General features: G+C 52.3%; 95 protein-coding genes and 4 tRNA genes (2 of these 99 cut by a window edge). 33 read left to right on the top strand and 66 right to left on the bottom strand.

The genetic code is table 11. The features are described from left to right. The 9 genes from EZJ44_RS06120 to EZJ44_RS06080 all read right to left on the bottom strand — a co-directional run. Nucleotides 1-176, bottom strand: partial view of a histidine phosphatase family protein gene (locus tag EZJ44_RS06120; protein WP_131281348.1) — the 5' portion only. 496 nt of this gene lie to the left of the window's left edge; only the first 176 of its 672 coding nucleotides appear in the window; the start codon lies at nucleotides 174-176; its stop codon lies off the left edge, out of view. Nucleotides 177-264: 88 nt separating this feature from the next. Further along, a complete protein-coding gene (locus tag EZJ44_RS06115) occupies nucleotides 265-738 on the bottom strand; it encodes a MarR family winged helix-turn-helix transcriptional regulator (RefSeq protein ID WP_131281346.1) in 474 nt (157 codons plus the stop codon). 21 nt (nucleotides 739-759) lie between these two features. Beyond that, the gene (locus EZJ44_RS06110; protein WP_131281344.1) at nucleotides 760-1731 is read right to left on the bottom strand and encodes a class C sortase; all 972 of its coding nucleotides are present in this window, start codon (nucleotides 1729-1731) and stop codon (nucleotides 760-762) included. A gap of 19 nt (nucleotides 1732-1750) precedes the next feature. Further along, nucleotides 1751-7609, bottom strand: a complete 5859-nt coding sequence (locus tag EZJ44_RS06105; RefSeq protein ID WP_131281342.1) for a DUF5979 domain-containing protein — start codon at nucleotides 7607-7609, stop codon at nucleotides 1751-1753. Beyond that, nucleotides 7599-8873 (bottom strand): isopeptide-forming domain-containing protein, encoded by a 1275-nt coding sequence (locus tag EZJ44_RS06100; RefSeq protein WP_131281340.1) that lies wholly within the window; start codon nucleotides 8871-8873, stop codon nucleotides 7599-7601. Before EZJ44_RS06100 ends, EZJ44_RS06105 begins: the two co-directional genes overlap by 11 nt. Further along, complete coding sequence (locus EZJ44_RS06095; protein WP_131281338.1) at nucleotides 8860-9792, bottom strand: class C sortase; 933 nt, start codon at nucleotides 9790-9792, stop codon at nucleotides 8860-8862. Before EZJ44_RS06095 ends, EZJ44_RS06100 begins: the two co-directional genes overlap by 14 nt. 62 nt (nucleotides 9793-9854) lie before the next feature. Beyond that, nucleotides 9855-11366, bottom strand: a complete 1512-nt coding sequence (locus EZJ44_RS06090; protein WP_131281336.1) for a SpaH/EbpB family LPXTG-anchored major pilin — start codon at nucleotides 11364-11366, stop codon at nucleotides 9855-9857. 612 nt (nucleotides 11367-11978) lie between these two features. Next, entirely contained in the window at nucleotides 11979-12077 is a 99-nt protein-coding gene (locus EZJ44_RS06085; protein ID WP_005504750.1) for a 30S ribosomal protein bS22, read from the bottom strand. A gap of 71 nt (nucleotides 12078-12148) precedes the next feature. Further along, a complete protein-coding gene (locus EZJ44_RS06080; RefSeq protein WP_131281334.1) occupies nucleotides 12149-12364 on the bottom strand; it encodes a helix-turn-helix domain-containing protein in 216 nt (71 codons plus the stop codon). 467 nt (nucleotides 12365-12831) lie between these two features. Here EZJ44_RS06080 and EZJ44_RS06075 point away from each other — a divergent pair, with 467 nt between their 5' ends. The 3 genes from EZJ44_RS06075 to radA all read left to right on the top strand — a co-directional run bounded on the left by EZJ44_RS06075 (nucleotide 12832) and on the right by radA (nucleotide 16440). Next, nucleotides 12832-14199 (top strand): TrkH family potassium uptake protein, encoded by a 1368-nt coding sequence (locus EZJ44_RS06075; RefSeq protein WP_165496135.1) that lies wholly within the window; start codon nucleotides 12832-12834, stop codon nucleotides 14197-14199. Nucleotides 14200-14382: 183 nt separating this feature from the next. Continuing rightward, on the top strand, nucleotides 14383-15045 hold the full coding sequence (locus tag EZJ44_RS06070; RefSeq protein ID WP_131281330.1) for a potassium channel family protein: 663 nt from the start codon (nucleotides 14383-14385) through the stop codon (nucleotides 15043-15045). 9 nt (nucleotides 15046-15054) lie between these two features. After that, nucleotides 15055-16440: a DNA repair protein RadA gene (gene radA / locus EZJ44_RS06065; protein WP_131281328.1), complete on the top strand. Its 1386-nt coding sequence runs from the start codon at nucleotides 15055-15057 to the stop codon at nucleotides 16438-16440. A gap of 13 nt (nucleotides 16441-16453) precedes the next feature. Here the strand turns inward: radA and EZJ44_RS06060 are convergent, their stop codons facing one another. Continuing rightward, on the bottom strand, nucleotides 16454-17788 hold the full coding sequence (locus EZJ44_RS06060) for a hypothetical protein (RefSeq protein ID WP_131281326.1): 1335 nt from the start codon (nucleotides 17786-17788) through the stop codon (nucleotides 16454-16456). Between the two features lie 111 nt (nucleotides 17789-17899). Between EZJ44_RS06060 and EZJ44_RS06055 the strand changes: the two genes are divergently transcribed. Beyond that, nucleotides 17900-18973 carry an HhH-GPD family protein gene (locus EZJ44_RS06055; protein ID WP_241658615.1) on the top strand — a complete coding sequence of 358 codons (1074 nt, stop codon included), beginning with the start codon at nucleotides 17900-17902 and terminating at the stop codon, nucleotides 18971-18973. On the opposite strand, the gene EZJ44_RS06050 is transcribed toward EZJ44_RS06055, so the two are convergent. Further along, the gene (locus tag EZJ44_RS06050; protein WP_131281324.1) at nucleotides 18949-19932 is read right to left on the bottom strand and encodes a sugar-binding transcriptional regulator; all 984 of its coding nucleotides are present in this window, start codon (nucleotides 19930-19932) and stop codon (nucleotides 18949-18951) included. The two genes, EZJ44_RS06055 and EZJ44_RS06050, sit on opposite strands and share 25 nt — an antisense overlap. A 218-nt stretch (nucleotides 19933-20150) precedes the next feature. Here EZJ44_RS06050 and glpA point away from each other — a divergent pair, with 218 nt between their 5' ends. The 5 genes from glpA (at nucleotide 20151) to glpK (ending at nucleotide 27230) form a co-directional block, all read left to right on the top strand. Further along, nucleotides 20151-21962, top strand: coding sequence for an anaerobic glycerol-3-phosphate dehydrogenase subunit GlpA (gene glpA, locus EZJ44_RS06045; protein WP_131281322.1), 1812 nt, complete (start codon nucleotides 20151-20153; stop codon nucleotides 21960-21962). A 1-nt stretch (nucleotide 21963) separates the two neighbouring features. Further along, nucleotides 21964-23238, top strand: coding sequence for a glycerol-3-phosphate dehydrogenase subunit GlpB (gene glpB / locus EZJ44_RS06040; RefSeq protein WP_165496134.1), 1275 nt, complete (start codon nucleotides 21964-21966; stop codon nucleotides 23236-23238). After that, entirely contained in the window at nucleotides 23238-24533 is a 1296-nt protein-coding gene (locus EZJ44_RS06035) for an anaerobic glycerol-3-phosphate dehydrogenase subunit C (RefSeq protein ID WP_131281318.1), read from the top strand. Before glpB ends, EZJ44_RS06035 begins: the two co-directional genes overlap by 1 nt. A 387-nt stretch (nucleotides 24534-24920) precedes the next feature. Next, entirely contained in the window at nucleotides 24921-25670 is a 750-nt protein-coding gene (locus EZJ44_RS06030) for an MIP/aquaporin family protein (RefSeq protein WP_131281316.1), read from the top strand. Nucleotides 25671-25709: 39 nt separating this feature from the next. Then, nucleotides 25710-27230 carry a glycerol kinase GlpK gene (gene glpK, locus EZJ44_RS06025; RefSeq protein WP_131281314.1) on the top strand — a complete coding sequence of 507 codons (1521 nt, stop codon included), beginning with the start codon at nucleotides 25710-25712 and terminating at the stop codon, nucleotides 27228-27230. 201 nt (nucleotides 27231-27431) lie between these two features. Here the strand turns inward: glpK and lysS are convergent, their stop codons facing one another. From lysS to dacB, 14 genes are all read right to left on the bottom strand, one after another. Beyond that, a complete protein-coding gene (gene lysS / locus EZJ44_RS06020) occupies nucleotides 27432-28955 on the bottom strand; it encodes a lysine--tRNA ligase (protein ID WP_131281312.1) in 1524 nt (507 codons plus the stop codon). Nucleotides 28956-29086: 131 nt separating this feature from the next. After that, nucleotides 29087-29512 carry an aspartate 1-decarboxylase gene (gene panD / locus EZJ44_RS06015; protein WP_131281310.1) on the bottom strand — a complete coding sequence of 142 codons (426 nt, stop codon included), beginning with the start codon at nucleotides 29510-29512 and terminating at the stop codon, nucleotides 29087-29089. Next, nucleotides 29505-30344 (bottom strand): pantoate--beta-alanine ligase, encoded by an 840-nt coding sequence (panC, locus tag EZJ44_RS06010; protein WP_131281308.1) that lies wholly within the window; start codon nucleotides 30342-30344, stop codon nucleotides 29505-29507. Before panC ends, panD begins: the two co-directional genes overlap by 8 nt. Before the next feature lie 31 nt (nucleotides 30345-30375). Beyond that, nucleotides 30376-31275 (bottom strand): Rossmann-like and DUF2520 domain-containing protein, encoded by a 900-nt coding sequence (locus tag EZJ44_RS06005; RefSeq protein ID WP_241658614.1) that lies wholly within the window; start codon nucleotides 31273-31275, stop codon nucleotides 30376-30378. 41 nt (nucleotides 31276-31316) lie between these two features. Beyond that, complete coding sequence (locus EZJ44_RS06000; protein WP_131281306.1) at nucleotides 31317-33041, bottom strand: PH domain-containing protein; 1725 nt, start codon at nucleotides 33039-33041, stop codon at nucleotides 31317-31319. Further along, entirely contained in the window at nucleotides 33038-33535 is a 498-nt protein-coding gene (locus tag EZJ44_RS05995; protein WP_131281304.1) for a PH domain-containing protein, read from the bottom strand. Before EZJ44_RS05995 ends, EZJ44_RS06000 begins: the two co-directional genes overlap by 4 nt. A 108-nt stretch (nucleotides 33536-33643) precedes the next feature. Beyond that, nucleotides 33644-34186, bottom strand: coding sequence for a DUF3180 domain-containing protein (locus tag EZJ44_RS05990; protein WP_131281302.1), 543 nt, complete (start codon nucleotides 34184-34186; stop codon nucleotides 33644-33646). Further along, nucleotides 34183-35013 (bottom strand): 2-amino-4-hydroxy-6-hydroxymethyldihydropteridine diphosphokinase, encoded by an 831-nt coding sequence (folK, locus tag EZJ44_RS05985; RefSeq protein ID WP_131281300.1) that lies wholly within the window; start codon nucleotides 35011-35013, stop codon nucleotides 34183-34185. The genes EZJ44_RS05990 and folK overlap by 4 nt, the downstream gene beginning before the upstream one ends. Before the next feature lie 2 nt (nucleotides 35014-35015). Further along, entirely contained in the window at nucleotides 35016-35813 is a 798-nt protein-coding gene (folP, locus tag EZJ44_RS05980) for a dihydropteroate synthase (RefSeq protein ID WP_131281298.1), read from the bottom strand. 33 nt (nucleotides 35814-35846) lie between these two features. Then, nucleotides 35847-36413, bottom strand: coding sequence for a GTP cyclohydrolase I FolE (folE, locus tag EZJ44_RS05975; RefSeq protein WP_131281296.1), 567 nt, complete (start codon nucleotides 36411-36413; stop codon nucleotides 35847-35849). Further along, complete coding sequence (ftsH, locus tag EZJ44_RS05970) at nucleotides 36414-38615, bottom strand: ATP-dependent zinc metalloprotease FtsH (RefSeq protein WP_131281294.1); 2202 nt, start codon at nucleotides 38613-38615, stop codon at nucleotides 36414-36416. Then, entirely contained in the window at nucleotides 38616-39170 is a 555-nt protein-coding gene (gene hpt / locus EZJ44_RS05965) for a hypoxanthine phosphoribosyltransferase (protein ID WP_131281292.1), read from the bottom strand. It abuts the gene before it with no gap. 47 nt (nucleotides 39171-39217) lie between these two features. Continuing rightward, entirely contained in the window at nucleotides 39218-40330 is a 1113-nt protein-coding gene (gene tilS / locus EZJ44_RS05960) for a tRNA lysidine(34) synthetase TilS (RefSeq protein ID WP_131281289.1), read from the bottom strand. An 8-nt stretch (nucleotides 40331-40338) separates the two neighbouring features. Beyond that, nucleotides 40339-41697 carry a D-alanyl-D-alanine carboxypeptidase/D-alanyl-D-alanine endopeptidase gene (dacB, locus tag EZJ44_RS05955; RefSeq protein ID WP_131281287.1) on the bottom strand — a complete coding sequence of 453 codons (1359 nt, stop codon included), beginning with the start codon at nucleotides 41695-41697 and terminating at the stop codon, nucleotides 40339-40341. A 205-nt stretch (nucleotides 41698-41902) separates the two neighbouring features. Here dacB and EZJ44_RS05950 point away from each other — a divergent pair, with 205 nt between their 5' ends. Together EZJ44_RS05950 and EZJ44_RS05945 are read left to right on the top strand one after the other, a co-directional pair. Beyond that, complete coding sequence (locus EZJ44_RS05950) at nucleotides 41903-42400, top strand: inorganic diphosphatase (protein ID WP_131281285.1); 498 nt, start codon at nucleotides 41903-41905, stop codon at nucleotides 42398-42400. Between the two features lie 260 nt (nucleotides 42401-42660). Continuing rightward, entirely contained in the window at nucleotides 42661-43638 is a 978-nt protein-coding gene (locus tag EZJ44_RS05945; RefSeq protein ID WP_206661859.1) for an ATP-binding protein, read from the top strand. A 278-nt stretch (nucleotides 43639-43916) separates the two neighbouring features. Here EZJ44_RS05945 and EZJ44_RS05940 read toward each other — a convergent pair whose 3' ends face one another. Then, nucleotides 43917-45602, bottom strand: a complete 1686-nt coding sequence (locus EZJ44_RS05940) for a C40 family peptidase (protein WP_131281283.1) — start codon at nucleotides 45600-45602, stop codon at nucleotides 43917-43919. A gap of 424 nt (nucleotides 45603-46026) precedes the next feature. Between EZJ44_RS05940 and EZJ44_RS05935 the strand changes: the two genes are divergently transcribed. Further along, nucleotides 46027-47055, top strand: a complete 1029-nt coding sequence (locus EZJ44_RS05935; RefSeq protein ID WP_131281281.1) for an alpha/beta fold hydrolase — start codon at nucleotides 46027-46029, stop codon at nucleotides 47053-47055. A gap of 18 nt (nucleotides 47056-47073) precedes the next feature. Here EZJ44_RS05935 and EZJ44_RS05930 read toward each other — a convergent pair whose 3' ends face one another. Further along, the gene (locus tag EZJ44_RS05930; protein WP_241658613.1) at nucleotides 47074-50121 is read right to left on the bottom strand and encodes an FAD-binding and (Fe-S)-binding domain-containing protein; all 3048 of its coding nucleotides are present in this window, start codon (nucleotides 50119-50121) and stop codon (nucleotides 47074-47076) included. 255 nt (nucleotides 50122-50376) lie between these two features. On the opposite strand from EZJ44_RS05930, the gene EZJ44_RS05925 reads away from it, so the two are divergent. Continuing rightward, on the top strand, nucleotides 50377-51405 hold the full coding sequence (locus EZJ44_RS05925; protein ID WP_131281279.1) for a virulence RhuM family protein: 1029 nt from the start codon (nucleotides 50377-50379) through the stop codon (nucleotides 51403-51405). Nucleotides 51406-51436: 31 nt separating this feature from the next. Here EZJ44_RS05925 and EZJ44_RS05920 read toward each other — a convergent pair whose 3' ends face one another. The 6 genes from EZJ44_RS05920 to ppdK all read right to left on the bottom strand — a co-directional run bounded on the left by EZJ44_RS05920 (nucleotide 51437) and on the right by ppdK (nucleotide 59552). Further along, nucleotides 51437-52789 carry a hypothetical protein gene (locus tag EZJ44_RS05920; RefSeq protein WP_131281277.1) on the bottom strand — a complete coding sequence of 451 codons (1353 nt, stop codon included), beginning with the start codon at nucleotides 52787-52789 and terminating at the stop codon, nucleotides 51437-51439. A 90-nt stretch (nucleotides 52790-52879) separates the two neighbouring features. Then, the gene (locus EZJ44_RS05915) at nucleotides 52880-53281 is read right to left on the bottom strand and encodes a hypothetical protein (protein WP_131281275.1); all 402 of its coding nucleotides are present in this window, start codon (nucleotides 53279-53281) and stop codon (nucleotides 52880-52882) included. A gap of 13 nt (nucleotides 53282-53294) precedes the next feature. Further along, the gene (gene feoB / locus EZJ44_RS05910; protein ID WP_241658612.1) at nucleotides 53295-55574 is read right to left on the bottom strand and encodes a ferrous iron transport protein B; all 2280 of its coding nucleotides are present in this window, start codon (nucleotides 55572-55574) and stop codon (nucleotides 53295-53297) included. A gap of 11 nt (nucleotides 55575-55585) precedes the next feature. Next, nucleotides 55586-55813: a FeoA family protein gene (locus tag EZJ44_RS05905; RefSeq protein ID WP_131281273.1), complete on the bottom strand. Its 228-nt coding sequence runs from the start codon at nucleotides 55811-55813 to the stop codon at nucleotides 55586-55588. 486 nt (nucleotides 55814-56299) lie between these two features. Beyond that, nucleotides 56300-56533 (bottom strand): CsbD family protein, encoded by a 234-nt coding sequence (locus tag EZJ44_RS05900; RefSeq protein ID WP_131281271.1) that lies wholly within the window; start codon nucleotides 56531-56533, stop codon nucleotides 56300-56302. Nucleotides 56534-56804: 271 nt separating this feature from the next. Beyond that, nucleotides 56805-59552, bottom strand: coding sequence for a pyruvate, phosphate dikinase (gene ppdK / locus EZJ44_RS05895; RefSeq protein WP_131281269.1), 2748 nt, complete (start codon nucleotides 59550-59552; stop codon nucleotides 56805-56807). Between the two features lie 288 nt (nucleotides 59553-59840). Between ppdK and EZJ44_RS05890 the strand changes: the two genes are divergently transcribed. The 3 genes from EZJ44_RS05890 (at nucleotide 59841) to EZJ44_RS05880 (ending at nucleotide 63724) form a co-directional block, all read left to right on the top strand. After that, entirely contained in the window at nucleotides 59841-61010 is a 1170-nt protein-coding gene (locus EZJ44_RS05890) for an MFS transporter (protein WP_131281267.1), read from the top strand. 165 nt (nucleotides 61011-61175) lie between these two features. After that, the gene (locus tag EZJ44_RS05885) at nucleotides 61176-62456 is read left to right on the top strand and encodes a glycoside hydrolase family 1 protein (RefSeq protein ID WP_206661858.1); all 1281 of its coding nucleotides are present in this window, start codon (nucleotides 61176-61178) and stop codon (nucleotides 62454-62456) included. Continuing rightward, complete coding sequence (locus EZJ44_RS05880) at nucleotides 62453-63724, top strand: MFS transporter (RefSeq protein WP_131281265.1); 1272 nt, start codon at nucleotides 62453-62455, stop codon at nucleotides 63722-63724. Before EZJ44_RS05885 ends, EZJ44_RS05880 begins: the two co-directional genes overlap by 4 nt. Nucleotides 63725-63825: 101 nt before the next feature. Here the strand turns inward: EZJ44_RS05880 and EZJ44_RS05875 are convergent, their stop codons facing one another. The 3 genes from EZJ44_RS05875 to EZJ44_RS05865 form a co-directional block, all read right to left on the bottom strand. Continuing rightward, nucleotides 63826-65133, bottom strand: a complete 1308-nt coding sequence (locus EZJ44_RS05875) for a glycine C-acetyltransferase (protein WP_206661857.1) — start codon at nucleotides 65131-65133, stop codon at nucleotides 63826-63828. A 213-nt stretch (nucleotides 65134-65346) separates the two neighbouring features. After that, on the bottom strand, nucleotides 65347-66375 hold the full coding sequence (tdh, locus tag EZJ44_RS05870; RefSeq protein ID WP_131281263.1) for an L-threonine 3-dehydrogenase: 1029 nt from the start codon (nucleotides 66373-66375) through the stop codon (nucleotides 65347-65349). Between the two features lie 126 nt (nucleotides 66376-66501). Then, on the bottom strand, nucleotides 66502-66945 hold the full coding sequence (locus EZJ44_RS05865) for an arsenate-mycothiol transferase ArsC (protein ID WP_131281261.1): 444 nt from the start codon (nucleotides 66943-66945) through the stop codon (nucleotides 66502-66504). Nucleotides 66946-67133: 188 nt separating this feature from the next. Between EZJ44_RS05865 and EZJ44_RS05860 the strand changes: the two genes are divergently transcribed. Next, nucleotides 67134-68024, top strand: a complete 891-nt coding sequence (locus EZJ44_RS05860; protein WP_131281259.1) for an HAD family hydrolase — start codon at nucleotides 67134-67136, stop codon at nucleotides 68022-68024. Nucleotides 68025-68226: 202 nt separating this feature from the next. Here the strand turns inward: EZJ44_RS05860 and EZJ44_RS05855 are convergent, their stop codons facing one another. The 5 genes from EZJ44_RS05855 to EZJ44_RS05835 form a co-directional block, all read right to left on the bottom strand. Continuing rightward, entirely contained in the window at nucleotides 68227-70830 is a 2604-nt protein-coding gene (locus EZJ44_RS05855; RefSeq protein ID WP_131281257.1) for an ATP-dependent Clp protease ATP-binding subunit, read from the bottom strand. Between the two features lie 180 nt (nucleotides 70831-71010). Beyond that, complete coding sequence (dtd, locus tag EZJ44_RS05850; RefSeq protein WP_131281255.1) at nucleotides 71011-71478, bottom strand: D-aminoacyl-tRNA deacylase; 468 nt, start codon at nucleotides 71476-71478, stop codon at nucleotides 71011-71013. Beyond that, nucleotides 71479-72576: a CAF17-like 4Fe-4S cluster assembly/insertion protein YgfZ gene (gene ygfZ / locus EZJ44_RS05845; protein ID WP_165496133.1), complete on the bottom strand. Its 1098-nt coding sequence runs from the start codon at nucleotides 72574-72576 to the stop codon at nucleotides 71479-71481. A 1-nt stretch (nucleotide 72577) separates the two neighbouring features. After that, nucleotides 72578-73225 (bottom strand): heme-binding beta-barrel domain-containing protein, encoded by a 648-nt coding sequence (locus tag EZJ44_RS05840; RefSeq protein ID WP_131281251.1) that lies wholly within the window; start codon nucleotides 73223-73225, stop codon nucleotides 72578-72580. Nucleotides 73226-73235: 10 nt separating this feature from the next. Next, a complete protein-coding gene (locus tag EZJ44_RS05835) occupies nucleotides 73236-74018 on the bottom strand; it encodes a hypothetical protein (RefSeq protein ID WP_131281249.1) in 783 nt (260 codons plus the stop codon). 109 nt (nucleotides 74019-74127) lie between these two features. Here EZJ44_RS05835 and EZJ44_RS08965 point away from each other — a divergent pair, with 109 nt between their 5' ends. The 3 genes from EZJ44_RS08965 (at nucleotide 74128) to EZJ44_RS05825 (ending at nucleotide 76419) form a co-directional block, all read left to right on the top strand. Continuing rightward, a complete protein-coding gene (locus tag EZJ44_RS08965) occupies nucleotides 74128-74250 on the top strand; it encodes a hypothetical protein (RefSeq protein ID WP_277751400.1) in 123 nt (40 codons plus the stop codon). A 544-nt stretch (nucleotides 74251-74794) separates the two neighbouring features. Further along, the gene (locus EZJ44_RS05830) at nucleotides 74795-75418 is read left to right on the top strand and encodes a DUF47 domain-containing protein (protein ID WP_131281247.1); all 624 of its coding nucleotides are present in this window, start codon (nucleotides 74795-74797) and stop codon (nucleotides 75416-75418) included. A 2-nt stretch (nucleotides 75419-75420) separates the two neighbouring features. Beyond that, nucleotides 75421-76419, top strand: a complete 999-nt coding sequence (locus EZJ44_RS05825; protein WP_131281245.1) for an inorganic phosphate transporter — start codon at nucleotides 75421-75423, stop codon at nucleotides 76417-76419. Between the two features lie 152 nt (nucleotides 76420-76571). Here the strand turns inward: EZJ44_RS05825 and pstB are convergent, their stop codons facing one another. The 8 genes from pstB to EZJ44_RS05785 all read right to left on the bottom strand — a co-directional run bounded on the left by pstB (nucleotide 76572) and on the right by EZJ44_RS05785 (nucleotide 86026). After that, nucleotides 76572-77351, bottom strand: coding sequence for a phosphate ABC transporter ATP-binding protein PstB (gene pstB, locus EZJ44_RS05820; protein WP_131281243.1), 780 nt, complete (start codon nucleotides 77349-77351; stop codon nucleotides 76572-76574). A 54-nt stretch (nucleotides 77352-77405) separates the two neighbouring features. Then, nucleotides 77406-78521, bottom strand: coding sequence for a phosphate ABC transporter permease PstA (gene pstA, locus EZJ44_RS05815; RefSeq protein ID WP_131281241.1), 1116 nt, complete (start codon nucleotides 78519-78521; stop codon nucleotides 77406-77408). Then, on the bottom strand, nucleotides 78518-79615 hold the full coding sequence (pstC, locus tag EZJ44_RS05810) for a phosphate ABC transporter permease subunit PstC (protein WP_131281239.1): 1098 nt from the start codon (nucleotides 79613-79615) through the stop codon (nucleotides 78518-78520). Before pstC ends, pstA begins: the two co-directional genes overlap by 4 nt. Nucleotides 79616-79738: 123 nt before the next feature. Next, nucleotides 79739-80830: a phosphate ABC transporter substrate-binding protein PstS gene (gene pstS, locus EZJ44_RS05805; RefSeq protein WP_131281237.1), complete on the bottom strand. Its 1092-nt coding sequence runs from the start codon at nucleotides 80828-80830 to the stop codon at nucleotides 79739-79741. A 151-nt stretch (nucleotides 80831-80981) separates the two neighbouring features. Further along, a complete protein-coding gene (locus EZJ44_RS05800; protein WP_165496132.1) occupies nucleotides 80982-81968 on the bottom strand; it encodes an NUDIX hydrolase in 987 nt (328 codons plus the stop codon). A 55-nt stretch (nucleotides 81969-82023) separates the two neighbouring features. Next, nucleotides 82024-84297, bottom strand: a complete 2274-nt coding sequence (locus EZJ44_RS05795; protein WP_131281233.1) for an RNA degradosome polyphosphate kinase — start codon at nucleotides 84295-84297, stop codon at nucleotides 82024-82026. A 53-nt stretch (nucleotides 84298-84350) separates the two neighbouring features. After that, complete coding sequence (mshD, locus tag EZJ44_RS05790) at nucleotides 84351-85319, bottom strand: mycothiol synthase (protein WP_165496131.1); 969 nt, start codon at nucleotides 85317-85319, stop codon at nucleotides 84351-84353. 74 nt (nucleotides 85320-85393) lie between these two features. Continuing rightward, on the bottom strand, nucleotides 85394-86026 hold the full coding sequence (locus EZJ44_RS05785) for a hypothetical protein (protein WP_131281229.1): 633 nt from the start codon (nucleotides 86024-86026) through the stop codon (nucleotides 85394-85396). A gap of 201 nt (nucleotides 86027-86227) precedes the next feature. Between EZJ44_RS05785 and EZJ44_RS05780 the strand changes: the two genes are divergently transcribed. Further along, nucleotides 86228-86299: transfer RNA gene (locus EZJ44_RS05780), tRNA-Lys, on the top strand. Between the two features lie 17 nt (nucleotides 86300-86316). Here EZJ44_RS05780 and EZJ44_RS05775 read toward each other — a convergent pair. From EZJ44_RS05775 to EZJ44_RS05760, 4 genes are all read right to left on the bottom strand, one after another. Next, nucleotides 86317-87195 carry an EamA family transporter gene (locus EZJ44_RS05775; protein WP_131281227.1) on the bottom strand — a complete coding sequence of 293 codons (879 nt, stop codon included), beginning with the start codon at nucleotides 87193-87195 and terminating at the stop codon, nucleotides 86317-86319. Between the two features lie 19 nt (nucleotides 87196-87214). Further along, a complete protein-coding gene (locus EZJ44_RS05770) occupies nucleotides 87215-88147 on the bottom strand; it encodes an endonuclease/exonuclease/phosphatase family protein (RefSeq protein ID WP_131281225.1) in 933 nt (310 codons plus the stop codon). A 61-nt stretch (nucleotides 88148-88208) separates the two neighbouring features. After that, nucleotides 88209-88619: a peptide-methionine (R)-S-oxide reductase MsrB gene (msrB, locus tag EZJ44_RS05765; RefSeq protein WP_131281223.1), complete on the bottom strand. Its 411-nt coding sequence runs from the start codon at nucleotides 88617-88619 to the stop codon at nucleotides 88209-88211. Beyond that, a complete protein-coding gene (locus EZJ44_RS05760) occupies nucleotides 88595-90382 on the bottom strand; it encodes a mechanosensitive ion channel family protein (RefSeq protein WP_131281221.1) in 1788 nt (595 codons plus the stop codon). The genes msrB and EZJ44_RS05760 overlap by 25 nt, the downstream gene beginning before the upstream one ends. A 175-nt stretch (nucleotides 90383-90557) precedes the next feature. Between EZJ44_RS05760 and EZJ44_RS05755 the strand changes: the two genes are divergently transcribed. The 4 genes from EZJ44_RS05755 to murJ all read left to right on the top strand — a co-directional run bounded on the left by EZJ44_RS05755 (nucleotide 90558) and on the right by murJ (nucleotide 92825). Then, nucleotides 90558-90630: transfer RNA gene (locus EZJ44_RS05755), tRNA-Glu, on the top strand. A 52-nt stretch (nucleotides 90631-90682) separates the two neighbouring features. Further along, a tRNA-Asp gene (locus tag EZJ44_RS05750) sits at nucleotides 90683-90756 on the top strand. Nucleotides 90757-90792: 36 nt separating this feature from the next. Next, nucleotides 90793-90865: transfer RNA gene (locus EZJ44_RS05745), tRNA-Phe, on the top strand. A gap of 118 nt (nucleotides 90866-90983) precedes the next feature. Then, nucleotides 90984-92825: a murein biosynthesis integral membrane protein MurJ gene (gene murJ, locus EZJ44_RS05740; RefSeq protein WP_131281219.1), complete on the top strand. Its 1842-nt coding sequence runs from the start codon at nucleotides 90984-90986 to the stop codon at nucleotides 92823-92825. A gap of 104 nt (nucleotides 92826-92929) precedes the next feature. On the opposite strand, the gene tpx is transcribed toward murJ, so the two are convergent. After that, a complete protein-coding gene (gene tpx / locus EZJ44_RS05735) occupies nucleotides 92930-93427 on the bottom strand; it encodes a thiol peroxidase (protein ID WP_131281217.1) in 498 nt (165 codons plus the stop codon). A 201-nt stretch (nucleotides 93428-93628) separates the two neighbouring features. Between tpx and EZJ44_RS05730 the strand changes: the two genes are divergently transcribed. Both EZJ44_RS05730 and EZJ44_RS05725 read left to right on the top strand, forming a co-directional pair. Continuing rightward, nucleotides 93629-94084: a phage holin family protein gene (locus EZJ44_RS05730; protein WP_165496130.1), complete on the top strand. Its 456-nt coding sequence runs from the start codon at nucleotides 93629-93631 to the stop codon at nucleotides 94082-94084. Further along, a complete protein-coding gene (locus EZJ44_RS05725; protein ID WP_131281213.1) occupies nucleotides 94081-94455 on the top strand; it encodes a DUF3618 domain-containing protein in 375 nt (124 codons plus the stop codon). The genes EZJ44_RS05730 and EZJ44_RS05725 overlap by 4 nt, the downstream gene beginning before the upstream one ends. Nucleotides 94456-94673: 218 nt before the next feature. Here the strand turns inward: EZJ44_RS05725 and EZJ44_RS05720 are convergent, their stop codons facing one another. Next, on the bottom strand, nucleotides 94674-94871 hold the full coding sequence (locus EZJ44_RS05720) for a BldC family transcriptional regulator (protein ID WP_131281211.1): 198 nt from the start codon (nucleotides 94869-94871) through the stop codon (nucleotides 94674-94676). Nucleotides 94872-95219: 348 nt separating this feature from the next. Between EZJ44_RS05720 and EZJ44_RS05715 the strand changes: the two genes are divergently transcribed. Further along, a complete protein-coding gene (locus EZJ44_RS05715) occupies nucleotides 95220-95456 on the top strand; it encodes a DUF3073 domain-containing protein (RefSeq protein ID WP_131281209.1) in 237 nt (78 codons plus the stop codon). Nucleotides 95457-95553: 97 nt separating this feature from the next. Here the strand turns inward: EZJ44_RS05715 and EZJ44_RS05710 are convergent, their stop codons facing one another. The 6 genes from EZJ44_RS05710 to EZJ44_RS05685 all read right to left on the bottom strand — a co-directional run bounded on the left by EZJ44_RS05710 (nucleotide 95554) and on the right by EZJ44_RS05685 (nucleotide 104261). After that, a complete protein-coding gene (locus EZJ44_RS05710) occupies nucleotides 95554-97050 on the bottom strand; it encodes an RNB domain-containing ribonuclease (RefSeq protein ID WP_131281207.1) in 1497 nt (498 codons plus the stop codon). Between the two features lie 18 nt (nucleotides 97051-97068). Continuing rightward, nucleotides 97069-97434, bottom strand: a complete 366-nt coding sequence (locus tag EZJ44_RS05705; RefSeq protein ID WP_241658611.1) for a sterol carrier family protein — start codon at nucleotides 97432-97434, stop codon at nucleotides 97069-97071. Nucleotides 97435-97760: 326 nt separating this feature from the next. Continuing rightward, nucleotides 97761-100109, bottom strand: coding sequence for a bifunctional metallophosphatase/5'-nucleotidase (locus tag EZJ44_RS05700; RefSeq protein WP_131281205.1), 2349 nt, complete (start codon nucleotides 100107-100109; stop codon nucleotides 97761-97763). A 207-nt stretch (nucleotides 100110-100316) separates the two neighbouring features. Next, nucleotides 100317-101093: a TetR/AcrR family transcriptional regulator gene (locus tag EZJ44_RS05695; RefSeq protein WP_131281203.1), complete on the bottom strand. Its 777-nt coding sequence runs from the start codon at nucleotides 101091-101093 to the stop codon at nucleotides 100317-100319. Nucleotides 101094-101233: 140 nt separating this feature from the next. Next, on the bottom strand, nucleotides 101234-102148 hold the full coding sequence (locus tag EZJ44_RS05690) for a phosphoribosylaminoimidazolesuccinocarboxamide synthase (RefSeq protein ID WP_131281202.1): 915 nt from the start codon (nucleotides 102146-102148) through the stop codon (nucleotides 101234-101236). Nucleotides 102149-102404: 256 nt separating this feature from the next. After that, a complete protein-coding gene (locus tag EZJ44_RS05685) occupies nucleotides 102405-104261 on the bottom strand; it encodes a phosphoenolpyruvate carboxykinase (GTP) (protein ID WP_131281201.1) in 1857 nt (618 codons plus the stop codon). Nucleotides 104262-104591: 330 nt separating this feature from the next. Between EZJ44_RS05685 and EZJ44_RS05680 the strand changes: the two genes are divergently transcribed. Beyond that, nucleotides 104592-105755 (top strand): hypothetical protein, encoded by a 1164-nt coding sequence (locus EZJ44_RS05680; RefSeq protein ID WP_131281199.1) that lies wholly within the window; start codon nucleotides 104592-104594, stop codon nucleotides 105753-105755. A gap of 201 nt (nucleotides 105756-105956) precedes the next feature. Here the strand turns inward: EZJ44_RS05680 and EZJ44_RS05675 are convergent, their stop codons facing one another. After that, nucleotides 105957-107243, bottom strand: a complete 1287-nt coding sequence (locus EZJ44_RS05675; protein WP_131281197.1) for an adenylosuccinate synthase — start codon at nucleotides 107241-107243, stop codon at nucleotides 105957-105959. 390 nt (nucleotides 107244-107633) lie between these two features. Between EZJ44_RS05675 and EZJ44_RS05670 the strand changes: the two genes are divergently transcribed. Both EZJ44_RS05670 and EZJ44_RS05665 read left to right on the top strand, forming a co-directional pair. Next, nucleotides 107634-108617: a lipid II:glycine glycyltransferase FemX gene (locus EZJ44_RS05670; RefSeq protein ID WP_131281195.1), complete on the top strand. Its 984-nt coding sequence runs from the start codon at nucleotides 107634-107636 to the stop codon at nucleotides 108615-108617. A 54-nt stretch (nucleotides 108618-108671) separates the two neighbouring features. After that, nucleotides 108672-109859 (top strand): carboxylate--amine ligase, encoded by a 1188-nt coding sequence (locus tag EZJ44_RS05665; RefSeq protein WP_131281194.1) that lies wholly within the window; start codon nucleotides 108672-108674, stop codon nucleotides 109857-109859. 197 nt (nucleotides 109860-110056) lie between these two features. Here the strand turns inward: EZJ44_RS05665 and fbaA are convergent, their stop codons facing one another. The 3 genes from fbaA to EZJ44_RS05650 all read right to left on the bottom strand — a co-directional run bounded on the left by fbaA (nucleotide 110057) and on the right by EZJ44_RS05650 (nucleotide 112878). After that, the gene (gene fbaA / locus EZJ44_RS05660) at nucleotides 110057-111082 is read right to left on the bottom strand and encodes a class II fructose-bisphosphate aldolase (protein WP_131281192.1); all 1026 of its coding nucleotides are present in this window, start codon (nucleotides 111080-111082) and stop codon (nucleotides 110057-110059) included. A gap of 216 nt (nucleotides 111083-111298) precedes the next feature. Beyond that, nucleotides 111299-112111, bottom strand: coding sequence for a TrmH family RNA methyltransferase (locus EZJ44_RS05655; protein ID WP_131281190.1), 813 nt, complete (start codon nucleotides 112109-112111; stop codon nucleotides 111299-111301). Then, nucleotides 112111-112878 carry an SDR family NAD(P)-dependent oxidoreductase gene (locus EZJ44_RS05650; RefSeq protein ID WP_131281188.1) on the bottom strand — a complete coding sequence of 256 codons (768 nt, stop codon included), beginning with the start codon at nucleotides 112876-112878 and terminating at the stop codon, nucleotides 112111-112113. The genes EZJ44_RS05655 and EZJ44_RS05650 overlap by 1 nt, the downstream gene beginning before the upstream one ends. Nucleotides 112879-113147: 269 nt before the next feature. Between EZJ44_RS05650 and EZJ44_RS05645 the strand changes: the two genes are divergently transcribed. Both EZJ44_RS05645 and EZJ44_RS05640 read left to right on the top strand, forming a co-directional pair. Further along, complete coding sequence (locus tag EZJ44_RS05645) at nucleotides 113148-113963, top strand: exodeoxyribonuclease III (RefSeq protein WP_131281186.1); 816 nt, start codon at nucleotides 113148-113150, stop codon at nucleotides 113961-113963. 171 nt (nucleotides 113964-114134) lie between these two features. Then, nucleotides 114135-115094, top strand: coding sequence for an exonuclease domain-containing protein (locus tag EZJ44_RS05640; protein ID WP_131281184.1), 960 nt, complete (start codon nucleotides 114135-114137; stop codon nucleotides 115092-115094). Nucleotides 115095-115104: 10 nt separating this feature from the next. On the opposite strand, the gene EZJ44_RS05635 is transcribed toward EZJ44_RS05640, so the two are convergent. Further along, on the bottom strand, nucleotides 115105-115343 hold the 3' end of the coding sequence (locus EZJ44_RS05635) for a DUF2971 domain-containing protein (RefSeq protein ID WP_206661855.1). 805 nt of this gene lie beyond the right edge of the window; 239 of the gene's 1044 nt are visible here — the last part of the coding sequence; the start codon falls outside the window, past its right edge; the stop codon is at nucleotides 115105-115107.

Below are 115343 nucleotides of genomic sequence, written 5' to 3'. Positions count from 1 at the left end.
AGAGGTGACGTTACTACAAGGCGCACGTCATGACCATTAGAAAACGTTTCACCAAGCCCTTGCGCCATCTGGCGACCAAGTTCGGTGAGGTGAAATCCGGGTTTTCTGCCGTAGAGTATTCCCTGCGGGTTATCAACTTCGCCATGGCGTACCAAGTGAATGGTTGTAAGATCCATATACTCAGCTTGCCATATTTTTCACCACGTGCGCAGATTACGAGCTAAACTACGATAACTTGACGCAGTGAAAATCAACCAACACCGGTTATTTTGACTCAACGTCTGCAAAGATCTTTGCGCTAATTCTTCCCAACTCAAGCATTTCTTCACGGCTCAACAGATCAATGAGATGCACACGCACCGATTCAACGTGCGAAGGCGCAGAATCTTTGAGCTTGTTGAAACCTATTTCGGTAAGGCGACAATTAATTCCACGACCGTCGTCTACGCAACGAAAACGCTCAACGTATCCGATTTCTTCGAGACGTCGCACAGTGTGAGTCAAACGCGAACGAGAATGAACCAAACGTTCTGCCAACTGCGACATGCGTAAGGAGTGATTCTCCGCCTCGCTCAAGTGCACAAGAATTTCATATTCACCGAGCGCCATGCCATTATCGGCTTCCATATCTCGGTTTATCAGATCAAGCAAGGTTGAGGTGCCACGCAAATATGCCCTCCATGCGATCTGTTCTTCATCGTCTAACCAACGAACATTTGTAGATTCAGGTGCATTCATAGTTATATCAACTCCACTATTTCATTGAAGATACGGCAAATGAGCAGCATCTTCTGCTGTTTTGTGGTTGACACTAACGGCATGCTTTCCTTCATCGGAGCGATCAACAACAGCTGGTGAATCGTCGTCTTTTCGCTTTTTCCGACGCAATGCGCGGATCAACAAGAATAATAGTACAAGACAGACAACCGTAATATCTAGGATCATCCACCAACTCAAACTTGGTATCCACATATCCTCATTAACAGAGGCGGAGTTCGGAACCCGAATCGCCTCAACTAACAGCCGATCTGTATTGATTCCGTAGGGAGTGCAGGTGATCAAAACCACTTTATCGACCCCTGGCTCGTACGTCACAGCTTGGTAATCCGACGGGCCAACTACTTTGCGTGACCGCACTTGGTAATGCAAGGTTTGGTCGAGAACTTCGATGAAAATATCAGTGCCGTCTTTAATGAAAACGAGGTTATCGAACATTGACGCGTTAACCATACCCGTGTGGGCAGAAATGACCGCGGTTGTGCCCGATCCACCAACTGGCAAGTCTGAGCCATACATATGCCCAGCGCCTCGATATAACACCTCTGAGGTGGTGGTATGAAACACCGGCAAATCGATATGACTTTGCGGGATCCTAATACGCGCTATTACGTCACCCGTTTCTGGCACGTTCAACGTGTTCATGTACTCAGTAAAACCTGGATCACTCGAAGTCGGCACCCGTGCATGATGCCCTTGCGCAGCAAGTTTTACATTGTAAGCATGAGCTTCATCGATATACTTTTGCACCTGAGAATGTGGTTTGATGCTCTGGGTTGCCTTTGAGTACATGCGCGCTTCTTGGATCAGATGATAGTCATTGTAGAGCGTGGCGAATACTGGATACAACAGAATGAGGATTCCGATCAGGATCCATATCAGTCCGTTTTTACGACGCCGTCGCTGCCGCGATTTTCGAGCGTCACGAGGATTTTTCTCCGTCAAACTGTCCACTCACGCATCACGTCACACCTCACGCATCCAGAGGAAGCGTCGTCTCTTTATCGTCGTCATCCTTGCGGTTCTTCCACAGACCATAGACAACCACGCCCACACCAGTCATTATAACGACGACGAGCGAAATCGCACCTGCCTGCGGAAGAGTCATCCACACTCGTTGCGCACCGAAACCATCAGAATCGCTCACTGGCCAGCCATTTGCTAGCGCATCCACTTTCACTGCTCCAGTAATATTTAGAGGCGTTTGCACCGGCTCGGTTAGCTGAACCGTGAAAGAACAAGTGAGAGAGTCCCCTGGCTGCATTGTGTACATTGCGTTGTTGTCGATTCCGCAGAACAACGGATCAATCGAACCATCAGCGCCTACCGTAATGGTCTGCGAACCGTTAGCAATTGTTCGCCCAGCAAGCGAAGGATCCGAGAGCGCAAAACTATCCACTGGCAAACCGCCATTATTGGACAGTACATAGTGAACGGTCATCGATGTCGCTGTCGGACTCAAGACCACGCCGTCGTTGGAAGACACCAACGGTCCGTCAATCGTCTTTTCGATATCGATTGACGGATAACGATTCGACAGCACAAAGTTCCAGTATGGGCCAGATTGGGAAAGGTCGCTTGCATTGGTTACCGGAGCCGTTGTGAACTGCATATAGCGGCTTGCCGGATCAGTTTCCGTGGCAGACACATTTGTAGCCCAAGCATCAATAATGCCGTCACCTTGCGACTCAATCCCCAATTCGGGGAGCGTGCCCGGCAAAGAAGCTTCGGTCACGATACACGTACGGTCAACTGCTACATTGTGCATGGTGAACGATTCGCCTGACTTCACCGTGGCTGTTTCACCAGATGGCAGACAATCCGACGTAAAGCTAAACGAAGCTCCAGCGCCCGCCGCACCGAAGGATTCCTTGGTAATCGTCACATCCATCGTGTCGCGAATGTAGATTGTCTGTGCAGCAACAGTCATCGCCACATTGTTAGTTGCAGTTAGGTCAGCTGGAATCGCGAACGCAAAGGAGTAATTCTTCATATCCGTTGTTACGTCAGCGGCGTTAATATCGCGCCACGGCTGGGTGGGATTACTCGCCGAAGCACTCGTACCAGTCCACGTACCAAAACGCATAAACGGTGCGCGATCGCCAGCTGTCACTTCGATGGGTGCACTCGGCACGAGCGATGGGCTACCAGCATAGCTAATCGTACAGTTAGCTCCCGCAGGTAACTGCAAGGTTTGTCCAGCATCGGGCACACCAGGATCGGATACTGATAGACCCACTCGCGCATCAGCGAATGACACAGAATGCGTGAAACTCGTCTTGGCAGGATCATCACACGTTACCTTGTAGGTATATCCATTGCCCGAACCATCTTTGAAAGCACCGTCAATATACCCATTATGAAGGGTCGCGATTCCCACAGGCACTAAGCGATGCGTATAGCGATCCACAAAATCCCAAGATTCCACGTGATTCGGATCTGAGTTGAGAGCGGCGTACTTCTTGATAACTTGTTGATCCATCGAATGAACGAGTTGAGCGGGCGTTCCAACCGGATCTTTCTCATCGAAGTCACACCAAGCACCTGCAGGAACAGTAACCTGCGGCGAGGTATAAAGCCGAGTAACAGTGCCATCACCATTGTCGGTAGCTGTGCCAAAAGTACTGAGCACTAGGGAATTACTCAACGTATCCGAGCCCGTTCCAATTGTGGAGGTGTTGTATCCAACTCCTTCGCACTGGAAGTTGAAATTATAGGTCTGATCAGGCGAAAGCAGGGCCAGATCGCCAGCTGCGCCCACGACCTTCTTCGTCATCTGAATCTTCGTTTGAATATACTCGTAGGTATTTTCAATGTCGACGACGTTCGTGACGGTTCCGTCCGCAGCTGCATCTAGCGTCGAGAAGTACGCAGATTCGGTCACGTCGCCTGGAAAGTCAGTGTCGATGACGGCGGTGCCGTCATTCTTATCAACAACCCATTTAACCTGTTTAGGCTTCACATACGCTTTAAGCTGTACGCCATTCGCACCTGGAAGACTCAAATCAAGTTGCCCGAATTGGTCACCCTTAATATGGCAATCAACACCAACAGGCACATTATCGAACTGGTAGCTACCTTCTCCGGTAATCGTGCCGTTGAAAGTTCCAAGTAGTACACCTGTGCTCCCAGTACCGGTTTCTGGATCGTGGCAGTCCATCGTGAACTGGTGGGTATGGAACGGAATGCTCTGGCCAGCAGCTGCATACTGATCATGGATTGAGCCAGGAAGAACTGCACGTTTATTGAGTACTACCGGAGCTAGCCGGCGTGAGTAGGTATTAGTAAACATTGCCGAGTTCGATGTGTCTTTAACAGTGAAAGTCGTGGAAACATTTGCGTTTGCACCACCGTTTACCGCAACTTCCTGCTTCACATCAACACCAGCCGCAGTGGTAGTAGCACCTTCTGCAATCGTACAACTAGATCCCACGGGAACTTCGTCGGTCAGTGTTATCTCAGGCTGTGTTGACACAACAGTTCCTGAGGCGTTTGCTGTGGTGATGCCGTCGGGATAAGTACACTTTAAGGTCACCGAAAACTCGCGATTACGTTTGATATCTTTTCGCGCATCGGAAATATACTGCTGTGTAGCAGGATCGAATGCCACTACCTTTGAGGCTTTGACTGGACTCGTCACATACGCATAATAGAGATTTATTTCCGCCACAGTAGAAGCGCCGATTGTGAGCGTATTCGAATTGATAGGAGCAAGATTTCCGAACGTTTGGTTAACCTCAGGATTGGACCCTGTTGCGGCAATGTGCAAACCAGCACTACGGGTAATTGGATAGCTCATCCCACCAGTCGTAGTACGCGTTCCAGGATCAGGAGTAGGCTCCGTCAAAGTACACGTGCTACCTTCAGGTACCTTAGATGCAGGAATCGTTACCGATGGTGTTGCTTTACTCAGGGTGATTTGGGCATATTGAGGATCCAGAATCAGCGTAGTACCACCAGAGTCCTTGCACGCCACGTTGAACGTGATAGGCTGAGCGAGCTCAGTACCCGCCACAACACGAGCTTGGATAGTCAATCCATTCCCAGCCGCAGTGAAGTTATTGGTGATGGTTTTCGTGGTTGAATCAGCGGTAACTGTGAAACTCTGGGAATCGACGTCGCTCTGCCACAACACACCTGAGGTGGAAATCTGCGGAGCATCCTCAGTAAAGGAGCACTTGTTTGCGTATGGAACACCCAAATAGCCAGACTGATCATTAATCTTCGGATCCAGCGTAGCATCGGTAACTTGGGCTTTAAGCCTCTTAGTCTCGCCACCAGCGATCATCACGGTACCAACCAGTGGCACCGACACAACACTTCCATCAGCTGCAACCACAGAACGCGTGCCACAGTCGAAGTTGATCGAGAAGGTGGACGGTAGAGTCACCGTCAAACCGTTCTTGTTAACCACTTTAGTGATGTCTACCGTGCCAAGTTTGTAATCGTATGTGTTGGTGATAAGCACGCGATTTTGAGTGGAATCAGTAGCCGATGAAACCTTCAGAATTGCTTGCGTTTTCGCTTCATCGTTGGTCTTAGTGACGGTCACGTCGTTGGCATCAGCAGCTGATACCGTAGTGCCAGTGAGTATCGTATTTGGTGTGGCTGCAACGGTATCTTCATAGATAATACAGCTCGCATCGACGGCGACGCCGGAGATTGTGGCTGGGTTAGCAGTATCAGTGGTGATGTTCAGAGTGCCGGTCTTCGAGTATTGTCCCGAAGCTCCCCACGTGCACTTATATTGGACAGGGAACGTCTTGCCTTCTAAATCTTTGGAGTTCGACGCCGGTCCAGCCAGTTCCTTTATTACCTTCACGTCGCGCAACTGATAGGCGTAGGTAGTGTCGATATGAACAGTGCCGGTTGTAGGCGTACCACCTTGGGCATAATCTGCCAAGGTAAAGGAATAGGAACCATCGGAGTTTTTGGTAACAGCTGTACCGTTAAACGTCACGTTTCGACTCACGAAATCATATTTCTTGACTTCGGTGGGTGAAAGACCTGTTAGCGGCGTCAACCTACAATCACGTGCCACCGGAATATCCGAGATATTTACTGAGCCCGAATATGCTCCCCCAGATGGATTAATGTCGAAACCCACTGTGCGGTTCTGAACCGTAGTGCCCACACATGTAAGAGAAAAGTCATAGTGACGCGGATAGGTGAAATCCCCTACTGGGTCGCCAAGAATATTCTTGCTCAGCGTGATGCTTCCAGCTCGATAAGTGTAGTTATTAGTTGCCGCAACGCTCGTACTAGTAGCGAGCGTAGTGCTCACATTTGGCAAGGTATCAGCACTTGGTGTACCACCTGTCCAGGTCAAGGTGAGATTCACTCCCGGTGGTGCCGGCTGTGCCCCACCTGGGAAAGATTCGGTGACCGTGCACGGCGTTCCAGCTGGAATATTCTTAATCTGCGCCGATGCACCAGCTTGAAGAGTTACTTTTCCACTGAGTGGAATCGAAGGATACGCAGTAGCAAAAGCGCTATTGGTGCAAGTGTAATTCAGGTCGAATGAACGGGTGGAGATGTCCGTAAAGTTAGCGGCATTTCCAGTTACCAACTTTGAGAAATCAAAAGTCGAAGGCTGGAATTTGCTCTGCCAATCCACATTACATTCAAGGGGTGCATCCGTAGCGTTATCGGCGGTCAAGATCGACGTAGCTGTGTTGCGATCATTCACCAGCGTATAGCCTGCGGGAACTTGACCTTCTTTGATCGTAACCGGAGCAGATGTTCCCGCCGTGCACGTCCAAACTGGAGTGTAACGATCGAAAACATATTGGCTCTGCGTGCCACTTCCCGTTGACTTAAATACTTGTTTATCTGTTGGCGTAAGCGAGTTCGAAAATGGCCGGTTGTACACCGTAAACGTGCTACCGTTCGTGCCTGGAATCAGCGTTTCAGAGGTGCTGGTTTTTGAGTAAACACGGTGATCAAAAGTCGTGGCCTGACCAGTTTCTGCTAGCTCATAAGAAGTATTGGCAGTATATGTGCCCGCCACCCGGCCGATTGAAATGGCGATAGCGAAACCGCCCCATCCTGAAGCTGAATATTTCTCAACTTGGAACTGTGTGGGTGAATCAATAGTCGCGATAGCGATTCCCTTATATGTGCCAGTCGTCGCGTACCCTTGGCAGTAAAAATCACGGCCAGAACTCGACGTCACATTACAAGGTTCAGCAAAACCTGTTTGTACAACCTTATTGAAAGTGGTTTTGTTGGTTGTGGTGTCATTGTCCATGATCGCCCAGGACTCTGTTCCTGGCGACTGCTCCGCATCCAGAACATTCAGCTTAAAGCTCGGCAGAGTGGCACCTTTGGCATCCCGTAACACCACATTATTGAAACTAAAGGTGTAAGTGGGGGGAAGATGTTTAGTTTTCACAATCGGACTTTGCGTATCTCCAGAATAGGCTACGAAGGTTTGATTGCTATTGATCGTTTGCCCAAACGAGGAGGAAGAATCCCACTGGGTAGATTCGGCGGTAACTTGCGGAGTAACAACACCGTTATTCGTCCATGACAAGTCAAATTCTAAAGTCATATCGCCAATTAGGCGTTTGACGTGCACCGTAGAATCTTTAGCGCCAATCATGCCTGCAAAATCGATAAAACAGAAGCTGTTGGCAAGGTTTGCCGCAGCGCCCGTACCCATACGCATCGCACAATCACCAAGGTCGTAGGTGATAGCTGCGGCGTCGGCCTTGTCGCGATTAGGACTCCAAGGTGACACTGGAAGTAACAGAACAACAATAAACACGAAGCTCAGGAATGATGCCCAGAGCTTTTTTGCGGGTGACTGTATTGAATCTTTACTGAACATCCCCGCCTCCTTCATTAATCTTCTGTTCTTCAACAACTTCATCGCTTGACTTATGTAACGTATTTTTGGCTGTGGTATTGGGAGAATCGACCGCAGGTTCGTCGTCCTTGCGCCTCTTTAGCGCAACGAAGAATATGACGAGACCGGCCACAAGGAAGCCAATCGCCCCAATGATGATCTCTTTTAAGTATGCGCCTGTTTTAGCCAAAATAACCGAAATGACCGAAGCTTCACAGCCTTGCGGCGGGCATTCACAGCCTGTCGGTGGGCACTGCGGTGTGGATGGAGACGGCGTCGGAACCACAACCGTCACATTCGAAACGTCCGATACTGCACCGATTGCCACACCGGCAGTACCATTGAGCGGCCAACCGTCAGGGAAAAGTTGAACTTCGTTTTTAATAACTGCACCTTGTGGTGTATCTGGACGCACCGTCGTCTTAATATCGAGCAGGACGTTGGTTAGTGGCGATTTCATTCGCATTGCAGCGAGTTTAGCTAAACCGTTCGGCGTCAGGGTAACGGATACTGAATTGGTGGAAGGCTCAAAATTCACCACGTAATCAACGTCCGGTTCAAGCGTCAGGGAGGTATTTCCGTCCGAAATAACGACGCCGTTCACGCCGTCGTACTGCAGAGCAGGATCAAGACGGCTCACCAAGATGTAGTTATGCAACAGACCGAAGCGATCAGGGGCAGGTACGTTGGAATGGATATGCCACATAACGCTACTGCCGGGCTGAACTGCCGAGTCAGGAGTCGAGGTAATAGCGATCGTCAAGGGTTGATTTTTCGCGTAAATAGTAAGCTTTTGTTTACCGTCGGCTTGAGTAGTTGCCATACGCGGGAGAGCGATTAGGAACGGACTAATCACCGAATAAGAAACGTTTCCAACGTGTGATGGAATCTCGCGAATCAAATAAATCGCATCGGGCAAGCCGGCAAAAGATGCGTCACCTTGTGCATTGCTCACCGCCTGTACCGGTGAGCCGAGCGTATGCCCATCTAGCATTGGATTCGTTTTCATCTCTGCGATGAGGGCGTCAATACTCGCCTCTGTTATGCCAAGGACAGGCAGCGCTTCGAAAGTAATACCAGCTAGTGGCAATCCAGGTGTGTCGCCTTCGCCTTGGGTTTTATGAATGGTGACGTCGGTTGTGCTTTGAGCCAGAGCGAGTGGCGCTGGAATAACGAACAGACACATAAGCAAGAAAAGTAGAATCGCAAAAGGCACGCGCATACTAAAACGCTTACTGTTGTGCATCTTCTACCTCCTCCAATTGCTCAGTGAGATTCTGTTGTTCATCTTCTTCATCACGCTTGCGTTTTCTTCCAAAAAGCCACCACAAGATGTACAAGAGCGTCAACACCGAGATCACAATTGCTGCGATCATCCAGGGTTGCCATGGACTCGAATACACCTGTTCAATATTCTCTTTTGGCATCTCCACGCGTTCACCACGTACCAAGAGCCGGTGGCTATTGATGCCGTATGGTGTGCACGTCACCAGTGTTACTAGGTCGCGTCCGCTTTCTGGTCGGATACTTTCAACATCTTGCGGAAGAACGACTTTGATTTGATCCACTTTGTAAGCGTGTTGCTCACCTAGTATCTCGACGATGAAAATCTCTCCAACCTCGATATGAGTGAGATTGTCGAACATCGTCAAAGTTGCCAGTCCAGAATGTCCAGTGAGCACCGAATGAAAACCTACACCACCAGTTGGAAGCGCGGTGCCATACAAGTGCCCAATTCCATGTGCCAGAGTTGACTGCGAAGTTCCGTGATAGATAGGCAGATCAATGCCCACTGCCGGAACTTTTAATCGGCCCATCACCGACTCAACATCAAGCTGAGCCAAATATCGCATGTACGCGGGAGTATTAACATCAATGCCATTGACCCATGGATCAGGCGAGCCAACTTCGGGAAGTTCCTTGTTGTATTTCTGGGCGGCTTCCAAAAGTTGTTTGCGCTGATCGGGAGTCATTTTCTTGACGTTTTCCGAATACAGCTGGGCGATTTCGTGTTGCTCAATATTTTTCAAGTGAGTGATGACGACGGGCGAAAGAAGAACCAAAACTCCAAGTATCAAGTAGATAATAGAGCGCGGATTCCTTCGACGCCGCGCATTGCGTTTGGTACGTGGCGAAGTTCGTTTGTGGTTTCGCTCAAAAGTCATATATCAACGTATGTTAGCTGGTTGGGGCAAGCAGTGTTCCACTTGCCCCAACCTTTCACTTATCAAGCAGTTGCAGCTTTTTCGTTGTCACGACGACTGGTGTAGAAGCCGCGACCCAGGAGTGCAATACCGATCAAGAAGATGATCACAATTCCAAATGCACCGGTTGCTGGGAGCTGACCGAGCAGGGAATCCTTGACGTTATTCACATCAATTGAGTAGGTGTGCGTTGCTGGATCCCAATTGGTCAAAGGAAGAACTTCTGGGTTGCGAACGAATCCAGCAGGAGCTTTCGTTTCAAGTACACAGAACTTATTCACTACAACAGCACCATCAGAGCCGGCAGAGCTGTAAGGCAGACCGTAACCAGTGATCGAAGATTTGGTTGCGTTATCCGCCGTACCTCCAGCAGTTACAAGGGTCGCATTAGTGGTTTGTGGATCGGTTGCAGTTGTAGTTGCAACGTTAGATATGACTAATGCTGAACCGTCAAGGGTAAACTTGCCGTCTGCATCAGGATCGGAACAACGGTAAACTTCGAACGTTGCACCATTGAGCTGATCTGCAGTCACACCCGAAGAAGTGCTGGACTTCGTAATATTTACGTTGGCAAGAACTGTTGCGGTTTGCCCTGTTTGCACAGAACCTGCGTTGGGAAGTTCAATCGAAGCAGTATTCTTTACAGTTGCGTCAGCAGAAGGAACACTCAGAACTTTGGCTTCAAATACAACCTGCACAGCCAATGTTGGATCACCCACGCGCGCGTTCTGCAACTTCTGCAAGCCGGAAGTCGAGAACACCACTTTGAGGATATTGTTGTCATAGGTAACGGAATAGTCACCCGGATCAAGTGTAAGCGCAGAAGCCCCTACGACTGTCACTTGCGCTGCCGGACTGGATTGTAGAGCAAGCTCAGAAACTAGCGTGTCCACCACGTTGAAACGATCGAGAGTACCTGCCGGTACCGGTGCTTTAATTGTGTAGGTCAGGTTCTTTCCAACCGTTGCCACGGAATCGTTCACTGTTTTAGTTGGTGTAACATTCTGGTTCTTTGGATAGACGTTGAGATTGTACGTCCAAGCACCAGTTGCCGGATCCGAGTATGGAAGCGTCACATAGAATGGTGGTGCAATAGTGTAACCGGCCTTCTGAAGTTCGGTAACACGATACATGCCAACTTTAAATGCAGTATTTGTTGAAGTCGAAATCGTGGCAGTTCCAGCAGACGTCGTTAGAGTAGTCACATCTGTATAGGTGACCGTTGGATCATTGCCTTTATCAGCATCAGTCAAAAGAGCAGCATTGGACCATCCTGCTTGCGTCGAAAGATCAATACCATTTACCGCTTCAATCTTAAACTGCGCACCATCTAGTGGCTTTGCACCGTTCGTAGGAGCGACCGGCACAGCATTTGGAGCCGTCGGGGTAGGATCTCCTTCGTATTTGTTAATCGTGAGAGACACCGGTTTGGACGGATCGATGGTATCCGCAGCACTGGCAGAATGTACGCCACCCACGGCAAAAGTTGCTACAAGTGCAATAACTGCTACAACCTTCAATTTGATTGATTTCATATCATGTTTCCTTCGTATGGATTAACGCCTAGATGAGTCCCGCTCATCAATCGCTTGTCGATATGGCGTGCCAAGAGCCCGCCCTAAACGACTTGTTGCTAACCCGCGAAAACAAGCCCTAATCCGGTGTTAGCACGAAATGTGAGTTCCTAAAACTTGTTTCCCACTGTAACATAGCTGGAATCATTTTTCAGGATTAGTTCCAATAATTACCGATGTGTGAAACGGCACGATAGCGTTTCATCGCAGATAAAGAATAGGTGAAAACAATTTTTATTAACAGAAATGTAATATCAGTCAATGCTTGACATCAGAACATTCCACTAAACAATATTCATGATTCAATGAACAGACCGCTGGTCAAGCCCTTACGTAACGCAATGCCATGATTCATTTTGTTCTTAAACGATTTTTGCGAAAATGACACAACTTTTCACTCACGAACAATCGTTCAAATCACACCTCAGATATTGTGAAAACATCCATAGTGTGCGTCTCATATAGCAATACGCACAGCATCGAAACAGCCGCCGTATAAAACTCGCGCACATCCGAAAACACAAAGAGAGAGAGTTTCCAATTAGGAAACTCTCTCTTCCACGTTTATAAACGTCACTTCTTATTGCGACGCTGGTGGCGCGTCTTGCGAAGCAATTTGCGGTGCTTCTTCTTCGACATGCGCTTACGACGCTTCTTAATGACGGAACCCACTGGCTACCTCCGGAAGTAATAGTTGGAACGGCAAAACCGCTACGTTTAACAAATGAATAGTACCCTAAAACCTAGGCTCCCGAAACTTCGCGACGCTCACCATCAACGTTCCCAGCGAGGAGTTGATCAAGAGCTGAACGAGGTACTCGGTAGGAACTACCAACACGCACGGCAGGCAGTTCGCCAGCATGAACCATGCGATACACAGTCATCCGAGATACGCGCGTAATCTCGGCAACTTCAGCCACAGTCAAAAACTGCGGACCAGAAGATGGAAGCTGAGACATCCTATTCCGTCCTACCAAGTAAACCAGAGCCAACCCCTGGAAATCCGATGCGTGAATGAAAGTTCCGACCGTCAATCGCGTGGTGCAATCCACACAAATCCATTAAAGAATCTCAGAAATTTTTCAGGTACGGAAATTCTTGCTCAAGTCTATCGCATTTTTTCAAAATGCACACAATTCTCAAGCATTTCATTCTTCACAACTGTAACAAGAACACCTATTCCGCAACACTCTTCCCATCGTGATCTTTCCTCCCCCCCCCACGTCTTACGGCTCCAAATCTCCCAGCACATTCACACAGCTCATAAGTATGTAAGTGCACCAAATTCCGCGTATCATCGTGTACATATATGCTGCATGAATAGGAATCGACCACCAATATTCAAACCATTCACCAATTGTTCAGCTCAACAAGCTAACCGAAATAACGTCCGATCCACATCGGGCCGTCTACGAGGGGCGATTTCGTGACCAAACTGCGATTACTAATTCGCGCACGTGACTACATAGACTCAGTTGCGCGCAGATCACCAGCAAGGCTTGCACTGGTAATTTTTGCCCTCATAATTTTGTGTTTTACGTTATTATTGCTCCTTCCCCAAGCACGCAATGCTCCTACAAGGGCACCATTTCTCACCGCGCTTTTTACGGCGACGTCGGCCACCTGCGTCACCGGTCTCACCGTGGTCGATACCGCCGCATACTGGTCTCCTTTTGGGCACGTCGTCATCGCTTTCGCCATGCAAATCGGCGCCCTTGGTGTCATGACCCTCGCTTCCTTACTCGGCTTGGCAGTATCGCGCCGAATTGGCCTTACGCAACGCATACTTACAGCTGACGAAACCAAAAGCCGCCTCGGTGAGGTAGGTGGCCTGCTGCGCACCGTCGTCGTGACCTCACTTATTGCCGAGTCAATTCTTGCCCTTGCTCTTCTTCCGTCCAGTTTGTCAATTACGTCCGACTTCGGCACAGCGGTTGGATCGTCGATCTTTATGGCGATCTCCGTATTCAACAACGGCGGTTTCGTTATTTACGACGCCGGCATCTCCGGTTTCGTGGATAGCTGGATGTTCGGAATTCCAGTTATTCTCGGCACTTTTGTGGGAGCGCTTGGTTTCCCAGTTATTCTCAATATTTCCCGTCATTGGCGCAAACCTCGACGCTGGTCACTAACCTCGAAAATTACTCTAACCACATCAATCGCGCTCTTTTTCTTCGGTATCATCGGCATCTTTATCCTCGAGTGGAATAACTCCCACACCTACGGCCCGCTCAGCTTCGACGAAAAAATCCTAGCGGCGATGTTCCATTCCATCACGCCTCGATCCTCGGGCTTGAGCACGCTTGACATGAGCAAAATACATGAGTCTACCTGGTTCTTTACTGATGTTCTCATGTTCATTGGTGGCGGTTCAGGAGGCACCGGCGGCGGTATCAAAGTCACTACTTTCGCAATTCTCATCTTGGCCATCATTGCCGAAGCTCGCGGCGATCAAGACGTGGAAGTTTACGGAAGGCGCATTCCCGCCACAGTTACTCGGCTCGCCATATCCATCACTTTTCTTGGAACTGTGCTCGTTGGTGTCTCCACACTCGCGATACTCCACATAACTGATTTTCCGCTGTCCCGCGTTCTGTTCGAAACGATCTCAGCATTCGCCACAACTGGTTTAAGCACCGGAATTACCCCTATGCTTCCACCCACAGCGCAAGTTATTCTCGTGCTCTTGATGTACTTCGGCAGGGTTGGCACTGTCACGACGGCGGCTGCGCTCGCTTTGCGTTACCGACGGCGCGTGATCAGGATGCCCGAAGAACAACCGTTGGTTGGTTGATTGAAGACACGATCAAGATACGGGATCGCGCACGATATAAAAGCCACGTGTCTCAGACTCACAACCACGAGCTTCAAGCAATCAAACACGAGATTCTCTGGCCACCTCACCGAAGCACACCAGTAGCTTCGATTCAAAAATGGCCGATAGACTAGCGGTACAAGCAAACGGAAAGGCAAAAACATGGCACATCGAGCGCTGAACGAAGCGGTACTCGTCATTGGCCTCGGTCGATTTGGTTCTTCAATCGCCACCACACTTGACGCTCTTGGACGGGACGTGCTCGCGGTGGAGTCTGATCCTGTGCTCGTCCAAAAGTGGTCCCATCATTTTCCAGTGATTCAAGCAGACGCGACTTCCACAGAAGCACTCGAACAACTTGGCGCCCGCGATTTCTCTTTTGCCGTCGTCGCCGTAGGTACATCGATCGAGGCTTCAGTGCTCATTACTGCCAATCTTGTTGATCTTGGCCTCGAACAAGTGTGGGCAAAAGCGATGTCTGTAGCTCACGGCACGATTCTGAGCCGAATCGGAGCGCACCACGTCGTTTATCCTGAGCACGACGCCGGTGAACGCGTCGCGCATATGGTTTCGGGAAAGATGCTCGATTATATAGAAATTGAGGATCACTTTGCGGTAGTAAAAATGTTTGCACCAGCTCAGCTGCAAAATCGTTCACTTGAAGAGCTCAATCTTGCCCAAGAATACGGCATAAACGTTATTGGCATAAAAGCCCCCAATGTCCCGTTCCAGTACGCCACTCCACAGCTGAGTTTTGGTGCGGGAGACGTTATTATCATTTCCGGTGCTGCAGACGCCGTAGAAACGTTCGTTAACAGGTTTTAGGAGGCGTCTGTGGCTGCAAAAACAAAAACTCCAGGTTTTCGGTGCACTGAATGTGGATGGACTGCGAGTAAATGGGTTGGACGCTGCGGCGAATGTCAAGCGTGGGGAACTCTTGTTGAAGCCACCAGCACTGGAACCGCTTCAAATAACGTTCCCGTGCTCATCCCCCATACGCCTGCGCAGCCAATTACGGATATATCAGCCCAGGCAGCTGTAAAAACACCTACAGGCGTTCCCGAACTCGACCGTGTACTGGGAGGAGGACTGGTTCCCGGCGTCGTCGTGCTCTTGGCAGGCGAACCGGGAGTAGGTAAATCGACGCTACTCCTCGACGTCGCGGCAAAAGCGGCAGCTGAGGCTCAAGAAAACAACCGCACGCCAGTCCTCTACGTCACTGGTGAAGAATCCGCAGCTCAAGTTCGCGCACGAGCACAGCGGATAGGCGCACTGCAAAAGCACCTGTATCTCACGGCAGAAGCCGATCTTTCTAGGATTCTTGGCCATATTGAAAGCAGCAAGCCATCACTATTGATTGTTGATTCAGTTCAAACGGTAGTTGATCCCACGGTCGACGGCGCGGCAGGCGGAGTGGCGCAAGTACGTGCGGTAACTGCAGGTTTAGTTAATACTGCCAAATCGTCGGGTCTGCCCGTGATTGTAGTTGGCCATGTGACGAAGGATGGCTCCATTGCTGGCCCGCGTGTGCTCGAGCATTTGGTTGATGTGGTCTGCCAGTTTGAAGGAGATCGGCATTCACGCCTGCGTATGGTGCGCGCCGTGAAAAATCGTTATGGAGCAACCGATGAAGTGGGGTGCTTCGAACTCATTGATTCCGGAATCCGAGGTCTAGCTGATCCTTCTGGCTTGTTTTTATCAGCTCGAAATCTCACTGTGCCTGGCACCTGCGTAACAGTCACGCTAGAAGGACGCCGGCCAATGCCAGTAGAAATCCAAGCACTAGCAGTAACGGCTGCTGGACCACCTCGGCGCACCACCGCCGGCGTAGACAATTCACGTGTCGCGATGATGCTCGCCGTTATCCAGTCACGGCTCGGAGTGGCATTCGAACGCAATGACATTTTTGTATCAACTGTTGGCGGGGCACGCGCTCAAGAACCTGCCGTTGATCTTGCTATGGCTCTGGCGCTGGTCTCTGCTGCTTCTGATATGCCCCTTGCTCCGGGAGTTGTAGCGCTTGGCGAGGTGTCTCTTACCGGAGAATTGCGTCCCATTGTGGGTGTTCAGCAGCGCCTGAACGAAGCTGCTCGGCTGGGTTTCACTATCGCAATCGTGCCGCCACTGAATGAGGACGTAAAAGCTCCAGCGGGGCTTGAGGTACGCGAGGTCCCAGATATTTCCCGCGCAGCAAATTCAGTGTTACCACTGGGCTCATAGCGCCGCATCAAGCTTATCTGCCCGTCACATCACTTGGCGCATCACTCTTGTACTTCTCCGGATCAGCTTTATCGACAGCCGATCCGTCACCGTCAATGTCAGATTTCACGTTCGGATCGGGCGAGGGCTGTACCGTTGGCTGATTTTGCTGCGGTGCGCCTTGCTGCTGAACAGCCTGCGCGCTCTTGCCATTCGGGTCTAATGAGAAAGCAAGCTTCGAGCCAAAATCTACCGAGTCGATACTAAATTGCGCTTGATATGTACCAGCCTTCGACGGGTACTGTTTTGAACAGTTTGCTCCGTAAACGTTGCCATCCCACGTGATCGTTTGCGCGCTCGTCAGATTCTTATCGAGCAACAGGACTTTACTCGCTTCGCCCGCATTGCACACCTTGGAATCCCAAACCGGCTGCTCGCCACTCCAAATCTTGATACCAGCGTGCTTATAGCCGATATCCAAGTAACATGGACGCTCACCTTTATCGTTCTTAATGCTGATATTGAAGTTCACTGCCTGCCCAGATCGTGATCCTTGCCGCGCGAGCGTAACTTCTAACATATCCGGTGTACATTGCACTGGATCAAAGTTTGCGGTAGCCGCAGGAGCACTACTATTGGCATCCATTTTGGCGAGCGCGTTTTTAAGAACTGTGTACACACCAAGCAGGGCAATAATCAGCACCAATACAAGAGAAACAGTCACAACGAGCTTTTTATTGCGCAAAATACTTGCTAGGCCGCTTCGTTGCGTCGTCTGTCGATTATTGCGAATTGAACGTGGCAGTGGTCCCCCACGTGATGCTTGTGACGACGTCGGAGGAACGCGCCGCAAACGGCTAGCGTCAGTCTCGACACGAGTTTTGCCCGACGCCGTGCGCCCATGTCTGATAGTCTGCGCCTGTTTTTCACGCGATGGGTTGGAGTGATTGCCCGACCGCGGTTCCATCGAACGCATTTTCTTGGGCACAGCTGCACCTCGTGGAATATCACCACCATGAGATGAAGAAGAAGTACGCACGGTTGCACCATGCAAACTTTTCTTTGTCGTTGCGCGACCATTAGCTCCAGAGCTGCGACCGCTTTCCCCTTTTCGATTCCCAACACGACCGACATTGTCTTTGCCACCGCGTGATGAATCTACGGTACTGCGCAAACGAGAAGGAAAACTACCACCGGTACGTGACGATTTACCCGCACGCCCCGAACTCCCAGTAGCTCCGCGGTCTGCTACTCCCCGCGCACTCTCATCGCCTTGCGATTGCGCAGAGTTATTTGCTCGCGTTGAACGCAAAAAACCTCGCGCGCGCGAAGAATCCTTGCCCGACCGTCGTCTTTCATCATGTACCACGTAATAACGGTAACGTGAACTGCCCGCATAATGCGATATTCCACGCCGAAAGCGGCGGTTTGTATGCAATCACATCGCAGAGCAAGTCCATTTTCTGGCACACTTGAGGCGATGGCATCGAAAAATATAACTAACAAGCGGGCAAATGCCCGATCCGAGCAGGACACTGATCTTTCGACTTCGGCATCCGCCCATGCCAAGAATGAAACTAGCCAAACCAAACCGGAACCGGCACTTGAAACGCCACAGAAAACACCCCCGCCCACTGCGGCTTCTATCAACGAAGCTGGTGGTCAAAGCCTACTGATGCCAATTGAAACCTTCCACCACATCATCTGCGATTGGTACGAAAGCAATCACCGCGATCTTCCGTGGCGCCAGCTAGGCGCAACACCGTGGGCAATTCTTGTTTGTGAAGTCATGAGCCAGCAAACCCCAGTTAGTCGTGTACTTCCTGCATGGACGCGCTGGATGAAACATTGGCCAACGCCTACCGATCTAGCCGCCGCATCGCCTGCCGAAGTGCTGGTTGCGTGGGATCGACTCGGCTATCCGCGGCGCGCCCTGCGCCTGCAAGAATGTGCGCGCGTTGTTGCCAGGGATTATGACGGCGTTCTGCCAAGCACCCGTGAAGAGTTACTGGCGCTTCCTGGTATCGGTGCATACACTGCCGACGCCGTGCTTGCCTTCGCATTTGGCAAGTACTCCGTAGTGCTCGATACGAATATTCGGCGAGTTTTAGCACGATGGCATGGCGCTGCTTTGCCACCGCCGTCGCAAACGGCATCCGAACGCGAGCGCGCCCGAACTTTTGTGCCTTCCGAGCCAGTTTCTGCAGCGCAATGGAATACAGCGATTATGGAATTTGGCGCTTTGGTATGCACAGCCCGCGATCCAAGGTGCGATACATGTCCTGTTCAGAACGGCTGTTTGTGGTTTCACACGGGAAAGCCAGGCGATGCTTACGCACATACGCGCAGCACCCAAAAATTTCTAGGTACGCAACGAGAAGCTCGCGGAAAGATCATGGCGGTACTACGCGAACGCCGTCATGCCAGTAAAGGCGACCTTCTCACCTATAGCGGACTTTCGAACGAACGTTTCGATGCTGCGTTGAACTCTTTGGAAGACGACGGTTTGGTCACCGCCCGGGATGAGACCTATTCGCTACCTGGCCTGCAATGATCGGCAACTTTGCTCAACTCTTGCAAGCGCGCCGCTGAGTCTTCGTCAATAACGAGATCCGTCACCACGCCGGCTCGCAAGGCAGCGAGCAGAGGCACGACTTTCTCGACACCGGAAACGATGCAAATTCTGCGCGGTATAGCTCGCAGATCGTTCGGCGTCGGCCCAGATGCGCGCCGGTTCAGCTCGAGATCTTCCCATGACCCGTCGGCGCGCAACAGCACCGTACACACGTCGCCCACCACGCCCTCGGAGGAGAGCGAACCTAGTTCATCGGGAGTGAGATAGCCTCCGGAATAGACTTGGGACGGCACGGCTCCTACCATGGCGCCGATACCGAAAATTGCAATATCGGCACGTGATTGTAGCTGGCGCACAGCGGCGATCGAGCGCTCACGCCACAAGAGGTTGCGAGTCTCGGGATAATCGAAAAACGCAGGCACTGGGAAATGCGTTACCGCAGCTCCATAGGCTTGTCCGAAAGCTTCCATAATTTCGCCAGCGTATGGGATTCCCGTACTAACCTGATTCGCTGCACCGTTGAGCTGCACCACGATTGAGCCTGACGCAGGCTTGGGCACAAGGTGATCGGTGACGGCGGAAAGCGTATTTCCCCATGCCACACCTACTACGTCGTTCGGTTTTACAATCTCGGAGATCAGAATTCCCGCCATAGTGGCGACGGCGGTGAGACGGCGTGCGTCGTTCGCACCGAAAGGCACTGGCACCACGTGTGTACGAACACCGAATTTTTGGGAAATTCGCGAGCCTAATGTATCAACAAGTTCCTGAGGAGGGTGTAAAGAAATCTGCACATAGCCCAGCTCACGAGCAGTTTTTACAAGTCGCGAAACAGTTGAGCGCGATACGCCAAGCCTACGCGCGATTGATTCCATAGTTTCGCCCTGCACAAAATGCATCACCGCAGCTTCATACGCGAGATTAAAGCGCTCGTCCACGCTTACCCACCCTTCATAAAAGTTTTCTCCATTGCTAAAATACCACACTTGAACGTTCGACCATCACTCATGACCGTCCGTGCACATCTGCCCAATATTGCCCAGATTCGCCTCTCTGATTTAATAGCCATGTTCAAAAACGCCTAGTCTAGTTATCTAGAACTTCCCAAACCCTTGGGGAGCGTAATTATCAACCAACTTCAGAGTGGAAGACGGTTATGCAAAGAATCGAAACTGATGTAGTTGTTATTGGTGGCGGAGCCACAGGCGCAGGAACGGTGCGTGATCTTGCATTGCGCGGGTTCCGTGCTGTTCTGGTTGAAAGAGCTGATTTGGCTCAAGGTACCACTGGGCGCTTCCATGGCCTGCTCCATTCCGGCGGACGATACGTGGTATCCGATCCTGGTTCAGCCACTGAGTGCGCGGAAGAAAACGCCATTATCCGGCGGATTCATTCTGACGCGGTGGAAGCAACCGGTGGGCTCTTCGTCGTCACCCCGCAGGACACCGAGGAACACGCCGACAAATTCCTCCAAGCTGCTCGCGATACCCGAGTTCCAGCCGCAGAAATCTCAATCGCCGAAGCACTGCGTCGCGAGCCACGTCTCAACCCGGGCATCAAGCGCGCTTTCGAGGTTGAAGACGGCGCGGTAGACGGCTGGCGAATGACCTGGGGTGCTGCCGAGTCGGCAAAGGCTTACGGAGCTAAGATTCTCAGCTACCATCGCGTCACCAAAATCGTCGTAGAAGACGGCGCCGTGCAGGCAGTTCTGTGCCGCGCCGAGAAAACAGGCGAAGATGTGCGAATTGATTGCCACTTTGTGATCAACGCCGCCGGTCCTTGGGCAGGCCAAATTGCTGAGATGGCCGGCGCTCCAGAAGTTGATGTTGTGCCTGGTCGTGGCATTATGGTGGCGATGAACCACCGACTCGTCAATTCAGTCGTCAACCGATGCATTTACCCCGCAGACGGCGATATCATCGTTCCTGCTCACACCGTCTGCATCATTGGCACCACCGATGAAGCCGCAAAAGACCCCGATTTCCTCGAAATCAAGGACTCGGAAGTACAGCAGATGCTCGATGCCGGTGAGGCGCTTATCCCCGGTTTCCGCCAAGCGCGAGCAGTGCATGTTTGGGCAGGTGCGCGCCCACTTATTAAAGACCGCCGCGTGAGCGCTTCTGATACTCGTCATATGTCGCGCGGAATGTCGATCATTGACCACGAATCGCGCGATGGAATTTCTGGAATGCTCACCATCGCTGGCGGAAAACTCACCACCTATCGACTCATGGCGAAGAACGTCGTCGATGCTATGTGTGAGAAACTCGGTGAGCATCGCGAATGCACCACGGATCAAGAAGCGGTACCGAGTGCGCAAGGCCACCCGACCCACAAAGTCACCGACCGTCTCAAAGAGCGCGAAGCTGACCGCCTCAACGATCCGATTGTGTGTGAATGTGAGCTGGTTACCCGCTCAATGATTGAAAAAGAATTGGCAAACCAGCCCGATGCCAACCTCGACGATATTCGCCGCAAGTTGCGCGTGGGCATGGGACCATGCCAAGGTGGGTTCTGTTCACTGCGAGCTGCGGGAATCATGCATGATTTCGCACGTCAAAACAGCGAAACTTCTGAAGTATTCCACGGTATGACTCCTGAACAGCTCGCAGATCGCACGTCGACGATGCTTCGCCTGTTCGTAGGTAACCGCTCGCAAGGAATTCGTAATCTGCTCTATGGCCAGCAGCTGCGTGAGGCGGCGCTCGATAAGTGGATTCTCAGTGGCGCACTGGATATTGACCACCTACCTGCTCCAAACGAAGATTCGCGCCGCGCAACTGGCGATTTGGCGCTGCTGCATGGCAGGCATGACGGCGTCTCCCCCACTCATTTAGAGCCATCACCTGCTCAGTCACTCGACGAAGTAGCACACACGGTTCCAGAGCTGAGCGTTGCGCAGCCCGAACCAGCCGATGCGCAGCTTGAGACAGTCGGCGCTGCTGGCACAACCACGAAGGAGTCCTGATATGAGCAAGATTTTAGTAATCGGCGCTGGCCTAGCAGGTCTTTCAAGTGCTCTTATGCTGCGCGAACAAGGCCATACCGTCACCGTGGTGAGCCGCGGTATCGGTGGTCTGCTGCTATCGAATGGCACAATCGACGTCCTAGGCTGGGAAGACGGCGTTCGGAGCACCGAACCAGTTCGCAAGCTCTCCAGCGCATTGGAATCGTTCATCACTAAAAATCCTGCACATCCTTATGCCGCAATCGGCACTGCGAATGTGCTTGAGGGAGTCAAATGGCTAACTCGCAGAATCGACCTGTTCAGCACTGCACGGAGCAAGGAAGATTTCTTGGACACCAACGTTCTTATGCCGACGGCGGTAGGTGCGGTGCGTCCAACAGCAGCAGTTCCTGATTCCATGCAGGAATCCATCCTCAAAGACGGCAAGAAACTACTCATTGTTGGGCTTTCGCGCCTCAAGGATTTCCCAGTTCAACTGATCGCCGACAATCTCTCCCGCTCACCTTATGTGGACGTAAGCGCCCGCTGCATCACGATTGATCTGCCACTTCGGGGCGGAAAAGAACACGATGCATCGGGAACTACCCACGCTCGCTCATTGGATGAAGGCCTTAACTCAGCTGAACGCCAAGCCTTGATTCAAGCGATCAAAAAGGAAGTTCAGGAAGGCGAAACGGTACTCGTTCCTGCTGTACTTGGGCTCGATCCGCACACGTTCACAGAGATTTCTGCGGAAGTTGGAGCTCCAGTAGGCGAAATCCCACTCCCGCCACCGTCAGTGCCAGGTAGGCGTATCAACGACATCCTCACCGTGGCCTGCCGTGAAGCGCGAATTGATATCCAGCTCAATGCCGTAGCCACTGGTTTTATTGCGGCCGGAGATTCTATTTCCGCAGTAAAAGTCCAGCGTGCAGGGCGAGTTTCAGAAGTTAAGGCTGACTACATCATTCATGCTGGCGGCGGTTACGAATCAGGAAATCTTGCGCGCGATTCCTACGGGGTGATCCGAGAGTCCGTTTTTGACCTGCCGATTTACACTCCTGAAGTAACCGACAAAGACTTCCATGCCGAAGCGATTTACCGCAGCGGCGTGCGCGTCAATGGGTCAATGAATCCACTCAACACTGACGGAGAAGTGCTGTACTCCAATCTTTTCTGCCTTGGCGATTGCCTTGGTGGCGCACTTGCATGGGAAGAAAAATCCGGCGAAGGAATCACGCTGGGCTCGGCTTGGGCAGCAGCAACTGCTATCCAGAAGGGAAATGAGGAACTCTAATGGGCGCAAATCCAATGGAAAATGCCAAAATTTCGATGGCGCGTGTTTCGCTTGATTCGTGCGTCAAATGCACAATTTGCGAAACTCAGTGCCCGGTTGCTAAAGCCACGCCACTTTTCTCGGGCCCGAAGTTCGTTGGTCCACAAGCAGAACGGTATCGCCACGGCGCGTCAGTTGATTACTCTCTCGATTACTGCTCAGGCTGCGGCATCTGCACAACGGTTTGCCCGCAGGGAGTGAAGATTGCCGAAATGAATGGCCAGGCACGTGCTGTAATGAAGGCCGACCATATGCCATTGCGTGACCGTCTGATCACGCAGACCGAGCTCGAAGGCAAATTGATGACGCCGTTCGCCCCAATTGCGAATGCAGCGCTGGCTAACAAGCCAATCCGTAAGATCGTTGAAAAAGTTGTGGGCGTTCACCATGAAGCTCCGGTGCCTAAGGCGAAGTCACGCACATTCATGGGCTGGTTCCGCAAGCACGAAAAGACTCGCACTGGCCCATTCCCTAAGGGACCGATCGTGTTCTTCCACGGTTGCGCTGGCGGTTACTTTGAAGTTGCGACGTCGATCGCTACTGTTGAAGTACTTGAGCATATTGGGTACAAGGTTATCGTGCCCAAGCAAGGGTGCTGTGGATTGGCACAGCAGTCCAATGGTTTGTTCAACGAAGCAGCTAAAGCTGTGCGTAAACTCTGTGCGCAGCTGCGTAGTGCAGGTAAAGAACTGACTATTGTATCGTCGTCGGGATCATGCGCTGGCATGTTGCGCCACGAGGCACACGAGATCATGGGCATTGACGATCCGGAACTGATCGACGTCGGCTCGCGAATGGTGGAAACCTCCGAGTTCCTCCTCGAATTGATGGACGCGGGCGAGTTCCCAATTGAGGAGCTTGGCCGTAGAGATCTCACGATTCCTTACCACCAGCCATGCCAGGTGAAGTCGCAGGGTATCGGAAAGCCAGCAATTCGCATGATGGAGACTATTCCTGGCGTGACGGTCATTGAATCAGGCGAGCAATGCTGCGGCATCGCCGGAACCTATGGCTTGAAGAAAGAAAAGTATGAGGTGGCTCAGAAAGTCGGCAAACCGCTTTTCGATATGGTTAAGCGCACGAACCCTGAACTTGCTGCGTGCGAGACGGAAACCTGCCGCTGGCAGATTCGCAAAGGCTCTGGCGCTGAAGTAATTCACCCAGTTCAGCTCATCCACCATGCACTTGGGCTGGCCGGAACGAGCGAGCTGCGCGGCATGCCGTGGGAGGACATGAAGAAGAAGTCAAAGTCCTGATTGAGCCAGTGCTAGATCACGTTGAGCCAGTGCTAGATCACTCGGCCTGTTTTCAGATTTAGCAATACTGACTCTCACCTGCGGGGGATGGTTCACTTCAATCGGTTGAAGTGAACCATCCCCCGCAGTGTATTTTGTGTACTTTTTGGCGATATCCTGCGGTTTTATGATGTTAAATAATGCACATGCTCCCTTTGAAGAAAAATAATTTTGCACGTTCGTGCATACCGCCATTCCAAGTATTCTCAGAGAGTAATTTGTGTCATAGTTTTACTAGCCTGAAATTAATGCAATGAAGCACATTGTCTAGAAAATAGCCATCGATTTCAGAGCACAATATCCATCCATTAACTTTCACAGTTATTATTCGGAAAGCACAGGTTCAAGATGTCTCTTGCACAAGTCTTTTTATCTGAATTCATTGGAACAATGTTCCTCCTCCTACTTGGTGTTGGCGTTGTAGCCACAAATCTTCTCAAGCACTCGAAGGGACAAGGCGGCGGCTGGCTACTCATCAACTTCGGATGGGGTTTCGCTGTCTTCGTTGGTGTGTACATGGCATACAAGACCGGCGGACATCTGAACCCAGCAGTTACCCTTGGTGTTATCGCTTCTGGCGCATCTGAATTCGTACCAGGCGTGGCAATCACTGCAGCCTCAACTCTGACCTACATTGCTGCGCAATTCCTCGGCGCATTTGTTGGTGCAGTACTCGCTTGGGTTACGTTCAAGCAGCACTACGACGCACATGAGGATCAGGGCGAGATCCTCGGAACGTTCGCAACCGGCCCAGCTATCCGCAATGGCCTGTGGAATGTTCTTACCGAAATCATCGGTACCTTTGTGCTCGTTTCGTGGGTTATGGTCAATGGTCAGACCAAGTCCGCACTCGGCCCACTCGCAGTTGCAGTAGTTATCGTATCTATTGGCGCATCGCTCGGTGGACCAACCGGATACGCAATCAACCCAGCTCGTGACCTTGCGCCACGTATCGCACACGCAGTCCTCCCGATCAAGGGTAAGGGTGGCTCTGACTGGGGTTACGCTTGGGTTCCAGTAGTTGGCCCTATCATAGGTGGCGTTCTCGCTGGTCTCGTTTTCGGAACTGGTGCACTCAACATTTTCCAGATAATGTAATCCATCCAAACTAAACATTCCTGAAAGGAAAAGTCGAAGATGACTGAGAAAAAGTACATTCTTTCCATCGATCAGGGCACAACCTCATCGCGCGCAATCCTATTCAATCACTCCGGTGAAATCGTTTCGGTAGGTCAGCTCGAACACGAGCAGATCTTCCCGAAAGCAGGCTGGGTAGAGCACTGCCCAATCGAGATTCGCGATAACGTTCGTGAAGTAATCGGCCAAGCACTATCCAAGGCAGACGTCAACCGCCACGAAATCGCTGCGGTTGGTGTCACTAACCAGCGCGAGACCGCCGTCGTCTGGGACAAGAACACCGGCGAGCCAGTTTACAACGCAATCGTTTGGCAGGACACCCGCACCGACATGATCGTTCGCGAGCTTGCTGGTAACGAAGGCCCAGACAAATACAAGGAGATCTGTGGTCTCCCACTGGCAACCTACTTCTCCGGACCAAAGATCAAGTGGATCCTCGACAACGTTGAAGGTGCACGTGAGAAGGCAGAAGCAGGCGACCTCCTCTTCGGTAACACCGACACCTGGGTTATCTGGAACCTCACCGGTGGTCCAGAAGGCGGCGTACACGTCACCGACGTAACCAACGCATCGCGCACCATGCTCATGGACGTTCGCAAGCTCGAATGGGACGCCAACATCTGTGCAGATATGGGCATTCCAATGTCGATGCTCCCAGAGATCAAGTCCTCCTCCGAAGTCTACGGATACGGTGCTAAGAACTCGCTCATCATCGATACACCAATCTCGGGCGATCTTGGCGATCAGCAGGCAGCGACCTTCGGTCAGGCATGTTTCGAGAAGGGCATGGCAAAGAACACCTACGGTACCGGCTGCTTCATGCTTATTAACACCGGCCACGAGGCAGTTACCTCCGAGAACGGTCTTCTTACCACCCTGTGCTACAAGATCGGTGAACAGGAAGCTGTTTACGCTCTCGAAGGTTCGATTGCTGTTACCGGCTCCTTGGTGCAGTGGATTCGCGACCAACTCGGTTTGATTTCGTCCGCACCAGAAATCGAGACACTTGCTTCTTCGGTTGAAGACAATGGCGGCGTTTACGTTGTTCCAGCGTTCTCGGGTCTGTTCGCTCCATACTGGAAGGACGACGCTCGCGGCGCTATCGTGGGTCTCACCCGCTACAACAACCGCGGACACATCGCTCGCGCTGTGCTCGAAGCTACCGCATTCCAGACTGCTGAAGTGCTCGAAGCTATGAACGCAGACTCTGGCGTTGATCTCGCTGAACTCCGCGTTGACGGCGGCATGACTGCTAACAGCGCTCTCATGCAGTTCCAGGCTGATATCCTCGGCGTTCCAGTTGTGAAGCCAAAGGTTGCAGAAACCACCGCTCTCGGTGCAGCATACGCTGCTGGTATCGCTGTTGGCTTCTGGGACGGCGAGCAGGACGTCATCAACAACTGGCAAGAAGATCAACGTTGGGAGCCAAAGATGGAAGCTTCCGAGCGCGATCGCCAGATGCGTCTCTGGAAGAAGGCTGTTACCCGCACCTTCGACTGGGTTGACGACGACGTTCGTTGACTGTAACTCCTACTCCTACTGAGGATTGAATTTTTCGTCGTTGATATGATCGGGGTGGGTTTAGCAAGGAATTCCTTGCTAAACCCACCCCGATCTCAGTTACACACTGACAAAGAACAAGTAGGCATTGCTAAGGCTTGCACAGCCCCTCAAGCCTGCTCATCTCTATCAGTTGAGTCAAGCTCGAGAGACCCTGCTTTATCAGTTTGAAAGCTTCACAAATGGGAATGCAATAGTCTCACGGATTCCGAGTCCGGTGAGCACCATAAGCAGGCGATCAACACCCATACCCATACCTCCGGCAGGAGGGAAGCCTTGTTCCATAGCCTCGATGAAGTCCTCATCAAGTTGCATCGCTTCTGGATCGCCGTTGGCTGCTTCCAAGGACTGCTGCGTCAAGCGGTCACGCTGTACAACAGGATCTGCAAGCTCGGAATATGCCGTTGCAGTCTCCATGCCGCGAATATAGAGATCCCACTTCTCCGTCAATCCTGGCTTCGTGCGATGGTAACGGGTAAGCGGAGAGGTGTCCTCTGGGAAATCACGCACAAACGTTGGCTTGTATAGGAGATTACCCACGAGCTCTTCCCAGATATCTTCAACGATCTTGCCATTAACGGCGTATTCCTTGACCTTAATCTCGTGCTCAGCAGCAATTTCCAGCAGGCGCTCACGCGGGGTATCTACGGTAATTTCCTCGCCCAGTTTTTCCGACAGCGAGTCGTAGAGGCAGATTTCGTCCCATTCTCCGCCCAAATCGTATTCAGTACCGTCAGCAAGCGTTACCACCAGTGAACCGAAGACGTCGCGCGCAGCATTCTGGATAATATCTTTCGTGAGCTTAGCCATCGTATCGTAAGTGCCATAAGCCTCATAAGCTTCCATGGCTGTAAACTCAGGCGAATGCGAGGAATCGGCTCCCTCATTGCGGAAATTCTTACCGATCTCGTAGATTCGCTCCACGCCACCCACAACAGCTTTCTTGAGGTAAAGCTCCGTGGCGATACGCAAGTAAAGATCCTGATCATAAGCATTGATATGGGTGGTGAATGGTCGAGCCGCAGCGCCACCATGCAAATTCTGCAGAGTAGGGGTCTCAATCTCGATGTATTCGCGCTCTTCGAAGGTCTTGCGAATCGAACGCATCACAGCAGCACGAATGCGAATCATATCGCGAGCACTCTGGCGAGTAATAAGATCCAAATGGCGCTTGCGCACACGCATTTCTTCACTGAGGGTCATCTCTTCACCCTCAGCATTCGTGAACGTCTTAGGAAGCGGACGAATCGCCTTAGAAGCCATCGCCCACGAATGTGCAAATACAGAGAGTTCACCGCGCTTGGAAGCACCAATATGACCTTGCACAAAAATGTGATCGCCAAGGTCTACATCAGCCTTGAGCTGGTCGAGAGCTTCTTGTCCTACATTCGCAAGCGAAAAAATAACCTGCAAGCGTTCGCCGTCGCCCGCCTGTAACGCAACAAAAGCGATCTTGCCCGACGGACGCATCAGCATGACGCGACCCGCGATACCTACCTCATCAGCAAGTTCTTCTCCTGCCTCGACCTGCGTGTACTTCTTGCGCACAAGCCCAATGGTTGACGTGATCGGAAGCTCTGCCGGATACGGATCGCGGCCCTGTTCCATGAGTCGCGCACGCTTCTCCTTGCGAACCTTGATCTGCTCAGGAGTGTCATCAGCAACTGGAACTGGATTTTCATTCATAGTACTCACCTTTAGAGGTTACAAAACAACAATATTATTTTATAGGTATTTGGGCTTCTTGGCGCTCAACGAACTGAAAATTAGCTGTTATTCAGCCGACAAGCCGCTTCATTGAAGCCGCGAGTCCACTATCACATCGGGATTCCCGAGGAATGCAGCCCTTCCGTACCATCAGGCACTTGTCCCGGCTGATCTGAGGTATCAACAATCTTGTTGTACTCATCAACGAAGACGACGCGCGGCCGCCAGGATTTCGCCTGCTCATCGGGCATCGCGGCGTAGCACATAATGATCACAAGATCGCCAAGGGATACGTGATGAGCAGCCGCGCCATTAAGAATAATTTCACCTTTACCGCGCTCCCCTGGAATAGTGTAGGTACTCAAACGAGCGCCGTTGTTCACATTCACAACGTCCACTTTTTCACCAGGCAGAATATCGGCAGCGTCGAGCAAATCGGCATCAATAGTAATCGAACCAACGTAGTTCAAAGCCGCCCCGGTAACTGTGGCACGGTGGATCTTTCCGCTAATCATCGTGCGCATACGCTCAGCCAATGGAAACCTCCATATTGTCGATCAAGCGAGTTGTACCCACCCAAGCCGCTACAACGAGCAAACCGGTACCAGTGAAATCAGGTTGGAGCGGCATGAAGGTCTGTGGATCAACCAAAGTCAAATAATCGAGTTTCACTTTCGGATTTTCCGAAATATCGGCCACTGCAGCTCGGATAATTTCAGGAATCGTACCGTGCTCCTCACCTGCTCGCACGCCGTCTTTAAGCGCTTGAGAAAGCGCCAAAGCATTCGCCCGCTGTGAATCGGTGAGGTAGGCATTGCGCGAGCTCAGAGCCAGTCCAGATTTCTCACGCTGAATCGGTACTGCCCGAATCTCCACCGGCATATCCAAATCGGCAACCATTGTGCGAATCAATGCCAGTTGTTGGGCATCTTTTTGCCCAAAATAGGCAATATCAGGTTGCACCATATTGAAAACCTTGTGTACCACTTGCAGCACGCCAGCAAAATGACCTGGGCGAGTTTTGCCCTCAAGCATCGTAGCCACTGGTCCTGGCTCAATGCGCACGAGCGGCTCACGCGGATACATCTCATCATCCGACGGCGCGAACACCACATCAACGCCGGCAGGCTCCAAAAGCGCGAGGTCGGCATCAAGATCGCGCGGGTAAGCGTCAAAATCTTCGTTTGGTCCGAATTGGAGCGGATTAACGTATATCGACACCACCACGGTATCAGCAGTTTTACGCGCCTCACGCACCAACGCAAGGTGCCCTTCGTGCAGAGCCCCCATGGTCATGACGAGCGCGCGCGAACCAGAAGAGTCCTTGAGATAAGCGGATAGATCGGATTTTGTATGTGAAATGTGCACATTCACATCCTAACTGCCGTCGCCAACGAGACTATAACTCGTTCGCGCGAATCTGGTCACGCATCCGTTGGGCAGTGCTCCGGGTGAGCGCACGACGCCGAAGAGCGCGTTGCGTCGTCGCCTCCGCAATAGCTCGATAAACTGGCGGAATATCAGCAAGATCTGGATCGAACGCCGCACTTGCATCAACAGTTGCCAGGTGTGAAGCTAGCGTCTTAACATCACCGCGCACAATCGGTCCTGTGAGCAAAGAATCTCCCGAACTGAGCGCTCCCTCCACCGAAGCGTGTACCAAAGCGCGCAGATACGTTCCTGGCTCATCTACCCCAATGCTTTCAAGCAACTGCATTGCTTGGGCGATCACCGTCACCACATGGTTGGCACCGTGGCTCAAAGCAGCGTGGTAAGTACCTCGGTGCTCCTCAGGAATCACGAAGGAATCCCCGCCCATTTCCGCAACCAATGCGTGCCCAATCGCTTGAATAAACGCAGGAGCGGTAACGGCGAATGGGCATCCTTGCAGACGTGCAATATCCAAGGAAGTGCCCGTAAAAGTCATGGCAGGGTGGATAGCAAGACCAAGAGCACCCGCGCTAATCGCTGGCTCAAGGACGCCAATGCCGTACCTACCTGCCGTATGAACCACGATCTGCCCTGGTCGCCAAAGTTCTAGCTTGGCCAAACCTGCAACGAGTGGCTCTAACTCGTCGTCAGGCAATGTGAGAAGCACTAACTCGGACTGCTCAACGATGCTTGGCACATCAAGCGCTGGAACACCTGGAAGCATTGTTTCAAGCCTGTCAATTGAGGCTTCCGAAGTGGCATAAGCACCGATGATGGTGTGACCTTGTGAACGCAGTGCGCTCCCCAAAGCAGCTCCAACTTTACCTGCAGAAATAATGCCGATTTTCATTCGGCCATGGCTATTCACCAAGACATCCTTCCGCGAAATATGCGCTCATTCCTCAGCTGCTAGTTCCCCAGCCCAACACGTGCTTTCCACTCAGCCAACGATTCCGAAACACCAATGCTGCGGGCTTGACGTGCCAATTCGGTTTCCTGCATCAAAAGTTGCTCGACGAAGTTCCGATCAAAATTCTTCACCTTCGTATCCACGCGGCCCAAAACCGTGTGAATTTTCACCGATGCGAGATTCTTGTACCGCTGGATTGGGCCAACTGTAGCCATCGTCGATTGAGTGTGATCTTGCAAAATCAACGAAATCTTACGTGACCAGCGTCCCTGCCGAACAATCAAAGTGCGCACGGACGCAAAAACGCCACGACCCGGCAAAGAAATTGGATCAAGCAAACGAGCAGACTTCGGCGCTCCCATAAAGTACTTTCCTGTGCCCTGACCATCGAGAGCTTCGGCGAGAAGAGCGCGATCGTCGTCGGAACCTAAAGAGGGTGTAAGCGTCCACAATATGCGGAGGACTTCTTCGCGAGTACCAGCCAAAATAAACGATTGGGAAAGTTGTTTGAGCTCTTTGAGGTCCTTGTCAGCTGTGGTCAAATCGAGTTTCCACCAGTCAAAACGGCGCCAAAGTAGCGGCTGCGAAAGACCAATAGCGTGCACACGCTGGGGCGGAATAGTACGCGTGATAACTTTCGTAAGCCCTGCACGGCGTCGCAATCCATTTTCGGAGAGGTAAATCTTAGTTCCGTAATCGTCGAGCAAAGATTTAAGGATCGTCCACCCCACAGCCAAGATTGGGAATATTAAAGCGAAAAATTGCACGTCACCTGCAATAATCGTGAGCACAAGTGGCATAAGTGTAAAGAACACCATCAGTAACGTCTGCGTATCAAAAATATTGGCGACAAGCATTTGCCCCGTACCCAGCTTGTACACCAAAACATCGCGCTCGTCGTCGTCCGCATCGAGAATCGGGACGGCGTTAAACTCATTTTCCGGGACAACGCCCGCAGCGTTCACACTCCCCTGAGCAGCTATTGTGCCTTGCGGTGCTGGCACAGTTGGCGAACCTGATGCAGTGAGCGGCGTTGTTTGCACCGCAACTGGCGTTCCAGTACGAGCCGAATTGAGAGCCTGCAAAATTTCTTTGCGCAGTGACGAACACTCGGACAGCCGCAACAGTCCAAGATCCATATTTTCACTTTGCATACCAGCAGAATCGACTTTCACCGAGCCAAAACCGAAGATACGCCCAAAAAGACGCTGTTCCACTTCAACACTCTGAATCCGATTCCACGGAATATGCTTGTGCTGCTTAATGAAAATTCCTTTGCGATAGTGGATTCCGCTTGGAACAATCCCATACGACATCTTCTTCCAGATGAGCGTGCCAACACCAACCACAACCACGCTGATCAGCAATAATGCTCCGAGAAGAATCAGCAGCGCCTCAGTTGTTGCATTATCGCGAACACCGTTGATAGCAGACTCGAGATTTCCATCCTCAAACATCTGTTTCATCACGGAAAATATGCCGAAACAGATCACAAACCAGAATGCGCCGAGCTGAGAAATAGGCGTGACTTTATGGAATTTGCGCCATGCCTCAGGCGGAATATGATCGCCTGAGCTGGGCTGTTCAGCTTGGGTGCCAGCTCCGATTGGAACGGAGGCAGACGACGTCGTGGCGCTTGCGTCGTCGCCACGAGTGCTTGCGTCGTCGCCACGAGTGCTTGCGTCGTCGCCACTGGCGAGGGCGTTAAAGTCTTCGCTGCTCACAGCCCCTCCATCCGTGCGTTACCCAGAGCGGTGAGAACTTCGCGCAAACGCTCAGCTTCCCCACGTGAAATACCTGGAATGCTTCCTGAGGATTCAGCTGACGCTGTCACGAGCGTAATTTTCGCTAGGCCAAAACGGCTCAGAATCGGTCCAGCTTCCACATTCACCTGCTGCATTCTGCCGTAAGGGATCACCGTCATTTTATGGAACATAATGCCGCGCCGAATGATCAGCTCATCCTCGCGTTGGAGATAGCCAATCGCTTTCGCACGCCGGCGCGCAAAGAAAAGGGTCGCCAAGCCCACGACGGCGAGTACGGCCACGATACTCCACCATACGATCAGCGAAACCGTGTCGCGTCCGAAGATGATCGCCAGCACGATTGCAGGCAACACCGTTACGAGTGCAATGAGCACAGCATATATCCGCATTACCTTAAAATATTGTGGGTCTACCGGGGTGAAGTTAAGTTCGGAGCCGAATGGCTGTTTCATGATGTTCCTTTTCATGATCCATACACAATGCAACTGTCTATGGAAGCGTGTTCTTGCATGCGGATCTATTCTTCCACATCCTGATAATGCGAACCAGCTTTATCGTGTTTAGCCTTGCGCGGCGTTAAGAGAGCCGCCAGGTGTTGCGTCACCATCGCCGCCGTCGTCATCAACCACACACCAGCGCTCGGCAACAAGCGCACCCACCGTCAAAGCGATCCACCCCAAACCAGCAAGAGAAAAGTTTCGGATCTGATCAGTGGTAAACGCCGTGGGGTTGAGGTGCGCATATGCCAAGACGACGCCGAAGCTAAAACCAGTGAGCACAGCTCCCGCCCGCGATGTGGCTTGGGTCAGCACCCAAATTCGCGCAGCAGCGAGCGCTTCCAAGGCACTTTTGCCCCGCTTATAGGCACGCACGCGCCAGCCTTGCCACAAAACAAAAATCCCAACAAGAAGTGGCAACACAAAGCCCCACACCGGCAATAAAATCGGGGAATTTCCGCGCCTAAGCCACAGATCAATTCCGAAAAAAGACAGCACCAGTGAGATCGCAACTAGGCACAGTATCCACCAGATCTGCGTGGGCTGCAACGAACCCGATGATCCGGACGGGCTAGGCGAACCAGACGAACCTCGGCGATGATTCATTGTGCACTCCCAACGAGCTGCGTCAAAGCAACACCACTTAGCTCGGCGTCTGGTTCGATGCTCAGCCACGGCTCAAGCACAAAGCGGCGTAGTGCTGCGCGCGGGTGCGGTACCGTGAGTTCGACGTCGGAGCTGGTCACGCCTTCGATTGCAATAATGTCGAGATCCAATGTGCGTGCTCCCCAATGTTCGAGCCGTTCACGCCCGTGTTTCCACTCAATCTCTTGCAAGGCATGCAACACAGCAATTGGAGCTGCCGCTGAATAGCCGATCAGCACTGCATTGACGTAGTCCGGCTGCTCAGCTTGACCCGGGTGAAGAACTGGTGCAGTAGTGAACAAATCCGATACTGTCATTTCCGAAAACAACTCACTGAGCTGCTCAATCGCTTCAGACACATGCTGGCGCGGATTATCAAGATTCGATCCCAAAGCAATGACGTATTTTCGCCGGCCACCACTCAAAATAGCAGCTTGGCGATGTGCTTGCACACACACATCTGCAAAAGTCTGCTCAATAGGCGCTTGCGGTTTATGAACCGTCACGTCCACCTCACGCGCGCCAAACTCGAGCACGTCATTCGCAATCCGATCAGCGAGCGTTTCGATCAAATCAACGTGTTCGCCCGTAATCCTTTGTACTACCGCGGCTGCAATATCCGCGTAAGAGATCGTATGGGAGATGTCGTCAGTAACAACTGCACGTTCGGTCACCACCGAATAAGACACATCTACCACGAATTCTTGTGGCTCACGGTGCTCAAAGTCAAGCACTCCATGAGTGCCATAAGCGCTCAATCCACGCAGATGAATCGTATCGACGCGCATCTCTACCAAGCGCCTAGACTCGAGAGCTTCAGATGAACAGCAATTGCTTGCGCACTAGCAGCAACGTTATGCACTCGTACAGCCCAAACGCCCGTTTCACTGAGCAATCCGGAAATCGTAGCCGTAGCAACATCGCGATCTTCAACGCGCGATTCACCGGCGACTGCGCTGAGGAATCGTTTGCGCGATTGTCCGATGAGTACCGGATGACCAAGTTCCAAAAAGACTTCAAGATCGGCAAGAAGTTCCCAGTTCTGATCGCCCATTTTGGCAAATCCGAGTCCTGGGTCGAGGATAATACGCTCAGAATCAATTCCGCTGCGCACAGCCGCATCACGGCTCGCAATTAATTCGTTTGCGACGACGTGCGCTACCGGTCCGTCATAGTTGGCCAGATCATTCATGGTCTGACTATTGCCACGGCCATGCTGGAGGATATAGGAGCAGTCCAGCTCAGCCACAGTTGCAAACATATTCGGATCACCAGCGCCACCAGTCACATCATTGACGATATGGGCACCAGCAGCCACAGCTTTTTGTGCGGTTTGCGCGTGGTAGGTATCTACCGAAACTGTCACTTCTTGCGAAAGTACGGCTACAACATCAGCGATGCGATCCCATTCTTGTTCCCAGCTGAGCTGCTGAGCACCCGGACGGGTGGATTCGCCACCAATATCAAGGATTGTTGCACCCTGCGAAATCATCTCGCGCCCATGTGCAATCGCCGCATCGGTAGTTACCCAGTTACCGCCGTCGGAAAAAGAATCAGGCGTAACGTTGAGGATCCCCATGATTTCCATGAAAACTGCTCCTTTATTGCGAATATTGCGAACTCACTTTGCCATAATTAAGCTCATCGCTTCAGCCCGCGTGGTGCCATCACGCAAACAGCCACGCACTGCCGAAGTCACAGTGCGAGAACCCGGTTTGCGCACGCCACGCATCGACATACACATATGCTCGGCTTCGATCACCACAATCACGCCACGCGCTTGCAAGCGATCCATAAGGGCATCGGCAACGTTCGTCGTAATGCGCTCTTGTACTTGTGGCCTGCGCGAAAATCCTTCAACGAGCCGCGCGAGTTTCGACAGCCCCGTAACCTTACCGTCGTCGCTGGGAATATACCCCACATGCGCGACTCCATGAAACGGAAGAAGGTGATGCTCACACACCGAATACATCGGTATATCTCGCACCAAAATCATCTCTTGGTGATCGATATCGAAGGTTGTGTCGAGTACCTCGCTCGGATCCGATTCGAGCCCAGCAAATATCTCACGATATGCACGCGCCATACGCGTAGGAGTGTCGAGCAGGCCATCTCGCTGTGGGTCCTCGCCTACAGCCACAAGGAGATCATAAATCGCCTTGCGCACACCTTCTTCGTCGTAAGCCACTTAGCTCTCCTGCTCAGTAACCGGCGGAACGTCCGTAGCGCCCGGCCCAATTTCGATTCCCTCAGCGGCAGAGTGCTTGGTGTCCACTAATTCTTGTGGCAACGGAACCGGAGGAATATCGGAGACAGGGCGATCCGGCGACGACAGCCACTGCACGCGCTTCGGCGCCTTGCGAATCTCTTTGAAAATTTCTTTCAATTCGTTTTCAAGAATCGTCTCTTTTTCAAGCAATCGCGCAGCTAGTTTGTCTAGCACGTGCCGGTTTTCATTGAGTACCTGCCACGCTTCTTGGTTCGCTGTATCGAGAAGCTTTTGCACTTCGTCGTCCACAATTCGCGCCATTTCCTCGGAATATTCGCGAGAATTTCCGCCGCCCATGCGAGTCATCGGATCAGAATCGTCGGCAACAAGTCGCACAGCTCCCACTCGTGCCGACATTCCGTATTCAGTAACCATCTTGCGCGCAATGTTGGTTGCCTTTTGGATGTCGTTTGAAGCGCCAGTTGACGGATCGTGGAATACGATCTCTTCAGCAATACGGCCACCCATCGCGTAAACTAGCTGGTCAAGCAATTCGTTACGTGAGGTTGAGTACTTGTCCTCGGTAGGCATAACCATGGTGTAGCCCAAAGCGCGGCCACGCGGAAGAATCGTCACCTTCGTGACCGGATCAGTGTAGTTCAGCGCCGCAGCTGCCACGGCATGCCCACCCTCATGATAGGCGGTCATTCGCTTTTCTTCTGCGTTCATCACCCGCGTACGGCGTTGTGGGCCCGCGAGAACACGGTCGATAGCCTCGTCAACGTCGTCTTCCGTAATAACTTCGTGTTCACGACGCGCGGCGAGCAAAGCTGCTTCGTTGAGCAAGTTAGCGAGATCCGCGCCAGAGAAACCAGGGGTACGGCGCGCGATTGCTTCCAGCTCGACGTCATCTGCCAGCGGTTTTCCTTTTGCGTGCACGTCAAGAATTTGACGGCGGCCTGGCAAATCGGGAGCGTCTACAGCAATCTGGCGATCAAAACGGCCTGGGCGAAGCAGTGCTGAATCGAGCACATCAGGACGGTTCGTAGCAGCAATTACGATCACATTCGTGTGCTCATCAAAGCCGTCCATCTCCACCAAGAGCTGGTTGAGTGTCTGCTCGCGCTCATCATTTCCGCCACCGATTCCAGAGCCACGGTTGCGGCCTACGGCATCGATTTCGTCTACGAAAATAATGGCCGGAGCTGTCTTTTTAGCCTTGTTGAAGAGGTCTCGCACGCGAGAAGCACCCACGCCAACAAACATCTCCACAAATTCAGAAGCAGAAATATGGAAGAACGGAACGCCTGCTTCGCCAGCCACTGCTTTAGCAAGAAGGGTCTTTCCAGTTCCCGGCGGACCGTAAAGCAGTACGCCTTTCGGAATCTTCGCGCCCATCTTGTGGAACTTGTCTGGAGTGTCGATAAATTCCTTGATTTCGCGCAACTCTTCAACGGCTTCGTCCACACCTGCAACATCAGCGAAGGTCACGTCCGGCAAATCCGAGTCCATGCCATCTCGCTTTACCTTGCCAAACGCCGTCATTCCCGACTGCATCTTGGGCAAGAGCCACATGAACAGGCCGATAATCAGCAGCATCGGCAGCATCAACGTAAACATCGAGCTGAGGAACGACTGCTGAGGTACTAACGAATTGTAACCATTTTCCGGTTTGGCATCCTGCACCAGCTTTGCCACTTCGGCAGCTTCGGCATTTGCGTACTGGAATTGCACCTTCTTGGTGGGCTTGAGCTTCTCGCCCTCAGTGTCGGTTGGCGTGAAATCGTCTTTCAGCCAAACCTGCACTTGCTGCACACCCTCAGTGATCTGCGCAAGCTCAATTTTCTTCTCTTGCAGAACCTGTTTTCCTTCGGAGGTCTTTACCGAGGTAAACCCACCCAAATCGAGGTACCAAAAAATCGCCAAGCCACCAAGCAGCACGAGCGCAAAACCGGTGAGGATTCGACGCCGTAACGGCACGCGCTTTTCATTCTCGCCATTACCTGGACGACGTGGCGAAGAGTTTCGCAGATCGCGCGGACGTTTATGGGAATTCCGACCCCGCCGATTGAACTCATCAAGTTGCTTGGCGCGCTTCGAACGACGACGTTTGGGATCGTCGTCGCCAGCTGCGAAAAGGATGTTTTGGTGACCCTCAGCTGAAGGTGGGTTCACAGTCATTTAGCCTCCGTAAACGTGTGGAGCGAGGGTGCCAACGAATGGCAGATGGCGGTATTTCTCCGCATAATCAAGCCCATACCCCACCACAAATTCATTTGGAATATCAAAACCTACGTAATCAACATCTACATGTACTTTAGCCGCTTCTGGCTTGCGGAACATCGTAGCAATCTTGATCGACTTCGTTCCGCGCGACTCAAGATTCGCTTTCAACCATGCCAGAGTTAAGCCTGAATCGAGAATGTCTTCCACGATAAGCACATTTCGCCCTTGGAGATCTTCGTTCAAATCTTTGAGAATCCGCACTACACCAGAGGATTTCGTGCCCGCACCATAGGAAGAAACTGCCATCCAGTCCATCGCCGTCTGAATATGGATTTTGCGCGAAAGATCAGCCATCACCATGATGGCACCTTTGAGCACGCCAACGAGCAGCAGATCTTCACCTTCGTAATCGCGTGAGATTTCGTCGCCAAGCTCAGTGAGACGCTGATTTATCTGCTCCTCGGTGAAAAGCACCTTTTCGATATCGTTTCCGGTGTCTTTCAAATCCATGTGATCCTCCATATGTGCTGCTATTTGTCGTGCATTAAGCCGTGTGTTTAGTTGCGCAATGCGGAAAGAAAAGCGAGCGTATTATGCTCACGCCACACCCTCATTCCCGGTAAGTCAATGCCAACTTTATTGTCTCGACCAATAATCAGCTTATCAATCGCGTCAATGTGCCAGAAAACGAGATCACCGCCAGATCCGCCACATGCCGAATATGCCAACCGCACCACCCTCGTTCGCACAGCTCGTGGGTGCTGTTTAAGCTGTTCACAAGGCAATACTAACATTGCGTCCGGTCTTGACATGTGAGAATCAACTTCTGAGCGAATTTGAGACAACACCTTGGTGGCTATCGCGGTGAGGGCTTCGTCGTCGTCGCGTAACATCCGCCCGGTGCGTTCCAGCGCCCCAACGACGTCGCGCCCAAAAGCCTGCTGCAAAGCTGGAATTACCTGGTGACGCACGGCTGAGCGACGCAAGGGGCTTCCGTCGGCAGCAGTCCACGGGCCTTCGAGCTCATTGGTTGGATCATTCACGTAATCAATGCCGAGTTCGTGACACACAGTGCGCAAATCGGCTGCACTCACCGTGAGAAAAGGCCGGATAAAAGGAACATCTGTAGAGGTAGGGAGCATGCCGGCTTGCGGCATACCCGCCATTGACCGCGTACCCGCCCCACGGCTCAGCCCTAAAAGCACAGTTTCCGCTTGGTCGTTGGCATTGTGCCCCAACAGCACTGTGGCAGGCATATCTAGACCATTTGAGTGACGGGAACCGTTTGAGCGATGCAAACCGTGCGCACGGGCAAAATCGGCAATCGCTTGATAACGTGCTTCACGGGCATCACCTTCCGGCCCCGCCCCACTGCCAATCTCCACGCGCGTGGAGAAAGCCCCAATTCCCAGCTTGCGCAGGCGTTCGACGACGACGGCTGCCTCATGTGCCGATTCGGGCCGAATTGCGTGGTCTACGGTTAGCGACAGCACCTGACGACGACGCGCATCTTTCTTATGCAAACATTCGAAGGCAGTAGTAGCCGCGAGCGCCATCGAATCAGCACCACCTGAAACAGCGAGCAGAATTGGCTCGTCAGCTGGGATGTCTGCTAAAGCAGCGGCAATTTTTTGGCGAGTTAACGAAACTAGGCGATGTGGTCCAGCCATATCGGTTCCTACTTCCTCAGCGCAGCAATAGCTTCGTCAATGGCCGGTTTTGCATATAATCCTGGCACACGTACGGCATTGTCCACGATAACAGCAAAGCTCAACGGCCTTCCACCTGCTGTGAACGTGTAGCCAGCTAGTGAGGAGACGTCGGAGAGCGAACCGGTTTTGGCGCGAACAAAGCCGAGCCCCGCCGTCGCCCCGAAACGATCGTGAAGAGTGCCGTCCAGTCCTGCAACTGGGAGACCAGGGCCAATGGCTGTCAGTTTGCAGTCACTACAACTCCATACATGGTTGAGAATATCAACCAATGTGCGCGGCGGGATTTTGTTCATCTCCGATAGACCGCTCGAATCGGATAGCGCCACACCAGATATTGAGATGCCTTGAGCTTTCAAGCTCTTGATAACCGCGCGTGAAGCTCCGTTAAAATCTGCCGGTTCACCTGCCTTGATAGCAACGAGGTGTCCTAGCGTTTCCGCGATGGAATTGTCCGATTCGAGCAACATGCGCGAGACAATGTCTCGCACCGGCGCCGACTCAACCGCCGCGACTTCTTGTGCTCCTGACGTGGAGGTCTTGTTGCCAGTAGCCGTTACCGAAATTCCTTGTGCACCTAGCGCCTGCGTAAATGCTTGGATCACGGTATTTGTGGGATGAGGAGCAACCTTGTTATTCGCATCAAAATTTCGATTGACGGCAATGGGAGACATTTCCATAACGTAGCGCGTGATGGACGAATCCCACGTCGGGCTGTAGCTAGGACCTGAGAACAAGCTCGTGTCGAGGAAAAGTTGGACTGACGTTAAGTTTTTAGACTTGAGATTTTCGGCAGTTTTGCTTGCGAGATCCGCTAGACCAGCATGCCCAACTTCGGCTGCAGGGTTTCCTTGACCCGCGGAGAGCATAATATCGCCGCCACCGACCAGAAAAAGGCTCGCGCCGTCTAATTTAACTTTCGTGGCGAGCGTGGTTTCTGGTCCTAGTTCGTGCAAGGCCGCCGTAGCTGTGAGCAATTTTGTGGTGGAGGCCGGAGTGCTTGGGCGATCCCCGTAATATTCACCGAGCACCTGTCCAGTAGTTGGATCAGTGACGATCCCCGACACATTCCCACCTACTCGCGGATCAGATTGCAATTTTGCGAATATGCTGGAAATAGTTGCGGCGTTGGGCAGAGCTCCGCTCGGCTGCAACGCCGGTGTCTCGACTGGATGCTGCTCAGTAGCCACAACCTGCGGAAAAGGTGCGGGTGGGTTGTCGAGAGGTTTCGTCGTCAGCATGCCAGGAACCAGATCCCATGCATCCGCGAAGATGTACGCACACAAACACGCGACGACGCCGCAAATCACAATCCGTTTTTTACTCACGTGCAAATTTTCCCACAAATCGAAACAAAATCAGTGCTTACGTGCACACATATTCTGGCTAATTTGCCACATTTTAAGCCCCTCACCCAGTAAACTTGGAGGAAATCACAATGCTAAATGAATAACATCGCACCTTACGAACGGGAATTAGGAGCGAATCACAGTTAGAATCGTTGCAGCACTGTCGGCGTCGAAGGAGAGACTCATGGAATTCGATGTAACCATCGAGATCCCCAAGGGCAATCGAAATAAGTACGAATTGGATCATAAAACGGGCCGTATCCGTTTGGATCGTATGTTGTTCACATCAACACGTTATCCTGATGACTACGGCTTTATTGACGGAACCTTGGGTGAAGACGGCGATCCGCTTGATGCACTCGTGATTTTGGATGAAGCGACGTTCCCTGGATGCGTGATCCGGTGCCGCGCGCTCGGCATGTTCCGCATGTCTGACGAAGCGGGCGGAGATGATAAGGTTCTCTGCGTACCAGCTGGCGATCAGCGCGCTTCATGGCGCACTGAGATTGACGACGTCTCTGAATTCCACCGCTTGGAAATCCAGCACTTCTTCGAGGTGTACAAGGATCTCGAGCCAGGTAAATCTGTAGATGGCGCACATTGGGTTGGCCGTGAAGAAGCAGAAGCTGAAATTGTTCGCTCATTTAAGCGAGCAGAAGAAACTGGCTATTACGACCACTGAGGCTTATAGAAAATTAAGCGATTGAGCTGGGGCGGGGTATCAACTTTTTAGTGTTGATACCCCGCTTGGCTTTTGTGAGATACAACCGCCTCGGCAAAAGATACAACCGGCTCGGCAATCGTCGCGTTACTTAGCGCTACTTAGCGCTACTTAGAGTTACTTAGAAGAACTTAGAACTACTTAGAGATACTTAGCAGAACTGTGCAATACTAATAACTAAGCAAGATCAAAAATTAGCAACCCAGCACAAGAGGATTTATATGAATACAAGCATCTCGATTCAAGACAATCCTTTCACCCCAACGTTCGGTGAAGCTCCAAGTCATCTCGCTGGGCGCGCCCAACTCACGACTGCCATTGAGCGTGCCTTAACATCACCATCACGCCGTCCAGAACTTACCTCTCTTTTTTACGGAGCGCGTGGCACCGGCAAAACCACATTATTATCCATTACAGCCCACCTCGCACAAGAAGCAGGATGGATCCCAGTAAGAGCTGCCGCATTACCCGGAATGCTTGACGACATCGAAATAACCGCTCGTAAAACTGCGGCACATCTGCTGAAACAGCCGTCGTCAAAACATATTTCACGCTTCGGCGTTCCAAATGTAGTAGATATTGAAGTCACCAAAGCTCCTGATACTGCATCGAATTGGCGGTCGCGCATGACGGCTATTCTCGACGAACTTGAATCACAAAATTCCGGCATTGTAATCACCGTTGACGAAATCGATCCAAATCTCGACGAACTTGCCATTCTTGCGTCGGTTTACCAAATCTTCGTAAGCGAAGGACGCCGCATTGCTTTATTCATGGCTGGTCTTCCCAACTCCACTTCACAGCTGCTGAGCAGTCAACACGTCTCCTTTTTACGAAGAGCCCAACTCACACGACTCGGCAGAATCGCTGACTACGATGTGCGCGAAGCTCTTATCAAAACAATTCACGACGGCGGACGCACAATTCGTGATGAAGCGCTTGATCTCGCCGTTGCAGCTATTGATGGTTTTGCTTATCTCATTCAGCTCGTCGGTTATCGAGCGTGGGACATTCACCCCGATCAACAAGAAATTACCGTCGACGATATGAAACTTGGAATTGCAAGTGCACAGTCGGAAATGGAAAATCATTTGATTGCCGCAAGCTATCGAGAACTTTCTCAAGGCGATATAAAATTCCTCGAAGCTATGGTTATCGACGACGGTACAGCAAGATCAGTGACATTACCGAGCGTCTAGGCTGGTCAACGTCGCAAGTTGCACAATACCGTCGTCGTCTTCTTGATGCAGGTGTGATTGGCGTACGACGACGCGGAGTAGTCGGCTTCGACCTACCATATCTACGGGGTTACGTGACAGAGCATTCAGAAACCTAAATTCCATACCTACCAAAAATGAACTGCTCCCCGAAAGAAGGAACCAAATTAATCGGTCCAGCTTTCAAGGAGCAGTTCAACGTTTAACACCACCACGCTATACATCGAGATGTTGGTGAAGTTGCCCTAACCGGCGCTTATTTAGAGCACACGCAAGTAGACTGGGCGACCCCAGATCGGAGCCTCAGACGTGCCTCGCGATGGATCATGAGCGGCGATATGCATTCCTCGACCAGTGTAAATACCCACATGGCCTGGCCAGTAGAGAATGTCTCCTGGGCGAGCCTGCGAAGGCGACACTTCATACGCTCCGTATGTGGCGAAGATTCGTGCTGAGGAATGCGGAATCGAATATCCGAAATGCCGGAACACGAAGCTCACAAAGCCCGAGCAATCCCAACCGCTTGGTGTACTACCACCCCAAACATAAGGCACACCGGAGAAGCGACGCGCATAGTTGATGAGCGATGAGCCAGTCGAACCATCCGACGGCGGAGCTGATGGGCGTTGAGCAGCAGCTGCTGCGGCAGCGGCGGCAGTAGCGGCGGCAGCTGCAGCAGCCGCTTCTTCCTCAGCTCGCTTCTGGGCAGCGATACGAGCAGCTTCTTCACGAGCACGCTGGTTTGCAGCTTCTTGCGCAGCCTTTTCAGCCGCTGCACGTTCAGCTGCAGCTCTTTGCGCTTCAGCGCGCTGACGTGCTTCTTTCTCAGCTTGGGCTACCGCGGTAGCAGCCGCGGCAGCGGACTCAGCTTCCCGCTTCTTCTGCTCAGCATATGCGGCAGCATCCCGTGCAGCCTTTTCTTTCAATGCTTTCAGCTCTGGATCAGCATTCGCCGCTTCTCTTGCGAGCTGCTCAGCCGATGCAACAGCAGATTTGGCTGCCGCCTCTTTTGCTTGAGCATCGGTATTAGCCTGTGCCAAAGCCGCAGATGCTTGAGCAGCGGCTTTCTTTCCAGATTTGTTGTTGGCTTCTGCGATGACTAAGTTTGCGGCAGCCTGTGCTTTGGCAACACGAGCGGCTTCTAGCTGTGCAAGACGCTCCCGTTCGAGCTCAACCGTTGTGCCACGCTGGCTTGCCAGTTCAACAACGAGTTCTGCGCGACGATTGTTAGCCTGTGAGATCTGATCTTGAGCGGCTTTCGCAGCCAACTCGGCGTCATTAGCAGCTGTATCCGCAGCTTCAGCTGCCTTAGACTGCTTATCTGCTATCGAATCAGCTTTCTTCTGCAAGGTGGTGGCAATTTCCTCGAGAGCCTTGTAATGCCGCACATTGTTATCTGCGGTAGATGCAAGCGATTCAAAAGCCTTGTTCCGCGAGGCGGCGCTAGCCATGTCTTCGGCACCAAACAGATAATGCGCATTAGTTAGCTGACCAGCAGAATCTTGATACATCGCCTGAGCGACGCTACCCATGGCTTGCCGTGCTTTGTCTAGCTCAGCTTTTGCCTGATTCGCCTTGGTCTGAGCAACAACAGCCTGATCAATTGACTGAAGCAAAGCCGACTGAGCGTCGATTTGCGCAGCCTTCTGCTTTGCAGCAGCCAGCTCTAGCTCGTTGCTCTTGGCTGATAGATTTGCAAGTTCAAGTTCAATTGATGCAACAGAATTTGCAGTTTGCTCTTGTTTGCCGTGAGCCGCTTCGATATCGGAATCGTCAACCGGATCGGCGTACGACACTGGTGCAATCGTGACTGTAAGGCCAACGACACCCGCTGTTGCCAGCACGCGCTGAATTCCTCGTTTCACCGGCTTTTCCTCCACGTTCCCTAAGTCAATTACTAATTCGCCATCGTTATACGAATGGGGCGTGTCGCTCTTGACTTCCACGAAATTTCCCACTCGCACTTCTGAGGGTATACCAAATCTGTCAAAAATGAAACACTAGAAACATAATTCACTAAATCACCACAAACAACACATTTACCAAGCTTCACAAATTCTACATAAATAACTTCGTTCACATTTGTCACAACCGCAGGTCAGGGCGTTGTGTTTCTTGTTTGTGCAGGTGAGATTCATGGGATTGCACCTCTCTGCACCATACAATTGCCACCGCGTCTCATCGCCAACGACCTTGTACCACTTCTTCCCCCACCAATTCGTGTGCGTTCCACGCAGCATCTCGATATATATGCAGAAGTTGCACCGATCGCACCAACTTTCCAGACGAAGATCCTTTATCAGCCAACGCGGCTATTTGCCCACATCTAAACCACCTGCTATTGCGCGGTTAATCTGGCACAATTAACCTATGGAAGAATCAATTCAGTGGACCGAGGACATGCTTGGCGCGGGCTTTGTCTCCGCAATCATTAATCTTGAGCCAGTCGCTGGCGTACCGCAGCGCTGCGCGATCACGAAACATCTTCCCGAAAATGATCCACAATCATCCGCGCACCCCAACCAGCCACTCCAACGAGAGTTCATTCTCATCGCAATTCACGGTTGGAACGACTACTTCTACCACAAAGAATTTGCGCGTTTCATCAGTTCCATAGGCGGCCATTTTTACGCAATTGACCTGCGCCGCTACGGCAGGGCGCACCAAGACGGCGAACCTTGGGGCTACACGAACTCCCTCACTGTCTACGATGAAGAAATCCAATGCGCCCTCACAATTGCTCGCACTGAGCACCCTGAACTCCCGATTGTCGTGTATGGACACTCAACAGGCGGCCTTACCGTGAGTTTGTGGGCAGATCGCCACCCCAACGATTTCGACGGCCTTATTCTCAATTCGCCGTGGCTATACACCGATTTGTCCGGCGTCAAAATGTTTGTCCTCAAACCAATCGCAAAACTTCTGGCAAAGGTCAAGCCCCTCCACATATTCGCCACGCAGGACGACGGTTTCTACCAAAAGATTCTCAGCGGCCAGCACGCTCTCAGTGCAGACGACGATCCCAACGATCCGTTCTTCACCACCGGCTGGGAAGCCGATGCCCGATTCCGACACTTCCCAACATTCCCGGTGCGGGCAGGATGGATCAACACGATTCTCGCTGGTCAAAAACGAATCGCAGGTCGACTATCGATCAAACAACCAATTCTCGCCCTCACATCAAAGCGCCACATAGCCACAACTACGTGGTCCGATGAACTCCTGGAAGTCGATAATGTGCTCGACCTCGAACACACCTGGCCATTGATCGAAAGCCTGGGCGACGACGTCACGCTCTGCAAAATCGACAAGGCGGTTCACGACGTCGTATTCTCACGTCGTAGCGCCCGTCACGAAGCGTACGACGCCATCACCCGCTGGATCCAAGCGAAACTATAGCTACAAAGCTAAACGACGCTAACTGCGGGCTTTGCGCACATCTTTTCCGTACAGCAGCAGCTCAGCTAGATGCACTCCCTGTGCTCCCATCAATTGTTGTGCCTGCGTACGGCAAGAAAATCCGTCGGCAAGAAATACCGCTTCCCCACTTGCAGCTTGCAATGTCGGCATCAGTGAATTTTCAGCGATCTTCACCGAGGTTTCGTAATGCCCCTGCTCCATGCCGAAATTTCCGGCGAGGCCACAACACCCACTCAAAATCCTCAGGTCCGCACCACAGTCGCGCAATAGCTTGGCATCCGCCTGCCAACCCATCACCGAATAATGGTGGCAATGTGGTTGAGCCACAACTTCCAAACCACGCAAATCTGGCAACTGCGTGCGTTCTACTGCGCCGAAATCTGGATGCACTAATAGCTCTGCCAGGGTGAACGTCATGGAGGAGAGCACGCCTGCACGCTCATCGTCAGGAAGTAAATCAAGTATGTCGTCGCGCAAAACTGCTGTACACGACGGCTCCACTCCCACAATCGGAATCCCACTGGCGGCAAACGGCGCCAGCACCTCCAGCAACGTGCCCAATTTCTTCTTCACAGTACCCAGCTGACCAGTGGTAATCCATGTCAGGCCGCAACATATGTCGCGCGGCGGGATAAGCACGGTATAACCCAGACGCTGCAATAACTGCACTTGCGCCTGAGCCCCGCGCGTGTCGAGCGTTTCGGAGAAAGAATCCGCCCAAAGCATCACATATTTCGCATTTTCTTTGGAGACGACGCCAGCACCAGCCATTCGCCCAAACTCACCAGTACCTGTGCCTGAGATGCCTGAGTCGATAAACTTGCTGGCGATTGACGAAAATCGCTTAGTAGCGAATCCCGGCATGGATCGTCTCGTGTCAATTCCTGCCAAAGTGAACGCAGTTTTCTTAATGAAACCAATGCTCATGAGCCGATTTGCGAGCTTTGCTGCACCAGGAATCGAGGTGGCTAGACGTGCAAGCGTCGGCAGATTCCCCAGCAGGTAATGCGTGCGTGGCCGCAGTTTGCCCCGATATCGCCGAAACAAGGCTTCTGAACGGTAACGCGCCATGTCGACGCCCGTCGGGCAATCCGCTGAGCAGGCTTTGCATGCGAGACACAGGTCAAGCGCATCAGCAACCGCCGAATCAGCAAACCCAGCAACTAGTGTTCCGTTAGCTACCTCTTGCAGAACTCGCATTCTGCCTCGGGTAACGTCCTTCTCTTCGCGGGTTGCAAGATACGATGGACACATGAAAAAGCCGGCAGCAGTTCGATCTGCACGGCAGTTACCCACACCAGTACAGCGGTGGACGGCGTTTGTGAAGTCACCGGCGTCGTCATGAAAATGGAAACCGCCAGCGTATTCCATTTTATGAGCAGCTGGGCGGCGCAAATTCTCATCGAAAGGAACTGGCTCAACGAGCACGCCAGGATTCAAGAAATTCTCCGGATCGAAAATGCCTTTTACCTGCGAAAACAATGCCAACGAATGCGGATCGAACATGCGCGGGAGCAATTGAGAACGCGCACGTCCGTCGCCATGTTCACCCGAGAGCGAGCCACCAAAGCGCGCCACCAAATCGGCTGATCGCTCCATGAACTCGCGAAATACATCCACACCATCACGTTGTTCAAAAGGAAAATCAATGCGCACATGCACACAACCATCGCCGAAATGCCCGTACATCAAGCCGGAAAGCTGGTAGGAATCCATAAGCTCCTGCAGCTCGCGTAAATACTCCCCCAGATGTTCCGGCGGCACGGCGCTATCTTCCCAGCCTGGCCAAGCCTGTGTTCCGCTCGGCGTCTGCCCGCCTAGTCCAGCTCCGTCAGCACGGATTCTCCACAGCTCAGTGGCCTGCGTGCCAGCCGGAAGGATACGAACTGCCTCAGTGCCGGCATCGGCAGCGAGCGCAGCAGCACGCGACGGAACCTCAGCAGCGTCGTCGCCCTCCTGAGCACCGACTTCAATGAGTAGCCAGCCGCCACCGGGTGGCAATTCGGGCACGTGACCTTTTGCGCGGCGGACGACGTCCACCAGCTGCGCATCAATTCCTTCGATTGCTAGCGGCTTGTGTTTGAGCAGGTCTGGCACGTGGTCGGCTGCGGTGGGCATATCAGGGTATCCCAAAACCACCAGCATCGGCGCTTGCGCGATGGGAACGAGTTTGAGGCGAGCTTTGAGAATCGTGATGAGCGTTCCCTCACTTCCCACCAGCATTTTTGCGAGGTTCTCGCCGTTTTCAGGCAGAAGGTGTTCAAGGGAGTAGCCCGAAACCTGCCGAGAAAAACGGCCAAAATTTTGTCGGATATGAGCGAGATTATCACCGATGAGCGATTTAAGCGCAGGTGCAGAGTCCATTCCGCGGGCGGAAGCGAGAAATTCTCGGCCTGCGCCGTCAATACAGTCGAGTTCCACCACGTTATCGGCAGTCCTACCCCAGGCCACAGCGTGAGGACCACAGGCGTTATTGCCAATCATTCCGCCAAAAGTCGCTCGATTTTGGGTGGATGGATCGGGTCCGAAACGCAGGCCATATTTCGCAGCCTCACGTTGCAAATCGCTCATGACGACACCGGGCTCCACGAGCGCAGTGCGGGTTTCGGGGTCTATTTCTAAGATGCGATTCATGTACCGCGAAAAATCAATCACTGCGCCTGAGCCGATTGAGTTACCCGCTACCGACGTGCCGCCGCCACGCGAGGTGATCGGAATCCGATGTTTGCGGCAGATACGTAAAGTGGCTACGACGTCGTCACGCGAGCGCGGAAACACCACAAACGCAGGCAAAACACGATAATTCGACGCATCGGTGGAGTACTGGGCTTGGGCGAGTACCGAAGAATCGACGCTTCCAGTAATTGCGGCAGAAATTTCGGCGACGGCGCGTTGTACTGCCTGAACGTCGTGTGGGGCGACGACGGATTGCTGGTGCTTGACGACGCGCTGGCGCTCTGTGCCGCGTAGATATCTGGCGTCGTGCTGGTGCTCGGTATTGTTTTGGCTCATAGCCTTGCCCTGTGCGTCCTGATTTTTGTACATCCGGCGCCCACTCCTCCTTAGCAGCCCCACCCGCTGTGACTTACAACTATTGTGCCTTCATTTCAGGGTTCATGGGCGGCGATGCCATATTGTGGGCTCCAAGCGGAGTAGATTCTTGGCGCCGAACTAGTGCCACGCTGATACCCAAACTGAACTACACTATCCTCTATGAAAACTTGATCGCTCAAAAGATACACACGAAAATTCGCAAGGCGATCCGGCAAGAAATGGTTTCACAGAAAGTTAGGCTGAGTGATGTCTAAGAAGCTTATTCAACATTCCTCGGGGCATTTCCTCACCTTCACAGCGGACGAGAATTTTGGCATCGAGGTTCGATACGAGGACGGCACTATCTGGCTGACGCAGAAACTCATGGCGGAACTGTTCGGGGTTGACGTTCGTACCGTAAACGAGCATCTTCTCAACATCTTCCGTTCGGGAGAGCTTGAGGAGAATTCAGTTATCCGGAAATTCCGGATAACTGCCACAGACGGCAAGTCTTACGTCACCAAGCACTATAACCTGGATGCAATTATCTCAGTGGGTTACCGTGTGAACTCGCTTCGTGCCACCCAGTTCCGGCAGTGGGCCACCAACGTGCTTCGCGATTTCACATTACGTGGATATGTGATTGACCGGCCGCGCATGGAGCAAGGAGAAATCCTCGGTGTCGATTACTTTGAACAACTTCTCGAAGAAGTTCGGGAGATCAGGCTCTCTGAGCGACGCTTCTACCAAAAAGTCACCGATATTTATTCGACCGCTGTCGACTACCGGTCCGATTCCCCGCTCACGAAGAACTTCTTTGCCACGGTGCAGAACAAAATGCACTTTGCCGTCCACAGGCACACCGCCGCCGAGCTTATTAAAGAGCGTGCTGATTCCTCGAAACCTCACATGGGCCTAACCTCGTGGAAAAATAGCCCAGATGGGAAAATCCTGCGCACTGATGTCACAGTGGGGAAAAACTATCTAAGCACAGAGGAACTGAGCGACCTCGCCCAGCTCGTGGACACCTTCCTCAATCTCGCCGAATCACGCGCCAAACGCCATATCCCCACAACGATGGAACAATGGGTGAAACTTCTCGATCAAGTTCTCACCCTTGATGCCCGCGAACTACTTGAGAACGCTGGAAAGATCACCAAAAAAGTCGCTGACGCACATGCGCTTGAACAATTTACTCAATTCCGCGTAAGCCAGGACAAACACTACGTATCTGACTTCGATCGCTTCAGCACCGAAGTCACACATGCGATTGAAAAAGGACGCGACGCACAATAATTCACCTCAACGAATCCTTTGTGGATTACGGTCATTTCGCGCCCTCATGCAAACCCCTGTGCACGCTACGAGGAAGAAAACCGCGTCCAACCAGCTCCGACATTCCTAAAGGAATCGTTAGTTTCGCGTACCTGTGCGTTCGCTCCAATTGTGTGTAGCAGTCGAAAAACAAATTCTCGGTGAGTTCGCGGATCTGCGCGTCCGTGAGCCGTTTACCAAACCACAGCTGCGGAAACACGAAACCATCCACACCAAACCCAGCCAAAAACCCATCCACAACACCAAGACGGACCACACACCAACTGGCACGAACCACAACTGCCTGACGACGGCGCATCCCAGCACCATCAGCGCTATCAGGAACGTCCTCAACAGTCACATCACAGCCACGATCCCGCAAACAATCAAGCCAAGTCTCTAAACCTAAACACATACCCAGATCATCACAACGATACGCAACCACACCGCCGTCACCATCACCTTTTTCAACAAAAACCGTAGCCAAATCAGAACCAGACAGCGAATCAAACTTCGCTAAATGACACCACCACTTCACGCTCGGCTCATCCGAGAACGGAACCTCACCCACAAACGAACCACCCCGCGCATAAAACTCCCCCAACTGCCCCTGCCAATGCAGGTCATAGCGCCGGATCGGTTCCAGATTAACAGTTTGGCGAACCGTATTTAGACGGCACAGCAAAGAATTCAGCTCGTCACGATAATCAAAGGTTTCAGAAATATCGCCTTCCCACGTTCCTTGAATTCCCATGTCCATGCGAAGTGCTTGACGGTACTGCGCTCGAATTCCATCGACGCGGGAAGTAAGTACAATAATCGGTTTGAGGCACGAACGGACGCGCCCGCTCGACCAACGCTCCACCGGAAGGATCGGACTCTTCTTCCCGGATTTAACGCGATAGACGAAAAACTCACCTGAGCTGGAATCCGCAGGTATCGCAACCGTGTAAATCGAGCGTTCGGGTATGACATCCACCCATATATTCCCAGCTAATAGCCCATCTACGAAATGCGAGATTGTTTCTAATGTCGAATCACCGCGCATGGCGAGCTCAAAGTAATGCGCACCAAATATGTTGCGAAGGTTCGCAATATATCCGCCGCATACATACTCACCACAGCCAATCGCTATACCTCCGTAGCGAAATAACAAGCCGACGCCATTGCGCGCAGTATGCAATTCGAGATCCCACGCCCCGCCAGAGAAAACATCAATCCGGCAATCTGCATCTTCTGGTAGCGAGCCCGCATCTGCTGGTTGAGACGAAGCGCAGAAAAGTTCAACGTCGGACGAATAGCGAACCGTATGCTCAAGCGGAAGATCAGAAAAACGCGAAACTAAGCTCGCAAGATTATTAGCCATACGGTGCTCCCGCTTTCGATCCACACCAACCATCATATTCTGGGATAGAGCAGACCAACAACCATATACCGTTGCGAATACTAGCGAATATTAGCCAAGATTCTTCGGCAATTTCAGCGGGCAGCCCGCACATGCAATCTGCGCCTGCATCGACAGTGCCTCGCCCGAGCTACTACACGCTCCCAAACCCGAAGAACACAAAGACGCCGCCGACCGCGCCATACCGATCCGCTCGAAATGGTCAAGCATCACTTTCACGAAAACTTCGGATGTTCCGGTTTGCAGAGCCACTTGATGCACCGTCTTCCCTTCCCGCAACAGGGAAAGGACGCGATCCGAGGCATGGGTGGAACCGCCGGAGCGCATGGCTACATCAGATTGTTCCGACGCGCGGGCACTCACCGACGACGCTCGCGTCACGGAACCGCCCGGCACACGCGAACCTGTGCGACCGTCGTCTTTCCCTCGCCACGGCAACCGAAAACTAACCATACCCTCAGCCTACTCAACCGAGGAAAAGTTTACCGATTTGGAATACTCCCACGGCCAGTATCCATGCCACTACCAGCTGCACCACCACAGCTAGGCTGGTGAGCTTTCCGCCGATGAGTCGAACCTGCTCACCCACGGTAGCCATACACGGTGTGTAGGTGAGTACGAAAACCAAGAACGCTAGGGCAGCGAGCTGCTCAAGACCAGCGCCAGCGGTCTGCTTGAATGTTTCGCCAAGGAGATTCGGTAAGACGCCGAGATCATCGCCGTTGTCTTCGGCGTCGCCTGCCGCGTCGGCATCCATGTTGTAGGACACTACAATCGATGAAACCACAGTTTCTTTAGCAACGAAGCCGGTCATTAACGCACCGGTCATGTGCCAATCGCCGAATCCTGCCGGCGCAAACACTGGCTCGAGTCCACGCGCTACCATGCCATAGGCGGATTCAGACATTGGCAACTCAGGATCAGCAAAACCGTGCTCGCCCGAACTGCTCGTTGGGATTGCACCTAGCAACCACACCAGCATTGCCATCGTGACGATAATCTTTCCAGCGCCACGTACGAATGTGAACGTGCGCTGTACTGAAATCTTTCCAAGCACGAGCAAACGCGGGAGCTGGAACGACGGCAAGATCAGCATGAGCGGTGCCTGCGACTCCGTGCGGGTAAAGAAGAATTTCAGCACCCACGCAGCCAAAACCACCATCACTACCGAAAGCACGTACATCGCAAACACAACCGTGCCCGTATTATTCGGGAAGAAAATTTTGGCGATCATCAAATAAATCGTCAAACGTGCAGAACACGAGGTGTACGGCGTGATAATCGCGGTAATCAGACGATGACGTGCCGAAGGCAACGACCTTGCCGCAGCGAGTGAGGGCAAGTTACAACCAAATCCCATAATGAGCGGCAACACCACACGCCCGTCGAGGCCAATCTTGCGCATGAGGCGATCAGCGAGGAAAGCTGCGCGCGCCATATACCCCGAGTCCTCTAGCATCGAGATCGCCACAAAAATCACGAACATGAGCGGCACGAAGGACGCCACTACACCAAGTCCGGTGGCCAGGCCATTTACCAGCAAAGACTGCACCCACGTGCCATCCAAGCCTAGTTGCGTCAAAATCCACACCACGCCATTCGCTACGGAGATAGCGCCCTCGTCGGTACTTGAGAACCATCCGTCGAACATATCTTGCAACGGCGATACCCATTCGCCCGCAAGGTGGAACAGCGCCCACATCAGTCCGAAAAAGACTGCGGTGCCGAAGAAGGGGTTGAGGAGCAACCGGTCGGCTTTGTCTGACCGTGAAAGCTTCGTCGGATCCTCGCGATGTTTGAGGACGGCGGACTCAACGCGATCTACCCATGCGAACAGCGTTTTTGCGCGCTCGAGCTGCGCTTCGGACTCTTGTGCGTCAATTACTGCGGCGGTTGCGTCGTCGAGTTTCAGTGACGACGCCGGCTCGTGACCGCATCCGCACGCATTCCGCGTACCTTCTTTCACACAGTCCTCACCTGGAGCGAGGTCTGTAGCGCAACCGCACAAGGTTTGAGCAAGGAGGTTTCGCTCATCTACCGTGGCAGTTCCACAACAGTTGCGCGGAGTTATGCACTGCGCATGTGCCCGCTGAGCAGCAGCTTCACAGTAACCAGGTGCAGTAGGATCAGCTTCCAATCCCCGAATATATGAGGGTGCAGCTAGGGCACTGCGCACAAATTCGTCTAATACCGGATAGAGCTTCGGCTTGCGTGCATCGAAGATCATCACGGGAATACCGAGCTCTTTCGAGAGCGCCGAGGGATCGATTTCGACGCCGTGGTGTTGCGCTACGTCCGCAAGCGAAATAAGAGCCGCCACTGGATGTCCGGTTTGGGCGATCTGACCAAGCAGGTAGAGCGAACGAGTGAGCGAGCTACCATCGAGAATTGCCAGCACGAGGTCGGTGTGATGTCCAAGGCTAGGATCGGTGAGTGTGCCGGGCCGCCCCGCGATTGTTTCTTCTACGACTTCTTCGTCAGGGCTGGTAGGAATAAGGGAGTAGGTTCCAGGCAAATCGAGGATACGCACCCCCAACGTGCGCCACGTGCCTGCCATAACTTCCACCGTGGTACCTGGGGCGTTGATCATCGCTTGATGTGCACCCGTTACACCATTGAACAGAGTGGATTTTCCAACATTGGTATTGCCCACCAATAACACTGTTGTGGTGGTGGCGGCGGCGTTGGAGGCATCACCGCGAAGAGTATTGTACGTTTGTGATTTGAGATTTACTTGGCTGCTCACGATTCTACTTCCTACTGCTCAACGATCTGCGCTTCAATGCGCTTGGCCCATTTGTGATCCACCGCGATGCGCGAACCAGCGATATTGACGATGAGTCCGCCGAATGCGGCTTTTTGCATAATGACGGCTTCCGCACCAACACGCACACCAAGTTCTTGCATACGAAGCACATTTTGGCGCGGCAAAGGAACGCTTGTTAAGCGAATAGGCACCCGAACAGGGCAGTCCTTGAGAATCATGGGGAAGATCCTTCTCAATCACGGAACATATCAAATTGTTGTGCCTATCCGAGCACGTGGATTGAAAACTGGCTAGGCAGATGGCGAAGATTGCTACTCAGTGCGTGAATAAATGTTTTTCCATACTGCAAGGCATTAACCGGCATGGAACACTAGCGAACAACTCACCTTCATTTAGGTTACCCTTACCAAAGGGAATTAGGAAAGCCAAACGTCCCGTAATTAAAAGTTAAATATTAGTAGAGCGTATATCAACAGGGAAAACACAAACAGATTGGACTTATTCCAATCTAACTTTATGAGTAATGAGAGATCGGGAACACTGATGCCTATAAGTACGGACTAACAAATAGATACGGGATCGCCGACCGAATAATAAGGGTAGGGGTTGAACACATTCTTACATCGAAGTGTTCAACCCCCACCCAGATTCAGTTATTGGCAAGCTTGCCTGCGAATCAACAAACTAGGCTAGCTCAGGCAAGTTTACTCATCTTTCTTAAAAGAATCGCCAACTCGCTGCGCAGCTTCTTTTACATACTCCACTGCATCTTCGGCCTTTTCAGAAACCTTATTAGCAACTTCCTTGAGCTTGCTTTCATCCTTCTGTACGCGACCTTCTGCTTCGAGCTCAGGATTGTCCGTTGCGCTTCCAACAAATTCCTTTGCTGCGCCGCCAAGTTCATTTGCCTTGTTCTTCGCAGTTTCTTCGATACCCATTGAGCACCCCCTTCCATCGGTAACACCAAACCTCAAAAACTAGGTGTCTTAGCTTTCAGTATCCTCCTATCCTTGTGCAATCGATAACCGTTGTACACCAATAGCCCAATATTCAGCTGGAAGTGAATGTAACTGGCACATAGCAGCTAAATATAGCTAGCACACAAAAGCGGGTGGATACCCCCGTATCAGGGCATCCACCCGCAAGCAGCCATCACCTAGCCAATCATATTGATAGCGCTAGATTTTGCACCGCAATCTCAAGCGATTATCAGGCTGTGGTTGCGCGCTGTGCACCACGCTCGATTGCTGCCGGAGACTCGTTCGAGATTGCCGCACGGCCAGCTTCAAGACGAGCAACTGGCACGCGGAATGGCGAACATGAAACGTAGTCCAAACCGATCTCGTGGAAGAAGTGGATCGATACCGGATCACCACCATGCTCACCACAAACACCGAGGTGAAGATCTGGGTTAGCTGCACGTCCACGCTTTGCACCCATCTTCACAACGGAACCAACTCCGCGCCAATCAATCGACTCGAATGGAGAATCTCCAAATACACCGTAATCGAAGTACTCATTGAAGAACGCCGCTTCGACGTCGTCACGCGAGAAGCCCCAGGTGGTCTGGGTAAGATCGTTCGTTCCGAACGAGAAGAAGTCCGACTCCACTGCGATACGACCAGCGGTAACAGCTGCACGCGGAAGCTCGATCATATTACCGATTGGCAGATCCAGCTCCACGCCGAATTCTTCGGAAACTTCCTTGATGATCTCAAGTGCCATATCGCGCACAATCTGCATTTCGCGAACCGAGCCGATGAGCGGCACCATGATCTCCGGACGTGGATCCTTGCCCTGCTTCTTCAACTCAGCACATGCTTCAGCAATTGCGCGAACCTGTAGCTTAATCAAGCCAGGAAGCTTGAGGCCGAGGCGAACGCCACGCAAACCAAGCATCGGGTTCTGCTCATGGTTTGCCTTCACTGCAGCGAGTAGCTTCTTCTCAGCCTCGGTAACCTCTTCACCCTTTGCTTCCTTAACAGCAAGCTCAACGGAGAGTTCGGTAAGATCAGGCAAGAACTCGTGCAAAGGAGGATCGATCAAGCGAACGGTAACAGAAAGTCCATCCATCGCCTCGAAGATTCCGATAAAGTCGCCCTTCTGAAGTGGCATGAGCGCGTCAAACGCAGCCTGCTGATCCTCATCCGTCTCAGCAAGAATAACTGCTTCAATCAGCTTGCGGCGATCACCGAGGAACATATGCTCGGTACGGCACAAACCAATACCCTCTGCACCAAATTCACGTGCACGCTGTGCGTCTTCTGGGGTGTCGGCATTAGCGCGAACCACCAAGCGACGCTTCTCATCTGCATGCGACAAGATGTGATCCACAGCGGTAACGAGTTCCTTAGTATCCTCATCAGGCGAAGCAGCCAAACCAGCTTCAAGACCCTTCGAAATGTAGGTCATAACTGGCGAATCAGTTACTGGCACTTCACCTTCAAAGATTTCACCCGAGGTGCCGTCAATTGCGATAACGTCGCCTGCCTTGTAGGTGGTATCTTGCGACTTCACATACACAGTGCCGGCTGCTTCATCAACCAAAAGATCTTCCGCGCCAACCACACAGCAACGTCCCATTCCGCGCGCCACCACAGCAGCGTGCGAAGTCTTGCCACCGCGAGCGGTAAGAACGCCCGAAGCCACAACCATTCCCTGCAAATCGTCTGGGTTGGTTTCGCGGCGAACCAAGATAACCGATGCACCAGCCTGGGTGCGGGCAACAGCCTGCTCGTTGTTGAGCACGATCTCGCCAACAGCAGCACCAGGCGATGCTGGCATACCCTTGGAGATAACCTTCTTCGAAGCAGACTTATCGAACTGCGGGAACAGCAGCGAGGTGAGCTGATCACCGGTAACGCGCGTAACCGCTTCGTCGTGCGTAATGAGGCGCTCGTTCACCAGCTGCTCAGCGATACGGAACGCGGCCGAAGCAGTACGCTTTCCAACGCGCGTTTGAAGCATCCACAGCTTGCCGCCCTGGATCGTGAACTCAATATCGCACATATCGCGGTAGTGAGTCTCGAGCTTCGTCATGATTGCGCGCAACTCGTCGTAGGAAGCTTTGTCGATCTTCTCGAGATCAGCGAGCGAAAGCGTGTTGCGGATACCTGCAACGACGTCCTCACCCTGAGCGTTCTCAAGGTAATCGCCGTACACACCCGAGTGACCTGTGGAAGGATCACGGGTGAAGCACACGCCCGTACCGGATCCTTCGCCCATATTTCCGAACACCATGGTCTGCACGTTTACTGCGGTGCCAAGGTTGTTTGGAATGTGCTCACGACGGCGGTAGATGCGAGCACGATCGGTGTTCCACGAGCGGAACACTGCCTCAACAGCCATATCAAGCTGGAAGCGTGGATCTTGCGGGAAATCTTGACCGGTTTCCTTCTTCACGATCTCTTTGTACTGTGCCACGAGCTCTTTGAGATCCTCAGTGGTCATGTCCAGATCGCCCTTGTATCCCTTGCGCTCTTGCAAGCCGTGAAGCGCCTCAGAGAAGAGATCACCCTCGATGTCCATAACCGTCTTGCCAAACATCTGGATCAGGCGGCGGTAGGAATCCCACGCAAAGCGCTCATTCCCAGACTTCTCAGCCAAACCATGCACCGACTCATCATTCAAACCGATGTTCAAAACGGTTTCCATCATGCCTGGCATCGAGAACTTTGCACCGGAACGAACCGACATCAACAATGGATCGGAAGCATCACCCAGCTTCTTGCCCATCGTCTGCTCAACGCTACGAATCGCGGCAGTTACTTCAACATCCAGCGTTTCTGGAACTTCTCCCTGACTCAGGTATGCACGGCAAGCTTCAGTTGTGATGGTAAATCCGGGAGGAACTGGCAGGCCAAGGTTGGTCATTTCTGCAAGGTTCGCACCCTTACCACCGAGCAGATCCTTCTGATCTTTGTCTCCTTCGGTGAAGTTATATACATACTTCGTCATTTATTTCCCTCCGTTGGGGCTGTGTTTGTTGCAGCTGATCATCGCCGCATTCTTCAGTTACCGAATTATTCGGTCCGCCTAACATATTACCTCAACCGCGATTTTAGGGGGTAACCGAGCCGATTGTTTTCGTTGGAACAATTGTGCGACTTCATGAAACAATGTAGTGAAAATTTCATCTACCCCCACACCTTCTCAGCACGCCACCTGCTCTGAACGCCACGGCATCTCAGTCACCCAGACACATCATCCCACCTGTTCAGCACCGCACTTAATAAGGACCACCCCATGACTCTCCTGCTCGCCGTTATCTACGCGGCGTTCATTTCCCTCGGACTTCCCGACGCCGTTGTGGGCGCCTCGTGGCCCTCGCTCGCGCCTTCACTTCACGCCGATCCTGCCGGTGCGGGAATCATCTCGATGATTGTGTGCATCGGAACTATCACCGCTTCTTTTGCCTCGGTTGCACTGCTACGACGTTTCGGCACAGTTAAAATCTCTATCACATCGGTGGCACTAACTGCCGTGACGCTCCTCGGCTACTCGGTTGCGCCGTCGTTCCTCTGGCTGTGTATTCTTGCCCTCCCACTGGGCCTCGGTGCCGGCGCAATCGATGCCGCCATCAACGCCTTTGTATCGCTCAACTACTCCACTCGGCACAACAATTGGCTTCACGCATTCTGGGGAGTTGGCGCTTCATTGGGTCCGCTCATCGTGGGCTTTTGGCTCAATTGGCGGGCACAATGGCGCCCCGCGTACGTCACCGTGGCACTGCTACAGTTCGCGTTGATGTTTTTGCTGATCGCCTCCAGAAAATTGTGGGAAGGTGTGGAACACGCCGCCACGCCGGATGATTTTTCGCATGACGACGCCGTAGCGCAGCTTTCGCCGTGGTACAGGCTTCCCCACATCACGCCTATCCTGTGTGGATTCTTCCTCTATTGCGCTGTGGAACTAACTACCGGATTGTGGGGCGCAACCTTTTTGGTGCAGTATCACCATATTTGCCCGTCACTTGCCGCGGCGGGATCCGCAGGTTTTTATATCGGAATCACTGTGGGACGCTTCATTGCGGGATTTGCGGCGGAAAAATTCTCCAACCTCGTGCTTTTGCGGGTAGGTTCGGCGATTATTGTGACAGGCGCAGTCGTCTCCCTGTTGTCACCATTTGCAGTAGGCGCAGTAGCTGGCTTTATTATGATCGGTCTGGGCTGCGCACCAATCTATCCGGTGATACTCAAAGAGACTGCACGACGGCTTGGCGCAGCTAATACACAGCGTGCGATGGGTTTGCAGATGGGATTCGCTTACACCGGACAGCTACTCATGCCACCGGCGGTGGGCTACCTTATGACACGTATCGACCCGGTATTAATGCCGGTATTTGTGCTGCTAGGTACTGGAGCTATGATTGCATGCCACGAGTACGTAGAAAAAGCTGTTATGAAGAACAAATAGCACGAACCTCACGTTTACCCCATTCACGACTCGCCCACAATATCCATTGTAACATCAAACTTCTTTGTAATATTGAGGCGGAAAATAGCCATTACCAGCAAAGTTTTTTAATTCCCAATACGAAAAGTATCACTTTATTGAGAAATATGCTCTACACTTGTTTGCATGGAAACAATGGCGTTGACATTCAAGATTGGCACGGCCTCAGCTGCCGTCCAAATTGAAGGTGATTTACCAAGAACAAACTGGCATGCCTGGGCTGAAAAGCCCGGAAGTATTAAGGATGGCACGAGCCCAGAACCGGCAACGGGTCACTGGAAACGGTGGCGGGAAGATAACGCGCTCATGCAGGAATTACACCTGCAAATTGCACGTATTTCTCTCGATTGGACTCGCATCGAACCGCGCCGTGGGCAGTGGGACGAAACCGCCGTCGCCCGTTATCGAGAAGAACTCATTGACCTCAAAGAACGCGGAATCGAACCGCTCGTCACCCTGCACCATTTCAGTCATCCGCAGTGGTTTGAAGAGATGGGTGGATTCGCCAAAGAGCAAAACATCTCACTGTTCATCCGCTTTGTGGCAAAAATTCTTGCGGAATTTGGCGATCTGGTGAGCGACTGGAACACCATCAACGAACCCAATGTATTTGCCACTCAGTCGTTCCTTTACAACGAGACTCCCCCTGGCGGCAAGAGCTGGCGTAAAGCACTCACAACGATGCGGAACTTCGCAATCGCCCACATTCGAGCATACAAACTAATCCATAGCACACTCGATGCGCCTGGCCGCACGATCAACGTATCCATCGCACACCATATTCGCGGATTCACACCACTCAATCCGAAGAATCCTGTGCATCGAGCCTTCGCAAAAATCGACGATTACCTCTACAATCGACTGATCGAAAATGCGTGCTACAACGGCAATTTTCACCCCCTCTTGGGACGGCCGCCATGCGACATTCAGCGCGGGCACTACTGCGACGTCGTCGCCATCAATTACTACACGCGCTCCACTGTGCGTGGTCTGACCGATGGAGTATTCCCCGGCGCGCCAGTAAATGATTTGGGCTGGGAAATCTATCCGCAAGGTATCGTGGAGTGCGCCCGTGAACTGCACGAACGCCACCGTTTGCCAATTTGGATCACTGAGAACGGCACCGCGGACAATGGTAGCGACACCGAGCTGGAACGATTCCGACCTAAATACCTCCTTGACCACTTTGCAGCAATGGCAGCGAGCGGATTACCCTTCGAGCGCTACTACCATTGGTGTTTTGTGGACAACTGGGAGTGGTCCGAAGGAATGGTGCCACATTTTGGCATCGTTCACCTCGATCCCACCACTTTGGAGCGCACCCCGAAGCCCTCGGCATATATGCTGCGTGACATCATTGACCAAGGAAAAATCAACGACGATATTTACCAAAGGTACGTAAAATGACTGAAATGATTTACGACGACGCCATCGACACCAACCGTCGTCCTGACGTGAAAAAGAGCTGGGTGAGCGCGTATGGGCTCCTCTACTTTGCCACTTGTGTGTCTTGGGCAGCTCCGAGCCAGCTACTCCTCGGCATGCAAATGCAGCAGCTCGATGCATCTAACAAAGAGGCTATGCTCGGCGTGCTCATGACCATTGGCGGAACCGTGCAGGTAATAACGTCAATTTTTGCCGGATCGCTCTCTGATCGCACGAGAACGCGCTGGGGCAAACGCTTGCCGTGGATACTAGTTGGCGGCTTCGGCGCTTGTGCGATGCTGTTCTTCATATCCTTCACTCCGAGTTACTGGGTGATGGTAACCGCCTGGGCTGCGTTCCAGTTCTTCACAGTACTGAGCACGAATAATATCCTTACGCTCACTCCAGACACGGTACCTCAGCGCCAATACGGCATGGTATCGGGAGTGCTGGGCGCAACGTTCACATTTGGCCTGGTGGGCGGCACAATCGTTGCCGAAGCATTCCCGCTTCAAACTGCGTATATCGTAGTAGTAGGTCTGTTCGTGGCGATACTTCTCACCTATACCCTCACTGGAACTTGGAAGCACTCACGCGATATTCACGCAGCTGAGACCAAAGAACGGGCTCGCACAGAAGCCGACAATCTCGCCAACAATATTGCGGCGATTACCCACTCGCTTCACGATTACGTTGATTACCTGTGGGTTTTCGCAGCACGCTTCGTTGTACACCTAGGAAATTATGTTGCGCTCTTCTTTTTGTACTACTACCTGCAAGATCAGATTAAGCTTGAAGATCCCGAAGGCGGAGTCCTTATCCTCACCGTTGTCTACGCAGCAGTGACTATTCTTTCCGCAATTGTGGGCGGAAAATGGTCTGATAAAGTGCAAAAACGCAAAATATTTGTGGTTGCATCGGCGCTCTTGGCTGGAGGCGCAGCAATCATGATGGCATTCGTACACACGTGGCCAATGGTTATCACCGCCGGAATTATCCTGGGTATCGGTTGGGGCACGTTCACTTCTGTAGACCAAGCGTTGATCAACGAAGTTCTGCCCTACGCCCAAACTCGTGCACGAGATATGTCGATCATGACGCTCACTGTGGGAATCACGAATATGCTCGCAGGCATTTCGGCCACATTCGCACTCAAAGTCTTTGGCGGATACCCGGGCCTTTATATCTGCACGGGCATAATTACGGTGATTGGAGCGTTGCTAGTGCTTCCGGTTAAACGAAGCCGCTAGCAAGCAACAACGCAAGAGGCGAGTAGCTAGCGGCTGGTAACTAACGGCAGCAAGGAGCAGTCGTTAGTTACCGAGCACTAACAACTGGAAACTAATCGCTACTAGCTCCCCAATACTTCACGGCGCGCGTCCACAAAAGCAGCGATTGCCCGATCGAGATCATCTTTGCTCAATTTGGCATTCAGTTGCGTACGGATGCGCGCCTTACCCATTGGAACCACTGGATACGAAAATGCCCGAACGTAAACACCACGGGCAAGAATCGCGTCTGCCATTTTCGCGGCCACAACGGCGTCGCCAAACATCACCGGAACGATCGGGTGGGTTGATTCGGGAATTTCGAATCCTTCTTCGCACATGCGCTGACGAAAATACTGCGTATTCTCACGCAAACGAGTCAACAACTCAGAAGACTCTTTGAGCAGCTCAATCACCTTCAAAGTAGCTCCGGCGATGGCCGGCGCAAGAGAGTTCGAGAACAGATACGGCCGCGATTTTTGACGCAGCGTCGCTACAATTTCACGGCGCGCACAGGTGTATCCACCCGACGCCCCACCCAAAGCTTTACCCAATGTGCCAGTGAGAATGTCGACGCGGTCACTCACCCCAAAATGCTCAGGTGTACCTGCGCCAGTTTGCCCCATAAATCCGACTGCGTGCGAATCATCAACCATAACCAACGCGCCATACTTATCGGCTAGATCGCAAATTTCTGGCAGCGGCGCCAGGTAGCCGTCCATGGAAAATACGCCATCGGTTGCGATCACAGTAAAGCGCGACGACGCCGTCGCCTCCCGCAACTTCGCCTCAAGATCAGCCATATCGCGGTTCTTGTATCGGAAACGAGCCGCCTTGGACAAGCGTACGCCGTCGATGATCGAGGCATGGTTCAATTCATCAGAGATAATTGCGTCCTCGGCACCAAACAGGGTTTCGAACAAACCGCCGTTGGCATCGAAACAGGACGAGTACAAGATCGTATCCCACTCGTCGTCGCCCTCTGTGGCGGAGACCTCGGTGGCGGAGGTTTCGGTAGCGGCGACCTCAGCGGCAGTGTCCACCTGAGCACCATCGGAAGAAACGCCAGCTCGCGGGTGCAAAAACGACGTCAGTGCTGCTTCGAGCGTCGTGTGCTGCGTTTGCGTGCCACAGATGAAACGAACTGAACTCATTCCGAATCCCCATTTATCCATCGCCGTTTTCGCAGCGGCGATGAGCTCAGGGGAATCCGCGAGGCCAAGGTAGTTATTGGCGCATAGATTGAGCACGTCGCGTCCATCTTCAACGCCGATATGCGTAGCTTGCGCAGTGGTGAGCGCTTCTTCGTTCTTATATAAACCCTGCTCACGTAGCTCATTCAATTGTCCGGAGAGGAATGTACGCATCGGTTCATAGCTTTGTACACTCATTTTACTACCTCGTGTTCGTGTTGTTTTTCTGCTGCTTGAGTTTCTGTTTACTGTTTAGTTTCTGCGTTTTGAAGCTTGTGCGCCCTGAAGCTCCTACGGCCTGACGCTTCTGCAGCCTCAAGCCTCTACGTTCTGCTGTTCACCAAGTGGATTAGTGCTGCTAGTCAGTGTTCCCAGTTAGTATTCCTCGCATGCCGTTACGCCGCTCGCCGCTTAGCTTTCCCAGTTCAGCACAACTTTTCCAGACTTGCCGTTCGCTGCGATAGCAAAGGCTTCTTCGAAGTCTGTGTAGGGCAAACGATCAGTGATAACACCCGAAATATCAAGACCAGAGCTCACAAGAGCCGAGGCCGCGTACCATGTTTCAAAAATGCGACGCCCAGTTACGCCCTGAATAGTGAGCATATTGAAAATTACTGTGGTCAGATCAAGTGAGACTTCCGAAATTGGGGTGCCTAGCAGCGCCATTCGGCCACCATGCACCATGTGGTTAATCATCGAGCGAATTGCAACCGGCGAACCAGACATCTCAAGCCCCACATCGAAGCCTTCTTTTAGCCCGAGCGCGCCAAATGTCTCTTTTAGCTCACTGTGCCCAACATTGATGGTGTTTTTAATGCCGAGCTTTTTGGCCAGCTCAAGGCGTTCATCGGAGAGATCCGAGAGCACCACATTGCGCGCCCCTTGGAATTGAGCTACCAATGCCGCCATGATTCCAATCGGGCCAGCACCGGAAACAAGCACGTCCTCCGCCAAACACGGGAATTGCAAAGCAGTGTGCACAGCATTGCCGAACGGATCGAAAATAGCGGCAACGTCGAGGTCAATATTCTGCGGGTGTACCCACACATTCGCAGCTGGAAATACAAAATATTCGCTCATAGCACCGTCGACGGCGTAGCCAATCCCCTGCGTATTGGCACAAACTTCACGCCGTCCCGCCAAACACGCCCGGCAACGCCCACACACATAGTGCCCCTCACCGGAGACAATCTGCCCGAGTTCCAATCCCGTGACCAGCTCGCCCACTTCAACGATCCGCCCACAAAACTCGTGTCCAATAATTCGCGGCGTCTGCACCACCTTCTGTGCCCACGGATCCCACCGCTGGATGTGCACGTCAGTTCCACAAATTCCAGTACGAAGCACCTGCACCTTAACGTCATTTGGTCCTACTTCAGGTTCAGGAATATCAATAAGCTCAAGGCCTACCTGTGGCTTTGTTTTTACTAGGGCTTTCATATGCACTCCATGATGTTGCACTATATCTTTATTGCTATGCGGTTAGACATTCAGCTTTCCAGACAAAGGCTCTCTGTCATGCCGGCTTAAGCATCGCATGCGGCCAGCGGCGGTCTGGTTGAGCAGTCAGTTACAAGTAGCGAACAGGCGTTCACCCAACTCTTGCACACGTTCACACAGTTCATCGCGGATCATGTTCATCCGCTCCGCACCGTCGATGCCACGCAAGGAAGGCTCGTCCGTTTCCCACCGCTCAATCTGCGCTTTCATACCAGGCACCGGCTCAACCTGCGCTTCCTTCCCGATGATGACGACGGCGTCTGCGCACCGTAACGCATCGGCGTCGATCGCTTTGGGAAACTCGCCCTCAAAACTCGCTCCAGCTGCTTGGATGCTCTGCTCTGACTCGGAGTTGAGGTTTGTGCCCGGATGCGTACCAGCTGATGTAACGTCAACACGCTCGGCATACATATGTCGCATCAAAGCAGCAGCCATCTGACTTTTCCCTGCATTTTTCACACAAATGAAAAGTATCTTGGGTCTCGGCTGTGTGGTGTCCGGTTGAGGCATATTGTCTCCTCTGAGCGGGGATAGGTAAGTGGTCTACCTCCAATATCCTATCCCTATTCAAAGCAGAAAGCTCCGCCCAATTTCAGCATGTGCGAATTTGTTGAAACAGGCATTAACACGAGCTTTTGAGAGGAGGCGCATTGTAAAATGGCTTTGAGACTGGCAATGCCCGCTATGAAAGGAACGACGTGAATACGTTTCCCTCGGATGCACAATCAATCAATGAATCTCAACTTCGCAATCTTGCACGTCAGATGGGGAAACTAGACGCAATGGCCTTCGATGTGGATGGCACTATTGCTGACGGCGAATCCTACGTGTCTGATCGCACTATCGCGGCGTTGCGAGCATTAAGCGAGCGAGGCATTGAAATCATCATCGTTACTGGTCGTCTTTGGGATTCTGCAGCTGAGATTATGCGCAGAGCAGGGCACGACGGAATCGCAATCGGTTCAAATGGAGCTATTATCGGGCACTCTTCCACTGGTGAGATTTTCCACTCACAACCGCTCACGGCTGACGAATCACGCACGATCATTGAGATCGGTAAAAAATACGATCTCATCACAACCATATTTTCTGAGGATTCCATCTACGTGGAACAGCTCGATATGAGCAGTGATTTTTTGAAGGGCGCTCATCAGAATCTCCCTATCAAAGTGCAAGATTTCTCCACGATTGAACCACACCACATCTTCAAGATGATGTTCGGGCACATGGATGCCTCCTATCTTGACGAGATCTCTCCTGAAATTCTCAAGCATTGTCCAAGCGCACAGCGCTCAATCGACAACTTTTTTGACATCGCTTCGCTCAGCGAGGGAAAAGGAAAAGCAATGCGCATTGTGGCAGAAAAGACGGGTATCTCACTTGATCGCGTTGCCGGATTTGGCGACGGTGGCAACGACGTTGAATGGCTAGAAATTATTGGCTGGCCAGTAGCGATGGGCAATGCTCGTGCTGAGGTAAAAGACATTTCGCGTGCGTGCATTGGACATCATGCAGACGATGCAGTCGCGCAGTTCTTGGAGATTTACGTTGACGAATTTGATCGTGAGTTTGCGGACGAGCAGTCATAACGTTGAATCTTGGGGCGTTTTTGCAAACATCTCGATATATGTTGAGATGTTTGCAAAACTTCACCAAAAATCTGGCAGTGCTAGCTTTGGTTGCCTTGGCAACGAGCGTGTGTGCTGACATGAGGGGGCGGTGTGGATCTCCACACCGCCCCCTCACAACTAGCACTTTGCGTAGCTACGGTACTTGCACAGTTAGCGCCGCTTACTCAGTAAGATCAGCCTGCACGGTAGCTTCTTCGGTTCCAGTATCCTCAGCATCAGCCTCCGGCACGAGATTGGTAGGCTGAGCTAAACCATCAATTTGCTCGCCGCCGCTACCGCGCTTCACGCCTTCTGGGAGCTGGAAATCCGAATCATATCCAGTGAATGTAAAGCTCATCGGGATATCTTCTTTATCCACGTCCACGACGATCGTCTGTCCAGCAGAAAATTCACCGAAAAGCAGCTTCTCAGAGAGAACATCTTCGATATCGCGTTGAATCGCACGACGCAGCGGACGCGCACCCAACACTGGATCGTAGCCACGATCGGCCAAAAGTTGCTTCGCATCTTGCGATAGCGCAAGCGACATTCCCTTGTCGTTTAGGCGCAAATCGAGCTTGCGAATCATCAAATCGACGATCTGCAAAATCTCTGGGCGCTCCAGCTGCGGGAACACGATGATGTCGTCCACACGGTTGAGGAACTCAGGCCGGAAGTGGTTCTTGAGCTCCTCATTCACGCGCAGCTTCATGCGCTCATACGAGGTGGACACATCGCCGTCCATCTGGAAACCAGTCACAACTCCCTTGGCAATATCCTTCGCACCCAAGTTCGTGGTCATGATGATAATAGTGTTCTTGAAGTCAACCACACGACCCTGCGAATCCGTGAGTCGGCCTTCTTCCAAAATTTGCAACAGAGAGTTGAACAAATCCTGGTGTGCTTTTTCGATCTCGTCGAAAAGCACCACCGAGAATGGCTTACGACGCACCTTCTCGGTTAGCTGACCACCTTCGTCGTACCCAACATATCCCGGAGGGGCACCAAAGAGGCGCGACACCGTGTGCTTCTCCTGGTACTCCGACATATCCAGAGTGATCAAAGCTTCTTCATCACCAAACAAGAATTCCGCGAGCGCCTTGGCAAGTTCCGTCTTTCCCACGCCGGTCGGACCAGCAAAAATGAACGAGCCACCGGGGCGGTTCGGATCCTTCAAACCAGCGCGCGAACGGCGAATTGCCTGCGAGATCGACTTAACTGCCTCATGCTGACCAATAACACGTTTGTGGAGCTCTTCCTCCATCCGCAACAACTTGGCCGATTCAGCCTCAGTAAGTTTGAATACTGGGATACCAGTGGACATCGACAGCACTTCTGCAATGAGGTCTTCGTCCACCACGGAGACGACGTCCAAGTCGCCGTCTTTCCATGCCTGCTCACGCTCGGAACGCTGCGTACTCAGCTGCTGTTCCTTATCGCGCAAAGCGGCGGCCTTCTCGAAGTCCTGGCCGTCGATAGCAGCTTCTTTGTCGGCACGCACAAGCGCAATCTGCTCATCAAGCTCACGCAACTCTGGCGGCGCCGTCATCTTCTGGATTGCCAGGCGAGCACCAGCTTCGTCGATAAGATCAATGGCCTTATCAGGCAAGAAACGATCATTAATGTAGCGATCAGCCATAGTAGCAGCAGCTTCAAGCGCCTCATCCGTAATCGTTACGCGGTGGTAAGCCTCGTAGCGGTCACGCAGCCCCTCAAGAATTGCGATCGTTTCTTTCACCGTCGGCTGCTCAACCTGAATCGGCTGGAAACGCCGTTCAAGAGCAGCATCTTTTTCAATGTACTTACGGTATTCGTCGAGGGTGGTGGCACCGATAACCTGCAACTCGCCACGCGCCATCATAGGTTTCAATAACGACGCCGCATCCAGAGCGCCTTCTGCTGCACCCGCGCCCACCAAGGTGTGGATTTCGTCGATAAAGAGGATAATGTCGCCACGTGTATTGATCTCTTTGAGAATCTTCTTCATGCGATCTTCAAAATCGCCACGATAGCGCGAACCGGCCACCAATGAGCCCATATCCAGCGAATAGAGTTGCTTTTCTTTAAGCGTCTCTGGCACATCACCAGCAGCAATCGCCTGGGCAAGCCCCTCAACAACTGCCGTTTTACCAACGCCAGGCTCGCCAATCAGCACTGGATTATTCTTCGTACGGCGTGAAAGTACCTGCATCACACGCTGCGATTCATTGTGCCGGCCAATCACCGGATCGAGCTTGTTCTCGCGAGCAGACTGGGTGAGATTACGGCCATACTGATCAAGGATCGTTGAGCCGCTCTTGCCGCCGTCGCGCTGCGATCCAGCACCAACGCCAACAGCTTCCTTACCTTGGTAGCCAGAAAGCAGCTGAGTAACTTGATTACGCACCTTCGTAAGATCGGCGCCGAGCTTCACCAATACCTGCGCTGCAACACCTTCCTGCTCGCGGCAAAGACCGAGCAGAAGGTGCTCAGTGCCGATGTAGGAATGACCCAACTGCAAGCCCTCACGCATCGCATATTCGAGCACTTTCTTCGCACGCGGAGTAAACGGAATATGACCCGACGGTTCTTCTTGCCCTTCACCGATGATGTCTACAACCTGCTCACGCACTGCATCGAACGAAACATCAAGGGCTTCGAGCGCCTTGGCGGCCACGCCTTCGCCTTCTTTAATGAGTCCGAGCAAAATATGCTCAGTTCCCAGATAGTTATGTTTCAGGCTACGAGCCTCGACCTGAGCCAAAACAATGACTCGGCGAGCCCGATCTGTAAACCGTTCGAACAATGTGCTCTCCTTGGTAGGAATTTGACCATCATGCGCCTCACAGGCGCGCCAGCAAAAAGCTGCAATTACACAACTTGACTACCTAAACCATATGTGCCGATTGAGAACCAACCAAAACCATTTCGCCACTGGCGTGACTTAGCGACGCAAAGCACTCTACTTCACGACCTAAGCCATAAATCAAACCTCGGCAATAATCGTGAACGGTCCGTCATTAACCAAGGACACATCCATCATCTCGCCAAACTCTCCCGTGTGCACATCAATCCCATAGCGACGGACTGACGCAACCACGTCGTCAAACAGCGGCTGAGCCACCGCGCCTGGCGCCGCCTTCGACCACGATGGCTTCCTCCCTTTGCGCACATCTGCATAGAGCGTGAACTGGGAAACGAGCAGCACAGAAGCGCCACTTTCTTCAACCGACACCCGCTCATTAGGTTCATCCGACCCCTGCGGCGAACGCAACAGTTTGAGCTGAGCAATCTTGCGGGCCATTTTCTCAACCTGCTCCGGGCCATCGTCATGCGTTATGCCTAGCAGCACGCACAACCCGGCATCAATTGCCCCAGCCTGATGTGACTGGCCAGTCTCTTCATCAATAACAGTCACACTCGCCTGCTTCACGCGTTGAATAACTGCTCGCATTTACTTCGCTCCTTTTCGCAATTCCGATCCGGGACGCTCCTGCGGAGACACCGAAGATTTCCCCTCAGCCGAGACGATTTCCTCTTGCACCGCCACAAAATCGCCTACTCTAAGCTGGTCACTTACCGGAGTTGACCGCTTAATAAGCGCCAAACCCACCGGCCCTTCTTCAAAATCGCGCGCCACCGACGTCAGCACGCCAACACGCCGCTCACCCCGGAAGACCTCAGTTCCAGGAGCAGGCAAATCACCTTCTGGGCCTTCGAGATACAAATAGGTAAATCTCCGCGGTGGCCTGCCCAAATTCACCAATTTCGCCACCGTTTCCTGACCACGGTAGCATCCCTTGTTCAGATGCACCGCCGTGCGAATCCAATCCAGCTCATGCGGAAGCGGCTGGTCAGCAGCATCGAGCGCTGCACGCGGACGGCGATCAACGATACGTGCCGCCTCCCACGCAACGAGCCCCACCGGCGTCATGCCCTCGCCGAGCAGTTTTTCGACGACGACGGGCGCGCTTTGCTCACCAAGCACAAGGAGCGTCCGATGCGTGTTACGAGCTGGATGAACGTCGTCGGCAAGTCCATAATCGGCACCGCCTGGGAGGGTGCGCGGCCACGGATCCTCCCACGCGACTAGAGCCATCTCGCTATGCGTCGCACGAACGTCCTCAGAAAATTCAGACAGCGACGTCGACACACCGAGTACAACCGCAGGAACTCGCTTTATATCAACGCGCATCATGAATTTCATTGACTCGAGGAAGTCGATCAGCAGCTGAGCTTTGCCGGTATCGGTGATCAGCCAGATCGTTTCACCATCGTCGGTCACTGCGGCAGCATGCTCGATGTGCCCGTGTGGATCCAAAATGAGCATCTCGCGCGATTCACCGGCGGCCATTTCGTTAAAAGGGCAGGTAGAAAGGTTATGCAGCCAAGTTTTTCGATCCACACCCGCAACGGTAATCACCTCAAGAAATGACAAATCCGTTACTGAACGCCCGCGTCGCAAGGACTCTTCTTCCGCGAAGGGATTGCCGAAGTGTGCCGGGACTGCGGCGGCGGCGTCCATAACAGCACCGCTGAACAGCGAGTACATATCAATTCTCCTCGAGCGGATCAGAAGTCTCGACGGGTTGGTCGTCATCAGCTGCCGTTTGGGCATCTACCGAATCGTCAAACTGCCGCGAGAGTCTACCAGCAAGGTAATTGCGCATTTCAAAGCCAAAAGCTTCCATATCGTATGCGTAGAAAAGATCCGACGCTACGTTGCCGGCAATAATCTTGGCTCCGTTGAGCTCCGCACCTGACTCCGAGCGGGCAATCGCATCAGTAATCAGTTGCAACCGCGGGCCGTTCACAATGCCAAACCATACCTGGCTGGTACCGGCAGGGGAAGCGATCATGGCTTCGAGTTCGACGGCGCCGTCGTCGCGCTTTTTCGCATTGGGATTCGCGCGCAAGTATCCGGTGGAAGTGGACCACTGGATATCTTTCGTTAGCTGGTCGTATGTGATTTGCCCAGGCGCTTCCTTGTCCACCGCACTTGCCGGCTCTTTCGCAAGCCAAATCGTCGATTGGAAGCGCAGGTAGGGACCGCCGTCGTTATTATCGATTCGCAGCTCATGTACGTATGCAGAGGCGGGGACGTTGTCATATTCGAGCACACCGCCGCCACACCACGAATCGACCAGCCAGCCGAGCGGATAATTTTCAGGTGCCAAGTTTTCAGGAAGTCTCATAACCATACAATTAAGGCTAATCGACTATGAGCCCAATCGCTAAGGCGACCATGCCCAATGCCGAAAATGGCACAAAACTGCGTGCGATATTTGATAGTAGGCGGCCCTGTCGCAGCACATCGGACACTGCGCGTTGCGTGAGTTGGAACGCCAAAGGAACGGCGATACCAGCCATAATTCCGGACCACCACGGTAGGGCAAGGATCAATGCCGAGGCAGTGCCTACAACCACGCCGTTGACCAGCGATACGAATTCAAGCGTGCGCGACTGGAAAGCATAGATAATTGCCACAATTCCACTCACGAGGGCTAGCATTACAGCCACTCGGATTCCTCCAGGGAGCAAGGTGGTGTGGATCCACAGACTCAAAGAGGTTAAGAGCGTAATGCCCAAATAGGTGCCGGCTATCTGTTCTAATCGACGGAAAGCGTCTGCTGAACGCAACATTTCTGCCACAAACACCACGACTATGCCCACTGCCGCAGCGAGCGCCGTCAATATGAGCGATCCCCAAATTCCCGCCGCGATGAGCAGCAGAAACGCCACACCCATCGCTGAACGTGCAGTGGGACGGTTAGGAAGATTGAGCAACATGGGCCAGCCAAGGATGAGCAATGAACCAAAAGCCATCACTACGAGAATCATTCCCCAAGGCGCTGTTACCGCGCCAACCGCGAGAAATGTTGCCGCTGCGATGCTCAGTAAGGCCCGCACGTAGAGGAAACTGAGTCCAGCAAATTCGCCGTCATCAAGATGATAGGAAGCGGCTTCGGGTTGCTCATTATTGTGCTCAGTCACAGAGAAAATTGTGCCATGTCAGTGGCAAAAGTGGCAATTATCAACGGTTTTTCGCGTGGGTTTAGCGGAATTTTAACGGGTTTATCCGAAATACTGGGCGGGGATTGGCATGCGGCGACAATGTTTCTACTGGCTCGACGTGCACGACTCTCGCACGTTCGTGCATGATTTTTCTTCGACGAAGGAAAATGTGCGGATATTTCGCGTGGACGCGGTGCCTGAGCTGGGTTAGAGTAGTGGCAAGACACCGGATCGCGAAAGCCCCGGGCTCCAATAATTTGCCGCTACGAGCGGCCTTCGCGCCGACAGGCGCTCTCGGGTTCGGTGTCCTAAGCTTTCGGGCGAGAACTGTGGTTCTCGCCCGATTTTTTGCCTTGCCCGATTTTTTGCGAAGACCCCGACGATCAGGGGGTTAATGTCCAAAATAGCCAACAAACACGGTCAGCACGACCATCGTACAAGCAAACATCCGACAACAATGCCGATTCTTGGTGCGCTTTTCGCAACTTCTGCACATATGTGAAGATGTTGCGAAAAGCGCACCAACTTTCCGAAACTCTTCAGCCAGCTTCCTCCATTCTCGCCACTTCCTGCACTTTTCAGTCAACTTCCATCATCGCCACCCAACACCAATGGGTTAAACGTCCTATATCAACGTCGGGTTTGTGGCATTTTTCGCGCCTATCACGCACAAGTTCCAACGAGCACTAAGCTATCGGGGCAAAGTTGTTTTATTCTTAGTTTGTCAATCGTTCACCTAATGTTTAGGGGAAACTGTGGGACTTCGTAAGTTCTCGGGTGGCCCAACCGTCACTCAACTCATTGCTGACCAGTCGGAACATCTTGTTCGTGCTGCTGAAGTGCTAGCAAAGGTAGCTGAAGCAAATCCAGAATCACGCGTTGAACTCAATAAAACGCTTCACGATATCGAAAATGATGCCGACAACGCCTGCCATCTGGTGTTACAAAAGATCAATTCGAGTTTCGTACTCCCTTATGATCGCGAAGATCTTTTCAGCCTCAGCTCTCTCATTGACGACTGCGTAGACTTGATCGACGAATCAGGCGACAACATGGTTCTTTACAACGTCGATACTCTCCCTGCTGAAGCACACAAACTTGTTGCTATCATCAACGATTGCGCACGAATCACCTTCGACGCTCTCTCCAAGGTGGATTCAATTGACGAGCACATGCGCGCATACTGGGTCGAGATTAACCAGCTCGAAAACCACGGCGACACCGTCTACCGCAGCCTCATTTCCGATCTTTTCGCCTCCTCAGACAACCCAATGGAAGTCTTGAAGATGAAGTTCGTTCTCGACCGCCTCGAGTCGGCAATCGATCGTTTTGAGACTCTCGCCGCCGTCGTCGAAACAATTGCCATCAAGGAGTCCTAATCGTGGATGTCACCTTATTATTGGTGAGCTTGATTGTTGTTATTGCGCTCGTTTTTGACTTCACCAATGGTTTTCACGACGCCGCAAACGCCATCGCCACGTCAGTAGCCACTAATGCGCTCTCACCTCGCGTAGCACTGGGAATGGCAGCAGTCATGAACTTTATTGGCGCCCTGCTTGGCACGGGTGTTGCTGAGACGATTGGCTCAGGAATTATTAGTCCTCCGAAGGACAACGCTGGTCTCGTCGTAGTGCTCGCAGGCTTGCTTGGCGCCATCGCTTGGAACCTAATCACCTGGTGGTTCGGTCTGCCATCGTCGTCGTCTCATGCGCTCATCGGCGGCCTCACCGGTGCTGGAATCGTGGCTTCAGTGACTGTGTACTGGGGCGTTATTGGAACGAAGGTCATCATTCCGATGTTCCTGTCTCCTGTGGTTGGCTTCGGTTTGGCCTTCGTGCTTATGAAGCTCACATTGAAAATTTTCCAGCACGCCACCTACCGCAAAACTATGCGCAACTTCCGGCACGCTCAGACTGCCTCTGCTGCAGCTATGGCGCTTGGCCACGGTTTGCAGGACGCTCAAAAAACTATGGGTGTGATTGTTCTTGCGCTGGTTGCAGGTGGATATTGGCACGATACGTCCATTCCTACGCCAATCAAGCTCGCAGCCGCAGCAGCGATTTCGCTTGGCACATATACCGGCGGATGGCGAATCATGAAGACGCTTGGATCCAAGATTATCGATCTTGACCCTGCGCACGGATTCGTCGCCGAAGGCGTTGCAGCGGGCGTTCTCTACACCACCGCTTTCTTGTGGCACGCTCCGATTTCGACGACGCACACCATCACCTCAGCAATCATGGGTGTGGGTGCTACCAAGCGCAAATCGGCAGTTCGCTGGGGCGTAGCTGGGAATATCGTTGGCGCATGGTTCCTAACCATTCCAGCCGCGGCGATATTTGCAGCGATCTTCTACGTTATCTTTGCAATGTTTGTGTAAGTCTTCGAACATAAACGCTGGTGGGGAGCAGTTCAGTTTCGTGAACCGCTCCCCACCAGCATTATTGTCGTACCGACGCTCTGTATCTAAGCTAAGCAAACATACAAGCTGAAATATGCCCAGCCGCCCGCTGACCGCTACCTGACGCGTGCTCAGCCGAAACGACCAGATACGTAGTCTTCGGTTTCCTTCTTGGCAGGATTGGAGAAAATCTTTTCAGTGTCGTCATACTCAACGAGATGTCCCGGTTTGCCAGTGCCTTCAATATTGAAGAAGCCAGTCTTATTCGACACACGTGCTGCCTGCTGCATATTGTGAGTCACGATCACAATTGTGTAGTCCTTTTGCAACTCTTGCATGAGATCCTCGATAGCCAGCGTGGAGATAGGATCAAGTGCAGAACATGGCTCGTCCATCAGTAGCACATTCGGTTTCACCGCAATAGCTCGGGCAATACACAGGCGCTGCTGCTGACCACCTGAGAGCGAAGAACCAGGCCGGTTGAGACGATCCTTGACTTCCTCCCACAGGTTGGCGCCGCGCAACGACTCTTCAACAATCTGTTCTGCATCAGATTTGGCAATCTTGCGATTATTAAGTCGAAGACCAGCCAAAACATTATCAGCAATCGACATCGTTGGGAATGGATTGGCACGCTGGAACACCATGCCAACGTGCTCACGCACGCGAACGGGATCAACGCCGTCGGCATAGATGTCCTCGCCGTCAATGATCACAGATCCCTTCGAATAAGCCCCTGGAATCACTTCATGCATACGATTGAGCGAACGCAAGAAAGTCGACTTTCCACAGCCAGATGGGCCAATAAGCGCAGTAATTGAGCGTGGCTCGATCTCCACGTTTACATTCTCAACTGCTAGAAAATCGCCGTAGTAAATATTGAGGTCTGAAACCTGAATTCCCTCTTGCACTTCATATCCTTTCTGCGCGGCACGAGCCGCAATAATTATGCGGTGTGTAGCCGCTTATTCACCCTTGGGTGCGAATCGTTTGGCGATCCAGCGGGCTAGAAGATTGAGAATTAAAACTATGAGAATGAGCAGTAGCGCGCCTGCCCACGCCGTGACCTGCGAGCCTTTGGTGTATTCGTTGTAAACATACACCGGCAAGGTGAGCATCTGTCCCTCAAACATATTCATATTGTAGACGTCGGTTGTGCCGGCAGTAATCAACAGCGGAGCCGATTCGCCTATCACGCGCGCCACAGCGATCACGATTCCCGACACAATGCCGGAAAGCGACGTGCGAAGAACAATCTTCACAATCGTTGCAGATTTGGACACGCCAAGCGCGTAGGAAGCCTCGCGCAAGTCCTTCGGCACGAGTCGCAACATTTCTTCGGTATTTCGTACGACGATCGGCGTCATCAGTACCACCAACGCCACAGATCCCATGAATCCAGACTTAAATTGTGTGGAACCGAAAAGTTGCATATTGATCATCGGGATCATCGCCGCAGCAAACAAACCGGCCACGATTGACGGAATACCTGTCATTACGTCCACTAGGAATGTAATGACGCGTGCGAACGTTCCACGCCCGTATTCTACGAGGTAGACGGCGGTAAGCACACCAAACGGAATCGAAATCAGCGCAGTAACGCCAGTGATCAACAGCGTACCAACAATCGCATGACCAGCACCAACAATCGCACTTGGATCTGAGGAACCAAACGTGGTGGCGGTGAGATAACCTTCGCTGGAGAGCTTTTCCCAGCCGTGCACAATTACTGTGTAGAGAAGCGAAACCAGCGGAATAACGGCCATAACAAATGCGCCAACAATGACGTTTGTAGCGATGCGATCGTTTCCGTACCGGCGTCCTTCCACAATATAGCCCGCAATACCTGCTACTACGAGGAAGATAAATGCGGCAACAAGACCAGCGCCAACGTAATCAGGCTCTGCCTGTCCGAACACGAGGAAGGTGGCAGAAATACCAATGGCAATTGCGCCTGCCACCAAGTTGAACCACTTGGGAAGCGTGCGTTGCTTGCGCACGTTCTTCTGTGACGGCACCGGCTGCGTTTTAGGATCTTGCCCGCCACCGGATCGAATTTGAGAAGTAACTGTAGTGCTCATGCATTCGCTCCTGAGAATTCGGCATAACGGCTAACAATCGCCCGTGCAATAAAGTTCACCACGAAGGTGATCACGAACAAGATAAAGCCCAAAGCGATCAAAAAGTCGGATTCTAAACCGGAGGCTTCGGGGAAGCGTAGCGCAATTTGCGAGGCGATAGTTGAGTGTTGACCTGGCGAAAAAATCTTAAAGTTCACCATGAGTCCTGGCGAAAGCACCATCAACAAAGCCATGGTCTCACCGAGTGCACGTCCGAGTCCCAGCATCGATGCGGAGACAATTCCAGAACGTCCATGTGGTAGCACCACCATTTTGATCATTTCAAAGCGAGTGGCGCCCAAGGCGAGTGAGGCTTCTTCTTGGAGGCGCGGCGTCTGTAGGAAGACTTCGCGTGCAAGGGACGTGATGATCGGAAGAATCATCACCGCGAGGATAATGCCGCCCATCATAATATTTCGTGCCGGCGGGGTGAACGCCAAAACGTCTGGATTGAGCGGCCACCAGTCGTAACTTTGTGCCAAGGATTTGAAGCCTGGCAGACCTCCCGACCACATCTCCTTACCGTCAATCATCTCTTTTTTACCTGAGATGAATTGCAATACCGGAGTAAAAGTGGTGGAAATCCATTGCAAGATCTGGCGCATCAATGGCTCAAGCGACCACATTCCCCACAAACCGAATACCACCGAGGGAATTGCCGCCAAAAGATCGATAACGTAACCGAAGAATGATGCCAAACGGCGTGGTGCATAGTGCGAGATGAACAAGGCGATACACACAGCGAAAGGCACTGCAATAACGAGCGCAATCACTGAAGCAAGCAAGGTGCCAAATATCGCTGCACCTGCAAATCCCCAGAATCCAGTTTCCTTGGCAAAACCAACCTCTGAAGCAATCGTTTCGCTTGATGCAAACAATGCATTCTTCGAAGACAGTAGCAAGAAGATTGCTACTGCCGCGAGGAGCAACAAGATCAGTGCGCCGGCACCAGACGAGAACCATCGAAATACCTGGTCTGCGCGGCTTCCCTTAGCTACCGGCGACCAAATCGCATGCGGTTTCGACTCTTCATATGTGTTGTGTTGAGAATTCACACTCGTACTTTTCTGTGTCTGCGTTACGTCCTGAGGCAATGACGTCACCAATCCTATGTTTGGTCTTTACATGACTCTGTGGACCAACCCCGAGCTTGAAGGTTGGTCCACAGAAAGTCTAGGTCAGCCCTTGATTTGCTTGAGAGCAGTTTCAACCTTACCGCGAAGCGTATCGGAGATTGGGGCATTTCCACCCTTAGCCTTCGAAGCTGCTTCCTGGCCTTCCTTCGATGCTACGTAGGTGAAGTATGCCTTCACATTTGCAGCATCCTTTGCATCGGCGTACTGAGTACATGCGATGAGGTAGGAAACCATAACGATTGGGTATGCGCCCTTGATTGAGCCGTCACGCTTGAGGTCAACAGTCAGACGACGCTCGCTCGCGTCCTTGGTAGGTGCTGAACCGTCAACGATCTTTGCAGCTGCTTCTGGCGAGTACTTGAGGAACTCACCGGAAACTTCAACAGCGGCGGTGCCGAGCTCGCCAACCTGGGATGCGTCAGCATAGGTGACTGCGCCCTGAGTGGACTTAACCAAGTTCACTACACCAGAGGTCTTTTCTGCCGACTGCGTACCGGTGCGTGGCCACACGTCAGCTGGCTTGTAGGTCCAGCTGCTTGGAGCGGCAGCCGCGAGGTACTGCTGGAAGTTCTCCGTGGTACCAGACTTGTCTGCACGGTTCACTGGAATGATAGCGAGATCTGGAAGCTTTGCGTCCTTGTTGAGGTCAGCAATAGCTGGATCGTTCCACTTGGTGATCTTGCCGTCGAAAATCTTTGCAATAACATCAGCCGTGAGGTTAAGCGACTTCACGCCCTCAAGGTTGAATGCAACTGCAATTGGCGAAATGTAGAGAGGAAGCTCAAGTGGCTCTTGACCGGAGCAACGCTCAGTTGCCTTCTTGACTTCTTCAGCCTTAAGCATCGAATCAGAACCAGCGAATGCAACCTTGCCAGAAATGAACTGGTCACGGCCAGTTCCTGAACCTGTAGGATCGTAGTTTACGACTACACCAGAGTCCTTGGTGAAATTGTCACGCCATGCCTGCTGTGCATTTACCTGTGACGATGCTCCTGAACCATTGAGGGTTCCGGTGGACTTGCTTGAGGAAGACTTCGTATCCTCATTCTTCGAATCAGCTGATGAGCACGCCGTAAGACCGAGCGTGATAACTGCCAAAGACGCAACTGCTGCGTATCCACGTTTGATGTTCACTATTTATTCCTTCGTGTACGGGAGCGGAGGGAAAACCCCTCAACCACTCATCACTCTAAAGAAAGAAATTTAAATCAAATCCGTTAATTGGTTAACGGATGGTAAACACTTTGACGGCATGAGTTTCACAGAAATAACTACAGGTAAATTTCTACTCAAAGTCGCTGGTAATCAACTCGGTAGCGAGAATTTTCTTCGCTTTTCCTGGTTTCGATGCGATATGTACCACAAACATATCACCAGGCTTCAACCAGGGATCCGCCTCAGGAAAAGTTTTCACCACCGAACGAGAAGCAAACTCTGCCAACGTGGAAAATGTCAATGCCAAGGTCGGACGATGCAAACAAATCACGCAAGGATTACGCACCTCATCAACGACGTCTGCAATTTCTTGCGCAAAGTCTTGTGGATCGACTACGTAACCGCGTTCGGTGAGCACTATCTGCGTTCGCAACGGCGACGCCGTCGCCCGCGCGTAGTCTTTAACCGTATCTTTGCAGCGTTTCCACGGCGAGCTCAGCACCTCACTGATACCATATGCGCCGAGATCAGATGCGATCAGTGGCAAGCGCTTCTTTCCCGACGACGCCAGCGGGCGTGTGTATTCAGGGCCAGCTCCGTTTTTCCACAACTCACGCTTAACAGCCTTGGCGTGCCGCAAGATAATCAGCGCTGCGGTGGTGAGCTCGCCATGATCGTAATATTTAGCGAGCTTGGTGAGCATTTTTCGATCGTCACTTGACGTGAGCAATCGGCGAGCTTGACGAACACTCACCCATCGGCGTTGATCCACTTCACTCGTGAGTGCCAAGCTTACCTTAGGACGCACCTTGAGCACGGCATCGTCGTTGGAAGTCACTTGGGCACACCAAAAATGAACCGCCTTGGATCGTCCGTCCGCTACAACGTAACGCTGCCAACCGAGCGGCCTGCCGAGAACCACGTGCACAGCGCCTTCTTCATACAGCTCTCGCACGCAACAAGCCCGCAAAGTTTCGCCGGACTTCACCTTTCCCTTTGGAAACGACCAATCGTTCCAACGGGGACGATGAACGATCAATACTTCGAGCTTACCTTCGTTCACTCGCCACACTAGCGCTCCAGCAGCGTAAATATCGGCGCGCTTCCTAGTTTTCACCACCGGCTATGCACCCTCGCTTGCTCGATTGCGGTAATGCGGCACGTGTGCGGCATCATTTCTCGGCAACCCGCGAGCGCGCACGCTGCATGAGCAGATCTTGCACGTGGGCGAGACGATTGCCTTCGGCGTCGTGCGTTACGTGGTGCCAACCATCTTCGTAGAGGTGCCAGGACTGCGTATCGTCTGAGCAGGCAATCTTCACCAAATCGATGAGGTAGGATTTCATCTCTTCATCAGTGATGGAAATAAGGGCCTCGATACGACGGTCGAGATTGCGGTGCATGAGGTCTGCCGAGCCGATGTACACTTCCGGATCATCGTTATTGCAAAATGCGTAAATGCGGGAGTGCTCGAGGAAACGCCCCAGAATTGAGCGCACTTTGATATTCTCGGACAATCCCTCGATCCCAGCGCGCATACAGCAAATGCCGCGCACCTGAATTTCGATTTCGACACCTGCTTGCGAAGCTCGATAGAGAGCGTCAATGACTTTTTCATCGACAAGCGAGTTGCTCTTGAGGCGAATCCAGGCAGGTTTTCCGTCCCGCTTATTGGTAATTTCGCGCTCGATGCGTTCAATGAGGCCGTCGCGAATCCCGAGCGGAGCCACAAGTAAACGATGGAATTTTGCCTTGGGCGAGTATCCCGAGAGCTGGTTAAACAAGCGGGTGAGATCTTGACCTACATTCCTATCGCAGGTAAACAAGCCAATGTCTTCGTATCCGCGCGCAGTCTTAGGGTTGTAGTTTCCCGTTCCCACATGGCAATACCTGCGCAAACCGTCGTCTTCCTGGCGCACAACAAGGCACAACTTGCAGTGCGTTTTGAGACCAACAATTCCGTAGACGACGTGCACGCCCGCTTCTTCGAGTTTGCGTGCCCACTCGATATTGTTCTGCTCGTCAAAACGGGCTTTAATTTCCACCACTGCCAACACTTGCTTGCCCGCATAAGCTGCCTTGATGAGCGCATCCACAATAGGCGAATCACCTGAGGTGCGATACAGCGTCTGTTTGATCGCCAGCACTTTCGGATCCTCCGCAGCTTGGCGAATAAACTGCTGCACCGAAGTCGAGAAGGCGTCGTACGGATGTTGCACGAGAATATCGCGATGCCGGATCGCTTCGAATACATCTGCGGCGCGCGAACTCTCCACTTCGGCGAATCCGCGTGCAGTTACCGGCACAAATTTCTTGTACTTGAGCTGCGGACGGTCGAGGTCATGGATCGCATTCAACCCAGTAAGATCCAGCGGAGCGGGCAAACGGAATACGTCTTCATCACGTACACCCAGCTCACGCACCAACATCGCAAGCACATGATGAGAAATATCTTCTGCAACTTCGAGACGAACTACTGGCCCAAAACGACGCCGGAGCAACTCTTTCTCGAGCGCCTTGAGCAAGTTTTCGGCGTCGTCCTCTTCAACTTCAAGATCTTCGTTACGGGTGATTCGGAAGGTTGAGTGCTCCACAACCTCCATGCCAGGGAACAATGTTCCCAAATGTGCGCCAATCACCTCTTCGAGCGGAATATAGGCGGTGCGTCCCTCGGAATTTGCTGGCACGTCCTCCGGGCTATAGGGCATTCCGTCTGAATCTACGGCGATAAATCGTGGCAGCAAAGGCGGTACTTTGACCCGCGCAAATAGCTCTTTGCCGGTGTTCGGATTGCGAACAATAACGGCAAGGTTGAGCGAGAGACCCGAAATGTATGGGAATGGGTGTGCCGGATCAACCGCGAGCGGAGTCAGAACTGGAAAAATTTGCTTGCGATAGAACTTGCGCAAGCGTTCTTTTTCGGCTTCACCCAGCTCTTTCCAATGCAAAATATCGATGCCCTCTTGAGCAAGCTTCGGCTGAATATCCTTGGCGAATACCTGTGCGTGACGTTGCATCAGCTCTTGTGCACGCTTATTGATACCCTCAAGCACTTCACGTGGACTCAATCCTGAGGCTTTGGTTACCGCCATACCCGTGGCAATTCGGCGCTTTAATCCTGCCACTCGCACCATATAGAACTCATCGAGGTTAGAGGCAAAGATCGCAAGGAACCACGCCCGCTCCAAGATCTGTAAATCTTGGTCTTCGGCTTGCTCTAGGACGCGCTCATTGAACGCGAGCCACGAGAGTTCACGGTCGGCAAATCTCCCTTCGGGCAGGGAAATTTCTTCAATATCTTGGTCCTCACGCACCGCCTGCGTCCATGTTTCTTGGAGGTCTGTACCGAGTGTGCCTTCGGGAATGGGTGAGCCGAGGCGATCGATGGTGTCAGGAGTGCCGGGAACGTCGTCGTCATTAGGATGGGGAAAAGACTCTTCGCTCATAGTTTGATCATCCCAGATTTATACACAAATTTGCACCGGAAAACGAAAATACGTCACAACTGAAAACAAGTGTGCAGTTCAGAGAGCTGAAATCCCGCACGTTCATAGAGACGAACGGCCGCACTATTTGAGCGATTGACGTATAGTGTCATCCGCGTGAAGCCTCGAGCACGCATACTGGCCATTGCACACCGCATTGCAGCGCCCGCTAGCCCTTTGCCCTGATACTTCGGGTCTACTCCGAGCACATAGAGCTCTACACAGTCGCTGCTTTCAGGCTTGAGCCATAAAAACCCAACTGTTTTGCCCGATTTTTCGTCAACTATCCATTGCAACAGGTCCGCATCGAACCACGGCTGCTCAAAGCGCTGGAGGAAATCTTCACGCAAAAGTTTTCCCTGCTCTGGATGCGTATTGAATGAGCGTGCGTTGAGGCGAACGAGGTTATCGACGTCGGCATCATTCGTTGAATCAATGCGGCGCAGCACTACGTTCGACGGCACACAGGCAGTTTCGCCATCACTTTCAGTGCTTTCCAACTCCGCGTTCATCACGAGTAATTCACGCGAAGGTATCATCGAAAATTTTTCCGCTAAGTGGAGCGACGCCGGGCGCGAACCATGCGCCCATAGAAACAACGTTTTCCCTGCCCTTTCGGCGGAAAGTGTGGCAATTAGCTGGGAAGCGATGCCGCAGTTTCTACAGTGCGGATCGACCGCAATTTCGGCAGTTCCGCTTTCTTCATGAAGAATAGCGACGCCCCACAAGGGCGCTGCATCCGGCTCTTGCGCCGCGCCCGCGTTAGGCTCTGGCACGTCGTCGCACTCAGCACCAGCGTAGCTGTGTTCGTAAACCAAAAAGTATTTACGAGCTGTGCCGCGCTTAAGGTCGAGCAACGTCTGCTCGTCAAAGGGCGCTACACCATCATGACTCGTCGCCGCTTCAGCAAGTTTCTCTATTGCGCGCCCTTGCCCCTCAGTCAAGGGGTTTGGAATCACAATACTGTGCATAGGATAGTGCATAGGCATTACCTCGCTCCGAACGCCGTCGTATTCTTACTAATCACACGCTCGCTCAAATTGATCGACAGACTCAATCAGTCCAGCGATCCCTTAAGCAGCAGTTCACCGGCGTTGAAAAACTCGTGTGCAGTTTGCTTCATCGCGGTATCGCGGCGCGTCACATACGTGGCGAGTGGGTGTGCGTCGTCATCAATCCACGCAGGTTCCACATGCGCGATGAAATCGGTGAAGCGAGCCGAGGATCGCAATACCTGGGCGAAGTCGCCACGAAAATCACCTCGGAATACTTCTTCCCACAATGCTAAAAGTTCTTCATAATCAGGAACCAGTTCGGCATTGTTAGCCAGCTCAGGAGTGCCACTTTCCTGTGCAAAAAGGCTAGCTGCAGCCAAGCGCTCGCGAACGACGTCGGGAAAACGGCGAATCCACTCGTGGAGCAAGTATCCGCGCCACAAAACTCCTGGTAAAGACTCTGCTGGAGATTCCGCCCATGCCTGCGCAATTACATCGATACCCTCGGCAACAATGAGGGTTTTTACACGCACGATCACATCAGAATCGACCATCGGGTGATTTCCCATTGGCACTACTGCCTGCGCAGACGTATGCGCCAATTCGGAATTCGCCGCCGTATCAGCATTTCCGGCAATAAGCTCGACTTGTTCTGGTTTTAGCTGGGCTGGGCGCCGTGGTTTATAGGTGGACATGTTTTCCTCCTTTGCTTTTCCTCATTATCGCGTATTTACTCAGCATACGCAGCACATTTTGCAGATTTTCGCCCGTAGCGCTAGATCAAAGCACAACAGTGACATAGCACAACTTTTATTGGTCTCCATTTCCAAATCTGTGCAAATATAGCTAGAATAACTAATCGTTCCTTGGAACAACATGCTGTTCTACGGAAGTGCGGGCCTCTAGCTCAATGGTAGAGCTCCGGACTTTTAATCCGTAGGTTGCGGGTTCGAGTCCCGCGGGGCCTACCGCACGAAGCTCCTCGTCAGATTTTTGACGGGGAGCTTCCGCTTTCTCGAGTTCGAGTCGCTAGGGCTACAGCAACCGACACGAATACCAGCCCTACTACCTCTCCCACAGTTGGAATTTGACGCAGTATTGCCATGCCTACCAGCAAAGATGTTGCCGGATAAAGCGAGGTGAGCAAAGCATAGTTCGAGGTGGGAATCTTCCCCATCACATAAAGCTCCATCACGTATGGCATAACCGTCGAACATAAAGCCACCGCCAGCATAAACAGAAGCAACTTCCCGTCAAGCAGCACAGGTTGAAAATCTGGAATCGCGAGCGGAAGAAACACTATTGCTCCGGTAGCACAACCAATTCCCAGCGCATTTGCACCCGAACCGTTCCATGCCACACGTTTTCCAAGCACGATATAGACCGCCCAGAAAACACCGGCAAGCAGTCCATAAAACACACCCCACCGAATCTGTGGGTCAGCGGTATCGACACCAATCCATGAAATGAGAAACACGCCTACCAGAGCAAATACCACTCCCACCCGAACTTTCCAGCCACGGCCAGTCACAGCAGAGAGCATCACGGGCCCCAAAAACTCCAGTGCTACAGCCGTTCCGAGCGGGATCTTGCTTATGGACAGGTAAAACACCACATTCATACTGGTCAACGCCAGTCCAAACACCGCCGGAATCCACAATTTCTTCAAAGCGATTCGTGGGCGTTTCCAGACCAAGAGAATCACGGCAGCGAAAGCGAACCTCCCCCATGCCACAGCACCGGCCGACACTTGCTCAAATAGCGTTACCGCAAAGGAGGCCCCGATGTACTGAATCACCGCCGCCGTCATGAGAATGAGTGGCGCGCCAACACCCGATGACCACAATTTCTTTGAGTCGGGCACGTTACTCCCCTTAATTCCCTCAATCTCTTTCAGAAAAACGAAGATCCGCTACCAAAGCGCAATGATCCGAAATACTGAAACGCTTCACTTGTGAATGCACAGCTGAAAGCCCTTTTCCAAGCAGGAAATCAATCTGCTTCTCGGGCGCATCACTTGGATAGGTATCACCTACCGCCAAGGAGACAAACTCCTCCAACGCAGCTTCCTTCTCCATCAGCTCATACACAGTATCGGATCCGAGATTAAAATCACCACCGAGCAGAAATCTCGCATCCGTGAGGCCATTACGCTCGCTGAGCACTCCAAAACCACCAGCCGCCACTCCAAGCTGCTCACAGGCCGCCACATACTTGGTGGAAAGATGGGTATTTCCGACTACCAGACTTCCCTGCCCCGGAATATCAATCACTGTGTAAGCGCACGCGCGAGGTTCGGTCACATGCAGATACCAGCCGTTAATCCCCCACTTTTTCTCCGCCGAATGGCGAAAAAATTCAGTTTTCTCAGGCAAAGCAAGTTTCAGACACCCACGCATCGGATAACGCGAGAGAACCGCCAAACCGTATGTGCCGCGTCGTCGCCATGGAATGTATGACGACGTCGGCGACCCGAGTAGGTTTCGTTCCACCGGGATGAAATATCTGTCCATATCCAGCAAATCTGCAATCAGATCTGCTTGCGGAATCAAAGCAGAACGAGGACGTACGTTGTCAACCTCCTGGAGGAGGACGACGTCGGGGTCAAGTTCCGCAAGCTCCGCAGCGAACACTTCCAAGGCGTCCCGATCAGGAAACTCAGCCCGCACCTTTTGCAGAAAATTTCCCGATTCAGGATCGTGCTCAGGTGCAGAATCGGATAATTCCGGAGCACAAAGCGAAGGCGTGCCATGCTCCATGTTGAAAGTGCACACGCGCAGATATTCGCGAGCTTCTTCGAAAGTATTTTCACTCATCGTCAATTCACGTTTCACTGGTAGTTGATTGATGTTTTACAGGCGGTTCTGCAGAGAATTATCACTGCTCATCTGGTACAAACTGCAGTGCGACCGAGTTCATACAGTAGCGGTTTCCAGTTGGAGTCTGCGGAGCGTCAGGGAATACGTGTCCCAGATGGGAGTGGCAGCTGGCGCAGCGCACTTCGGTACGTTCATATCCAAGCAGGGTATCAGTGCGGTAAATCACGGCATCTTTTTCGTTTGGATCAAAAAACGACGGCCACCCACAGAATGACTCAAACTTTGTGGATGACGAGAACAGCTCGGCTCCGCAAGCTCGGCACAGATACATCCCTGCACGTTTTTCGTTCAGCAATTCGCCAGTTCCGGGACGCTCCGTACCTGCCTGGCGAAGCACCAGGTATTCCGCAGGGTTGAGCAGTTTCTTCCATTCTGCTTCGGATTTTAGGATTCGGGGCTGCTCGTCCATGTTTCCTTCTTTTCGTCAGTGTCGTTATCTTCGCTTATGTCGTCGTTATCACCGTTGCGCTTCGCTTCTGATTCATCACTAGCTTGCGCGGGATGCGGTGCATCTTTTTCGGTTTTTTCAGCGCGTTTCTCCGAGCTGTTTTCAGAGTCCTCTTTGGATTCTTTCTCAGATTCTTTACTCTCTTCGATCTTGCGATTTCGCTCAGCAAAAGCATCCTCGCCAGGTCCCGAAAAGTGTTGACGGCGTATCTCCGCACTCGGCGAACCACTAAACAGCGAAGCCTCGTGTCCTGCTCGAACATCGGTATTCGTCAATTCTCCCATATCGGTTTTGACGTCTTCAGAAACTTCGGTTTTCGCAGCCACCGTTCCCTGCTCAGCAATGGCTGCGCTCTTCGCTTTTCGAGGGTCTTCCATATCTGCAGTAATCGGAGCCATGACGATAGTTTCTGCCGGCGAATCTTGGGGTACCGGCGGAACATTGCGTTCATTCTTAATGTCTTTTATGTCGTTAACCGAGAGCACGGTGGTGCGCTGCTGATCCTGTATCGACGCCGCAGCGTTTCCGGCAGATTCAGGCCACACATCTGGGAAATACTGCACTGGTTCTTCACGCTCGATACGGTCGTCAAGCTGCTTATTCGTTTCCTGTGCCGCTTCCACAATTGCCACTGGTTCATCAAAGTAGCGCCGCTGACGTGGGATCGCTTGTGGAGCTTCGGTTTGAATCCAATGGATCATCTGCTCACGCAAGTAATTTCTCAAATCCACCAAAGTGGCAGAATCTTTGGCGGAAATCACAGCGCGCATCTGCAAGGTTCCGTTCTCCGCTTTGCTGATCTGCATAACGCCAGTTTCGCCATCCCATAGATCGGTGTTGCGCAACAGGTAATCAAGTTGCTTTCGCGCAGCAGAGAGCGGAAGCGCCCAATCAACGTCCCAAGTAACGTCGCCAAGCATCTCGGGAGCGCGACGCGTCCAGTTTTCGAAGGACTCCGTCGTCATCAGCGACGACGGCACGATGATACGGCGTCCGTCCCAGACAGCAAGCACAACATACGTCAGCGTGATTTCTTCAACACTCGTGTAATTATCCTTGTAGTAAACGATGTCACCTACTCGGATCGAATCTGAAAATGCCAACTGCAAACCAGCAAAAACATTGCCTAATGTGGTCTGGGCAGCGAGACCTGCTACCACTGAAACCAAACCGGCCGAAGCGAATAGCGACGCTCCCGCAGCACGAGCCGACGGGAAGGTCAATAACACGCCGCCTAGGCCAAGAATCCAGATCACGACGACGATCACCCGGTTGAGAATCTGCGTTTGCGTTTGCACGCGCTTTGCGCGTCTTTCTGAGGATTCGCGCATGCGATTATGGATAACACCCATTGAACCGTTCACGATCCCAACAGCAAGCCAAGTGCCGGTCATGATAACCAAAATGAGGAACGCATGATCGACGTTTTGTAGCCAATCAGGAGCTGCCGTGGTGTCCACACGCGCATCTGCCAAGTTGAAGCCCACCCAGGAACCAACAAGCATGAGCGTTACGATCGAAGGGCGCGAAATCGCTGTCATCAGTGGCTGAAGCTGACTGCGCCTACGCACTATCATGCGGCCAATCGCAAGCAGTAACAGACCTGCCACGAATCCGCCGAGCGCCCCGAGTGCTACACCTAAGATCACTTGCAGCACGTCAAACGTTGCTTCTACCGCCTCTGACGTACCTGTATCACCAGTTGATGCTATCCATTGATTCATACATTAAGGCTATTCCAGCACGCTAAAAAACGCTCGTTTCCCGCGCATTTACTTGCCAATAGCCAAACGTGACTAAGCACACGTACCCTGCGATTTTGCATTTACCCCCGTTTACCCCTTAAGCTTATATCCGTTCCACCAACGAGGAACCGAAGAAGAGGACGCAAGTTCTTTTGCCCCTATCGTCTAGTGGCCTAGGACACTGGCCTTTCACGCCGGCAACACGGGTTCGAATCCCGTTGGGGGTACTGTTTCTTGGAGAGATTCAAGAAGCTGGCACGAAAGTGTCGCCATGAAAATGGCCCTGTAGCGCAGTTGGTTAGCGCGCCGCCCTGTCACGGCGGAGGTCGCGGGTTCAAGTCCCGTCAGGGTCGCTGAGAAGCCCCGGGAAACCGGGTGTTTTTCTATCTGGCTCTGTAGCTCAGTTGGTAGAGCGTTCGACTGAAAATCGAAAGGTCACCGGATCGACGCCGGTCGGAGCCACAAGCAAAGCCCCTGCTTAGCAGGGGCTTTCACCTATCTGCGGCGGTCTTTGCTGAGTCTGCTCACACTAGTTCTTTCCTCAACAGTTCTCGCGGTATGTCCGTGTAAAATTCGATGTATGCGCCAATCGCACAACTATAAACCGCGCCATGCCGCTGAGGAAGCTCCTTTCTTTCCGCGGCGAAAACCACGCGCGCTACGCCGTCGTCCCTCGAAACGACCGCAAACCGAACGCACGCCCACAGCAACTGCGTCTACGACCCCGTCGTCTACAACCACGGCGGCCACGGGCACTTCCTCTACCAGCAACACAGTCGCGCGTTCATCAATGGTGATGTTCCTGGGCACATTCACCTCGCGATTGCTTGGCCTAGTTCGTTCACCCATTTTGCTCGGCGCAGCTCTCGGTTTAACCTCGCCAGTTGCAAACTCGTTTGACATCGCCAACCGACTCCCCACGCTGATCTACATGATTATTGCAGGCGGGCTGGTCAATGCGGTGCTCGTGCCAGCAATCGTGCGCGCCTCGAAAGATTCGGAAGACGACGGCGCCGCATTCATCAACAAGCTTCTTACAATTACCATCGTTGCCCTTGGTGCAATCACGCTGGTCTTGACGCTTGGTGCACCGATTATTGTCAAGGCTTTTGCAGCAACTCTGAATCCGCAGTGGTATCACTTGACGGTCGTCTTCGCCTACTGGTGCTTGCCCCAAATCTTCTTCTATGGCCTGTACACCGTGCTGGGGCAAATTTTGAATGCGAAAGAAAATTTCGGCCCGTACATGTGGGCACCGGCCTTGAACAATGTGGTGGCAATTTCAGGTTTGCTAATTATCTTGGCATTCTACGGGAGTGCAAGGTCTTCACAACCGACATCCGCAGCGGATTGGCTCGGCACGAGCGGCATGCTTTTGGGCGGGTTTTCAACACTCGGAATTGCAGCTCAAGCCCTTATCTTGATCCTTCCGCTGCGCAAAATCGGCATACATTTCCGTCCAGATTTTGCATGGAAGAACTCAGGATTGGCTAATGCGGGCAAAGCGTCAGGCTGGATGCTCGCGCTCATGATTCTCTCGATCCTGCCAACTGCCCTGCTTTCAAATGTGGCAGCTGACGCAACTCAGCGAGCTCTTGAATCGGGCAATGACACGCTAGATGTGGCAGGAAATTCGGTTTATACGGCCGCTTACACCCTCTATTCGCTACCGACGTCGCTGGTCACTGTTTCGATTGCCACAGCCATATTCACACAGCTTGCACGCTCGGCGGCAGACCGCGATTTTGCCTCGGTTCGATCTGATACATCGTTAGCTTTACGCACGGTGGGCACTTTCAATTTCTTAGCGCTAGCGGGAATTTTGGTTTTGGCTACCCCTGCCTCGCGCCTTCTCGGATTTTTCGTCTCTCATGCGGAGGTGCAAGCCCTCGCTCCAGTGCTCATGGTGATGTCGATGGGTCTACTTGGAGTCGGAGCACAGACCGTGCTGAACAGGGTGTATTTTGCGTTCGAGAATACCAAAGCGGTGTTCTTCATTGATGTGCCGATTACGCTCTTCATGGCTGGTGGTTATTTCGCGGTTGGTTATCTGCCGCCACAATATGTAGTTATTGGTATCGCCGCAATCATGGCGTTTGTTAATACACTCGCAGCCGTGGTGATGTTCGTTCACCTGCGCGGAATCTTGGGTGGCCTTGATGGAAGCCGCTTGCTCCGAACGCATCTCAAATTGGCTTTGATCGCGCTCATCACTGTGGGCGTTGGAGAGCTTGCAGTACAGCTCTTTGGCGGCTCTGATGCGCTATCTAGCAGCCAAGGCCTGGCCTTCGTAGCGATCGCCGTGGTGGGCACGGTCATGACGCTAACCTTCGCAGGGCTCATGTTTGTTTTCCGAATGGAGGAAATTGAGCCGATCAGGAAGATTTTGAAGAAGGCCACCTCGAAGTTTTCAAGGCGTTAATGCTACCCACAATACGAACGGTGCTGCCATGATCTTTGCAATCAAGACAGCACCGTTTTGTATTGGCTCGTTTACTCTGTGAACACCGTTTTCGCTAAACGTATTTATTGGATTGCCGCAAGCGCTGCTTCGTAGTCTGGTTCAGTAGCAATCTCGTCTACGAGCTGCGTGTAACTCACGTTTCCTTCCGGATTAATGACGACGACGGCGCGCGCAAGCAATCCCCTTAACGGTCCATCAATCTGTTCAACGCCATAGGCCGATGGGAAGTCTGAGCGGAATGCGGAAGCAGATACCACGTTGTCGAGCCCTTCTGCTGCACAGAAGCGTTCCAAAGCAAATGGTAGATCCTTTGAAATGCACAGCACTGTAGTGTTATCGAGCTCCGAAGCACGCTTATTAAACTCACGTACTGACTGTGCACACACGCCGGTATCCACTGATGGGAAAATATTGAGAACAACTGTTTTTCCCGCATAGGAGGAGAGCTTCACATCACCGAGATCCGTTCCTGTGACCACGAAATCGGGCGCCTTCTCACCATGTGCAGGAAGTTCTGCGTTGGTATTTACGGTTTGTCCTTTGAAATGTGTAGTAGCCATATTGTGATTGTAGACACTCGCATGACTAATGGCCTAGTGTTTAAGTCAAGATTTTCCAATAGCTGAATAACAAGGATAGCCAGACATCGATTAAATAATTGCGTAGACTTAATACAACTACGCTAGTAGCAGTTTTGCTTTTCACTAGCACGCTGCTGCGAGTGAATGCAGGCTGAATAATCGGCCGTGAAGGGACTTATTGTGAGCACTACTAACAATTTGCAAGACGAACACAAGGTGGAAACCGGTTCAACGTCTCGTTCACCGCTCAAGAGCGGTTCACCGACAATCGGCGAACTTGTTGCCAAGATTACGGCACAGTTCTCCGCATTGATCCGAGATGAGATCAAGTTCGCCGTAGCACAGGCAAAGAGCAAAGTAGCAAAGTTGGGTACTGCTGGCGCCCTTTTCGCGGTTGCCGGAATCCTCGCACTCTACATGCTCGGAATTTTGCTACTAGCAGCTGGCTACGGTCTTGCAACTGTAATGAGCACTTGGCTCGCTTTCCTTGTGGTAGCTGGCGGACTACTCGTTATTATCTTGATTCTCGCTTTGGTGGCGATGTCCAAGATCAAATCTGCCCAAAAAGACACTATCGACCCCAAAGCTGGCATCAATAAAGATGTTGAAGCTATCAAGAAGGGACTTAACAAGTGACTCAGGATACGAACCGAATCAATCCACACGTGGTAGCTGAAGCACGACTTGCAGCAAGCGTGAAAAAGGCCGTCGATTACGATGCTCCAGAAGGCGAAGACACGCGCACAGCTGAGCAGATCGAATCGGATTTACAGCGAATTCGTCTCGAGCTAACCGCAACGGTAGATGAACTTGCAGCGCGACTTGACCCTAAGAACCTCCAAGAAGAAGCCAAAGCTAAGGCTCAGGACACATTCGCCAAAGCGTCGACAAACGCTCGGAACTTTATGGACGCTGTTGCAAACGGCGATCCGAAAGCCCTGAAGATTTTTGGTGGAATTGTTGCAGCGGTACTCGGTTTGGTGATTACGAAACTTATTCGCCGCTAACAATGTGTTAGTTTTTCTCGATACAGAGCACTAATACGAACGAACTTTGGTTGTGGTGTGGGGCGATACCCGATTCGGGTATCGCCCCACACCACAATTTGATATTCAGAATAACCTGCTGTTCGCACAGTGAGCACACAAAGCCTAGCCCTCAGCACGTTACCGCAAAACTGATGGGTTTTATGCGGCACGCGACCAGGCAAGATTCATATATTGATTTAGTTGATATTCTCTGTGTTACCGTTGAGGATTGCTTCAATGTCTTCACGACGGAAACGCCTATGTCCACCTAGGGTACGAATAGACGGGATCTTCTTCGAATTCGCCCACCGCGCAACGGTTTTCGGGTCAACTCTAAACAAAGCAGCAACTTCGGCTGGTGTCATGAGCTCACCTGTAATTTTTTCCTCGGTCATTTTTCCTCCTATTTCAACGCTTATCTTTCCGCTCAGAAAGCCAAAAGAAAACGTCTACAACACAAGTTTTGCATGTTTCAGCTACGAATACCTCACAATAATTCACATCGTAGACATTCACATACAAAGCGCCCTAAACTCGAGCGAATCTTTATACCAAAATAATCGTAATTTATATATGCAGAATTTCACAAATCGACCGTATTGGAAACACAACATCATAATTTTACGGATCACATGGAGTTCCGCGCCGTTTCAGGGTATCGTATGTTCACGTAGAATAAATTGCAAGCAGTTGGATGCGTGAGTTCATGCATCCTCATTCGATGATTGAGGGGGGTCGACCCTATGGGGCGCGGCCGTCAAAGAGCCAAACAGCGAAAAGTCGCACGTAACCTGAAGTATTTCAGTCCCGAAACGGATTACGCTGCTCTCGAACGCGAGCTAACAGCCTTCGGCAGCGAGCCAAAGGCTGAATACGACGACGATTTCGAGGACGACTACGATGCATATGCAGAGTATGCCGCTAAGTACGATATTCCTGAAGACGACGAATCTGAAGATTGGGAGTCAGGGGCGCGCTAATTAGCAGCAAAACTGCATAGCGATATTCGAATCTAGATGTGGGTTGTGGTCACCAAAATGGTGACCACAACCCACATCTGCACCCATATCTAGCTGCTTATTCTTTTTCAGCCGAGGATTGGTAGCGAAAATAGCTCTTACCCTTGGTGATATCAACCCGTTCCAGCTCAACCTCGATACGCTCCCCTAAAGGTAGGGAAGCTCCACTAACCGACGCCTCCAAGGCAGGATCGTCAAGCATGATTTTGCCGCGCACAATCCCCGGTTCATCCTCTCGTTGTTCACGTAGCTCGATCACCGTGGCCGCAAATTTTTCGCCTTCACGTCCTTGCAAAATAAGTGCTTCCACGGCACCAAGCGCCCGTTTCTCTAAAGCATTTACTTTCCGATTTGATTCATTCATAATCTTTGGCAACTGCGGCAGAATATGTAGCACCCATTCGGGAATTGGCTCATGTGCGCAAATGCATCGGCACACTTCAAGACCATAACGATCAACAAGACGCCGCAGGGGTGCAGTGACATGGGCATATTCGGCCGCAATTGCGCCATGTAGGCGTTTTTGCGCATCAACTGTCGTTCCGTCTACCTCTGGCAAAGAAAGGTAGCCAGCACCGCGAAATAAGCCCGCAGCCTGATTCAAGAAAACCAGTGCTGTGCCGGACGTCGAATCTAGCGTGCGCAGAAATTCCGGATAAGTCTGTTCTCGCTTCCAGTTCAAGCCGAGAGCATCTGCCACGCGGCGCAGTCGCGCCATATCTTCATCTTGCGCAGCCGGCAGAGTGCGCAGCACTCCCACATTGGCATCTACCATCAGTTTCGCCGCAGCCATACCAGTGAGAAGCGAGATCTGAGCGTTCCAGTTCTCCACTTGCGTCAATTCACGAAAGACCAGTTTGAACCCACGATCTGTGCTCTCAATCCGCTGTTCGGGCAAATCCAGCGAAATACCTCCGCGTGCAACCTCCGCGGCGATCCGCAGCTCGCCAATCGTTTTCAATAACGGCGCCAAGCTCGACGGGACCTCGTTCGGAAGCCCCACACCGCCGTCGACACATTCCTGCACTTGCACGTAGGAAAGCTGTGCCCGCGAGCGCACCTGCGCCAACACGACGTCTGTGCGTTCTAATTCTCCTTCCCTGTTGAGCTTATGGGTCCACACATATGCAGGTCTATCCACATTCGGAAGGAGCGACGCCGCTCCCTCTGAGACGACGCGCGGGTGCAATGGGATCGACGCATCAGGAAGATATACCGTTTGCCCCCGTTCGCGCAGTTCAAGATCCAAAACACTCTCAGGTTCAACAAAGAGATTCAACGCTGCGATCGCATAATAAACAACGAAACCGCGGTCGTTTTCCTCCAAGTAAACTGCCTGATCTAGATCGCGTGAACCTTCCGGATCGATGGTGACCAGGGGAATATCACGCTTATCAGGCAAATCACTAATGTCAATATCGCAGCTACGTTCGGCTTGCGCCAAGGCTTGTGGCGAAAAATTCTCCGTAACTCCCGCCTCAATTTTCAACTGAGAAATAGCGTCCGCTACCGCGGCTTTTGCAGCTTCATTAGCTTGTAATGCAATCTTGGGCACGTATATACCCTATCGGTTTTAGATTCCAAGCACATGAGATAACGGAAAATACTCGCTCAAATCTGCTCGAATTCCTGAATATTGCACACGCCCACCGCCAGTTTCGCCAGTGAGAACAAGATTCAGCCAGGTTACGCCGTCCATTTCTACCACGTTTGGAGGGGTTCCGCGCTTATGCGCTGGGCCAGGGATTGCTTGTACTGCACCGATCCACGGTACTCGGATCTCCACACTCTTACCTGGGAAACGCTCGGCGAACTCCTCTAAGGTGTATCGAACTGCGTCGCGAACACAGCTGAGATCAACTGCCTCGCCAGACCCATAAGCCTCCACATAAGTGCGCAAAGCGGCCTGTCCGCATGCAATATCCATTCTTCGCTTCACAGTTGATCCCCTTTGCGCTACGTAGCGTCCATCCGATGTGCCACTATCAAACAGTACTCTGTGTACTACCGTCAGCTAAAAGCCAATACGAACGCGCATATCGTGATACTAATCTTCGAAACTTTGTATCCTTCGAGAACCTTTCCTTTCGTATTCACGTAAAGCCCCATCAATCAGGTAAATGCGCACGCAAATCAAATGAAAAGTTCTCACCAAATATGTAAAAAGCGGGGCGTTTGCGCCACAATGCCGTAAGGCACTGGCGCAAACGCCCCGTCAAGCTCGCTCATACACTATTACGTGCACAAAAACAGCTAAGTTATCTCTCAAGACTGAGCTCTGCGAGCAATTCCAGCCACAGCTAATCCTGAAAGCACCAACAGCACAGCGATAACAGTAAGTGAACTGTTCTGCGCACCCGTTTCGGCCAATGTCCCGTTGCCAACACCTGGTGCTTCACCAGCTGCAATCCGCAATATGACAAAGCTGCCATTGGCAGTCTGCGCCACTGCATAATGCGTACCTAGTGCAATATCTTGCGGAAGCGTGTACGAAACTTTCAGAACGCCGTCGGCCCCCACAGATTGCGTTGCGACGAGCTTGGCAAGCGAATAGAAATACACGTTAGCGCTAGCATTAGCAGGCAAACCTTGGAACACCAGGTCGATCTTCTGGCCACGTACTGCAGCAAAGTTTTCGACCGAAACGCCAGACGCGTCAATAAAAGCCCTCACAGCGGCGTCATCAGCAAAGCGCGGACCGGAAGCTGGCAGAGCAGCCTTGACCATAATTCGCTTCGTTATCTCAGAAACGGCGCCATTTGGCAGCAATGCCCGAACCTTCAAAGTATAGGTTCCAGCAGGGATATTGGCGGGAATTGCGATCACAGCCTTGCCGCGACCCGTCTCATCGAATTTCGGCGTAATGGTGTTATCGAGCGTTACAGTTTGCGAACCTACGCCCTCGATCGACACCTCAGCTTGTGTTGCCTTAGCTTCTCCAGCAGTCATCGACATCGAAGAAATCTCAATAGTCGCAGCTGTGCCCGCAACGAAATCAGCCGGAAGCGTCAAGCCATAGGAACGCTGCGAATAATCGACCACATACGAGCCAACTTTTGCATTGTAATCAGCCAAGAAAGCATTGAAAGCTTCGTTATCTTTCATTCCAGTATCAACGAAGCCAGTACCTTCCTTGAGTACCGTAAAGCCATCTCCACCGGCGAGGAGGAATGTGTTCGATGCCACTGTGTATATCTTCGTCGAATCATTCGGAACAAGCTGACCATCGACGTAGATTTCCGAGATCATCTTCCCAAATGGAGCTGCTGGATCATACACATATTTAACATTCTTGGATAGACCAAGGCGTAACACCGGATGCGATACGCTCGAATCAGGCTTGTGCGGATCAGTCTTCCATTGTTGTTCAAGTAACTTGTAGAGTTGAGCGCCAGTCAAATCTTTCGTCCCGTACACATTGCCGAATGGCTGCACTGTGTACGATTCACCCTTGGTCAGCTCACCAGCGGTCAGATCAGCTCGCACACCACCTGGATTCATCAAACCAATCTGTGCAGGTTTAGCGAAATTCTTGGAGTACTGGTAGAAAGCCTCTGCCAGCAGGTTCCCTGCCGATGATTCAGTGCCGCGGTTGCCGCCAATCCCCGTATCTCCTGGCTTGGAAGGATCTGGGTTGGTTGCTCCGCGCCACGCACCATTAGCCAAAGTACCAACGGGTTCTTTGCCGAGCGCGTCTGCCTGAACTTTGGCAGTCTCGTACAATTTTTTGATATCTTCGCTCTCCCCAGCTTTGGGGTCAATCTTCGCCAAACTACACGAAGCAGTCACTGTTTTGTGGTCGGCGCTCACCACGATATGCGCCTTTGCGAAATCCTTTCCCGCATTAACCGTTTGACAGGTAGGAGCGCCAGACGCCGTTTTACCTGTCTGGGAAAGGTGCGAATGTCCTGCAAACGCAATATCAACCTTGGATCCAAGTTGGTTTGCAGCCGCGATATCTTTGTGAATGAGAGCGACGACGACGTCGGCCTCACCATTCGTATCATTGCCGTCTTTGAGTTGTTCCGCTACTTTATTTGTTGCGGCAACAGGATCAGTAAAGCTCAGACCTTTAATTGCATCTGCAGACACGAGAGTCGGCATCTCATCAGTGACCGTACCGATATAGGCGACCTTGACGCCTGCGATCTCCTCAATATAATAAGGTAGCTTGTTAAGCTCGTCAGATCCCACAAGGTTCGCCGCGAGCACTGGGATATTGAGCGCTGGCTTAATGCGCTCAACGAGATCTTTGTAGCCTTTATCAAATTCGTGGTTTCCAGCCGCGGTCACAGAAAGCTGCATTGCTTTAAGGATCTCCAAGGTTGGCGTGTCGTTGTCGATTGACGAAACATAAGCAGAGCCACCTACTGAATCACCAGCAGAAACGAACCGCGTATTGGGATTGGCGGTGCGCATCGCGTCAATTTGAAAATCGAGCGCGGCGGCGGTGTCAATCTGACCATGGAAATCCGAAATAGCAGCTAGATCTATCGCAACATCGCCTGTTGCCGCCTGTGACACTCCAGAAGACAAACCGACCAGCCCAAGCGTAAGTGCTGATACAACACCTACAGCTTTTGTCGTACGGGAATGCAACAAATGAGAATTCATACTTACCCCTTTTTAAGTACGTATACATGTGCATTATTCATGCTACGCGATTAACCAGAGGTTTGGAGGCAAAATGGAAGATCTTTACCCACTATTAGCAGGGATTTAACCGATTCACCTCCACCAATTCGCAAACTGACGCGGCTTCTGGAAACGCCGCAATCACAGCGCTCCAGAAGCCACACAAAATAAGACGAAAAGTTATCGCTACCGGAAGTTGCCGAGAACTCCACCTTCAACACAAGCGTAGATGTAATCTTTGATCTCATCTTGGCTCAGCTCAGCAACCAAACGATCAGCCTCATCAAGCACAAAATCAGGGTAATCTTCTGGACGATCGAGAATACGCTTTGAGAACAGCCACGTTTCAGCAACTGAACGGATAACAGACACGAGCGCAACCGAACCAATGTGGCTCCGAACTAGCTTTTGCCGCCGCTCACCCTCGGTACCAGCGGCGTAATGCGTAGAACCTGCACCGATATTCGCATCGAGACGCGAGCCGTGTGCGTGATCAAGCTGATCATCAACTGCTGTACCCACCGCCGTCGACAAAAATACTTCGTCGAAATTCAAAAGTTTCGAAGTTCCTGGCTCACCTTCAAGATCGCCGATACGCACGAAGATGTAGAGGTCAAGGTCTTTGAGCATGAAATCGAGGTACACATCAATCGCAGACTTAATCATGCATTCCGGCGATGTTTCTTCCATCATGGCGGTTTTAATTCGGTCAACGAGATCACCGACGATGTACGAACCAACCGTGTACTGCAAGCTTATTTTGTCGGGGAAATATCGATAGAGGATTGATTTGGATGTTTTCGCATACTCTGCGATTTGATCCATCGACACTTGATAACCATATTTACGCACTACATCGCACGTAATTTCCACAAACTTGCGGGTGCGTTCCTCGCGGTGGCGAACCCAACGCAGAGCGCGACCGTCTTGCTTGATACCGTTCGCCTGAGCCATCGTTGTCATTTACTTCCTCATTACACGAAATCGAATGGATCTAAGTGCCTTACCAGCCATTATAATCCTCGACATTTATATAATAAAGATAGCATTCATTCAGCACATCATGGCACGAATCTTACAAAAACGTGCGTGATATTTCTCCTCTAAAATGGGGTATTTTGCCCGGTCAAGGTATAAACGACGGCTAGATATGCGTCGTGTGTCCTTTTCACTATATCGGATGGCAGCTGAGGTGGAGATTTTCGCGACGACGGTGCCCATCCGCTTTCCTCCGAGGATAACCAGTCGCGTACGAGCTGCTTATCGAATGAAGGTTGCGGTTTGCCTGGCTCATAGTGATCTACATACCAAAAACGGGACGAATCGGGCGTGAGTAGCTCGTCTCCCAGCACGACGTCGTCTTCCCCATTATCGTACGGAATTCCGTATTCGAGCTTCGTGTCGGCGAGAATCAATCCACGTTCGAACGACATTTGGCGGGCGTGTTGGTAGACGGTCAAAGAATACTCGCGCATAATTTCGGCGTTACTGGCACCAACCAGCGCCTTAAACTGGTCGTACGTAATATTCTCGTCGTGCTCGCCCCGAGCAGCTTTGATTGAGGGAACGAAGATCGGCTCAGCCAATTCTTCTGAATCAGCAAGACCAGCAGGAAGTTTCTGGCCCGCTACTGCGCCAGTCTCATCATATTCTGTGTAAGCCGCACCTGCTAAATAGCCTCGCACCGTGCATTCCACCGGAAACATCTTCAAGCGCTGTGCAACAATGGCACGATCTTTTACAGTAGCTGGAATCTCGCAGTCCAAGAGGTGATTCGGCACAATACTCGCAAGCTGGTGAAACCACCACTGCGAAAGAGTGGTAAGAAATTTTCCCTTATTGGGGATCACCGATGGCATCACGAAATCAAAAGCACTTATTCGATCAGACGACACCATCATGATTGTTTCCATACCAAATACCGAGTCAGAGCCAGTTGGCACGTAAAGATCACGCACTTTGCCACTGTAGGTGTGCGACCATCCCGGAATCGCGGGAATACCCAAAGAATATGCCATTATTCGCTCCTCTCTTCGTCATCGAAGCCGCTAGCACAAGCGTACTGGCAAAACTTCGAAATTTCCCGCTTAGTCGGTGATATGGACTAACGCAACGAGAGAACTAATGTAGCCGTGCCACTTGTGAAACTTCATAGCTTCCGGCATGTGGCAGCTTATGCGGCGATGCCACTTCTGCAATACCGCCACCCATACAACGAGGGCTGGAGCAATTTGCTCCAGCCCTCGTTTTGCTAAGTTCTAGCTACGAATTAGCTCACTTGGCATCAGCGATGCGTGCGCGAAGCTTGTCGAGCTCAGCGGAGATTGCTGCAGGGAGCTTCTCACCGAACTGCTCGAAGTACTTAGCCGAATCTTCAGCCTCAGCACCCCATGCTTCTGGATCGGTTGCGTAAAGCTTTGCCCAATCCTCAGCGGTGATGTCTAGGCCTTCGAGGTTGAAGTCTTCGAACTTCGGGTAAAGACCAGTCATACCCTCAATTGCCTCAACTTCGCCTGCACAACGACGTACTACCCAGTCAAGAACGCGGGAGTTGTCGCCGTATCCTGGCCACATGAACTTGCCGTTCTCGTCCTTGCGGAACCAGTTAACCTGGAATACCTTCGGGAACTTCTCGCCGAGCTTCTCGCCCATCTCGAGCCAGTGACCCCAGTAGTCGGCCATGTTGTAGCCACAGAATGGGAGCATAGCGAACGGATCATGACGCAAGGAGCCAACCGCACCTTCAGCAGCTGCCGTCTGCTCGGAAGCAACAGTAGCGCCAACGAATACACCGTGGGTCTGGTCGAATGCTTCTGCAACCAATGGAACGTTGCTTGCGCGGCGTCCACCGAAGAGAATTGCGTCGATAGCTACGCCCTGTGGAGCTTCCCAATCTTCGCAGATAATTGGGCACTGAGCAGCAGGAGCGGTGAAGCGCGAGTTCGGATGTGCAGCCTTCTTACCTGCTTCCGTATCAGCCTTCGTGAAGTCGTTACCTTGCCAATCAATGAGGTGCTCTGGCTGCTCAGCGTCGATGCCTTCCCACCACACGTCACCGTCGTCGGTCAATGCGACGTTCGTGAAGATTACGTTCTCCTTCATGGAGTCCATAGCCATTGGATTGGTCTCGTATGAGGTACCTGGAGCAACGCCGAAGAAGCCTGCTTCTGGGTTGATAGCGTAGAGGCGACCATCTGGACCTGGGCGCATCCAAGCAATGTCGTCACCAACGGTCTCAACCTTGTAGCCTTCGATGGTTGGCTGAAGCATGGCGAGGTTGGTCTTGCCACAAGCCGATGGGAATGCAGCAGTTACGTGGTACTGCTTGCCAGTCTTTTCGTCAGTAAGACGCAGGATGAGCATGTGCTCTGCCATCCAACCGTCACGACGTGCCATCGTCGAAGCGATACGCAACGCGAAGCACTTCTTGCCGAGCAGTGCGTTTCCGCCGTAGCCGGAGCCGAAGGACCAAATCTCGTTGCTCTCTGGGAAGTGGGTGATGTACTTTTCATCGTTGCATGGCCATGCTACATCAGCTTCACCTTCAGCAAGTGGCTTACCAACCGAGTGAACTGCTGGAACCCAAGCGCCACCTTCGCTAATAAGCTTGAGAGCTTCAGCGCCCATGCGGGTCATGATGCGCATGTTAACGACAACGTATGGGGAGTCGGTGAGCTCAACACCGAGCTGGGAAATTGGACCGCCGAGTGGACCCATCGAGAAAGGAACCACGTACATGGTGCGTCCAGCCATCGAGCCACGGAACACGCCGTTTTCGCCGATGAGGATTTCCTTCATTTCCTTTGGATCTGCCCAGTTGTTGGTTGGACCTGCATCTTCTTCCTTCTCGGAGCAGATGTAGGTACGGGACTCAACACGTGCAACGTCGGATGGAAGGGAACGAGCCAAGAAAGAGTTAGGGCGCTTTTCTGGGTTCAAGCGGGTGAACATTCCGCTATCAACCATAAGCGTGGTGAGACGATCCCATTCTTCTTGGGAACCATCGGACCATTCGATCTGTGCTGGCTTGGTGAGGTTTGCTACCTCAGTTACCCATTCGATGAGATCAGCTGGAGCGATGGAAGGTGCACCTTCGCGTACTTCGTCAACTGTGTAGGTCTTGTCTGTCATCGCATGTCCTCCTAGAGATTGGGCGATGTTGTACCGGATTTTCTTCCAATAACTATTATCCACTGAAGTAGCGCGGATTTGGTGGGACTATCGGCTCGCGATTTCCTTATCGATATTACGAAATACCAGCGCCTATACTTCCCCTCCATTCTCTGTTTTTTCGTGCAATTTCTCCACTTTTAGCCTCGATAAGGCTATGGGCGAAACCTGCACGTATAAGGTAGACAGTCCCAATTTTTCATGCTTTCGCCTTTTCCTATGAAACTCTATTTTCTTCCGTTATAGTTGAAAACGAAACATCACATTCATACTTTACTTAGGGAGAACAGCATGCAAGGTGCTACCAAAAAATCTCGGAGAAAAGTAGCAGCGATCCTGCTTCCTTTCGCCCTACTACTCACTGCCTGCGAGTCACACAATACTGTGGCCGTTAATGAAGACGGCTCCATGAATATGGCTTTGCATTTCAAGGATGATTCTGGAATGTTTGCACAACAGTTCAAGTGCCAAGATATCGAGAAAGAAATGGACATTTCGGCACTCGACAAAGCGCTATCGGATATCCAGATGACAGATGCATCTTCTGGCAATACCCTCGACTGCACGATGACTATTAAGTCAAAAGGCAACGCGGTAGACGGCGAGACGCTCGTCGAAACTCCCGATACCTACATTTTGAATTTTGGTGACGATGATAAGGCAAGCTTTGACGAACAAGACCTGCAGATGTTCAAGCAGTTCAACGTTCAGTTCTCGTTCAATGTCACAATGCCTGGCGAGATTGTAAAAGCTGACGGTGCAACAGTTAACGGCAACACAGCGAGCTATAACGACATAACGATCCTAGCCAAGAAGATCACCGTTGAAGGCAAGAAGCACGCAAAGGGTAGCGTAGCAGCCACAAATGAAGATAAGAAGGAGGACTCGAAAAAAGATTCGGGCAGCAAGGACTCTGATCTTTCCAAAGATTCCGATTCCGACAATGCTAAAGACTCCGGTTTCTCAATCCTTCCGTGGGCGCTTGGCGGACTTGTAGTTCTGGGCTTGATCGGAGTAGGCGTATTCTTCTTGATCCGCAAGAAGTCCAACAACGATCCTGCCCAAGGCTATGGTTTTGATGGGCAGTCCCCTTACGGACAGACTCCTTACGGGCAGACGCCGGGAGCGCCATACCAGTACAATCCACAGCAAGGAGCGCAACCGCAAGGAATGCCTCAGCAAGGATCGGCATCGCCATTCTCCTATGCAGAAGCTCCTGCTCCGACGCAGCCAGTACCGGGACAAGCACCAGTAGCACCAATGCCACCAGCGGCTCAACCACCAGCTCCGTCGGTACCACCTATAACGCCTGCGTCGTCTACACCATTCCAGCCCGGCCCTGACGCAGTTCCACCTGCACCAGAAACGACGCCGGAATCAGCCCCAGCCCCGTCGGAGAAGGATGGCGGCAATAGTGGCGACACTCCTGATTACAACAACTGGCGCCAGCAGTAGTTAGTCTGAGAACAAGAACTCTGCTAACTGACTAAGCAATTTGCAGTATGTGGTGTGGGCGGGAGCTTCTAGCTCCCGCCCACACCACATACTCGGCCGCATGATCCGTATGAAAACTATGAAACCTGGGGCTGTTTTTGCAACATCTGAACATATGTCGAGATGTTGCAAAAACAGCCCCAAGTTTTCACGTCAATGCCTTTAGTCAAGTAGCGAAGTGCGCACGATCGTCTGATCGCGGCCAGGCCCAACACCAATCGACGAAATCCGGCAACCAGAAAGTTCCTCAAGCTTGAGCACGTAATCCTGTGCCGCTTGCGGGAGCTCCTCAAAGGTCGCACATTGCGAAATATCTTCCGTCCAACCTGGGAAGTACTCGTAAATCGGCTTTACGTGGCGCATATCCGTCTGCGAATCAGGCAAATCCTCAATCCGCTGGCCATCAAGCTCATAGGCTACACACACCGAAATCTGCTCGATACCTGTGAGCACGTCCAGTTTCGTCAAAACGATGTCCGTCAAAGAGTTAACCTGGCTGGCATAACGCGCCACCACGGCGTCGTACCATCCACAGCGACGCGGACGACCCGTCGTCGTACCGTACTCTCCACCAACTTCGCGCAAACGCTCGCCCCACTCGTCAAAGAGCTCAGTTGGGAACGGGCCCTCACCAACGCGAGTGATATATGCCTTCGCCACGCCCACAATTCGGTCGATGCGGCGCGGCCCAACGCCTGAACCAGTGCAAGCACCTGCGGCGGAGCACGACGACGACGTCACAAACGGATACGTGCCATGGTCGATATCGAGCATCACGGCCTGCCCACCCTCGAAAACGAGCGTCTCGCCACGGTCAAGGGCGTGATTGAGCTCCGCCGTCACGTTCATCAGCATTGGCTTGACGCGATCAGCATAGGACAGCAGCTCATTGGTGACGGCGTCAACGTCGAAACCGTCCTCGCCATACACTTTCTCCAGCAAGCCATTCTTCTGCTGGAGCGCGCCCTCCACCTTTTGCCGCAAAATCGACGGGTCGAAAAGATCTTGGATTCGCAAACCGATGCGGTTCATCTTGTCGGCATAAGTTGGACCGATGCCGCGTCCGGTGGTGCCGAGCTTGCGGCTGCCGAGCATACGTTCGTTGACGGCGTCCATCGTTTTGTTGTACGAAGGAATGATGTGGGCGTTATTTGAAATTCGCAGCTTAGAGGTGTCGATTCCGCGCGAGTTCAGCTCCTCGATCTCGGAGAAGAGCACGTCGAGATCGACAACTACTCCGTTGCCGATCACTGGAGTACATCCTGGGGTGAGGATACCTGCAGGTAGAAGATGCAAAGCGAATTTCTCACCATCGACGACGACGGTGTGACCTGCGTTGTTGCCGCCGTTGTACTTTACAACGTAGTCAACTTGGGTTCCGAGCTGGTCGGAGGCCTTACCTTTTCCTTCGTCGCCCCATTGAGCACCCACAATAATTACTGCTGGCATCTTGCTTCACGTCCTTCACGTTTACTGATTAGCTCTTAGCCTATTCGTAAAACGTCACGCGGACGGGAAAATTCCACAGCACGCTTTACTTAGTAATAATAGCGACCTTGAACATCTCTTTACGATATGTTTCATATGTCGAGAGGGTCAGTCTCATATCCCACAACACCTGGTGTGATACGAAGCGTCGACGCACGACTAACTGCCACACGAGATGAAACACCAAATGCCAGACACGGTGCTGATCACCCAGCTCGGCACATCTGCAGCATGACACGTAACTCTACCCGCAAGGTCGCGCACGGCACCAAATAGAGAAAATCCCTACAAATCTGAACAAGGTGTGTTTGAAATGAAAATACTGATTCCCCCTCTATATATACTGTTCCTATGATTCTCGACGTCACTAACAAGCCCAGCGTGGAAAAATTCGACACATTCCTCGCAAATTCACCGTACGGCACGATTCTTCAAAGCCGGAATTGGGCGAAGGTAAAAGACAACTGGCAAAGTCACCACCTCTATATTGAGCGCGACGGCGAAATCCGCGCTGCTATCTCGCTGCTGTCCATTTTTGACCAGCGCGCAGGCGGGAATTTCTTCTATGCACCGCGCGGGCCTGTGTGCGATCTCTACGACGTCGAAACAGTCACCGAGCTACTTGCCGAAGTGACAAAGTACGTACGCGAACACGAGGGATTCGTGGTGCGTATCGACCCTGAAGTTCCTTACGACGCCGAGCTGGTGGAAAAGTACGCAGCAGCAGGTTACAACTTCACCCAAGACCCCAAGAACACCACCCAGCCGCTCCAAAGCCTCGTGTTGGACATCAAAGGACGCACCGGCGAAGAAATCCTCACCGGCCTCTCGCGCGGAACTCGTAAGACCGTGCGTCGCTCCTACCGTTTGGGAATCAGCAACAAGGTGGGCACGCGCGCTGACCTCCCCGAGTTCTACCGCATTCTCGAAATCATGAACAAGCACCACGGGCTCTCCTACCGGCCCTACGAATATTTCGAAAAGCTCTACGACGCTTTCCCGAACAACACACGCCTAAGCTTCTCGATGTACGACGGCGAGGCCATAGCGACGTCGTTCCTCATCACTTTCGGAAAGCGCGCCTTCTCGATTTACGGCGCGGACACGCACGAATACAACCTCGGTCAGAGCTACCAGATCAATTACGAAGAGATTTGCTTTGCAGCGGAGGCTGGTTGCGATTACTACGACATGGGCGGAATTTTTTCCACCGATGAAGACGACGGCCTGTACCAGTTCAAGAAAAAGTTCACTGAGGACAACGTCGTGTCATGGATTGGCAACCTCGACATCGTAATCGATCCGGATACGTACGCACGCTTCACCAAAAAATAATTCCGCCACACGCCCGCGGCACTTCGCACCACGATACGTTGAGAGGCAAAACAATTGCGTAAAATCCTCACTATTTCACTCGGAACCGACGAAAATTCATACACCATAGCTCGCAGTTACCACGAGGCAACTGGAGAAAAAATCACTGTGTGTGGTGCCGGCGTGCTCCTGCCTTTTTATAAGACGGCGATCGCCGAGATTCACACAGATCCAAACTTTTCGTCGGATCTTGAGGTGTTTGCGGCGCTTCTCAATTCGGTGTATCGCCAGCATGCGGATTCGATTACCGACGTGATGATTTTGGCGCCCACCGAAGAGTATCTGCATACTCTATACAAGTCTCTTGACCTGCTCGAATTCAAGCCATTTTTGCCCTACCCAGAAAAAGAGCTGGGACGGGCGCTTATGGACAAGAGCTTCTTCTATGAGAAGATGGCGGAGTTTGGTGTGGAAATTCCACGCACGTATAACGCCACGCCAGAAAACTTCATGGAGTTGCCACTCGAAGGTCCACAATTCATCAAAGCCGCCAATTATGAGCTTTTCAACTCCTACGATTTCCCTGAGAAACACAAGGGTTTTCATGCGCAGACGCCGGAAGCGGCACGTGAGTACTTGGCGGCCGTATATCAGTCAGGTTTTTCTGGCACGATGATCGTGCAGACTTATATCAACGGCGATCACACGCAAGAATACTCGGTCAATGGCTACCGGAGCCTTCGCACAGGGAGCTGCGTATTTGCGCATGCACGGTCGGTTTTATCCGACCACCGCCCAATGTGGGTAGGAAACCATTTGCTCTTGACCGACACCAATCGCCCAGACTTGCTAGAAATTTGCGAGAAAATCGTATGCGAGCTCGGCTACGAAGGATTTTTCAACATCGACTTCAAAGTTGATGCAATCAGTGGTGTGCCGTACGTGCTTGAAATGAACACACGACTCGGGCGGAGTTTCTACTATGCCAACCTCAATGGCGTGAACTTTATCGATGTGGCGCTGCGTGACTTAGCAGAGCAAGAACCACCAACGATTACTCGCCGCCCATTCAACTGGATTACTGCCACCCGGGAAGCTGTAGCTGAACAACTCGAAGGCGCTTCCTTGGAGTATTTCACGGAAGAACCACGTTATAGCAACACAGGAAATGCCTTAGATTATTCTTTCGACAACAACCCGCTGCGAACCATGCGGATTGCGCGCCATCGAAAGAACTTGGCTAAGACGCTGTGGGAGAGCTGATAGTAATCGGTTGAGCTTGCCCTAACTAAGGCGAATCCTTGGCTATCAGCGCTATATTGCGCGATGGACAAGCCGGCGCCTAAGTTAGGACAAATAGCGGGGAGGGGAAGCGTTCATGGAGATGAACGCTTCCCCTCCCAGTCGTAAGAGTAGTCTTACTGCCTAGTCAGCCATATTTAACTGCTCACTGAGGCATTTCACTTAAGCTTGGTGCCTACCGAGCCGAGACGCTCACATGCTTCGAGCACACGAGCTGCCATGCCAGCTTCAGCAGCCTTGCCCCATGCACGTGGATCGTACTGCTTCTTGTTGCCAACTTCGCCGTCAATCTTGAGCATGCCGTCGTAGTTCTTGAGCATCCAATCGACAACTGGGCGGGAGAATGCGTACTGGGTGTCGGTGTCAACGTTCATCTTGATAACGCCGTTCTCAACCGCCGTCGCGATCTCCTGAGCAGTCGAACCAGAGCCACCGTGCATAACGAGATCGAATGGACGATCGCCAGCGTTGAACTTCTCGCCAACAGCCTTCTGGATGTCGCCAAGGATTTCTGGGCGAAGCTTTACAGCGCCTGGCTTGTACACGCCGTGAACGTTTCCGAAGGTCAGAGCGGTGATGTAGCGACCCTTCTCGCCAAGGCCAAGAGCTTCAACAGTCTTGATTCCGTCTTCTGCCGTGGTGTAGAGCTTGTCGTTAATTTCAGCCTTAACGCCGTCTTCCTCGCCACCAACAACGCCAATCTCGATTTCGAGAATAGTGCGAGCAGCCTGTGAAAGCTCAAGAAGTTCCTGAGCAATAACAAGGTTTTCGTCAAGCGGAACAGCCGAACCGTCCCACATGTGCGACTGGAAGAATGGATCGCGGCCAGCCTTTACTTCTTCAGCTTCAAGCTCCATAATTGGGCGGATCCACGAATCGATATTCTGCTTGGCGCAGTGATCAGTGTGAAGAGCAACCGTCACTGGGTAGTTCTTTGCAACTTCGCGGGCGTAGGCAGCCATTGCGAGCGAGCCTGCAACACGATCCTTGATCGTCGATCCTGCCCAGTATTCAGCGCCACCAACCGACACCTGAATGATGCCGTCGGACTCTGCCTCAGCAAAACCTTGCAGTGCAGCAGTAAGCGTCTGGGATGAGGTTACGTTGATTGCTGGGTAAGCAAACTTATCGCGCTTAGCGCGGTCAAGCATCTCTGCATAAACTTCTGGGGTTGCGATTGCCACGAAAACTCCTTCGATGTGGAATGAGAACACCTTAAGTATTTCACTTAAAGCGCTTCAGTATTGGGTATATAGACCCGCACAATTGATCCTAGCACCAACGTGCAGCCGGCATGAACGGATGGCTGAAATGGCGGTAGTTCCGTGCATGCGATATGTAACCGTATGTGCGCTCTGTTCTTTATGTGCGGTATCCAAGCTTTATATAGTTTATGTGCGCTATGCGCGGTATTGGGCGATCCACCAGTGCATAGCAATCGCAGCCGCGGCTGCCACATTCATGGAACGTGTAGAGCCAAACTGCGGGATATACACTGCTTTTTCACATTTTGACAATAGCTCCGGCGAAATTCCGTTCGATTCCTGACCAAACACTAAAACGCAACGTTTCGGCAGCTCAGTACGCTCCAGCTGGGTTGATCCGTCCATATTATCGACTGCCACCACAGCATAGTCATTCTCTTTCGCCCAAGAGAACAGGTCGCCTGGGTCTGGGTGATGGTGCACGTGCATGTAGCGGTCGGTAACCATCGCTCCGCGCCGGTTCCACTTCTTGCGTCCAACCACGTGAACAGCACCAACATTGAAAGCGTTGCCGGTGCGCACAATAGAGCCGATATTGAGATCGTGCTCGAGATTCTCGATAGCAATATGTAGCTCTGAACGGGTGGTATCGAGATCCGCCTTGATCGCTTCAAGCGTCCAATAGCGGTATTTGTCCACCACATTGCGCCTATCTCCACGTTCAAGAAGATCAGGATCGTAGCGCGGATCGGTAGGCCACTCCCCTTCCCACGGGCCGACTCCTGGCGACTGCGTCTGATAATCTGGGTCGTTTTGGTCCAGCCGCAGCTTCTCGCGCACCTCAAAACGGTTGTCGGCACCAGGAACAGCATCCGAACTCGAGCACTTCTCTGAGCTGACGCCACTGTCTACGACCGTGCAATCGTCCAAAGTCGCATCGCTACCTGCAATCGAAACAGAAGGCGACGGCGTCGTCGTCGAAAAATCCTCCTCGGAAATCGCCGTCATCACAGCCTTCCCGACATTTTCGGACCAGCAAACTTCCGTACCAACGCGCGCGGCGCGAATTTGAGCAGCCCGTACGTGAATTTGTACATCGGCGTCGGCACCACAATCACTTGCCCACGACGCGCCGCATCAAGGGCGACATTCGTGACCAACTGCGGATCCATAAACATGAATTCTTGCCACTGACCAGCGTCAACATTCACGCGCTCGTGGAACTCGGTGTGCATTAGGCCGGGCATAACGGCAGTGATATTCACGCCGGTGCCTTCAAGTTCAGTTGCCAGCCCCTCAGTGAACACCTTCACCCAGGCTTTGTGCGCGGAGTATGTGCCCTGCACCGTCATTGACGTGATCGACGAAACGTTGATGATTGTGCCGCGCCCACGCGCCACCATCGTGTTCACCGCAGCGTGGGTAAGCACTAGCACAGCGTTGACCATCACATTGACGGCGCCGAGCTCGCGCGTAATATCGCCACCCACGAAATCTTGGCCAAGCCCCATGCCCGCATTATTGATGAGCAGGGTAATTGGCTGGTTCACCGATTGGATCCGCTGCGCAACGGTATCAACGCCCTCCGCGCTGTTGAGGTCCGCTGGAAGCACCTCAACTCCAATATTGGCTTTTTGGCGCAGTTCATCGGCAAGTTCCTCGAGACGGTCGCGGTTGCGCGCCACGAGAACAAGATCATTTCCTTCGGCGGCCAGAGTCCAGGCAAATTCACGGCCTAGACCCGAGCTCGCTCCTGTAATAAGTGCTCTTCCCATGCAAGTAGCCTACCGCTTTTGAGCGGGAGGTTTGAAATGATCGCCAATGGAGAAATGAATTTGTCTGCGTAGCGCGGATTCTTGGTGCGATAAACGCAACTTCTGCATATATATCGAGAAGTTGCGTTTATCGCCCACACATTTCGACGAAGAAGCTTCGCCGATGCGGTCCGTCTGCCGCGCCTGCCACACCTTCCGCGCTCGCAACGGTTTCCGCGCATATTCTTGTCACCCCACACCACCCACAGTCCGCCCGCTAGACTAAACCCATGAAACTCGCAACATGGAACATCAACTCTGCCCGCGCCCGCACCGATCGAATCCTTGACGTGCTTCAACGCCACGACCTCGACGTACTCGCGCTCCAAGAGATCAAGTGCAAGCCAGAGCAGTTCCCGTCCGAGCAGATCGAGGCCGCCGGATACGAAATCGCTGCTCATGGCTTTAATCAATGGAATGGTGTGGCTCTGATTTCCAGACTCGGGCTGAGCGATATTCGCACGAGTTTCCCCAACCAACCCGGCTTCACAAAGGGCACACCGGATACCGAAGCGCTTTATCTACCTGGGGATATGCCAGAAGCACGCGCAATTGGCGCGAAGATCGACGGCATAGACATCTGGAGTTTGTACGTGCCCAACGGACGCGCCGTGGGCGATCCGCACTACCACTACAAGCTGGACTTTCTCGCCCACCTGAATGCATATGCGCAGCGTACGATCGCTACCGATCCAAGCGCGCAATTTGCTTTTGTAGGCGATTGGAACGTGATTCCTACCGATGAAGACGTGTGGGACCCTGCCGCTATGGAGGGCGGTCTCTATCTCAGCGACGCAGAACGCGCGGCGTTCTTCGCTTTCGAGGAGACGGGAATGCGCGAGGTGAGTCGAAATTTCGCCACAAACTACACATTTTGGGATTATCAGCAGTTGCGTTTCCCCAAGAATCAGGGAATGCGCATCGATTTTGTGTATGTGTCGCCAGCGCTTAGCACCCGTGCAGTCGGCGCTGAGATTGACCGCGACGAGCGCAAAGGCAAGGGCGCTTCAGACCACGTGCCAGTTATTGTGGAGTTTTCCGACTGAGTTTGCGCTTGAGTGGCGCTTGAGTTGGAGCGCGAGTTGGCGCCCCGGCAAACAATAAACGCGCGCCGAACCGCACGCTCCCGCCGTCGTCATAAAAACTAAAACCGCGAACAGAACGCAACAAATGCGACCATAAAACCGCAACCACAATCAAGGTATAGACTCATTCTTATGCAACCGTTTGTAGCCCTTGATTTTGAGACGGCGAATTCGAACCGCGCTTCGGCTTGTTCCGTGGGTTTGGTCCGTTTTGACGACGCCGGCGCGCCAGCAGATTCGTTCTACACGTTGATTCGTCCGCACGATTCAATGAGCGAGTTCCACTGGGGTAACGTGCGAATTCACGGCATTGAAGCGCACCATGTGGCAAATTCTCCCGAGTGGGGCGATCTTTTCGCCCAGATTTCCGATTTTGTGGCTGACCTTCCGCTTGTGGCACACAATATGGCTTTTGACGGTTATGTGCTGAGCGACCTCAACCATCTCTATGGTTTCGCCCCGCTGGAAAACCCTCGTTCTTGCACCCTGCGGCTTTCGCGAGCACTGCTCACGCATGAGCTGCCGAAGAAGAATCTGGACGCCGTGTTCCAGCACTATTTCCCCGACGAGCAGTTCCTTCACCATCGCGCGATTGACGATGCCTACGCCGCGGGCAAGATTTTCGCCCAGTTCCAGCGCGAATACGGCTACGATCACCTCTGTGCGGTCTGCCCGCCGATAGTCGGATATTCCGACGCCGCCCGCCAGCGTGGCAGGTCACGCACGGTAGGCACGTCGGGATCTCGGCGGCAGGGTGCAGGCGGAGCTTCGATGACTCCCGACCAGCGCGAAGCATTCAAACGCGCTTGTATCGGCAGCGGTATTCTTGCAGGTGAACGCGTATGCGTGACGGGCACAGTTCCCGGATTTTCGCGCGCCGAGTTCAAGGCTATCGTTCAAGCGGCGGGTGCGAGCGTGGCTGGTTCAGTTGGACCCTCGACGACGATCGTGGTGGTAGGTGGCGACGACGCCGTTCCTTTGCGCGAGCGCCCAAATCCGTCCAGCAAACTGCGCGAGGCACTGCGCTTCGAGAGTCTTGGAATCCCCATCAAGATTTTGACGGCAAGAGAATTCTTTGGGTTGTTTGGGTGAAATTGTTTTACTAACGGATACTTCTTAAGGGACTATTAGAAAACTCGATAGTAACCGAATTCTCTTGTACAGATTCAGATTCACCAGAATTTACAATGACCACATTCTTATAACCTAATTGTTGCAAAAAAGGTTTCCACTGCTGAATATCACTGTTCGTCGGACCAAGAAGAACAGATCTCAATGCTGGCATCATTCTGTTTCCAGATCCACCCAAATTAATCGCCACATAAGGAATCAGTAGTGAAC

The organism is Arcanobacterium bovis (assembly GCF_004331995.1).
Classification (GTDB): domain Bacteria; phylum Actinomycetota; class Actinomycetes; order Actinomycetales; family Actinomycetaceae; genus Arcanobacterium_A; species Arcanobacterium_A bovis.
This window is presented reverse-complemented; position numbering and strand designations above follow the sequence as displayed.

Coding starts and splice junctions, on each gene's coding strand:
- EZJ44_RS05875 (WP_206661857.1), bottom strand. CDS start 65,133: ATGAGTGTACAAAGCTATGAACCGATGCGTACATTCCTCTCCGGACAA.
- EZJ44_RS05890 (WP_131281267.1), top strand. CDS start 59,841: ATGACTCTCCTGCTCGCCGTTATCTACGCGGCGTTCATTTCCCTCGGA.
- ftsH (WP_131281294.1), bottom strand. CDS start 38,615: ATGACTGTGAACCCACCTTCAGCTGAGGGTCACCAAAACATCCTTTTC.
- glpA (WP_131281322.1), top strand. CDS start 20,151: ATGCAAAGAATCGAAACTGATGTAGTTGTTATTGGTGGCGGAGCCACA.
- msrB (WP_131281223.1), bottom strand. CDS start 88,619: ATGGACGAGCAGCCCCGAATCCTAAAATCCGAAGCAGAATGGAAGAAA.
- EZJ44_RS08965 (WP_277751400.1), top strand. CDS start 74,128: ATGCGGCGACAATGTTTCTACTGGCTCGACGTGCACGACTCTCGCACG.
- EZJ44_RS06115 (WP_131281346.1), bottom strand. CDS start 738: ATGAATGCACCTGAATCTACAAATGTTCGTTGGTTAGACGATGAAGAA.
- EZJ44_RS05905 (WP_131281273.1), bottom strand. CDS start 55,813: ATGATTCTCAAGGACTGCCCTGTTCGGGTGCCTATTCGCTTAACAAGC.
- EZJ44_RS05920 (WP_131281277.1), bottom strand. CDS start 52,789: ATGGCTAATAATCTTGCGAGCTTAGTTTCGCGTTTTTCTGATCTTCCG.
- EZJ44_RS05670 (WP_131281195.1), top strand. CDS start 107,634: ATGATTCTCGACGTCACTAACAAGCCCAGCGTGGAAAAATTCGACACA.
- EZJ44_RS05840 (WP_131281251.1), bottom strand. CDS start 73,225: ATGGTTATGAGACTTCCTGAAAACTTGGCACCTGAAAATTATCCGCTC.
- EZJ44_RS06055 (WP_241658615.1), top strand. CDS start 17,900: ATGGCATCGAAAAATATAACTAACAAGCGGGCAAATGCCCGATCCGAG.
- EZJ44_RS05925 (WP_131281279.1), top strand. CDS start 50,377: ATGTCTAAGAAGCTTATTCAACATTCCTCGGGGCATTTCCTCACCTTC.
- tdh (WP_131281263.1), bottom strand. CDS start 66,375: ATGAAAGCCCTAGTAAAAACAAAGCCACAGGTAGGCCTTGAGCTTATT.
- murJ (WP_131281219.1), top strand. CDS start 90,984: ATGCGCCAATCGCACAACTATAAACCGCGCCATGCCGCTGAGGAAGCT.
- EZJ44_RS05645 (WP_131281186.1), top strand. CDS start 113,148: ATGAAACTCGCAACATGGAACATCAACTCTGCCCGCGCCCGCACCGAT.
- EZJ44_RS05935 (WP_131281281.1), top strand. CDS start 46,027: ATGGAAGAATCAATTCAGTGGACCGAGGACATGCTTGGCGCGGGCTTT.
- EZJ44_RS06080 (WP_131281334.1), bottom strand. CDS start 12,364: ATGTCTCAGCTTCCATCTTCTGGTCCGCAGTTTTTGACTGTGGCTGAA.
- mshD (WP_165496131.1), bottom strand. CDS start 85,319: ATGCACTATCCTATGCACAGTATTGTGATTCCAAACCCCTTGACTGAG.
- EZJ44_RS05995 (WP_131281304.1), bottom strand. CDS start 33,535: ATGAAACAGCCATTCGGCTCCGAACTTAACTTCACCCCGGTAGACCCA.
- EZJ44_RS05685 (WP_131281201.1), bottom strand. CDS start 104,261: ATGACAGACAAGACCTACACAGTTGACGAAGTACGCGAAGGTGCACCT.
- lysS (WP_131281312.1), bottom strand. CDS start 28,955: ATGAATGAAAATCCAGTTCCAGTTGCTGATGACACTCCTGAGCAGATC.
- EZJ44_RS05990 (WP_131281302.1), bottom strand. CDS start 34,186: ATGAATCATCGCCGAGGTTCGTCTGGTTCGCCTAGCCCGTCCGGATCA.
- EZJ44_RS05770 (WP_131281225.1), bottom strand. CDS start 88,147: ATGAGTGAAAATACTTTCGAAGAAGCTCGCGAATATCTGCGCGTGTGC.
- EZJ44_RS06070 (WP_131281330.1), top strand. CDS start 14,383: ATGGCACATCGAGCGCTGAACGAAGCGGTACTCGTCATTGGCCTCGGT.
- tilS (WP_131281289.1), bottom strand. CDS start 40,330: ATGGCTGGACCACATCGCCTAGTTTCGTTAACTCGCCAAAAAATTGCC.
- EZJ44_RS05880 (WP_131281265.1), top strand. CDS start 62,453: ATGACTGAAATGATTTACGACGACGCCATCGACACCAACCGTCGTCCT.
- ygfZ (WP_165496133.1), bottom strand. CDS start 72,576: ATGTACTCGCTGTTCAGCGGTGCTGTTATGGACGCCGCCGCCGCAGTC.
- glpB (WP_165496134.1), top strand. CDS start 21,964: ATGAGCAAGATTTTAGTAATCGGCGCTGGCCTAGCAGGTCTTTCAAGT.
- EZJ44_RS05675 (WP_131281197.1), bottom strand. CDS start 107,243: ATGCCAGCAGTAATTATTGTGGGTGCTCAATGGGGCGACGAAGGAAAA.
- EZJ44_RS05915 (WP_131281275.1), bottom strand. CDS start 53,281: ATGGTTAGTTTTCGGTTGCCGTGGCGAGGGAAAGACGACGGTCGCACA.
- EZJ44_RS05785 (WP_131281229.1), bottom strand. CDS start 86,026: ATGTCCACCTATAAACCACGGCGCCCAGCCCAGCTAAAACCAGAACAA.
- EZJ44_RS05640 (WP_131281184.1), top strand. CDS start 114,135: ATGCAACCGTTTGTAGCCCTTGATTTTGAGACGGCGAATTCGAACCGC.
- EZJ44_RS05700 (WP_131281205.1), bottom strand. CDS start 100,109: ATGAATTCTCATTTGTTGCATTCCCGTACGACAAAAGCTGTAGGTGTT.
- EZJ44_RS05720 (WP_131281211.1), bottom strand. CDS start 94,871: ATGACCGAGGAAAAAATTACAGGTGAGCTCATGACACCAGCCGAAGTT.
- EZJ44_RS06105 (WP_131281342.1), bottom strand. CDS start 7,609: ATGTTCAGTAAAGATTCAATACAGTCACCCGCAAAAAAGCTCTGGGCA.
- pstA (WP_131281241.1), bottom strand. CDS start 78,521: ATGAGCACTACAGTTACTTCTCAAATTCGATCCGGTGGCGGGCAAGAT.
- EZJ44_RS05690 (WP_131281202.1), bottom strand. CDS start 102,148: ATGGCATATTCTTTGGGTATTCCCGCGATTCCGGGATGGTCGCACACC.
- EZJ44_RS05760 (WP_131281221.1), bottom strand. CDS start 90,382: ATGAATCAATGGATAGCATCAACTGGTGATACAGGTACGTCAGAGGCG.
- EZJ44_RS05715 (WP_131281209.1), top strand. CDS start 95,220: ATGGGGCGCGGCCGTCAAAGAGCCAAACAGCGAAAAGTCGCACGTAAC.
- folP (WP_131281298.1), bottom strand. CDS start 35,813: ATGGAAATCATGGGGATCCTCAACGTTACGCCTGATTCTTTTTCCGAC.
- EZJ44_RS05950 (WP_131281285.1), top strand. CDS start 41,903: ATGGAATTCGATGTAACCATCGAGATCCCCAAGGGCAATCGAAATAAG.
- EZJ44_RS05945 (WP_206661859.1), top strand. CDS start 42,661: ATGAATACAAGCATCTCGATTCAAGACAATCCTTTCACCCCAACGTTC.
- glpK (WP_131281314.1), top strand. CDS start 25,710: ATGACTGAGAAAAAGTACATTCTTTCCATCGATCAGGGCACAACCTCA.
- EZJ44_RS05655 (WP_131281190.1), bottom strand. CDS start 112,111: ATGACGGCGATTTCCGAGGAGGATTTTTCGACGACGACGCCGTCGCCT.
- EZJ44_RS05865 (WP_131281261.1), bottom strand. CDS start 66,945: ATGCCTCAACCGGACACCACACAGCCGAGACCCAAGATACTTTTCATT.
- hpt (WP_131281292.1), bottom strand. CDS start 39,170: ATGGATTTGAAAGACACCGGAAACGATATCGAAAAGGTGCTTTTCACC.
- EZJ44_RS06035 (WP_131281318.1), top strand. CDS start 23,238: ATGGGCGCAAATCCAATGGAAAATGCCAAAATTTCGATGGCGCGTGTT.
- EZJ44_RS05930 (WP_241658613.1), bottom strand. CDS start 50,121: ATGTACAAAAATCAGGACGCACAGGGCAAGGCTATGAGCCAAAACAAT.
- folK (WP_131281300.1), bottom strand. CDS start 35,013: ATGCGCGTCGATACGATTCATCTGCGTGGATTGAGCGCTTATGGCACT.
- EZJ44_RS05885 (WP_206661858.1), top strand. CDS start 61,176: ATGGAAACAATGGCGTTGACATTCAAGATTGGCACGGCCTCAGCTGCC.
- EZJ44_RS06100 (WP_131281340.1), bottom strand. CDS start 8,873: ATGCACAACAGTAAGCGTTTTAGTATGCGCGTGCCTTTTGCGATTCTA.
- EZJ44_RS06090 (WP_131281336.1), bottom strand. CDS start 11,366: ATGAAATCAATCAAATTGAAGGTTGTAGCAGTTATTGCACTTGTAGCA.
- ppdK (WP_131281269.1), bottom strand. CDS start 59,552: ATGACGAAGTATGTATATAACTTCACCGAAGGAGACAAAGATCAGAAG.
- EZJ44_RS06095 (WP_131281338.1), bottom strand. CDS start 9,792: ATGACTTTTGAGCGAAACCACAAACGAACTTCGCCACGTACCAAACGC.
- EZJ44_RS06030 (WP_131281316.1), top strand. CDS start 24,921: ATGTCTCTTGCACAAGTCTTTTTATCTGAATTCATTGGAACAATGTTC.
- EZJ44_RS05795 (WP_131281233.1), bottom strand. CDS start 84,297: ATGAGCGAAGAGTCTTTTCCCCATCCTAATGACGACGACGTTCCCGGC.
- EZJ44_RS05900 (WP_131281271.1), bottom strand. CDS start 56,533: ATGGGTATCGAAGAAACTGCGAAGAACAAGGCAAATGAACTTGGCGGC.
- EZJ44_RS05680 (WP_131281199.1), top strand. CDS start 104,592: ATGCAAGGTGCTACCAAAAAATCTCGGAGAAAAGTAGCAGCGATCCTG.
- EZJ44_RS05650 (WP_131281188.1), bottom strand. CDS start 112,878: ATGGGAAGAGCACTTATTACAGGAGCGAGCTCGGGTCTAGGCCGTGAA.
- dtd (WP_131281255.1), bottom strand. CDS start 71,478: ATGCGAGCAGTTATTCAACGCGTGAAGCAGGCGAGTGTGACTGTTATT.
- tpx (WP_131281217.1), bottom strand. CDS start 93,427: ATGGCTACTACACATTTCAAAGGACAAACCGTAAATACCAACGCAGAA.
- EZJ44_RS05695 (WP_131281203.1), bottom strand. CDS start 101,093: ATGACAACGATGGCTCAGGCGAACGGTATCAAGCAAGACGGTCGCGCT.